The organism is Roseovarius sp. YIN77, assembly GCF_057219155.1.
This window is the reverse complement of sequence record NZ_JBXVVI010000009.1, coordinates 1-109,044: the sequence shown is the minus strand read 5'-3', so window position 1 is coordinate 109,044 and position 109,044 is coordinate 1. Positions and strand designations below refer to the sequence as shown.

Here is a 109,044-nt window from a genome sequence, read left to right as displayed (position 1 = left end):
GTTTTCTGACGCAATCAGCTCAATCTCATCACGCTGGCGACCCAGCTCATCAGTGATCGCAGCAAACAAATCAGGGTCACGAGACGACAAACTCTCAGTGAAAAATCCAGAATCAGACATGGGGGCGGGCTCCGTCAGAGGTTAAGTTTGGCGATTTCGTATCGGAAACCGACCCGGCAGGGAAGGTAATAATGCGACAAATTACAAAGTTAGACCGTCATGGGTGGCATGACCCGCCAACTTGTGCTTCGATTGGAAAGAAAGTTATCTTTGGAAACCGGTATCATCCCATGCCAAGCAGAATCGCATTTGTCGCCAGTAGTGACTCTCTTGCCGCAGAGGCGCTCGCTATTTTGGCCGGTAAGTTTGGACAACACGCTGAAAGCGACGCCGAAGTGATTGTCGCCCTGGGTGGTGATGGTTTCATGTTGCACACATTGCATTCCACGCAACACCTGAACACCCCGGTGTATGGGATGAACCGGGGAACGGTCGGATTTTTGATGAATGTGTATTCCGATGAGGACTTGTTGGATCGCTTAAACGCCGCAGAAGAGGCTGTCATCAATCCCCTGCGCATGCACGCCACCAGAAAAGATGGCAGCACACATGAAGCGTTGGCCATCAATGAGGTGTCCATTCTTCGTGCAGGCCCGCAAGCCGCAAAGTTGAAAATCTATGTCGATGGCAAGCTGCGGATGGATGAACTGGTATGTGACGGTGCCTTGTTGTCCACACCTGCAGGATCAACGGCCTATAATTACTCTGCCCACGGTCCAATTTTGCCCATCGGATCAGATGTGCTCGCCCTGACGGCGATGGCCGCGTTTCGCCCTCGACGTTGGCGCGGTGCGCTTTTGCCAAAGTCTGCGCATGTGACGTTTGAAGTTCAAAATCCGGACAAACGGCCGGTAATGGCCGATGCTGACAGTCGCTCTGTCAGAGATGTGGTGCGTGTCGACATCCACAGTGAACCAAATATCCAACATCGCATCCTTTTCGACCCGGGTCACGGGCTGGAAGAACGATTGATCCGCGAACAGTTCGTTTAAACAAAGCTTCAGCGATTTGCGCCGGGCACCCATAAAACGTCTGCAGCACCTTGATCATTGGCCACGCGGGCCGCAACAAAGAACCAATCGCTCAATCGATTAAGGTATTTGACTGCGGCGGGGTTGATAGTTTCTTCGCTGGCCAATTCAACGGCCAATCGTTCAGCACGACGTGATACGGTTCTGCAGATATGCAAATGGGCCGCCAAGGGGGAACCACCGGGCAAAACGAAACTGCGCAGAGGAGTAAGATTTGAATTCATTGCGTCGATCTCTGCCTCAAGCCGTTCAACCTGTGACGATGCAACCCGCAACGGCGGATACTCAGCCTCTGCATCTTTTTCCAGATCAGGGTTGCACAGATCGGCGCCAAGATCGAACAGGTCATTTTGAATGCGCGCAAGGGCCGCGTCCACGTCGCCATCGGCATGTAGACGGGCCATGCCTACCGTCGCGTTGGTTTCGTCCACGGTGCCATAGGCACTGACACGCGCGGACTGTTTGGCCACGCGGTTGCCATTGCCCAATGCCGTTTGACCCGAATCTCCGGTCCGCGTGTAAATCTTGTTCAGCACCACCATCAGCGAATTCCCCCTGTGACCAAAATAAAGAGCAGTATCAGCGCTACGGCAATCGCCTGCGCAATAATCCGGTAACGCATCAGCCGATTGGCGTGTTTGCGGTTAAACTCCCCTCCTTTGGCAAATCCCCCAATTCCGATCATCAAGATGACCAGTACGGCAAGGACGGCAAAGACAGCGATTAGCAGCAGCGGATTACTCAGCATTTTTGGGCCTCTCTATACGATTCAAGGATGTAAGCAATTCCGTCACGAAATGCGATGGTGAATTATGACCCACACATGGTTTGGTGCGCGACATTTGAAGCATTCACAATTTCTTGAAAATGATCAGTTTCGCAAAGCCAAGCTCCAAAACCTAACCTATGGTCAACCGAACACTCGCCAAATCACAAAGGAACGCCCATGGCACTTCGCATAAATGACACCGCCCCGGACTTCACCGCTGAAACGACCGAAGGGCAAATCAACTTTCATGACTGGATCGGTGATGGATGGGCTGTGATGTTTTCACATCCGAAAGATTTTACACCTGTCTGCACGACAGAGCTTGGCTATATGGCTGGAATTCAAGCCGAATTTACCAAACGCAACTGCAAGATTATCGGTGTCAGCGTTGATCCGGTTGAGGCGCACCACAAATGGAAAGGTGATATAGCGTCTGCCACGGGGAATGCGGTCGAATACCCGATGATTGGCGATCCTGAACTGAAAGTCTCCCAGCTTTATGAAATGTTGGGGGCTGGAGCCGGAAACAGCTTTGAAGGTCGCACCGCAATGGACAATCAGACTGTCCGCACCGTCTTTCTGATCGGTCCTGACAAAAAGATCAAAATGCAGTTGTCCTATCCCATGACCACAGGCCGGAACTTTGATGAGATTTTGCGGGTGATCGATTCCGTTCAACTGACCTTCAACCACAAGGTCGCCACCCCTGCCGGTTGGCAGCAAGGCGGTGACGTGATTGTCGTGCCTGCCGTATCTGATGACGATGCCCGCGCACAACACGGATCATTCGATGCCAAATTGCCGTATCTGCGTGTGGTAAAGCAGCCGTCGTAAACCAAAGGCCTGGCTCCGAATCCCTGTTCGGGCCGGGCATTACGCTTTGTACAATATCCTGTCCAACGCCCTTGTGGTCAGCAGGCGACGCAGCGCCCCCATGATATGGGTTGGGGTTGTTACATAATATCGGGGCTTGGGGCGCGGATGTTCCAAGGCATGGATGATTTTCTTGGTCACCGCTGATGCGGGCAGCTCAAACGGATCTTTTTCCGTCTTTTCGTCGTACAAACGCGGGATCAGCGATGTTTCGTACACATGGCGTTGGGCCGAGTTTTCCCAATCGATCCATTTTTCAAAATGCGGTTGCGCGTTTACGCGAATACGCGCGGTGATTGGCCCAGGTTCCAATGTGATCACCTTGATCGGGCTGTTTTTCAGTTCGATCCGAAGCGTATCCGTCAGCCCCTCCAGCGCAAATTTGGTTGAGTTATAGGCCCCGCGAAACCGTAGTGTCACCAACCCAAGAACCGAAGAGCAGTTGATGATCCGCCCATGCCCCTGTGCCCGCATCACCGGCAACACCTGTCGGGTCAGGTCATGATATCCAAAGACGTTGGTTTCATAAATTTCCCGCAGCGCGTCGCGAGGTAGATCTTCAATCGCGCCCGGGCAAGCATAAGCACCGTTGTTATAGAGCGCGTCCAATGTCCCACCCGTGCGGGACAAACATTCGGCAACGGCGGCCTTGATTGATGCTTCATCTGCATAGTCCAGTCGAAAACTTTCCAACCCTTCAGCACGCAGCCGTTCGCAATCACCTTCCTTCCGACACGTGGCAAACACCCGCCAACCGTGGGCCTGTAATCCATGTGCGGCGTCATACCCGATACCTGACGAACACCCGGTTATTAATATGGATCTCTGCGTCATCCGCCTGCCTGTTCTTTTTATGCCCCGGCAAAGCCCTACCCCAACCGAACAAGTCAGACAATCGTATCACACACACAGTAACGCGAGGTCATTATTCATCGTGCACTCACGGTGCGTCGGTAGAACCAAGCTGAATCAGTTCGACAGATTGTTGCGCGACACTGGTGGAAAAGATGACAGTTCCAACATTCTGAGAGGCAGGGGCGATTTCCGCTACATTTTCCTGTTCTGCTTCAACGAATACCGTTTCGATGTCGAACGCACTTTCCTGTGACATTGTGCTGATGCGATCCTCATCTGTTGCCAAAACCACCGCAACAAAGCCCGCAACCAATATTAGTACCAACTTGATCATGATCAAATCCTCTGTTCTTCGGGCATATGTAGACCCACGAATTTCCGATTAAACGGGGAATGATCAGGCATTGGTTCCCGCATTTCCCGTTTACCTGCGCGAACCGGGGCGGTACACATCATCTATGACTGATTTGACCGACGACCCCAATATCGACCCTGTTCCCGGCGAAATCGCGGAACCCTTGCGCCGCGCAATCGGTGAACGATACTTGACCTATGCGCTGTCTACGATCATGCACCGGGCCTTGCCTGATGCGCGCGACGGGTTGAAACCGGTCCATCGGCGCATTCTTTTTGCCATGCGAGAATTGAAACTCAGTTCAACCGGGGGCTTCCGCAAGTCAGCAAAAATCTCCGGCGATGTGATGGGCAACTACCACCCCCATGGCGACGCCGCCATCTATGACGCGATGGCACGACTGGCCCAGGATTTTGCCGTGCGCTATCCGCTGGTTGATGGCCAGGGGAACTTTGGCAATATCGACGGTGATAACCCCGCCGCCAGCCGCTACACAGAGGCCCGCATGACCCCAGCGGCAGAGGCGCTGCTGGATGGGCTTTCCGAGAACGCCGTCGATTTTCGCGAAAACTATGACGGCACCTTGACGGAGCCCGAAGTTCTACCTGCCTCTTTTCCAAACCTTTTGGCCAATGGGTCATCGGGCATTGCGGTGGGCATGGCCACCAATATCCCCCCCCATAATATTGCCGAACTTTGTGATGCCTGCCTGCATCTGATCAAAACCCCCGACGCACGCGATGAGACGCTAATGAACTACGTCCCCGGTCCGGATTTCCCGACCGGAGGGGTGATTGTCGAACCACACGATTCAATACTAGAGACCTACAAAACTGGCCGCGGCGCAATCCGGTTGCGGTCACGATGGGAGACAGAGGATTTGGGCCGTGGACAATGGCAGATTGTGGTCACCGAGATTCCCTATCAGGTACAGAAGTCTAAACTGATCGAAAAACTGGCTGAACTGATCCAGACCAAGAAAATTCCGATCCTTGCCGATGTGCGCGACGAATCTGCCGATGACATTCGCATCATTCTGGAACCCAAGTCCAAAAACGTGGACCCAGATGTTCTGATGAATACGCTGTTCCGCCAATCCGATCTGGAAACCCGGTTTTCAATGAACATGAACGTCCTGATCGACGGGCGCACCCCCAAAGTCTGTTCGCTAAAAGAAATTTTGCGCGCCTTTCTGGATCACCGGCGCGAGGTGTTGGTGCGGCGTTCCCAACACCGACTGGACAAGATCGACCATCGGTTGGAAGTGCTGGAAGGTTATATCGTTGCCTTTCTTAACTTGGACCGTGTTATCGAGATCATCCGATATGAAGACGAGCCCAAGGCCATGCTGATGGCTGAATTTGAACTCTCCGATGTTCAAGCCGAGGCAATCTTAAACATGCGTCTGCGCAGTTTGCGCAAGTTGGAAGAGCTAGAACTGAAGCGCGAACACGAGGCTTTGTTGTTGGAGCGCGAGGGCATCGTGGATCTTCTGGACAGTGAAACCCTGCAATGGGAACGTATCGCCGATCAGATCCGCGATACCAAAAAGAAATTCGGTAAGGATTACGAGGGCGGTGCCCGCCGCACCACCTTTACCGAAGCCATCGAATTTGAGGAAATTCCGGTCGAGGCGATGATCGAACGTGAACCTATCACCGTTGTATGCTCGCAAATGGGCTGGATCCGGGCCATGTCGGGCCATATCGATCTGGACCGGGAGCTCAAGTTCAAAGACGGTGACGGGCCGCGCTATATTTTTCACGCGGAAACCACAGATAAACTCTTGGTGTTCGGGTCCAATGGGCGGTTTTACACGCTTGCAGCGGCCAACCTACCCGGCGGCCGCGGCATGGGCGAACCGTTACGTCTGATGGTTGATCTGCCCAACGAGGCCGAAATCGTTGCGCTGTTCATTCATCACCCGGATCGCAAATTGCTCGTGTCTTCAACCGCAGGTGATGGGTTTGTCGTTCCAGAAGCAGACGTCGTCGCCCAGACACGCGCCGGAAAACAGGTTCTGAATGTCAAAGAAGATGTTCGTGCACTGGTCTGCAAGCCGGTCACGGGTTCACATGTGGCCTGTGTGGGTGAGAACCGCAAAGTTCTGATCTTTGCCCTGGATGAGCTTCCTGAAATGGGGCGCGGCAAGGGTGTTAGACTGCAAAAATACAAGGATGGCGGTCTATCAGACGCCACAACCTTTGTTCTGGAGGCTGGTCTCAGTTGGCTGGACCCCGCAGGCCGGACGCGCACCGAGACTGTTCTAGACGAATGGATCGGAAAACGCGCCAGTGCTGGGCGCATGGCCCCACGCGGTTTCCCGCGGGACAATCGATTTACCAGTTAGCCTGCGCGCAAGATCCCGCCAACTGATCAGAAAAATCGGCATTCATTTGCTCTAATCGTTGAATTGTGGCGCTGCCCTTTGCAAAGGCCACAATATTGCCCCTAAGCCATCATCTGCGCGCCCGGATCGTCCAACACCATTCAGAGTCTGGGACCACGTCCCTGAAGTATGAGCAGGCTTGGGGTGAACCATGGCGAAGAAAACATTTCGGTTTGACGGCATCCATAAACCACTGGTGCCACTCTTGTTGGCAGCAGCATTGATACTCCCGTCCAACGGGGCAGATGCCGCGCGCAAACTGCACAACCCGCATATGGTCGTGCGCGCCGCAACCAAGGCGCCGCAGGGCTTTCAAGGCATTTGCAACCGGTACCAATGGGCCTGCGCGGCAGAGCAGCAGTCATCAATGTCTGATACTGATGTCATGCGCCTTGCACGGCAGGTAAACTCCCAAGTCAACCGTCGCGTTCGCAGTATTTCGGATACCCGCCAATATCGACGCGAAGAGGTCTGGGCCCTGCCCACCCGTCGCGGTGGAGATTGCGAAGATTTCGCCCTGCTGAAGAAACGTGAACTGATCACCGCTGGCGTCGCTCCAAACAGATTGCTGATCGCCACGGCGCTGGATCGGCGTCGCAATGGTCATGCAGTTCTAATCCTACGCACGGCAGAAGGTGATATGGTTCTTGACAACCTGACCAACCGGATCCGGCATTGGGGAGATACAGGGTATACTTTCCTCAAACTGCAAAACCCCGATAGCCCGGATAGCTGGGACGCGATTTTGGCGGGCGGTTTGTTTGGGTAACTAATTCGACAAATACGAAATAAAAAAGCCGGGCAAACGCCCGGCTTTAGTAAATTCACAGAGACAAACTTCAATCTCCATCAGGGTCGGATTGTTCGCCTTCTTCGGATCGACCCGGACCGGAACCCGCTTCGCATTTCTTACCATTACAGCCTTTTGGGCCACCGCCGCCATTACCGCCGCCATTACCGCCGCCATTACCGCCGCCATTACCGCCGCCATTACCGCCGCCATTACCGCCGCCATTACCGCCGCCATTACCGCCGCCATTACCGCCGCCGTTGCCGCCGCCATTACCGCCGCCGTTGCCGCCGCCATCGCCGCCGCCATCGCCGCCGCCATCGCCGCCGCCATCGCCGCCGCCATTACCGCCGCCATCGCCGCCGCCATTACCACCGCCATTGCGTGATGTTGTTGCCGTCGGCACCTCTGTCAATGCCAACGCAACTTGTGGGCAGTTTTCAGTTGCATAAAGCAACAACTCTTCATACCCGACCTCACCGCGAATTTGGCTTGCCTGAGCGGGCGTCAAATCCTCGTAGTCACAAATGTTTTGCAGATCGTTCTCGGACACCGCATCCGCGGTCCAATCAAAAGACCCGCCAATTGCGACGCCATACATGCCGAATATCAAACCGATTGCCGAAGTCCCGCGTACCGCGTGACGAAAAATTTTTGATTTAAACATAGTGAAACTCCCAGCCACAATACAGACTTATCCGAAGGTAATTTTAGTCACAGATTACGAATAATGTCAATTTCGTGGCGGGATTAAGGGGAAAATGACAATATTTTTGTCATAAATGTGGCGAAGTTGGTGAGATTGTCGACGGATTGGAAATAGGGGCACGCAATTGACATGGATCGCAGTCGAATTTCGGCACACTGCAGAGTTTAAACTAACCACAAAGTATCAGCAGAGATTCGGCCCAAAAGGGGCAGCTATGCCCGGCGTTCGCCGATTTGACCCAAATCCAGAACTTTCAGGACTTTTGCCTCAATATCCTGTGCGTTCATCGCTGCGATATCATACATCTGGGATGGATTGGCCTGGTCAACGAAAATGTCGGGCAACACCATGGAGCGGAATTTCAGCCCATGATCGAGCAACCCTTCGTCCGACATGAACTGTGCGACATGACTGCCAAACCCGCCTACGGCACCCTCTTCGATGGTGATCACAGCTTCGTGATGGGCGGCAAGGTCTCGAACAAGCTCTTGATCGAGCGGTTTGGCAAATCTGGCATCTGCAATCGTCGGATTGATTCCTCGCGCTGACAGAGATTCGGCTGCCTTTTTCACTTCTTCCAAGCGCGTACCAAAGGACAGGATCGCAACTCGGGATCCTTCGCTGATGATCCGGCCTTTACCGATTTCCAAAAGCTCACCACGCGCGGGCAAATCAACCCCCACGCCTTCCCCTCGGGGATACCGGAAAGCAATGGGCCCATCGTTGTGCGCCGCGGCGGTCGCCACCATATGCATCAACTCGGCCTCGTCGGCCGCCGCCATCACGACAAATCCTGGCAGGTTGGCGAGAAAGGCGATGTCGTAGCTACCCGCATGAGTGGCGCCATCTGCCCCGACCAACCCGGCACGATCAATCGCAAAGCGCACGGGTAGACGCTGGATGGCCACATCGTGAACAACCTGATCATATCCCCGTTGCAGGAAAGTCGAATACATCGCGCAAAATGGTTTCATCCCGCCCGCGGCAAGGGCGGCGGAGAATGTCACACCGTGCTGTTCGGCGATTGCCACGTCGAAACAGCGACTTGGATATCGTTCGGAAAACAGATTAAGACCGGTCCCATCAGGCATCGCCGCCGTCACCGCACATATCTTGTCGTCCGCCTCAGCCTCTGCCAACAACGCCTTGGAAAACACCGATGTATAGCTGGGGGCGTTCGAAGGTGCCTTCTTTTGCTCGCCCGTTATCACGTCAAACTTCGCCGTAGCGTGCCCCTTGTCGCGCGCACGTTCTGCCGGGCCGTAGCCTTTTCCTTTTTTCGTTGTCACGTGGATCAGCATCGGGCCGGTGGCGCGTTCTTTGACAGTTCGAAGAAGGGGAAGAAGCTGATCCAGATCGTGACCGTCGACTGGCCCGACATAGGAAAACCCCATCTCCTCAAACAACGTTCCGCCAATCGCCATGCCTTTCAGCATTTCCTTGGCGCGACGCGCGCCCTCTTGAAAGGGTTCGGGCAATAGGCTGACCGCACCTTTGGCGGCTGTTTTCAGGTCCTGAAACGGCGCTTCGGAATAGAGCCTGGACAGGTAATTCGACATTGCCCCAACCGGTGGCGCGATCGACATTTCATTGTCGTTGAGAATGACAAAAAGCCTTTTTTTCAAATGGCCTGCATTGTTCATTGCCTCATAGGCCATGCCCGCAGAAATCGCCCCATCACCGATTACGGCAATGCAATCCCCAATACCATGATCCGTTGCACCACCCAGGTCACGGGCAACGGCAAATCCCAAGGCGGCGGAAATTGACGTCGAGCTATGCGCGGCACCAAAGGGATCATACGGGCTTTCAGAACGTTTGGTGAAGCCGGAAAGGCCACCCTTTTGCCGAAGCGTGCGAATGCGATCCCGGCGCCCGGTCAGAATTTTGTGCGGGTAACACTGATGGCTCACATCCCAAATGATCCGATCCTTGGGCGCGTCAAACACTGCGTGCAGCGCAACGGTAAGTTCCACCACCCCCAAGCCAGCACCCAAATGGCCACCGGTTTCAGATACGGCGCTGATTGTCTCTGCACGTAGTTCCCCCGCCAGTGCGTGCAGTTCTGCGTCCGACAAAGTTTTCATATCGGCAGGAACGTTCACGCGATCCAGAGTCGGCGTATGTGGTCGGTCACTCATTGCTGGCCTTCAAAGCTCAACTAGTTGTTGCGGGCAATAACGAAGCGGGCCGCGTCCCGCAAGATATCTGCTTCTGGCCCGAAATCGCCCAATGCAGAAATCGCCCCATCAACCAACTCTTGCGCGCGTAATTTTGCACCTTCCAAGCCCAGCAGAGAGACAAAGGTTGCTTTGCCTTTATCGGCGTCTTTGCCAACGGCCTTTCCTGCGGCGTCTTCGTCGCCCTCGACATCCAGAATGTCGTCGGTGATTTGAAAGGCAAGCCCCAGGGAACGTGCGTATTGTCGCATGACATACGGATCTTCGCCGGCCAAAATAGGGCCGGCTTCTGCCGACCAACGGATCAAGCACCCGGTTTTGTTGCGTTGCAGCTCTGTGATTTCCGTAAGGGTTAGCGGTGTTGGCGCTGATTCAGCTGCGATATCCTGCGCCTGCCCCAAAACCATGCCACGCGCGCCGGCAGCATGTGCAAGGGTCATGACCAATTCCAACCGCCGTTCAGAAAATCCAAGTTCAGCATATGTCAAAAGCTCAAAAGCCATTGTTTGCAACGCGTCACCCGCCAAAACTGCCGTCGCCTCGTCCCATTTGACATGGACGGTGGGTCGGCCACGGCGCATGTCGTCGTCATCCATGCACGGCAGGTCATCATGGATCAGGGAATAGCTATGCAAAGCCTCGGCAGCGGCGGCAGCATAAACAGAAACTTTGGGTTCAATTCCATAAAGGCGCGCACTTTCAATGACCAGGAAGCCTCTTAACCCCTTGCCGCCTTGAACGGCATAAAGCATCGCGGCCTGAAGTCCGGGGCCGTGCAGGTTTTTCAGTATCGCGTCTAAAACGACCTGAACATACGCAGCATCTTCTTTCAGCCTTTCCTGAAACATTACGCATCATCCAGTGTTTGCAGGCCTTCAGGGTTGCCGTCCGGCCCCACAACAATTGCTGCGACTTTTTCTTCGGCCTCTTTCAGCTTTGCCTCGCAATGCTTTTTAAGCTCCGCGCCACGCTCGTAAAGCGTAATCGATTGGTCCAGCGGAACATCGCCCCGTTCAAGCTGTGTGACAACACCTTCCAGTGCTTTCATGGCTTCTTCAAAGCTCATCTGGTTAACCGCTTTGTCACTCATGCACCTTGCTCCATCAAGACTTGGACATGCGCCGCCGCAGATGTTGCGAGCGCGTCCAGATCATAACCGCCTTCCAAAGTAGAGACCACCCGCCCTTGGCTGGTTTCCGCCGCAACTTCGCAAATACGGCGGGTAAGCCAGGCGAAGTCTTCCGCTTCCCACATCAAATTGGCCAATGGGTCCGCCCGATGCGCATCAAATCCGGCGGATATCAGGATCAGTTCGGGCTCAAATTCCTGAACACGTGGGAGAATCATCGTGTCATAGGCATGTCGCATCGCCGACGATCCCGTTCCGGCACCCAATGGCACATTCAAAATATTATTGTGGATACCTGTCTCGTTGGACGCTCCGGAACCAGGGTAAAGGGGCATCTGATGGGTCGAAGAAAACAGGCATCCGCCCTCTTCCCACATCAAATCCTGTGTTCCGTTCCCGTGGTGAACATCAAAATCAATAATCGCGACCCGGGACAAGCCACGCCGAGTCAGCGCGTGTTTCGCAGCGATTGCGACATTGCCAAACAGGCAAAATCCCATTGCCGTTGCAGTTTCCGCATGATGCCCCGGAGGGCGACAGGCAACAAAGGCATTCTGGGCCTGCCCATCCAAAACGGCATCAACAGCAGCAACATTTCCCCCCACGGCCAGACGCGCGGCCCTGACAGATCCTTTCGTCACAAATGTATCACCATCTAGATTTGACCAGCCTGACATCGGTTCCGCCACGGTGATCTTGTGTAAATAATGTTCTGGATGGCACAAGAGGATATCAGAATCCGCACATTCCCGCGCATCCTGCCGGTTCAAATCCGAAAAGGCATCCGCAGAAAGCGCCTGGCGAATATGGTTAAGACGAGCAACCTGTTCCGGGTGGCCAGGAGGGTTGATATGCTCATCACAATCTGTGTGGGAAATGAATAGTGTTGTCATCCCTACTGATTATTGAAGAACCCCATCCGAAACAAGGTGATACCTTCGTGCCATAATGATTGTGACTCCGCTGGAAAGAGTTTGAATATCTGTTCACCTCGGGCATAATGTAGACACAAAAAAACGGGATAATCCCGATAAAGCAGTTCTTGAGGCAATAGAATGAAACAAATTCTTCTGGCAGTTAGCCTTACCGTTATGACCACATCATTGGCACAGGCGGCCGTGATTGAAAAAGCCTGTAAACAGTCCGATCGTCAGGCGGCAAACAATCAGTTATGCGGCTGTATTCAGGATGTGGCTGATTTGACATTAAACCGGGGGGAACAGCGCGTCGCGGCCAGCTTTTTTACTGATCCGGACAAGGCGCAGGCGGTTCGCCAATCCGACCGCCGCTCAGACGAGCAGTTCTGGCAAAAATACGTGAATTTCGGCAGCACTGCAGAGGCTTATTGCACCTTCTGAAGTTGTGATAGCAAACCATCAGCTGCGACCTCTATCAGGTCAAGCGCACCATCGAAATCGCGTGTGTAATAGGGATCGGGAACTTCTGACATTCCCGATGCAGGTGCGTAATCTGTCATCAAGTGAACTGGCGTTTCAGATCCAATCGGGCGGAGCGCTTCTATATTGGCGACATTGTTTTCATCCATGCCGATGATCAGATCGAATTGCTCAAAATCACGGGCGGAAAACTGTCGCGCACGCAATTTTGACATATCATAACCGCGCTTTGTCGCGGCTGTTTGCATCGGACCATAGGGTGCGTTGCCGATATGCCAACCAGCAGTTCCGGCGCTATCGATCACGAAATCAACACCCGCCGCACCAGCCCGCGCACGCATCACGGCCTCGGCACTTGGGGAACGGCAAATATTGCCCAAACAAACGAACAAGATGCGATGTGACATCAGGGAGCCCCGTTCAATTTGGTGGTGCGTTCCATCGCATCCTCAAAGCGTGACTGCCAACGCCCCATCGTCCAATATCCCAAGGGCTGCACCCCAATCCAAATCGCCGCCGTCAGGATAGCGGAAAGTTTTGCTGTATCTGAAAAACCGCTCCACCTCGTCTGAAACTGCGCAACGATAAGGAAAAACGCCCACAGCATCACAACTTGCATTGTTGTTCGAATGATGGGACTTGCCATAGTCGCCGGCACTAGGCCCAATCGAAAACCATGTTTTGGATCATGTGCAAATTTCGCAAGTGTACCGACAGTTACCCCACGCCTTGTTTCAAAGAAGCGCAGGCGATTTTTTCGAAACCCTTTTCCGGGTCGCAGAACATCAGAAAGCACCCATAAAAATGCAGGCGGTGGGCCATCCAACATTGACGATATAACATCCGGGGGGAGGCGTTGTTTGAAATGGTCCTGGTACCAGACCAAGAAATCCAACGCATCCTCGTCATCCACCCCTAAATCATCGGGCAAACTAGAGTCCGACCGAATGCTTGCCGGACGAATCGCGCATCGATTGACCAGATAGGCGACTATATCCTGCTCACACTGTTTTGCACTCATGCGGTCAGCTTAGAAAAGCTCGCTTGTCATTGAAACCCCGTCCAACGTTCCAGCGGCAATATTTATCGGACGGAAACGATGCGTGCCGTCCGATAAACGTCGAGGTTTGACCAAGCTCTACTCCATGTGGGCCGAAGGAGTGGATAAAGAGATTTTGGTTTCTTCTTCATCCATATCTTCTGGAATTTCCTCAAACAGCGGCGTCGACATGTAGCGTTCACCCGTATCCGGCAACATCGCCAAAATCACCGCCCCTTCAGGCGCGGTCTCGGCAATCTGAATGGCGACGGCAAATGTTGATCCACCAGAGACGCCGGTAAAAATGCCCTCTTGCGCGGCGAGTTTTCGCGCCCATTCCATACCTTTTGGCGCCGGTACGGGGATCAAATCGTCGTGAAAACCGGCATCCAATCCTTCTTGTAGTACCAGCGGTATAAAGTCCGGCGTCCAGCCCTGGATTGGATGTGGTTCAAACGCCGGATGGCTTTCGCCGGGGCTGCCATCTTCATTTCGTTTCTGTGGCGTGCCGCTTGAGATCAACGCAGCATTTGCAGGTTCAGACATGATGATCTTTGTCTCAGGGCGCTCCTTGCGCAGCACACGGCCTACACCTGTCATCGTGCCGCCCGTGCCATAACCGGTGACAAAATAGTCCAAACGCTCGCCCTCAAAATCGTTCATGATTTCTCTTGCTGTGGTCACTTCATGAATGTCGGCATTTGCGTCAGTTTCAAACTGTCGGGCCAGGAACCAACCATGTTTTTCGGCCAGTTCAACCGCCTTGTTATACATCCCAAACCCTTTTTGGGCGCGCGGCGTTAGGATGACCTTTGCGCCCAGCATCCGCATCAGGCGACGACGTTCTATCGAGAAACTGTCGGCCATTGTGACGACCAAAGGATAGCCTTTAGCTGCACAAACCATAGCCAGGCCAATGCCGGTATTACCGCTTGTCGCTTCGACCACGGTTTGTCCCGGTTTCAATGTCCCGTCACGTTCTGCCGCTTCGATAATGTTGACCGCAAGGCGATCTTTCACCGATGCCGCTGGATTGAAAGCTTCTGCCTTGACGTACATGCGCACATGGTCTGGCGCGATGTTGTTTATGCGAATGACGGGTGTATCGCCAATCGTGTCGAGCACGGAATCGTACAACTTTCCACGACCGTAGGTTTTCCGAATTTCGGACATGGTGCCCCCCTTTACTATTTCATCTTATGATAGTGGGGGCGGAGAACCCGTCGGTCAAGCAATCGAGATGAAGTTTACGACGCTGCCTGTGCCTGTGTTGTTGATATCTGTTCAAAGGCATCAAATGTCACAAAGAATGTCGTGCCAACGCCAGGCGTGCTGGTGAAATCAATCGACGCGTTGTGACGATCCAGAATGCGTTTCGAAATTGTCATGCCCAAACCTGTCCCGCCAATTGACCGGGTGTCCCCTGAATCGACTTGCGAGAATGGTTCAAATATCAGTTTTCGATTACCTGGATCGATACCGATCCCTTCGTCGCTGACAGAGATGACGATCTTGTTGCTGAGATTTCGGACATCCACGGTGATATTTGAACCAGATTCGGAAAATTTGATTGCATTTGACAAGATGTTTCCCATCACCTGCAACATGCGCGAATGATCGGCTCGGATCGCCAGATTTTCGTTTCTGCCAGTGCGCTGGATAGTTATCCCCGCAGATTGTGCCTGATGTGAAATGGCTGAGATCGCATCAGTGATAAGCGCCCAAGCGTTTACACTGGCGAAACGAAATTTCAGATCACTGCGGTCCATTTTTTGCATGTCCAAAAGGTCATTGATTAACAGCAACAAACGATCCGAATTTTTTCCTGCAAGTTCAAACAAGGGCGTCATCGTGACGGGGATGTCACCGAATCCACCTGACTTGATCAAATCCAACGACCCTTTGACCGAGGTCAGCGGTGTCTTCAGTTCGTGGCTGACGGTCGACAAAAACTGGCTCTTCGCCTCAGAGGCCTGAATCGCACGGTCACGCTCGACCTTCAGCTTATCCAATTGAACCAAGGTTTTCTTGTAGAGCAAAATGAAAATTCGCGAGCAATCGATAATGAAATACAACACGAAGGCGACGGTCAAAAACTGCAGCCACAAGAAAGATCCCAATGGCGGTTTTTCGATCACCAGATCCCTTAGAGGGATAAACAAGAAGGCCAGCCCATAGATCACCAGCTTGATCAAAATCAACTGTGGCAGCTGGTGGTTGTTCACAGCCGCAAACAGGGCGGCGGCAAACAATAAAAACAGTGGCGTAAAGTGGAAAGACGGTCCTTCGTACCAAGATATGATCACAGCAAACAGACTGATCGCAAGCGCACTGAATATCTGGCATAATGTGATGCTGGCCACATAGTATTTTGTCGGGAAATTTTCGTCGCGCTCGTCAGAAAGAATTTGTTTGGTAAAATACAGATCGAACATCTCTGACAACAGACAGATCAGATAGCACACCATCGCAAGAAAGGCGTTGTAGTAGGTGACGGTCATTACCGCGACGAGCAGAAAGATTGCCTGCCGTTGCCAGAACAATGTCAGACTTCCCTGAACGAAATCTTTCAGGCGCTGACGCATCCGGTAAGTTTCACCGCCCAACGGCTGATCTAGCTCTCCGTCCGGACGGACAAACAAACTATCAATAGCCACAGCCGTCTGGCGCGCTTTCACCCGCAGTTGGGTGGCACCCTGCCCTGTTATTGGATCCACCTGATAGTCAAATTCGGATGGGTCCAGATTAGTATGGCTTTGCAGATTCATGCACAACGCTCCATTCACCCGGAATATGTCCGCAAATTGAGATCGGAAAAGGGCAGAACTGAGCAATTCTTAAGATCATTGCCGTGTTGGTATGTGACTCACCAGCAGAATTGATTTTCCATCAACATTTCATAGGCCGCAATGAAGTTGGATCGATCAAGCATCACCAGCATCTTTGGTGCCGAAAATTCAGCGTTGATTGTGCCTGTCGACCGGTTCGATGTCCCGATATTGCCTGACGGAGAAAACTCAATCCCTTCAATTGGATATTCCAGTCCTGATGCCGTGCCACCAACCCGTCCCAAAGGATAGAACGACACCAGATCGCCCGGTGCTGTTCGCAGTTCCATTCGAGGGGGGGCCAAGAAGGTCACCATATCCGTTCCGATCAAAAGGCATCGTTGATCAGGATATTTGGCAAGTGCGGTCAACGTGGCCAATTCATGATCCAAACGCCGACCAGAAAACCCAATCCCCAAAATCAAAGGCGAATGGATGCGCGACAGGCATTTTTCAAAATCGGTTGTTTCCTGTTCCGAAATCTTATGCAACCGATCTGCAGGAATTCCCGCTATTGCAGTGGACGTGATCGAATCGAAATCGCCAATAACCGCATTGGGCATATGCCCTGCCTCCAGAACGGACACAGCGCCCCCGTCTGCGGCAACAACTTGCGTTCCAAGGCGTGTTACAAGCGTGAAATCGCTTGATCCTAGCTCCGCACCTCCGACAAGGATTACCGGCTGCGAATCATGTATAATGTGGTTTTTCATGGGCAACACGCTTGTTTATTGTTTCATGGTCACAATCTTGCCCGGAAATGATACCGGAAATTTCCAAGTTCTGTGCCCATACCAGACATGATGAGTTGTAAACAATGCGCTTGAAAATCGAAAGAAAGTGAGCCGCGTCATGGTTGGGGCCAATAAAATTCTGACAGTTTCCTACGGAACTTTCTCCTGCACGCTGGAGGGATTTGATGATTCCTTCGCAACAATGAAAGAAATCGCAGAGTATTTCAGGGACCTGGCAGCGCAAGACAGATATTTCGGCGCCGAACCACCGACCCCGGACACCGATATGCTGACCCGGATTGCTGAACGAGAGTCCCACAAGCCTGTCAGGGCCACGGTTGAAGACGACAATGTGATATTGCGCGTCGAAGACGCAAGCGCTGCCATTGATCCACAACAGCCTATCGAGACAACCGAATATTCCGAACCAGAAGTTGCGGCGCCGGCTATCAACGAACCACCAGCTTTTGAGGCGGCACCCGAACCTGCCCCCCAAGCTGCGTTGGTTGAGGCGGAAACCGTGGCCGAAAAACTCAGCCGAATTCGCGCTGTTGTGGCAAGAAACGAAAATGAGATTGCGACCAATGACGCGGAGACCGCCGAGTTGGAGGGCTTCCCCGCAGCTACTGAAGTCCAACCTTTGACAGATCTCCAACCAGAAAACGACTTCGCAAATATATCCGAGTTCTTCGAAACATCGGCGGAAAGCCCTTTTGCAGAACCAGCGGCCCAGACGGTGACTGATGAGTTTGAAACGATCGAACTGGATACAAGCGAGCCTGACATTTCATTTGAATCTGACGACGATGTGTCGCCAGCCGCGCCGGGCTTTGATGAAACTACTGATAGCGACCGGGTCGATGACTATGCGCAACCTCCTCTAAGGTCGATAAAGTCTGAACTGTTCGTACCGTTGCAAGATGACCAGTCAGAGTTTTTCGACGAAACATATGAAGATGACTCTCTGGATATACCGTCAGCTCTGGGCACAGCTGTGCCAGAGCAAAACGACCCGCCCGAAACATCACGCGGCCGATATGTCCTGTCCAATAACGATACCGAAGACAGTGCCGCGATGGAGCGTCTGTTAAAAGAGGCCGACACGCAGTTTTCAAACCCGGAAACGAGCCGGCGCAGATCAGCCATCTCACATCTGCGCGCAGCGGTTGCCGCAACAGTTGCGGAACGTAAAACAGTACCAGAGGCAAGCGACCCAAAACCGATGGAAGAAGATGCGTATCGCGCTGATCTGGCAGAAGTCGTTCGCCCGCAGAAATCATCAGCAGAGGCTAGTCAACCTCATGCAGATGAACGCCCTGCAACGCCGCCTTTGATGCTGGTTTCATCCCAAAGGGTAGATCATTCCAAAAGGTACGATGAGGATGAATCGGTCGAGGCAAGCACCTTGCGCGATCAGATCCGTGCACATACGCAATCCGATCACGCCACCGCCTCTGTCAATGTAGAAAATGACGAATCTCATGACGAAGATGATGAGAATATCTTTGCTTCGGATGCATCGTTTGCGAATTTTGTCGCTGCCACTGGGGCAAGCGAACTGGTTGACCTGTTGGAAGCAGCCGCGGCTTATACCCGTTTTGTCGAAGGTGTTCCGCAGTTTAAGCGGCCTCGCATCATGGCCCTGGTCGCGGGATATACTGGCAAAGACACCCACAGCCGCGAGGAGGGCCTGCGCGCATTTGGTGTTTTGTTGCGTGAGGGCCGTTTTGAAAAAGTCAAACGCGGGTATTTTCAGATCGCGGACTCGACCCGCTTTCGCCCCCATACTCGCGCCGCTGGCGAATAAGTTGTGCCGACAGATTCAGCGGGTCAGACCAGATTACTGCTCTGACCCGTTTTCTTTTCTTGTCGCTTCAGAATCGGCCTGCCCCACCCCGCGAAAGATGTACTTGAACGGCAGCGCCCACAGAATGCCCAGCGCGATATAGACGCCCAGTTCGACCCAGATAGGCGGTCGGCCCAGCCAGTTCATGATCGTTACTGCCATCACAACATAGGCAGGCAATCCAATCAGCAGGATTGCCAATGACCAGCGTTTGCGGGCTTTGTAACCTAACGCCATCAGTCGGCGAACGGATCAGTGACCAGAATCGTATCGTCACGTTCCGGGCTGGTGGACAACAGCGCAACCGGACAGTCGATCAGTTCCTCCACCCGGCGTACATATTTGATCGCATTGGCGGGCAGATCGGCCCATCTGCGGGCGCCTTCTGTGGATTCAGACCAGCCTGGCACGGTTTCATAGATCGGCTTGCAGCGCGCCTGTTGATCTGACGCTGTCGGCAGATAGTCCAGCCGTTCGCCATCCAGATCATAGGCGACGCAGATTTTCAGTTCTTCAAACCCATCCAGAACATCCAGTTTGGTCAGGGAAATTCCGTTGACACCAGACGTCGCGCAAGTTTGACGCACCAACGCGGCATCAAACCAACCACAACGGCGCTTGCGCCCGGTTGTGGTCCCGAACTCGTGACCGCGTTCGCCCAATCGCTGGCCATCTTCGTCTTCCAGCTCTGTCGGGAACGGTCCCTCGCCCACACGCGTGGTGTAGGCCTTGACGATACCCAGCACGTAATCGATCGAGCCCGGGCCAATGCCCACACCTGTCGCTGCTTGCCCGGCAATCACATTAGAGGACGTCACAAACGGATAGGTGCCAAAATCAATATCCAGCAAAGCGCCTTGTGCGCCTTCAAACAGGATGCGTTTGCCCGCCTTTCGTTTTTCATTCAGCACCTTCCAGACCGGTGCGGCAAAAGGCAGAATTTGGCCCGCGATTTCCTTAAGCTGGGCAACCAAAGCATCCCGGTCAATCGGATCAATCCCCAAACCCTTGCGCAGCGGGTCGTGGTGTTGCAGGGCGCGGTCCACGCGCGCCTCCAACGTTGCCTCATCCGCCAAATCGGCAACCCGCACAGAACGCCGGCCAACCTTGTCTTCATAAGCTGGCCCAATGCCTCGACCGGTCGTACCGATCTTTATGCCCTTGCTGGCAGCCTCTTCGCGCGCACGATCCAATTCGCCATGGATTGGCAGGATCAGCGGCGTGTTTTCTGCGATCATCAAGGTTTCGGGCGTGATTTCCACCCCCTGATCCCGAATGGTGGCGATCTCTTTCATCAGATGCCAAGGGTCCAGCACCACACCGTTGCCGATCACACTCAGCTTTCCACCGCGCACAACCCCTGACGGCAAAGCGTGAAGTTTGTAGACCTTGCTGTCGATCACGAGGGTATGGCCTGCGTTGTGACCACCCTGGAACCGTGCAATTACATCTGCGCGTTCGCTGAGCCAGTCAACGATCTTCCCTTTTCCCTCGTCACCCCACTGGGCGCCGACGACAACAACATTGGCCATAACAATCCTCGGAATCTGGTGAAACCCGCACCCCTATAACGGTTGCATGCCAAGCTTGGAACCTAGAAAGTGCGCTATGTGTCAAGAATACCGTTTTGTAAGGGGAGTATTTGGTGATGGGGTATCTGATCCGTTGGCTATGTGCCTTTGTTCTGCTGGCACTGACGTTCAATCCGACGTCGTTCAACTATATCACGTGGGCCCGGACGGCATATGACAGCCAGTTGCCCTTTGTCATTCTGCTCGGGCTTTTGCTGTTTGTCGTATATATCATTTACCTGCGGGCGACGCTGCGTTCGATCGGGGTGTTTGGAATGGCTCTGATTCTTGCAATCACCGGGGCATTGATATGGGTTCTTGTCGATTGGGATATCCTGAGCCTGTCGAGCCAGGGCCTGATGACCTGGATCGTCCTGATTGCCCTATCTCTGGTACTGGGAATTGGCCTCAGTTGGAGCCACGTGCGTCGCGCCCTTTCGGGCCAATCTGACATGGATGATGTCGATGAATGACCCCCACAGCAAATTCGCCCGACAGAAGGGGTTGCGAGCCGGATACGGAGCGCGTAGATAACCGCATCGAACAGCTATAGTCGGACGCCCCATGGAAAACGTCATCCTTGTCATTCACCTGATCCTAGCGCTTGGCCTGATTGGCATTGTGCTGCTGCAACGCTCCGAAGGCGGCGGCTTGGGCATGGGTGGCGGCGGCGGTGGTGGCGCTATGTCTGGACGGGCAGCGGCGACAGCACTGGGCAAACTGACCTGGCTGTTGGCGATTGCCTTTATCGGTACATCGATTGCACTGACAATCGTTGCGGCCCAAAACTCTGCCGGATCTTCGGTCATTGATCGACTGGGCGTTCCCACATCTGGCGGAGATGCAGGCGGATTGTTGCCAGAAGGCGAAAGCCTTTTGCCACCTTCTGCAAGCGATGAACCGCTCGCTCCAGCGCGGGCCGACGAATAGAAATAACCACTACAAATTGCTTTTGGGGCACTATGCCCCGCAGCATCTTGCGGTCCTGTTGCGTGTTCGATGCGAATCCGTTATAGGTTAAATCCCGTGATGCTGTGGTTTTTTGCGAACCGTTTTGCATGACAGAAAACAGACAATCACGGGGGATGCCAAACGCATGGCACGGTACATATTCATTACAGGCGGTGTTGTTTCTTCCCTCGGTAAAGGGTTGGCATCAGCCGCGTTAGGGGCATTGCTGCAAGCCCGTGGATACTCTGTCAGACTGCGCAAGCTCGATCCTTACTTGAACGTCGATCCCGGCACCATGTCGCCCTTTGAACATGGCGAGGTGTTCGTCACCGATGATGGCGCCGAAACTGATCTGGATTTGGGTCACTACGAGCGTTTCACCGGCGTATCGGCGCGCAGTTCCGATTCTGTCAGCTCTGGCCGGATCTATTCCACCGTGTTGGAGAAGGAACGTCGCGGCGATTATCTGGGCAAGACAATTCAGGTCATTCCCCATGTAACCAATGAGATCAAAGAGTTCATCAATATCGGTGATGACGAGGTTGATTTCATGCTGTGCGAAATCGGCGGCACGGTTGGTGATATCGAGGGTCTGCCTTTTTTCGAAGCGATCCGCCAATTCAGCCAGGACAAGCCGCGCGGGCAATGTATTTTTATGCATCTGACACTGCTGCCATTCATCGCAGCCTCTGGTGAGTTGAAGACAAAACCAACCCAGCATTCGGTCAAGGAATTGCGCTCTATTGGCATCGCACCGGATGTTCTGGTGTGCCGTTCTGAGGGGACAATCCCCAATAAAGAAAGAGAAAAACTCGCGCTCTTCTGCAATGTGCGCCCCGAAAGCGTAATCGCCGCCCAGGATCTGAAGTCGATCTATGAGGCGCCTCTCGCATATCACCGTGAGGGTCTGGATCAGGCGGTTCTGGATGCGTTTGGCATTGCACCCGCACCAAGGCCGGATCTGGCCCGTTGGCAGGATGTGTCGGACCGGATTTTCAATGCCGAGGGTGAGGTCAAGGTGGCCATTGTCGGCAAATACACCCAGTTGGAAGACGCATACAAATCCATCGCCGAGGCGCTGACTCATGGCGGCATGGCCAACCGGACACGGGTGAAGGTCGAATGGGTGGATGCAGAGCTTTTTGATCGCGAAGACGCGGCGCCCCATCTGGAAGGGTTCCACGCGATCCTGGTTCCTGGTGGCTTTGGCGAGCGCGGAACCGAGGGTAAGATCAAGGCCGCACAGTTCGCCCGTGAACGCAAAGTGCCCTATCTGGGCATCTGTCTGGGGATGCAGATGGCGGTGATCGAGGCGGCCCGAAATGTCGCCGATCTGACCGATGCAGGATCAGAAGAATTTGACCACGAAGCCGGGGAAAAACGTTTCACCCCAGTGGTTTACCACCTGAAGGAATGGGTGCAGGGCAACCACAAAGTGCGTCGAAAAGTGGGGGACGACAAGGGCGGAACGATGCGCCTGGGGGCCTATAACGCCACCCTGACTGAAGGGTCGAAAGTGGCCGATGTTTACGCCTCTACCTCGATCGAGGAACGTCACCGCCACCGCTATGAGGTGGATCTGAAATATCGTGAAAAGCTTGAAAATTGCGGCCTGAAGTTTTCGGGCATGTCCCCGGATGGACGCCTGCCAGAGATTGTTGAATGGGAAGATCACCCCTGGTTCATTGGCGTTCAATTCCACCCGGAACTGAAGTCAAAACCATTTGAGCCGCACCCGTTGTTCGCAGATTTCATCCGCGCTGCGGTGGACACATCCCGACTTGTCTAACCACTTAAATCGACCAAAAACCGGGGTCTGCAACACGACTGCATAACGTCGGTATTGCGACGGTGTGATTTAAAGGCAAACGTCTGCTCTGTGGCAATCGACGTAGTGCGGATTGGCGGCGGACCAAAACACGGCAAGCATTGCGCTTAGAAACTTTGAAGCGACTGCGCATGTTATTGATACAGGCCATCCGATTTTGGCGCTGTTATCTTTAGACTATCATGTTGTGATCGATTGAGCGTTTTCGTGAAGAATGGGGAGTTCTCCCTATACGGAGGACGATCGCCTTCGGGTTAGAGAAGTGGTGTCTGGTGGTCAGCTGGCTGCCAGTGACACACAGACACGAAGGGTTACAAAAACATGTCCAGAATTTCTTATGTCGTGCAGTTTACCATCAATAATGGCGAAGCTGACAAATTCAAATCCATGGCGAGCGGCTTTGCCTCAACTGTCCAAGCAAATGAACCCGGTACTCTGGGATATCAATGGTGGATGGGCGAAGACGGCACGCATTGTCTTCTTGAGGAGACGTTTGAAAGCTCCGAAGCACTTCTGACCCACTTGGGAAATGTCGGCCCGAGCCTGCCGGAGTTATTGGAGATTGCGCCAATCACGCGGCTGGAAGTTCGCGGCGAAGCATCGCCAGCAGCGCGCGAGGCTCTCGCTGGGCTTGGAGCCTCACATTTTGCACATATGGTTGGTTTCGACAGGTAGTCGGCGCCTGTCCAGCGCTCGAATAAAAATGCGTGCAAGGCTGACACGAAGCCTGCACGCGTTTGTCGGCATGACACCGGACCAGTAGTTTCAAAGCGAGAAAATTGACCCACCAAGGTCCAAAGAAATAAACGACTGAATGACTTGTTGCCCAATGTAGGTTTTGCCAGACGGAAGGCAGAACGGCGTTTTTGGGCACAAGCTGGTAGTCTAATTTTTTCAGTCAACCATGATAGTCAACCCGACGAGGCGAACGACCGTTGAGCCGGACAAAGCGGCCGTTCAATACGGCTCTTGTATACATCCTCCGAAGGCCTGACTTTTCAATAGGCTTCGTATCGGCACTAAATAAGCGTCCGTCCTCAACAAGCAAAGAAGTACATAATCTGCGCGTTCAGTATCTAGGTAACTAAAATTTTCACCCAACATTTCTTGAACGGAATGCAATGGTTCCAAGCTCGTGCAATTAGCTTCTTCACTACAAATTGAAGTAACCACGTTTCTTTGAATTTCTGAAAGTAAGTGAGAATACAGTACGGCCCTTTCCTCATCCCAAGACGCTGCCATCTTTATGGCAATCTTTCTCCCGGCAAGTTCTGACCAAGTGTACGCCCTTATTGCATCACTCCAAACAGTCGCGCGTTGTGTTTCAACTAAGGCTTCCAACGCAGAGCCCCGTCGAACAAGGTCGGATATTTCTGAAAGAAAACTCGATAGCTTGAGATGCTTATGAGTAATTAAAAACTCGGCTAGTTGGTGGCATTCCGAACCGCTAGCGTTGTAATCGCCGTCTAGAAAGGAACGGTAACCACTGCAAACGTCCACTTGATCGAACAAACCATCGCGGTTGTTGACCTCAGCCGGTGCTGAAACTGGAAATGTAGCTACGGCGAAACCACCGCAAAAAACAGCTAATCTACTATAAAATTTCAGAGTATTAATCATGGTTATCTCAACTTAACTTTCGTTGTCTCAAGATCATAGGTCTTTCTAAGCAACAAGGAGACTACTGCCTGATCTGGATGTACGATTGGTGCATTGAAGAATTTCATCTCTTGGCCGTCGAATGCCCGCTCTGGCATCAAAGCCGACATCATCCCAGGCAGCGTATGATTCTGTAGCACTTTCTCTGACGCTCGCCGATCTCTGCCATTGGCAGATTGGTACCTCTGTCCTATATCCCCCTTATGTTTGGTCAATTTCTCAGCCGCCTGACGGCCCCGCAACCTGATCCTTTCACTGATGGCGATGCACGCTTGGCGCTGGCGGCGTTATTGGTGCGGATTGCCCGCACGGATGGCGATTATCATGCTGATGAAATTGCCCGGATCGATCAGGTTCTGCGTGCCCGGTATGATCTGTCCCCTTTTGAGGTGGTCGAACTGCGCAAGGACGCAGAAGGGTTGGAGGCTGAGGCGCCTGATACAGTCCGTTTCACCCGGGCGATCAAGGATGCGGTGCCTCATTTGGATCGCGTTGGCGTGATCGAGGCCTTGTGGTTGGTGGTTTTGGCCGATGGCGTGCGCGACCACGAGGAGGACGCACAACTGCGGCTATTGGCCAATCTGCTGGGCGTCAATGATCGCGACAGTGCGTTGGCCCGTCAACGTGTTCAGGCAAAACTGGGATGATCGCCCAGCTGGGCATGTATGACCGGCCCTCCACCCGGGCGGCAAATGATAAGTTCTGGTCTTTGATCCGCGATGCGCTTGGCTATGGACCCTCACATCTGGATCGCAACATGCCCGTGACCCGGGGGTGGTTGCATCCCGATCTACTGTTGTCACAAACCTGCGGCTATCCATTTCGGGCGCATCTGGCGGGCAAGGTTACACTGATCGGCACCCCGGATTATGGGCTGGAGGATTGCCCGCCGGGGCATTACCGATCCGTCTTTGTCGCGCGGGCGGACGATCCACGAGACCAGTTGGCTGAATTCGATACTGCGCGATTTACCTATAACGAGGCACTGTCCCAATCGGGTTGGGCGGCCCCGCGTCACCATGCGGATCAGATTGGCATACGGTTTGGAACATTGCTGCAGTCGGGTGCGCATGAATTGTCGGCTCGGGCGGTTTGGGAAGGGCGTGCCGATTTTGCATCTTTGGACGCATTGACCTGGGAATTGATCAAGGCTGACAGTCCTTGGGCCGCAGGGCTGAAGGTGATCGGATATACCGCGCCGACGCCGGTTTTGCCCTATATCAGCGCACTTGGTTTCGACCGGCAGGAATTGTTTGACGCCATCGATACGGCCATTACCCAGTTGCCAGAGGACAGCCGCGACCGGCTCCATCTGCGCGGGATCGTATCCATCCCGAAAGAGGACTACCTTTCGGTGCCGACACCTGCCTCACCTGACGAAATGTAAAGCCGGGCTGGTCATATTGAACAGATTACCCCACGTCACGCAGAATTCATCGTTGCAATTGACCATAATATCGGGACTATTGCCTGACCACTCACAATGAAAATGCGGCTCGTGTGACCCAACAGACCACTCCTGTCATAGAAATTCGTGACCTCCACAAGGCCTATGGGCCATTGGAAGTCTTAAAAGGTATCAGTCTTACCGCACACAAGGGCGATGTCATTTCGCTAATCGGATCGTCCGGATCCGGCAAATCAACCTTGCTGCGCTGTTGCAACCTGCTGGAAGACAGCCAACAAGGCGACATTTTGTTCGAGGGCGAACCCGTCAAGTGGAAGGGCGCTGGTCTGGCCCGTCAGCCGGCCGACAGGGAACAGTTGCGGCGCATTCGTACCAATCTGTCGATGGTCTTTCAGCAATTCAATCTTTGGTCTCACATGACCATTTTGCAGAACGTGATGGAGGCCCCGGTCACTGTTTTGGGGCGTGACCGCGAAGAGGTCGAAACCAAGGCCCGCGAATATCTGGCCAAAGTGGGTATTGGCGATAAATGTGATGTCTATCCGGCGCAATTGTCAGGAGGCCAGCAACAGCGCGCCGCAATTGCACGCGGGCTGTGTATGGAACCGCGGGCGCTTTTGTTTGACGAACCCACATCAGCATTGGACCCGGAACTGGAACAAGAAGTTGTTCGGGTGATCAAATCGCTGGCCGAGGAAGGCCGGACTATGCTGATCGTGACACATGACATGAAAATGGCGGCGGATGTGTCCGACCATGTCATTTTCTTGCACCAAGGCCTCATCGAAGAAGAAGGCCATCCAAAAGAATTGTTCGGCAATCCCAAAACCGAACGACTGCGCGGTTTCTTAAGTGCAACCGCCGCTTAAACCACTCAATGGGAGAGAGTAAAAATGAAAAAAATTATCTACACAGCTGCTGTGCTGGCCCTGACGGCTGGCATGGCCACTGCGGAAACTGTACGTCTGGGGACCGAAGCGGCCTATCCTCCGTGGAACTTCATCAATGACTCTGGTGAAGTAGACGGGTTCGACATCGCCGTCGGAAATGAAGTCTGCGCGCGCGCCGAGCTGGATTGTGAATGGGTAACCAATGAATGGGATTCAATCATTCCGAACCTTGTCTCTGGCAACTATGACGCAATCATTGCCGGTATGTCGATCACCGATGAGCGCGATGAAGTAATTGATTTTACGCAAAACTATTCGCAACCCGATCCATCTGCCTATTTGGCAACCGCCGATGGCGTTGACCTGATGGGTGGCGTGATCGCTGCGCAAACCGGCACCATTCAGGCAGGATATGTGGCTGAATCCGGCGCGACGCTGGTCGAATTTGCATCGCCCGACGAAACTATTGCCGCTGTGCGCAATGGCGAAGCTGATGCAGTTCTGGCCGACAAGTCTTTCCTTGAGCCGATTGCTAACGAAGATGGCGGCCTGATGATCGTCGGGGATGACGTGATGCTGGGCGGCGGCGTTGGCATGGGCTTACGTGAAAGCGATGCAGAACTGCGCGGTAAGTTCGACGCAGCCATTCAGTCAATGAAAGAGGATGGCACCCTGAACGCTTTGATCGAAAAATGGGGCGTCGGCGCGACGTTCTGATCTGGCATCACATAGCGGGGTCCTTGTGACCCCGCAAATTTTGCGAAGTCCATGTTTCCATATTGCACCGATCCTGACACACTTTCTGGCCTGACCTGGCTGTCATGCTACCTGACCACAGGCAAGCATGTTGCGATCTATTATTCGGTCATTGTGGTTCTGGTTTTGCTGGCGATAACCGCACCTGCAGCCCTGATGTTCGGGTTTGGCGGGGCTATGGCTGCCCGCTCGCATATCCCGCCACTGCGCTGGCTGGGCAAGGGATATACGTCGATCGTGCGCGGCGTGCCCGATATCGCATTTTTCCTGTTTTTCGTCATCGCCCTTGACCAGGCCTTTGAATGGACGCGCCACAAGGTCAAATGCCCGGATTGGCCGGAACCCATTCGTCAGGGCAGCGATTTCGTGGTCTGTGAGGCCGCCAAGTTGCCATTGGGAACATCGCCGCAATGGGTGCATGAAACCTATGGGTTTTTTCTGGCAGTCCTGACATTTTCCATCGTTTTTGGCGCCTTTGCCGCCAACGTCCTATATGGCGCAATGCGCGCCGTACCGCATGCGCAGATCGAAACGGCAGAGGCCTACGGTCTGTCCCAACGCCAGGCTTTTTGGCGGATCACTGTGCCGCAAATGTGGGTCTTTGCCCTGCCCGGCCTGTCAAACCTGTGGATGGTTCTGATCAAGGCGACGCCCTTGCTGTTCCTGCTGGGCGTTGAGGATATCGTTTACTGGGCGCGCGAATTAGGGGGGGCAAAAACCGCGAAATTCACTGATTACCCGCATCCCGATTGGCGCATGTGGTATTTTCTGGCGCTGCTGATTTTCTACCTCGCCTTTACCAAAGTCTCGGAAGTTGCTCTTGGCCGGATCATGAAGCGTCTGACCAAAGGACAGGCCACTGCTGCCGGCGAAGCCCAGAGAAAGGCCGCCGCATGAGTTGCTGGGAAACTGTCATAGATTACGGGTTCCGGTCGATCGGCATCGGTGAACGCCTACTGCCACGATCGGATTTCACCCTGTGTCAGCAATTCACGCTGATCGGATCTGGGATGATCTGGAATATCTATTTCGGCGTGCTGGCCTTGTTGACCGGATTTTTCATGGCAACAACAGTCGCAGTGGCGAAAAGTGCCGCGAACCCGCTGATCCGAAAACCGGCGGAATGGTTCATCTTTGTCTTTCGCGGCTCGCCGCTGTTTATCCAATTCTTCTTTGCCTATTTCCTGTTTCTCAGCCTGAAATCCGTCAGCCCGTTCTTTGACGTGTTCACCAGCGCCTGGCTGGGCGCGTTGATCGTGTTGTTTTTAAACACTGCGGCCTATAGCGGAGAGATCTTTTATGGCGCGCTCTTGTCGATCCCCAAGGGCGATACAGAGGCGGCCGATGCCTATGGTCTAACCGGTTGGCCCCGGTTCAAACGGATCGTCTGGCCCACGATGATGCGGCTGGCCTGGCCTGCCTATACGAACGAGGCGATCTTTCTATTTCACGCCACCACTCTGGTTTATTTCTCTGGCTTTCCGGCCTGGCAGCAAAAGGGTGACGCGCTCTATTACGCCAACTATTTCGCTGACAAGACCTTCAACCCCTTTGTGCCCTATCCGATCCTTGCGGGTTATTTCATCTTGCTGACTTTGGTGGTGATCGGATTTTTTGGAATGGTGAACAAGCGGCTCAACCGTCACTTGCCACAGGACAAACGGCGCAAGCTGCGGATCCGCCCGCAGGTAATCCGCTAAGCTTTTCGGAAAGACTTCCTACAGTTTGGACAGTTTCGACTGAAGCTCGGCAAGTTGCTGACGAATGGCTTTCAGCTCTTCGCTGGTTTCGTCCTTGTCGTTGGCCTCTGGTGTTTGCGGTGCAGCATCGCCCGCCGTCCCCCAGGCATTTGTCATCGCGTTGATGAACGCTTCTTGCTGCGCGCGCATCGCCTCGAACCCCGGCATATTGGCCATTGGATTAATGGTGCCGATGTTTTCCATCATCTTGCTTTGGCCTTCGCGCAGCATTTCAAACGAGCTGGCCAGAAACTCTGGCACCACGCTTTGCGCCTGGGTTGAATAGCTGCGCACCAGATCCGTCAGGACGTTGATCGGCAGGACATTTTCACCACGGCTTTCGTGTTCGGCGATGATTTGCAACAGATATTGACGGGTCAGATCATCGCCGGTTTTCAGATCGACAATCTGCACCTCGCGCCCTTCCCGGATAAACCCGGCGATATCTTCCAACGTCACATAATCGGAGCTTTCGGTATTGTATAACCGACGGCTGGCATAGCGTTTGATCAGGAGCTGTTTATCATTACTGGACACGGCAAGATTCCTTCTGCAGTGCAGAGAGATTAGGTCAGCCCCACATAATTGCAAGAAAAAGAAAAGGCGGGCCCAAACGGACCCGCCTAATTCACAGCGCTTAAGGGAGGAGGCGCGCTGTTATTCGTCAGTCACTTACTTAGAAGCAGCTTTGGCAGCTTTGGTGACTTCGTCGGTGGCTTTCTTGACAGCAGTTGTTGCGTCTTCGCCCAGTTCTTTGCCAGCAGCCAGGATCAGTTCAACGGTTTCCATCTGAACTTTTTTGGCAACTTCAGCAAAGGCAGCCATGTTTTCGGCAGCTTGCTCTGCAGAAGCAGATGCGAAGTCGGTGATCGATTTGCTGTAATCGGTCGGCTCTGCTTTGACAGTGGAAACATCGCCCAGACGCGCAATGGTGTCTTTGGTCCATTTCGAAGAAATCTCAGCGGATTGTTCAGCTGCGCTCAGGGCAACTTTGGACATTTTTTCGCCCAGGACAGCCTGAGATTTGAAAGCGTCTTGAAAAGCTTTGGTGTCTACCGGGAATGCGCCCAGCATATCTTGCATGACTTTGGTGAAGTCTTGTTGTGCTTTTGCCATTTTAATCACTCCTAGTCCGTGGGGAGGGAAAGAAGGGAGAGGAGAGGCCCACGGGAATTCATCTTGTGAGAACTATATACATGCTGCACTGCAGCATTTCAAGGTTTTTTCTGCAGTGCAGCATAATTTTAAAATGATTTAATTTCAATCGCTTCTGAGATTCTTTACATAAATCCCGGGTGCCGGACACAACGGTGGGTGGTTGGAATCACCCGGAAGGCGAGCCGGAACCTGTTCACCGGATTTCGCAGAAAGCCATTTTTCCCAGCGTGGCCACCACGAACCATCATTGAATTTAGCGCTGGCCAGCCATTCCTCGGCGCTCTTCAGCGGCCCGGTATTGGTGTAGTGCCCATATTTCTTTTTCGACGGTGGGTTGATGATCCCGGCGATGTGGCCTGATTCAGACATGATAAAGGTCTTTGACCGCGACCCGAATTGTCTGATCCCTTCAAAGCTTGCGCGCCACGGGGCGATGTGATCGGTTTCGCAGCCTATCGCACAAACCGGAACATCAATATCGCCGAGTTGCAACAGCTCATCAAACAGTTCAATCCCACCATCGGCAAACCGGTTTTTCTGGCACAGTTTGCGCAGATAATCCTTGGCCATGCAGCCAGGCAAATTGGTGCTGTCCCCGTTCCAGTAGAGCAGGTCAAAGGCCGGCGGGGCCTCCCCCATCATGTAGCTTTTGATCGCGGGTCCGTAGATCAGGTCGTTTGAACGTAGATAGGAAAAGGTGCGCGACATGAAATAGGATTTCAGGATGCCGTCCTGATCGATCTGCCGTTCAATGCCGTCGACGAAATCATCCTGCAAAAAGACGGCAAATTCGCCCTGATCGCTGAAATCCGTGAGGGTGGTGAAGAATGTCGCTGATTTCACCGACGTATCGCCGCGTTTTTTCATCAGCGCCAAGGTCATCGACAGGGTGGTGCCAGCGATGCAATAGCCGATCGCATTGACTTCTGGCTCACCAGTGATGGATTTGACCTCGTTGATCGTCGTCAAATAGCCCTCTTCGATGTAATCTTCGAGGCTGACATCGGCATAGCTTTCATCCGGGTTCACCCAGCTGACAACAAAGACAGTGTAACCCTGTTCAACAATCCAATTGATCAGGGAATTTGCCGGTTTCAAATCCAGAATGTAGAATTTGTTGATCCAGGGCGGGAAGATGACAAGCGGGGTCTTGTGGACGGTTTCGGTCTTGGGGGTGTATTGGATCAGCTCCAACAACCGGTTGCGATAGACAACTTCGCCCGGTGTGGTGGCAATGTTCTTGCCGAGTTCAAAGGCGTCCTTTTCCGCCAGGGTCACCAACAGATCACCATCATTGGCCTCTAAATCCCGAACGAGATTTTCCAACCCTTTGACCAGCGATTCCCCTTCGGTTTCTACCGCGCGTTCCAACGCATCCGGGTTGGTGGCCAGAAAATTCGTTGGGGCCAGCATGTCAATGATCTGATCGGTGAAATAAGTCAGGCGTTGGCGATCCTTGTCATCCAGATCCTCGACCGCGCTGACGGCATTGCGCATCGCATCGGCATTGGTTTGGTATTGCTGGCGGACAAAGCTGAAATAGGGATGGGTACGCCACAGCGGATTGGCAAAGCGCCGGTCCTTGAACGCAATTTCCGGGGCTGGCGATTCGACCTGGCCTGCAACCATTGCCTGCTGCATATCCACGAAATGCTGCAAGGTCTGGGCCCAATAGCCCACCTGGGTTTCATAAATCTTGGCCGGATCGGTCACCATTTGCGACCAAAGCGCCGCGCCGGTTTTCATATAAAGATCCTGACCCGGACCTTCCAAAGCGGGATTAACGTCGGCTTTTTTCGACAATGCAGCCATGAGGCGCTGTGTCAGCTCCTCTGCCCTGGCCAGGTTTTGCTGCATTGCTTCCAGCTGGGCCGGCGTTTGATCCTTTTCAAAAATGTCGTGATCACTTGCCATTATGAAATTTCCTGACTAGCTTACGCTGCAACTGCAGCATAAGCATATATCATTACGCCAGTGTGACAAAGCGGCGAATTGATGCGGGCGCGACAAAGGAAGCTGAAATGCGATACATGGCCACCTACGACCTGATGGAAACCATGCGCAATACCAACCAATGGTTAGGGGCCACGGCGCTGGCAGCGGCCTCTTACCCCTGGACCGGGCTGATGCCGCATCCGTTTTTCAAAACGATGGCAGCCTGGGGCGAGGTGACCGAGCGCACATTCGCCCGCATGGTGGCCAAGCCAGATTGGAACATCCAAACCGTCGTCAGCGATGATGGGCGCGACCACATCGTAAACATCGACCATGAAATATCTCGCCCCTTTGGCGATTTGATCAGGTTTTCCGTGCAAGGGCGCCCGGAAAAGAAACGCCGCGTGCTGCTGGTTGCCCCGATGTCCGGCCACTATGCCACGCTATTGCGGTCAACCGTGGCAAGCCTGTTGCCCGATTGCGAGGTCTGGATCACCGATTGGCACAATGCCCGCGATATCCCGGTTTCCGCAGGCAAGTTCGATATCGAGGATTATACGCTGTATCTGGTGGATTTCCTGCGCCATCTGGGGCCGGATACACATGTGATCGCAGTGTGCCAGCCGGTGCCGCTGGCCCTGGCGGCAACCGCCTATCTGGCGCAAGAAGAGCCCGATGCCCAACCGCGCAGCCTGACATTGATCGGTGGTCCGGTCGACCCGGACGCCGCGCCAACCGACGTGACGGATTTTGGTCGGCGGGTGACGATGGGCCAGCTTGAAGAAACTGCCATTCAGCGTGTTGGATTCAAATATGCAGGTGCTGGACGGATGGTCTATCCCGGCCTTCTGCAGCTCGCTTCCTTTATTTCAATGAATGCGGAACGCCATGCCACATCCTTTGGCGAACAAATCCTGCGGGTGGCCAAAGAAGAGGCAGGCGATCACGACAAGCACAACAGGTTTTACGATGAGTATCTGGCGGTGATGGATATGACCGCAGAGTTTTACCTGTCGACGGTTGAGCGGATTTTCAAAAAGCGAGAGATCGCCCGCAATGAGTTTATCGTGGCCGGCAAAAAGGTCGACATTGCCGCGATCACTGATGTGGCGGTTAAAACCGTCGAAGGCACCAAGGACGACATCAGCGCGCCGGGACAGTGTATTGCCGCATTAGAACTTCTGACCGGGTTGCCTGAGGACAAAAAAGCCAGCCATGTGGAGCCTGACGCAGGTCACTACGGGATTTTTGCAGGCAAGAGCTGGCGCAACAACATCCGACCATTGGTATTGGAGTTTATCGACGCCAACACCAAACGCCCGCGGCGACGCGCCAAGGCAAAGTTGAAAGCGGTTTAACCCAGCAGAACGCCTGCGGCGCACGGTTTTGATCTCGCCTCCGGCGGGAGTATTTCAACCAAAAAGAAACGAGGATGGCGTGTTTCAGGCGCCATTCCATTGAAATTCGCCGGCAGATCCCAGCGGTGAGAATGGGTTGAAGGCGATCTCCCACAGATGGCCGTCAGGATCGGCAAAATAGCCGTGATAGCCGCCCCAGAATACGTCTTGGGCCGATTTGACGATCCGCCCGCCTGCCTGTTCGGCCCGGGTCAGAAGCGGTGCGACCTCTTCCTTGGTACGCAGGTTATGGGCCAGTGTGATGCCGGAAAATCCGGTGATTGACGTCTCTTCTATTCCCAGTTCCTGCGCCAGCATCGACTTGGGATAAAGCCCAAGCGTCTGGCCGATCAAATCAAAGGCGACAACGCCAGCCGGGCTATCGACCGGTTGCCAGCCCAACGCCGTGTAAAATGCGGCAGACCGTTCAATGTCAGAAACGCCAAGGGTGATTAGGCTTACACGTTGTTCCATTTTCTAGCTTTCCAGAGTGTCGAGAATTGCGGTTTCGATCAGCGCTAAGCAGTCGGGTGATGAAAACCGGTGATCTGCCCCTTTCACCAGCGTCAGGCGGATATCATCCCCATTGGCGTGTTCCATCAGCCGAAGTGCCACGGATTGATCCACATCGGCATCCGCCGTGCCTTGCAGGAACCGAGTTGGAAAGGTCAGCAGCAGCGGATCGCGCAGGACCAACTGATCGCGGCCATCTTCGATCAGTTTGCGGGTGATCACATAGGGTTCATCATAGTCGGAAGGCAGCAGAACGCGGCCGTTTTCCTCCAGCTCTTTGCGTTGAGCGGCGTCAAATCTGGCCCACATGCTGTCCTCGGTAAAATCGGGGGCGGCAGCGATGCCGACCAGCCCGGCAATGCGATCGGGAATGGCGCGGGCGGTCAAAAGGGAAATCCAGCCGCCCATGGACGAACCAACCAGCACCAACAGCCCACGTGTCACCGCAGAAATGACGGCAATCGCATCATTGGCCCAGTCACCGATTGATCCATCCTCGAACGCCTCGGACGATTCGCCGTGACCGGAATAGTCAAAGCGCAGAAAGGCCTGCCCGCGAGCGCGGGCCCAGGCCTCCAGATGGACGGCTTTGGTGCCTTCCATATCGGATTTGAACCCACCCAGAAACACCACGCAAGGTGATTTGCCATGGGTGTAGTGATAGGCCAATTTGCGACCCTGATCGGTGGTGATGAAATCTGCCATTTGTGCCTCTGTGCTCTTTTCGGCCCAAGACTAATCGGTTGGGCCGGGGGCGGCAATCGCCCCGTTGACTTTGCGCACCAAAGCCGCCACATAACGCCCATCACATAACCCGCAACCGGGCGTTCCGTGGGCGCCAAACTGACGAGGAGGCCGAAATGGCACAAATCTCCCTGACTTTTCCTGATGGCAATGCGCGTGAATTCGCGGCTGGCGTAACGCCCGCCGACGTTGCCGCCGGAATTTCCAATTCGCTGGCCAAAAAAGCCATTTCCGCCACCGTGAACGGGGCGCATTGGGATATGCAATGGCCGATCCATGAGGATGCAGAAATTGCCATCCACACGATGAAGGATGAGGCGCAGGCACTGGAACTGATCCGGCACGATCTGGCACATATCATGGCACGTGCGGTGCAGGAGATCTGGCCGGATGTAAAAGTCACGATCGGCCCGGTGATTGAAAACGGCTGGTATTACGACTTTGACCGGGCGGAACCGTTTACGCCCGAAGATCTGGGTAAGATCGAGGCGAAGATGAAAGACATCATCAACGCCCGCGAACCTGTCACGACTGAAGTGTGGGAACGTGCCCGCGCCGTGCAGTATTACACCGACAATGGTGAACCCTATAAGGTAGAGCTGATTGACGCGATCCCGGGGGATGAGCCGCTGCGCATGTATTGGCATGGGGGCTGGCAGGATCTGTGCCGTGGTCCGCATTTGCAGCACACCGGCCAAATGCCCGCGGATGCGTTCAAACTGATGAGCGTGGCCGGTGCCTATTGGCGTGGTGACAGCAATCGCGCGATGTTGCAGCGGATTTACGGCGTGGCCTTTCAAAACCGCGACGGTCTGAAGAAATACCTGCATTTCCTGGAAGAGGCCGAAAAGCGCGACCATCGCCGACTGGGCCGCGAGATGAAGCTTTTCCACATGCAGGAAGAAGCACCCGGTCAGGTGTTCTGGCACCCGAACGGCTGGACGATCTATACAGAGCTGCAGGATTACGTGCGCCGCCAGCAACGCGCCGGGGGCTATGTCGAGGTCAACACCCCCCAGGTCGTGGACCGCAAGCTGTGGGAGGCCTCTGGACATTGGGAAAAGTACCAGGAGAACATGTTCATCGTTGAAGTAGACGAGGAACACGCCCGCGAAAAAGCGGTGAATGCGCTGAAACCCATGAACTGCCCCTGCCATGTGCAGGTTTATAATCAGGGCTTGAAATCCTATCGCGATCTGCCCTTGCGGATGGCAGAGTTTGGGTCATGCAACCGGTATGAGCCATCGGGCGCACTGCACGGCATCATGCGGGTGCGTGGGTTTACCCAAGATGACGGGCATATTTTCTGTACCGAGGATCAAATTGAATCCGAAACTGCGGAATTCATCCGGTTTCTGTCTGCGGTCTACGCTGATCTGGGCTTTGAAAGCTTCAAGGTCAAATTCTCTGACCGGCCAGACACACGCGCCGGATCGGATGAGGTATGGGACAAGGCAGAGGCTGCATTGTTGTCTGCTACCCGAGCCGCCGGAATTGAACCAGACATGAACCCAGGCGAAGGCGCGTTTTATGGGCCGAAACTGGAATTTGTGCTGACCGACGCCATCGGCCGTGATTGGCAATGTGGCACCCATCAGGTGGATTTTGTGCTGCCTGAACGGTTGGATGCAAACTATATCGGGGCTGATGGCGACAAGCACCGCCCCGTGATGCTGCATCGGGCGACGCTGGGATCGTTCGAACGCTTCATCGGCATTCTGATCGAGGAACACGCTGGCCGCCTGCCCTTCTGGCTGGCGCCGCGTCAAGTGGTCGTGGCAGCAATCATATCGGATGCCGATGACTATGTGCACGAGGTTGTGACCGAATTGCGCAAGGCTGGTGTCCGAGCTGAGGCCGATGTTCGCAACGAGAAGATCAACTACAAGGTTCGCGAGCATTCCCATGCCAAGGTCCCCGTCATTTTGGCGGTTGGAATGAAGGAAGTTGAGGACAAAACCGTAACGCTACGCCGCCTGGGTGAGAAACAGACCAGGGTTGAAGAGCTTCACAGCGTTGTGAGCGCGCTTGCGACAGAGGCTACCGCACCCGATCTTTTGTAAGGGTTTCGCCTGGATCATGAGAAAATCATACCTTGCGCGACAAAAAGTTTCGCGAGGTATGTGTTATTTTTCAATGAGTTAGGGAAATTCTATCTTCACGGTACATAACCTAGCGTCACACACGTGTGATTGACGCCGTTGTGAGTGGTTTGTTTGGAACCGGGCGGGCTAGGTTTTGGGTGTCACTGCGAACGTGATACCAAATCAAAACAAAGGAAATTCCCATGTCCAACCAAGTAAAAACTCTCGCCGTTGCAAGTGCTGTTGCCGCTGCTTTGACCGCACATTCGACAATTCCCGCCGCTGCCAGCGGCAATGAACAAGTAAAATGCTACGGGATCGCCCTGGCAGGTGAAAATGATTGCGCTGCCGGTCCGGGCACGACATGTGCTGGCACCTCGACCGTGGATTATCAGGGCAATGCATGGAAGCTGGTCGGTCAAAACGCTTGTGATTCTGCAAACCTCCCAGCTATGGCGGACGGCACAGCACGCAAAGGATCGCAGCAAGCGCTGGATCGCGACATTCCTGCGTCGTAATATTTCTGACAAACATGTGCATTCCCGCCGATGGTGGGAATGCACTATTGATTATCCCCAACAGATTCTTAGGCTCGTTATCATTATGCTTGATGCTGCACGACATCCGTTTGACAAGCTGCCCAACCGCCCTGGCGTTGGGTACAAGCCGCAGCATTACACAGATATCCTTGAAAATGCCGAACCGGTGAAATGGCTGGAAATCCACGCCGAAAATTATATGGGCGATGGCGGCCGCCCGATTTCTCAATTGCGTGCGCTGGCCGAACGGTTTGCCTTTTCCGTCCATGGCGTAGGCCTGTCCATTGGCGGCGAAGGGCCGCTGGACAAGGACCATCTGAAACGACTGGCTCATCTGGTTGGCTGGCTGAACCCGGCACGATTTTCCGAACATCTGGCCTGGTCTACTCATGACACGCATTTTTTCAACGACCTGCTGCCCCTGCCCTACACGCAAGAAACCCTGACCCGTGTCGCTGACCACATCAAAGAGGTGCAGGACGCGGTCGGGCGACAGATGCTGTTGGAAAACCCGTCCAGTTACCTTGCCTTTTCTGAGACCACGATGCCCGAGGTTGAGTTTCTCTCTGAACTGACTGAACGTGCTGACTGCGGGCTGCTACTGGACGTAAACAATGTCTTTGTTTCTGCGACCAATCAAAAAACCGATGCCCGTTCCTATATCGACGCTTTCCCGATGGACAAGGTCGGCGAAATACATCTGGGCGGCCATGATGAGGATGCCGATGATATGGGGGAACCCCTGTTGATTGACAGCCACGGCGCAGAGGTCGTCGATCCAGTCTGGGCTTTGTATGACTACACCATCACCAAAACCGGTCCCCTGCCGACCTTGATCGAATGGGATACCGATGTGCCGGACTGGCCGGTTCTGGCCGAAGAAGCGCGCCGCGCAGCACGTATCCTAGACAGGGTAGCTGGCTGATGCGTGTGGACCAGACCGCCTTTACCAATGCGATGCTGAACCCCGATCACGATGTGCCCGAGGGGCTGGTTGATCCAGAGGGGCGCGGTGCGGGCAAGCGGTTCAACGTCTATCGCAACAATGTCGCGGTCAGCCTGACAGAGGCGCTGATCACTGCCTTCCCATCGCTTCACCGTATATTAGGCGACGATAATTTTCGGTTGCTCAGCGGAGTGTATCTTAGGCAGCATCCGCCGTCTTCGCCGCTGATCATGTTTTATGGCGAAGACATGCCAGAGTTTCTGGCCGGTTTTAAACCGGTCAAACAGATTGAATATCTGCCCGATCTGGCCCGGATTGATCTGGCCCGGCGACGCTCCTATCACGCGGCGGATGCCGCCGCTATCAGCCCGGAAAAGCTGCAAGACTTGTCACCGGATATGTTGATGCGGGCCCATTTCTCTATTGCCCCGTCTGCCCATGTCCTGTCCTCGCCCTGGCCGATCTTTTCCCTGTGGCGCGCAGCGATGGAAGGGGGCGACCAGCCGGATGCGACGCCCGAGGATGTGTTGATCGCCCGCCCCGATCTGGACCCGGTGGTGATCTTGCTGCCCACGGGCGGGGCACGTTTTATCGGCGCGCTGCAAAACGGCGAAAGCTTTGGTCAGGCAGCGGACAGCGCTGCAGAGGCCTCAGAAAACTTTGATCTTACCACGACCTTGTCGGCGATGCTGTCGGGCGGGGTGATAACAGGCTTGACCCAAGGGGATGACGGATGAGACTGATTTTATCGATACATGACGGCCTATTCGAAATGCTGGACCGGCTGTTCGGGGCCTGGCTTTTGCCGACCCTGGCCCGATTTGCGTTTGCCGCGACGCTGCTGGTTTATTACTGGAACAGCGCGCTGACCAAGACGGCAGACGGGACCGTGTCGACGATATTATCGCCCTCGCTGGGTGCTTATGTTCAGATCTTCCCGCGGCAGATGGAGGCTGTGGGCTATGACGTGTCGCAGTTCGGCACGTTCCACTATGCGATCATCGTCTTTGCGACGATCTCTGAACTTGTCTTGCCAGCCTTGTTGGTTTTGGGGCTGTGCACGCGCCTTGCCGCCCTGGGCATGATCGGGTTCATCATTGTGCAAACACTGACCGACCTGTTCGGGCACGGCGCGATTGCCCATGCAGAAACGTTGGGCGCGTGGTTTGACGGCATGCCCGATGGTCTGATTCTGGATCAACGCCTGTTGTGGATCATCCTGCTATTGCTTCTGGTCTTGAAAGGGGCTGGCCCACTGTCAATCGACAGGATTTTCAAATCATCCTAACCTATTGAAACCTAATGTGGATCAGGTTTGGTGGCGGTCAAGGCCAAGAGGCCGCCAAGCCCGCACATGGCAATGGGGAACATGGTAAAGACACCAAAACCAAAGGCGTAGAGCATACCTGCGGCGGAGACCAGCATCAGGATGCCACCGGTTTTGGCGTTGGAGCGGGACATCGCACCGCCGGCGATGGCCAGCAGGGGCGCGATCAGGCTAACGGTGCGGATCAGACCGACATTTTCGACCTGGTGAAGTGGGCCGGAATTGTCGCCCAGCCAGTCGATGAACTCTGTATACCCATAGCTGAAAAATCCGGTGATCATGCCGATGATCCCGCCGATCAGGCCCAGCATCAGTGCTGCGTTTCTCATATCTTTACTCCTGCTCTTTCTCGTTACGTTACAATGGCTTGCAACCACGATGCCGCGGTTGCCTTGTCCCAGCCCAGCGTCAATCGATCATCGCTTTCGACAACGGGGCGTTTCATCAATGCGGGGTGTTCTGCGATCAATTCCAATGGGTTACGGGCGCGATCATCCTCTGATAATCCGCGCCATGTGGTGGAGCGGGTGTTGAGCAATTGATCGCCGAAGGCCTGATGTAACCGGGCCAGATCATCGGTGCTGATCCCGTCTGCGCGCACGTCAACCAACACCACATCACGCCCTGATTCCACCAATGATTTCAGCGCCTTGCGACATGTGTCACAATTTTTCAGCCCGTAGATACGCATGTCACCCTCTTGTTACCTCGGCCCAATATAGGGGGGCAGAGCGGCTGGGGTAAGGGATATTGCTTGCCAATAATCGAAAAAACCATCAGGATTTATACCGTGACAACAGTTTTTCTTGACGTCCGCCTCTCTCTTTTGGGGCAGCCGGAAGACCTGAAGACCTGGCTGCACCACCCCGTGTAATTCCGCGCGGGTTTCTAAAATGGGAGACTACGGATGGCAACTGGCACCGTAAAATGGTTCAATACTACAAAGGGTTACGGCTTTATCGCGCCTGATGGCGGCGGCAAGGACGTGTTCGTGCATATCTCTGCTGTAGAGCGTTCCGGCCTGACCGGTTTGGCAGATAACCAGAAAGTGGAATTTGAACTGCAAGCAGGACGCGATGGACGCGAATCCGCTGTGGATCTGAAAACGCTGTAAGCGTTTCCCGACCAATCAAAACACCCCCGGCGCACCCGCGTTTCGGGGGTGTTTTCATGTCTGGCACCCGGTTTGGGCGGCACAAAGGTTAACGCCCTTATTTTACGGGGTTTGAGCATGCTGTGGCACGTCGGTATTTTGTCGGTATTGCGACGGTGCGAATTTTAGCGCGGGCCGGATGAACGGGGCGCGCGGACGGGTGCGGGTTTGTTCATCGGATCGGGGCAGGATGTTCAGATGATGCGAGAGAAGGCCGATGATTTGGGTGGTGAAAAGAGGTGCCGGAAATCGGTGGGCAGAATGCCCACCCTACAACAACATGTAGGGTGGGGTTTCACCCCACCATAAACCCGATGAACGGTCGGCGTGATGTGGAGCTACACAGGGCCGCGACTGACCCGGGGTGGTGCGAACGCGCCGCCCATGGGGCGGGTCGGCGCGGCCCGGCGATGCCGGGCGGGGTTTTTCGAATAATTTTGCTGCTTCGCGGCTATTTACTGGTTCTCTCGGACAACATCACATCCATTAGCGGCCTATTTTTGGGCTTAAAACCCTCGATTATCGCGCCGTTCATTGTGACCGGTTGAGCAAAAGTTAGCCGAATATCTCCTAATGGATAGCTGTTTTCGGGTACATCGAATGACGAACAGTCAACATGCCAAACAAACAAATCATCTGTCTTTAACAGCGACCCTCTTTCCCCTTCAAATTTAAATATGTTGAGTTCATCAGGCACATTTGCAGCTGGAATGATGGAATTTAGAGAAGCACCTATTTGTATGCTTTCTTCCCCAAAGGAAACAAACGTTTCTAGCTCTATTTTCTTAATGTTGGCATATGAACTTTCGAGAAGACTTACTTCAGATAGCTTCAATTCTACGGTCATAGGAAACACCCCCACTTCATGAAACTTATCTTTTAGCTCAAAACCCAAATCCGTTAGCCACTGTGAAATTCGACCTGTTCGAGCAAGGCTTAAAAAAACTTGATCCAATCGTTTTCTCCCCAACTTAACATTAGTTGTGAAAACAAAAGTTGGGTTGTGGAAAGTAGCATATCTGAAGCTAAGCTTGACCTTCTTTGTCCAGCTCTCAATCTCAAGGTCATCAATTTCATTAACAGTTCGAAGAATTATCCCTTGAGCTTTAGCTTTCCTGATAGCCGGTTCTGTAAAACCACTAGACGAGACCCCAATCATGCGATCTGGTTTCAAACTTTGCTTGCGGCCAATAAGTTCTTCAATCCACATAACATCCTGAGATTTCGCGCGATCGCGGCACTCAACATATGTTTTTGATTCACCATTGGTGATCACGACATCTATCTGACGCTTACTACCGGTACCATCTGGATCTAGAACCCGGACATCCACATTAACTTCGCTATGTGGATCTAGAACCCGATAAATTCTTCCCACTAGCTGCTCAAATTTCTTAAACTCTAAGGTCATTTGTAGTATCGTTTTTTGTCGTTTTCTCTCACCCCCTCAACCACTCCACCGCCTCGGCCTTCGGCCCGTCTTCGCGCAACACAATCCGCTCTCTGATCCGCCAGTCCGCTTCCTCAAATTCCGGAAACCAGGTGTCGGCGTCTTCGACGGCCATGTCGACTTCGGTGATCAATAACCGGTCGGCATGGGGCAGAAGGGCGCGGTAGATGCCGGCGCCTCCGATCCCGTAGAGCCTCGCATGGCCATGGGCGCGAGCCAGATCAATTGCGGCCTCGATGGATGGCACCACATGTTCGGCGCCCTCGGGGCGGCCCGATGACACGACGATGTTCAGGCGGTTTTTCAGGGGCCGCGCGAAATCCGGCAGGCTGTCCCATGTGCGCCGGCCCATGATGACGGCGCTGCCCATGGTTTCACGCTGAAAGAACTTTAAATCTTCTGGCAGGTGCCACGGGATGTCACCATCCCGGCCAATCGCGCCGTTACGATCGCGGGCCACGACGAGCGAAATCATCAGACAGCCACCGGTGCGCGGATGATCGGGTGCGGGTCGTAATTCAAGATGTCGAAATCCTCAAACTTAAAATCAAACAGGTCGGTGACGGTGCGGTTGATGCGCAGCTGTGGCAGGGGCCGTGTGTCGCGCGACAGCTGTTCACGCACCTGATCCATGTGGTTGGAATAGATATGCGCGTCGCCGATGGTGTGGACGAAATCGCCGGGTTCATACCCGGTGACATGGGCGAGCATGACCAAGAGCAGCGAATAAGACGCGATGTTGAAGGGCACGCCCAAGAACATATCAGCGGAGCGTTGGTAGAGCTGCAGATGTATCCGCCCGTTCAGGATTTTGACCTGCCACATGGTGTGGCAGGGCGGCAGCGCCATTTGCGGGACATCGGCGGGATTCCAGGCCGACACGATCAGGCGGCGGCTGTCGGGGGTTTTGCGGATCGCCTCGATCAGTTCGGCGATCTGGTCGACCTCTCGTTTACGATAGAGCGGTTCGCCATCAGCCTTGCCGCTGGGGGTGAGTTTGGGGAAATGTCGCCATTGGTGGCCATAGACCGGGCCAAGATCGCCATTTTCATCCGCCCATTCATCCCAGATCGAGACGCCGTTATCCTTGAGATACTTGATATTGGTGTCACCGGCGAGAAACCAGAGCAGCTCGTGAATGATGGATTTCAGGTGCAGTTTCTTGGTCGTGACCAGTGGGAAGCCATCCGCAAGGGGGTACCGCATCTGCATCCCGAAATGGGAGATTGTGCCGGTGCCGGTGCGATCAGACGTCTCCTCCCCCTGATCCAGGATTTGCTGCAGGGCATCGAGATATTGGCGCATCGGGCTCCTCCTATCAGCCGAGTCGAACCTTACTATATCTTGGGAAAAGCGACATAGAAACCACGATATCAGGTGGATTGGCGGGATTTCACCGGGCTGCTATGGATGGGGCATGGCGGATCGCGGAACACGGTATATCGAACGACAACTGGGCGATTGGGCGCGGGCGCGGTTGCATCCCGGCGTCACAGAATTTGTGATGTTCGTGCTGAAACAGGGCTGGGCGTGTCTGTTCGGCGGGCTGATGCTGGGGGCGATCATTTTGTCCAAGGCGCTGTGGCAGGACCATTGGGCGCTCAGCCGGTATGACGGGTTGCTGATGTTCGCGATTGCGGTGCAGGTGACGTTTCTGTGGGCCGGGCTGGAAAGCTGGCGCGAGGCGAAGGTGATCTTGCTGTTTCATCTGACCGGGACGGTGATGGAGATCTTCAAGCTTAAGATGGGCAGCTGGGGCTACCCGGAACTGGGGCTGTTCAAGCTGATGGGCGTGCCGCTGTTCTCTGGCTTTATGTATGCCTCTGTCGGGTCCTACATGGCGCGGGTGATCCGGATTTTTGACATGCGGTTTGCGCCTTTTCCGCCCTATTGGGTTTCGGTTGCTTTGGGGGTGGCGATTTATGTGAATTTCTTTGCCCACCATTTCCTGCCCGATATCCGGCTGGCGCTGTTTGCGGGCACCATCATCTTGTACTGGCGCACACGCATCTGGTTTTTCGTAGGCGACGCGCCGCGCTGGATGCCCCTGCCTGTCGCAGCGCTGTTATCCAGTTTTTTCCTGTGGCTTGCGGAAAATATCGGCACGCTGACGGGCACGTGGGTCTATGCCGGAACGTCTGAATTTGCCATGACCAGCCTGTCTAAAATGGGGTCCTGGTATCTGCTGCTTTATGTCAGCTTCGCCACCGTCACGCTGGTCTATCGCGATCATTTGAGCGCGCGCCCCTTGCGCCCGGCCACGCGGCAGGCTCTGGTAGGGCCAAGCCCGTCCAACTGAGGATACATAACATGACGACACGCTATCTGCACACAATGGTCCGGGTCGCAGACTTGGAAAAATCCATGGCCTTTTACGCGCTGTTGGGCCTAAAAGAGACCCGCCGCTGGGACAATGAGGGCGGTCGGTTCTCGTTGGTTTTCATGGCGCCAGAGGGGCAAGAGGACTGCCCGCTGGAACTGACCCACAACTGGGACGGGGATGAGGGCCTGCCATCGGACAGCCGTCATTTCGGGCATCTGGCCTATCAGGTCGATGATATCTACGCGATGTGCCAGACGCTGATGGACAATGGCGTCACCATCAACCGCCCACCGCGCGACGGACATATGGCTTTTGTCCGCTCACCTGATAATATCTCTATTGAATTGCTGCAAAAGGGCGCGAATTTACCGCCGCAAGAGCCATGGGCAAGTATGGAAAATTCGGGGCACTGGTAAGCCTGATCGCCGGGGTCTGTGCGGCCCCGGCCCTTGCAACCTGTCAACTGGCGTTATCCCTGGCGCTGGACGTGTCATCGTCGGTCGATGAACGGGAATATGTGTTGCAACGCGATGGGCTGGCGGCGGCGCTTTTATCCGACGATGTTCAGGCCATGTTGTTTTCCGGCGCGGGCAATGTCGCCATATCTGTCTATGAGTGGAGCGGTTTTAACGATCAATCCCTGATCCTGGACTGGACCATGCTGACCGAACCAGATGCCTTGCAACGCGCGGCAGAGATCATTCATGCCGCCCAGCGCAGCCGCGATGATATGCCGACCTCTATGGGCCCGGCGATCGGCTATGCGTCTGGCCTGTTTCACCGCGCCCCGGACTGTGACCGCCATGTTCTGGATATCTCTGGCGATGGGAAGCATAATCACCGGTTTGCCCCACATCATGCCTATCGGGCCTTCCCGTTGGATCATGTCACGGTGAATGGATTGGTGATCGTTCAGGATCACCCTGATCTGGTGGCCTATTACATTACCGATGTCATCAAAGGGCCCGGTGCCTTTGTCGAGGTCACGCCGAATTTTGACGATTACGAAGCGGCAATGCAGCGCAAATTGCTGCGTGAAATTGGAGCGATGGTGATCGGCGCGTCGGACATCCGATGACAGTGACATGAGACGCCTTATCATCAGGCTGTTTGGCGCCATGTTGATCGCCTGCCCCCTGCCCGCCACAGCGGCTTGCCAATTGGCGTTGGCGCTGGCGTTGGATGTGTCATCGTCAGTCGATGAGCGTGAATATGTGTTGCAACGCGATGGGTTGGCGGCGGCGCTGCTGTCACCCGAAGTGCAGTCGCTGTTGTTTTCCGGGTCGGGTGATGTTGCCATTTCGGCCTATGAATGGAGTGGTTTACAGCATCAGAACCTGGTCCTGGACTGGACGGTTCTAACCGGTCCCGCCGCCTTGCAATCGGCGGCAGAGACGATCCATGCGGCCCAACGCCAGCGCAGCGACCTGCCCACCGCCATTGGGGCCGCCATAAAATACGCAGCCCACCTGTTTGAAAGAGCCCCGGCTTGTGCGCGCCAAACACTGGATATCTCTGGCGACGGATTTCACAACCATGGCTATGACCCAAAATCAGCCTATGCAGAGCTTGATCTGGACCATGTCACCGTGAACGGGTTGGTGATTGTGGGCCACCATCCTGATCTGCTTGCCCATTACCTGACAGAGGTGATCCGTGGGCCCGGTGCCTTTGTCGAAGTGACGGCAAATTTCGCCTCTTACCAACGGGCGATGGAACGTAAGCTGATCCGCGAAATTGGGACGATGGTGGTGGGCCTTTCCGGGTCGGAGCCAAGGCCATGACAGCGACCCTGCGATGTCTAATCGCACTGATCCTGGCCAGCGTTACTGCCCTGCCTGCCCATTCGGCCTGTCGACAGGCACTTGCGCTGGGGCTGGATGTATCCGGTTCGGTTGACCGGTACGAATATCAGCTGCAACTGGGCGGGCTGGCAAATGCGTTGGAACATCCCGATGTCGTCGACGCATTGTTGGCAACCCCTGACCGGCCGGTCTATTTGCTGGTCTATGAATGGAGCGGGCCGCATTATCAGGTTGTGCTGCTGCCCTGGACCAAGATCGAAGACGGGCAAGTCATCGCCCAGATCGCAGGGCAATTGCGCGCCATGCGGATCAGGGTCGAAGTGAACAGCTGGGTTGAAAATCCGAACAACGCGATCGGGACCGCGATGAGATTTGGTGCTGCGCAACTGTCAACGCAGGATTGCGATCTGCGCGCCCTGGATCTAAGCGGGGACGGCAAATCCAACGCGGGGCCCCGCCCACGCGATGTAAAGCCGGATTTGCTGCCCAGCGGCATAACAATCAACACCTTGGCCATTGCGCCCGATGTCCCGGCGGCAGACAGCCTGAACGCAGACGGGGAGTATTGGCTGACCGAATATTTCAAGGCAGAAGTCATCATGGGCCCTGGCGCCTTTTCCGAAACCGCCTTTGGCTTCAGGGATTTTGAACGGGCGATGATCCGCAAGCTATTGCGAGAGATCAAGGCGATGTCCCTGTCGGCGCTGAACCCGGGTCAGTAAATATACCGGATCTGATCCGTCCAATATCGTTCGACCCGTTTCAGGGCAGCACCAATATCGTCGATGCCACCGCGCCCCAAAACACCCTTTGACTGCAGCCCCTCGGCGTGGCGGGCAAAAAGTTTCGCCACGATGTCGCGGATTTCGCGCCCCTTCGGCGTCAGGCGCACGCGGACAGAACGGCGGTCAACCTCGCATTTCTTGTGATGCATGTAACCCATATCCACGAGCTTTTTCAGGTTATAGCTGACATTGGAGCCCTGATAATAGCCGCGTGATTTCAGCTCCCCGGCGGTGACCTCGTGATCGCCAATATTGAACAAAAGAAGGGCCTGGACCGCGTTGATATCCAGAATGCCGACCCGTTCAAATTCATCCTTGATCACATCCAAGAGCAGCCGGTGCAGCCGTTCGACCAGAGCCAGCACTTCCAGATATCCGGCCACAAAGCCCTTGTTTTGCGACAGTCCGAGCTGTGTTTGATAGCTCATGTCATCCTCCGCCCATTGGGTATGGGGTGAGGATGCGTATAGAAGTGCGAATTTTCAGTTAAATTTCACGTGCTTCCTGCACTTTTGCAATATGCAGGATCAGGTCGGAATAGGCAGTGGGGGCCGTCGCCTGACCGGACACCCATTGATAGAGGTCTTGATCGTTTTCGTCCAACAATGCCTCGTAAAGATCCAGCATTTGCGGCGTCAGATCGGCCATGGCGCGGCGGGAAAAGCCGCCAAGGATGATGTCCATTTCCTTTATCCCGCGCCGCATGGATCGCATTTGCAGACGTTTTAGGCGAATATCGGCGGGCTCAGTCATCTTGTTCTGCCTGAAAAATCTGACGCAGCCGGGTTTCCAGCCGGGTCAGGCGTTCTGCATTTTGGGTCATCTGGCGCTGCAAGACAGCGATCTCTGACAAGACCTCGCCGATGCGCGGATCGGTTTGCCCTAAATCATCCGGGGCGGCCACGCCATCCCCCTCACCATTCAGAAGCCACATGACCGAGACATTCAAAATACCCGACAAACGGATCAGCCGGTTTGAACGCGGCTCTGCGACATTGTCCTCCCAGGCCTCAATCACATCGATTGAGGCGCCCAAACGTTCTGCGATTTGAGCACGAGACATGCCTGCCGCCTCTCGTGCGCCGGCGAGCCGGTCGCCAAAGGTTGCGGTTTCGTCGCTGTACCAATCAGCCATTGAATCAGACATGTTACTTCCTCTTTCAGGCAATTCACTTGAACGCCGCTTGTGCGCAGCCTAAGACATGGCAAAACCCACTTCAAACCGGTGCACGTCATGTCTGTTCTTTCTGCGACACTTTCCCGCGTCAAACCCTCCCCCACCATCGCAATCAGCACCAAGGCCAAGGAACTGGCGGCCCAAGGGCGCGATATCATCGCATTGAGCGCGGGTGAGCCGGATTTCGACACGCCGGAAAATATCCGTAATGCCGCCAAGGCCGCCATTGACGCCGGTCACACCCGCTATACCGCGCCCGATGGCATTCCAGAGCTGAAACAGGCGATTTGCGCCAAGTTCAAGCGCGAAAACGGGTTGGATTACACACCCGCCCAGATCAGCGTCGGCACGGGCGGCAAACAGATCCTCTATAACGCGCTGATGGCCACACTGAACCCTGGCGATGAGGTCGTGATCCCAGCCCCCTATTGGGTCAGCTACCCGGATATGGTTCTTTTGGCGGGCGGCACGCCGGTGATTGCCGAAGCGTCGGTTCAGACCAATTTCAAGCTGACCGCCGATCAGTTGGAGACCGCGATCACGCCAAAGACCAAATGGCTGATTTTCAACTCTCCCTCGAACCCAACTGGTGCGGGCTATAGCTGGGACGAGCTGAAAGAGCTGACCGATGTGCTGATGCGCCATCCCCATGTCTGGGTGATGTCGGATGACATGTATGAACATCTGGCCTTTGATGATTTCAAGTTTTGCACCCCAGCCGAGGTCGAACCGCGCCTCTATGACCGGACGTTGACCACCAATGGCGTTTCAAAGGCCTATTGCATGACCGGCTGGCGGATCGGCTATGCGGGTGGGCCCGAAGAACTGATCGCAGGGATGCGCAAAATCCAGTCACAATCCACATCGAACCCATGTTCGGTCAGCCAATGGGCAGCGGTGGAGGCCCTGAACGGGCCACAGGATTTTCTGGCCGCCCATAACGATGTATTCGTGCGTCGCCGCAATATGGTGGTCGACATGCTGAACGCCGCGCCCGGGATCAGCTGTGCAACACCAGAGGGGGCGTTTTACGTCTATCCTTCGGTCGCGGGCTGCATCGGCAAGACCAGCGCAGGCGGCACGGTGATTGACAATGACGAGGCTTTTGCAACGGCGCTGTTGGAAGAAACCGGCGTTGCGGTGGTCTTTGGCGCGGCCTTCGGGCTTTCGCCCAACTTCCGGGTCAGCTACGCTACGTCTGATGAGGCATTGCTGGATGCCTGTACACGCATTCAGGCCTTTTGCAACGGGCTGAGTTGAGACGTATCGACGGGGGAACGATGGCTGCTGAACTGCCAGGTTATTACTTTCGGATCAAGGAAAACGGCGCGTCAGTCTTTCGGCTGGACACGGAAAACCGCCATCGTCGGATCGAAATGGATCACATTGCCAATGTGAACATTCGCAACGGCGAAATCCGGGCCAATGGCAAAAAGGCCCTGACCGACGAAGACATGGCCGCGATCCAGAAATGGACGGATGCGCGCACCGCACTGTTGGACCAGCGCGAGGTGGATGACATTTTTCGCACCATTGATCAGCTGAACCTGACGGCGCAATGGATTCAATCCCGCGCCAGCGATGATCAGTTGGATAGGTTCAACGATGCGCTTTTGCTAGCCATGCATGACCTGCGCACGGTCATTGTGCGCAAGCAGGCCGACCGGGTGGCAAAGGACGAAACTGACGAATAGGCCTGGCTCTGCTTCCTTTCACCCCTAAAACCTCGGGGGTAGCGGGCCCGCCTGCGAGGGGGCAAGCGCCCCCTAGGCCAAAACCCCGCGCTGTTTCACGCGCTGCCAGAAGCGCAAATTCAGCAACACCGCGGCGCAGGTCAATCCGATGACAAATCCCAGCCAGACACCCGGCGCACCAAGGCCCATAGGCTGACTAAGCACGTAGCTGCAGGTGATGCCAACGCCCCAATAGCTGATTGCGGCGATTATCATTGGAATGCGCGTGTCCTGTACCCCACGCAGCAACCCCAGACCGATCGCCTGTGCCCCATCGGCCAGTTGAAACAGGGCCGCAAAGATCAAAAGCGTGACGCCGACGGCCAGGATATCGTTTCGGGCAGGTTCATTCGGATCAAGAAACAGCGCGATCAGAAACTCCGGCACAGATAGAAACAAAACGACGGCTGCGCAGGAAAAAACCAGTGAAATCGCCGTAACGGTGCGCGCGCCATCGACAAGATACGGTAAATCCTTTCTGCCGATCGCCCGGCTGGCCCGGACGGTCGCGACCCCGCCAAGCCCCACATGAACCATGAAGGTCATCGCACCCAACTGCATGGCGATGCCATGTGCCGCCAATTCGGTCTTCCCGATCCATCCCACCATAATGACAGAGGCTGAAAACAACCCGGATTCGGCCAGCATTGTCAGACTGATCGGCCAGCCCAGGATAAAGACTTTGCGCAATGCCTCTGGATCGGCGCGCCAGAAGCGCTGCAAAAGCGCATGTTCGGGCAGACGCCTTATCGCATAAATCAGCAGGGCCAAGGCGCCCAGAAAACTGGACAGAACAGAAGCCCAGGCGGCCCCCGCAACCCCAAGTTCCGGCATTCCCCAATTCCCGAAAATCAGCGCGTAGTTCAAAAGGACGTTCAATACCGCCGTGCCAATTGTCACCCATAGCAATGCCACCGTCAGCTCCAGCGCTGACAGGTAGCTTTTCAGCACCATCGTAAGCAGCGCGGGGATCATACTTATCACGACGATCGACAAATAGGTTTGCGCCAGATCGGAAATGTCGGCCTCTTGTCCAAGCAGGCGTAATATCGGACCGGACCATACAAACATCGGAATGACGGCCAACCCGAACACGATCGACAGCCAAATCCCCATCCGCGTGACACGGCGCACTTGACGGTCTTCGCCTGAACTTGATGCTTCGGCAACCATTGGCATTACGGCCAAGGCAAAGCCGGAGCCCAAAATGAAGAACACAAAGAAAAAGTTACTGCCCAAAACCAGCGAGGCCAGTTCGGTGACCCCGTACCAGCCCATCATCAACGTGTCCGTCACCCCGATCATCATCTGGGCCAGATGACTGCCAATCAGGGGCAGACCCAGGGTCAGGATCGCCTTAACGTGGTCTCGATATGAGAGGTTGCGTTGCATGGCTCAGCCCTAGGGCGGGCCGAGGATTGTTGCAAGCCGAAAACCCCCGCGCCCTAACGCAGGCGCCGCTGTTCGGGATGCAGAGACGCGCCCAGAATGTGATCAGAGTTATGCACCACGTGGCTGGCCTGACCTACGATCAGGGGATCCGGGGGCGTGGCAACAGATTGGTCCTTGTCCGGGTAATCCAGTGTCGACAGGAAATGTCGCATGCAATTCAGCCGGGCACGTTTCTTGTCGTTCGATTTCACGATCGTCCACGGTGCGTCGGCGGTATCAGTATAGAAAAACATTGCCTCTTTGGCTTCGGTATAGTCATCCCATTTGTCCAGGCTGGCCTCGTCAATCGGGCTGAGCTTCCAGCGTTTCAGCGGATCGGCTTTGCGCGAGTCAAACCGGCGTTTCTGTTCGTCTTGGGTGACCGAAAACCAGTATTTGTATAGCTGAATGCCGGATCGGGTCAGCATGCGTTCAAATTCCGGGGTCTGGCGCATAAATTCCAGATATTCGTTGGGTGTGCAAAATCCCATCACCCGTTCAACCCCGGCCCGGTTGTACCAGGAGCGGTCATAGAACACCATTTCGCCCGACGTTGGCAGGTTTTCGACATAGCGCTGGAAATACCATTGGCCAAACTCTTTCTGCGTCGGTTTGTTCAAGGCCACAACGCGGGCTTCGCGCGGGTTTAAGTGTTCCATAAACCGTTTGATCGTGCCGCCCTTGCCCGCCGCATCGCGACCTTCAAACAGCAGCACGAATTTCTGCCCGGTTTCTGCCACCCATTTCTGAACTTTCAAAAGCTCCGCCTGAAGGGCGGCTTTCTCGGCCTCATAAGCGCGTCGTCCCAGCCGGGTTGTATAGGGAAATTTGCCCTTCTCAAACGTCTCGCGCACCTTATCGGGCGTGACGGTGATAAAGCCGGCCTCTGCTGCCGGGGCCTGTGAATGCGATAGGGTATTTTTGGAATTTTGATGTGTCATAAAGCTCTCCGATCTGAACACATCAAGCCCTGCACAGATCGGCGGCCTTTGCCTTGAGATGGGTCAAAACCGCACCACACAGCGGCGCAGTGTTGTCGGAAAAGCCCATTGCCCGCCACTGCCAACTTGTTCATAAGAAAGCTCTGTGTTGGAGAAACCGATGGCACGAACAGACCTGATCAACCTGGATGACAGCACCCCGATTGCGCAGGGCACGTACCGGGATGTCTATCTGGTGCCGGGGCAAGACGATGTCTTGGTCAAGGTATTGCGCCCCGGATCAACCATCCGCGAAGGGCGCCCGATCCGCAATTTCCTGAAACGGCGCAGCCCCCGGTTTCAATACGGGTTTATGTACCGCGAAACCCATTGCTACATGGATCTGAAGCTTCGCCAATCCAAACTGGGCGGGCCGCTACCGATCACCGAGCTTTACGGGCTGACGCAAACCAGCAAAGGGCTGGGCATGGTGGCTGAACGGGTCCGGGGTGCCGATGGCAATCACGCCCAATCTCTGCGCAGACTGAAAGACAGCAGCGGGTTTGATGATGACCATCTGGTGATGCTGAACCATTTCATCGCCGAAGCGTTTCGGTGGGATCTGCGTGCCAATGACACGAACCCCGACAATCTGTTGCTGGACGAATTTTCACCAAAACACCGGTTCATTCTGGTCGATGGTTTTGGGGATGCCAATGCCATCCCGATAAACCATTGGTTTACATCCCAAAATCGCAAAAAACTCCACCGTCGCTTTGAAAAAATGGCCACTTTTTTGGAGCTGGACTGGGATGCAGAAGCCCTGCGTATCCGGCGTTGATCCCTATCGCAGATCCACGATGGATTTGCCGACGCGAAACGGCGCCGCGAAGGCCACCAAAGCGATCGCAATGATCTGTAGGGCCAGAACCAGGGCGTTGGCCTGCAAGACTTCCCATTCTTCCCGCAGGGCCATGATCTGGCTGGTCAGATCGTCATAGGCGCTTGCGATCACCTCGTATTCCGCGGCAATCGCCACATGGCGCCCGGTGTCACGCAGGCGCTGGCTTGCGGCGGTGGTCTGTGCATCCCGGGGGTCGAAATAAAACAGCCGGGTCGGATCAAATCCACCAGCCTCTGCGACCATGCCGTCAAAGCTGGCCATCTCTGTTTTGTCTTCCGCGCCGAAGCTGGGCAGGATGCGCAGCGATGATAGCGGCGTGTTGCGGCGTGCCACGCTTAGAAAAAGCGGCAGGCGCTGGCTGCCGGAAGTAGACGCCGCCAGAAACTCAACCTTGTCACACAGAACCAAAACCGGCTCGCGGACATAGCCGAACTGGGTTTCCAACTCGCAATAGCTCAGACGAAACCGGGCGGTGTCGCGGTCAAACTCTTGGGCAGAGGCAAAGGCCACGTCGATCTGACGATCGAGGCGAGAGCTGTCTTCGGTATATATGCCCGCGATCACGGCGGTGACAGCGCCAAGTCCCCCCAACAGCACCCAGACCAGATCGGCGATTTTCCAGGCATGGGCGGAGGCCTGTTTCAGAAACATCGCCACAGCCCCGGTGCACCCCAGCAGAAAGGCGAACAGGATCAGGGCAATCTGATTGTCAATAACCATGGACATGGGGCGAGAGTAGCGATCCCAGACCAAAAGGCCAATAAACACCGCTGCCGGTTTTGTGTGGTTTATTTCAAAGCGAAGGTTACAGGGACATGGCCAGAACGCGGCTGATTTCATTCAGGCTGCGGCCGGATTGATCCATCCAGATATTAAACGCCTCCTGCACCTTGCGCATCGCGGTTTTGGATGTTGCGGGCCTGTCGATCACGCCTTCGGCAATCAGGCGCGCCGTGACATCACGCGACAGGATAAAAGCATCGCGCCCAGCAAACCGCATCGCATATTGCCCGGTCATGCCACCGATGCGAGATCCCTCTTTTTTCAACAACTCCAATAGGTTGATATAATCTGTTGTGGGCCAACCGCCCAGCACCGTCCCGGCCCCGCCCTGATCCCTGAGACCCATCAAAAAGGTCGCATTATCGCGGATGGTTGCGATTTTCATACCGTTACGGACGATGCTGGTATCCTTCATCAACACATCGAACCAGTCGTCATCCATCATCGCGCAGCGCCCGACGTCAAAGCCGTGGAAGGCAGCCTCAAACCCGGGCCATTTGTTTTCGATGACTTTCCAGTTGAAACCAGCCTGAAATACGCCCTTGGTCAGGATCGACAGCCAGCGATCCTCTGGCATTTTTTTCAGCTCTGCCAAGGGTTTGGGCAGGGTGAAGGTCGCCTCTACCGCTGCGTGACCACCGTGACGGGCGGCAGAGATATCAAAGAGTTCGTCGAATGTGCGCATGTCGGGCTCCGGGATGATCGATCATCGTTGCATGTTTCGACTTGCATAACATGAACCGAAGTCTTTTCCTGTCAGTATCATCTGGGATATCACCGTAGGGATCATAACATCCCCACAAACCGGTCGGGCAAGTCGAAAGAAATTGCGTGACGGCGGAGCTTTTTAAACTCAGTACTTCCGTCATCATGTCTCAGAAACCGTTGACTGTTTGCATCGAACAGATAGGCAAAAGCGTCGTCATTGGGCGTTAGTGGGATTTGAATCATTTCGCGTAGGTTTTTGTGCTCCTTTGGCTTTCCTCTTTGCCACGTAACGGCCAACCCCATGGGCGCAGTATCTTCGGATCGGGAGTGGTTGATCTGTTCAGACAACTCATCAGCTAGTACTTCGTATCGTTCTGGTAGAGCGTATTTCAGATGGACAAGGATCAGGTCGGAGCTGAGGGTGAACCCCCTCTGTTTCACCCCGTGTCCGCCGACCATGATGTCAACCTCTGTCCCGATGATACAAGGTTTTGAATAGCGCGAGTCGCTGTGGACGCGCCGAAACTGGTTAAAAACGGGCTTCTGACAGTCCAACGCGACACCTCGTTCAAACTGTTCCGGCGTCGGGATCAGGTGCATGCCCATGGGGGCAATCACATCATTTTCGGCTGCCAAAATATGGCTGACAAGGCAATCACCCTTGTTGGGATCGAGCAACACAATTTCATCGCAATCGAGGCATATCACTTTGTTATAATACGATAAAAGTCCCGTCGTCAGATGCGACATGAAGCGCCATCGATCAATATCAAACATGCGATCCATAACACGCGGCAGGGTGATAACATTGCAGCTCTTGGCTATTTCATCATGCATCGGGTCGCCGCCATGGCTGATGATATAGAGGTTCTCTCGACCCAGTTTCGCGCCGTAATAGCCCACCCAAATGCGCAGGAATTCGTAGGATTTATAGACCATCGTCACGGCCGCAACCTGCCCGGCCTTGCTGTTTTCTGACATAACTGCCCCTGCTATTTGCGTCAGAGTTTGGACCCTGCCCGGCGGTTTGGCAATTGCGTGACACGAATTTCTTAACCCCAAAATCCACGTCGGTATTGCGTCGGTATTTTATCAGTATTGCGGCGGTGGGTCGGGCGCGGCGCTAATCCCGTTAACTTTTGCCAATCTGATACGGATCAAAGTGCGCGCAGACAATCCCACCTATCCTGACTGCACACACAGACAGGAGGAGCAGATGAAATCCCTGATCGGAGTAGCCACGCTGGCGGCATTGGCGGCCAGCACTGCGGCGGCGCAAGAACCTGCCTTTGGCCGGGAGTATTATATGGAGTTCTGCGCCACCTGCCACGGGGTCGATGCCCGAGGCGGCGGGCCGATGGTGGGGGCGTTGATGATGGTGCCTGCGGACCTGACGGCGCTGGCGGCAAAAAACGACGGCGTCTTTCCCGCCGAACGGGTGGCCCGGCGCATTGACGGGCGCGATCCGCTGGTCAGCCATGGCAGCCCGATGCCGGTTTATGGGGAGTTCTTTCAACGCGGGGAGGCGATCATCCAGACCGCCAACGGCCAGCTAATGCTGACCAGCCGCCCCATCGCCGATCTGATCACCTATCTGATGACCGTGCAGGAGGGGGCACAATGATGCGCCCTGCCCTGATCCTGCCAATCATCCTGATGGCCTGCACGCCAGTGGTGGAGATGCCGACACAGGCCGATGGTGCGACGCTCTATGCCGACAACTGCGCCGCCTGTCATGGGGCGGATGGCACGGGGGGTGGTGACATGGCCGATCTGTTCGATCCGGCCCCGGCGGACCTGACAACCATTGCCGCGCGAAATGGCGGGGTGTTTGCCCGGGCGCAGGTAATGTCCACCATCGACGGCTATCACCGCACCGGCGCGGATGAGGTGATGCCGGATTACGGCAGCTTTCTGAAAGGCCCGATGGTGCCGATTGATACCGGCGACGGGATCATGACCCCGACCCCCGCGCCATTGGTGGCGTTGATGTTGTATCTGGAGGGGATACAGGTGGAGTGAATTGGGGGAAAGGTGCCGGGCTGAAGCCCGGCCTACATAACCCCGTAGGCCGGGGTTTACCCCGGCACCATTTTCCATCACACCGGATTGCCGGGGTGAACCCCGGCCTACGGGGGAGTCATTGAATTGGTGGGGTTTCACCCCATCAATGGATCACGCATCTTGGTTGGTTATGGGGTGGAGAGGGCAGCGCCGACCCGGGGTGGCGCATTTCGCGCCGCCCATGGGGCGGGTCGGCGCGGCCCGGCGGTGCCGCCGGGCGGAACAGAAACCACTTATTCTTCTACATGGTTTTTCACGCAAAAGTATTGACCTCAATACACTTCACCACCGATGATAGTAACATCGTTGCTGACAAGGCTACAAATGAAGAACATTTTAATTCACTTCGAAGTTGATGACGAATACATCACACTAGAAACATTCGTGCAGTCTGCACTTAGCGCTAAGCGAACCGTTAATGCCATTAACTCACTATATTTCAGTGATGGTATTCAATTTGAACTTGTAATTTTTCCCCCTGAAAGCGGAACCCTTAAACAGTATGTAGGCGTGATCGTAACAGGAGTAACCAGTACTTCATTAGCAATTCTAGCACTTGTGCAGTTCATGGATTCACAATCAGTTCAAGAAATATCCAGAGAATTGTTCGGCTCAACCCCCACTGAGGCGATCATTGAAAGGATAAAGTCCCTAAAAGAACTTTCAAAATCCGAACAGGTGAGCGAAACCCAACTTGTGTCCGAAGGAAAAGCCATCATCGAAGACATCGTGACAGGTACAGCGCGATCAACATTAGAAAAACCCCGAGATGTCATAGACAAACTTGACGCTCCTGAACAATTCAAATTCGAACTCCAGTTAGCTCAATCTGAAATGTATCGCGCCGCACTTGATGACCAAAACATCCGCGCAATAGGTTTCAACCAAAGTGAAGAATTTCCAATTCCTCGAAATGAGTTCGCTCGACGTGCGGTGAAGCCACGCAAACCTAAAGAACAACCAGAGCAAATAGAATGGAAGGTCGAAACTGAGAGTATTCGAATTACCTCCCCTAACTTTGTTAAAGATGATCAGAAATATAGACAGTGGAAAGGAAAGCGTCCTGACGATTCATTTTTGCTGTTTGAAATGTCTGATGAAGAGTTCTGGGAGAAGCTACTTGCAGGTGAAGTTGAGTTTTCAGAACACACAGATATCGTTGTCCAACTCGCAACCAAATATGTCAATGAACAACCCAAAAAACACTTGGTTGTAAGAGTATTGACCGTGGACGGTTTGCGATATGCCGATGAGCTAAGCGAGAATGCATTATTCGCAATACTAGGCACAATCATACCTAATGAAGGAGAAATTCAAGGCGGTGATTTATTTGACCCGCTAAATTAGTCCCCTCAAACATCCAACTCCTCCACGAACCTCGCGTTCTCTTGGATATACTGGAAGCGCAGCTCCGGCTTCTTACCCATCAGGCGTTCGACCAGGTCGCGGGTTTCTCCGGGTTCGTCCTCATCAATACTCACCCGGATCAATTTGCGGGTGGCGGGGTTCATGGTGGTGTCTTTCAGGTCTTTGGCGTCCATCTCGCCCAGCCCTTTGAACCGGCTGACGTCGATTTTGCCTTTGCCACCCAGGCCCTTTTCCATCGCTGCGTCTTTTTCCGCGTCATCCAGACAATAGATGCGTTTGGGCCCCTGGGTCAGGCGATAGAGCGGCGGGCAGGCAAGGTAGAGGTGCCCTGCATCAATCATCGGGCGCATCTGGGTGAAGAAGAAGGTCATCAACAGCGCCGCGATATGGGCACCGTCCACATCCGCGTCGGTCATGATGATGACCTTGTCATAGCGCAGATCGTCGATGTTGAAGCGGGTGCCAAGGCCCACGCCCAGCGCCTGGGTCAGATCGCTGATCTCTGTATTCGTGGTGATCTTGTTGCTTGCTGCCCCCAGCACGTTCAGGATTTTACCGCGTAGGGGGAGGAGCGCCTGTGTCTTGCGATCGCGCGCCATTTTGGCGGAACCACCGGCCGAGTCGCCCTCGACAATGAACAGCTCTGTCCCATCGCGGGTGTTGGAGGAACAATCCACCAGCTTACCGGGCAAGCGCAGTTTCTTGGTCGCGGATTTGCGTTGCGTTTCCTTTTCCTGACGGCGGCGCAGGCGTTCCTCGGCGCGCAGGACGAGGAAATCAAGGATGGCACCGGCGGATTTGGTATCTGCCGCCAGCCAGTTGTCGAAATGGTCGCGGACGGAGTTTTCGACCAGTTTCGCAGCCTCCATCGTGGCCAGTCTGTCCTTGGTCTGGCCCACGAATTCCGGTTCGCGGATGAAGCAGCTGACCAGGGCCGAGCCGCCGGTCATCAGGTCATCGCGGTTGATCTGGGCGGATTTTTTGTTGCCTGCGAGTTCACCGTAGGCGCGGATGCCTTTCAGGATCGCGGCCCAAAATCCCGCCTCATGCGTGCCGCCCTCTGGCGTGGGAACGGTGTTACAGTAGGATTGGATGAAACCGTCGCGCGCCGGGGTCCAGTTGATCGCCCATTCGACCTTGCCGGGGTGGCCGAACTTTTCCTGAAAATCAACAAGGCCCGCAAAGGGCTGATCGGCATAGGTCGACGCGCCGCCCATGCGTTCTTTCAGATAGTCCGACAGGCCGCCGGGGAAGTGAAAAGTGGCCTCTGTCGGTGTTTCCCCGTCATCAATGGCGGATTTCCAGCGAATCTCTACCCCTGAGAATAGATACGCCTTGGACCGGACCATGGTCATCATGCGTTTGGGTTTAAACTTGTGATGGCCGAAAATCTGTTCGTCGGCGTGGAAGGTCACCGTGGTGCCGCGCCGGTTGGGGGCTGCGCCGATTTTCTGTATCCCGCCCAAGGGCACCCCACGGGAAAAGCGCTGTTCATAAAGCTCTTTATTCCGCGCCACCTGCACGACCATAGAATCCGACAGCGCGTTGACCACAGAGGCCCCCACCCCGTGCAAACCGCCCGATGTCTGATAGGCCTTGCCGGAAAATTTGCCCCCGGCGTGAAGGGTGCACAAGATCACCTCCAGCGCGGATTTTTCAGGGAATTTCGGGTGTGGGTCGACGGGGATGCCACGGCCATTGTCGCGGATGGTGACGGCGTAATCGTCGTGCAGTTCCACCTCGATCCGGGTGGCGTGGCCGGCGACGGCCTCGTCCATCGAATTGTCCAGCACCTCTGCCACAAGATGATGGAGCGCGCGTTCGTCCGTGCCGCCGATATACATGCCGGGGCGTTTGCGTACGGGTTCCAGCCCCTCCAGCACTTCGATGGAAGAAGCATTATAGTCAGTGGGCTCTACCCCTGTAAGAAGATCGTCCGCCATTGGCTGCTCTTTTGTTATTGTTGATCGCCATTATGGCAGGTGTAGGGGCATGGGGGAAGAGGTGATCAAGATGATGTGGGCAGATGGGGGTCCTCTGCCGCCTCATAAAACCGAGAAGTATCGCCGCGCGATTCGCGAGATGCCGCTAAGTAATTCAACGCCTTAAAATAGCCCCTGTCGGAAATAAATCACGTTGTGTCGGTTTCGATCCTCGTTGACTGCGTGGTCGATTTATTGTTTTGTCACCGGGTGGCGATACGCATTCTGTATCCGCGCGCCGACTAATTCGAAAGTCCCGACAAACGGGATATTCCAACTTGGGAGACCACTCATGAATTCAAACAACAAGCAGCGACTGATCGTGCCTGCAAGCTTTACCCGTCGCGGATTCTTGAAATCCACTGCTGCGACAGGTGTGGCCGCGGCCGGTCTGTCCACCGGGCTGATGTCCGGCGCGGCACATGCCGCACCTAATAAGGGCGGCCATTTCCGTTTTGGTATGGGCGGCGGACAGACCACTGACACGCTGGATCCGGGCCATTGGGAAAATTCTTTCACCTCGGCACTTGGATTCGGCATCCACGGCTTTTTGACGCAATTGGACAGCAACAGTGCTGTTGAAGGCAACCTGGCAGAAAGCTGGGAAGCATCGGCCGACGCATCGGTTTGGCATTTCAAACTGCGCTCTGGCGTTACCTTCCACGATGGCAAAGCCCTGACAACAGATGATGTTGTCGCTTCGATCAATCACCACCGTGGTGAGGATTCGACCTCTGCCGCCGGTCCGTTGGTGGCACCGATTACCGATATTACAGCGAGCGGTGATATTGTTTCATTCACACTGGAAGGCGGCAATGCTGACTTCCCAGCATCTTTGGCGGACTATCACCTGCCAATTTGTGCGGCCTCTGGTGACGGCATCGATTGGCAATCGGGCAATGGGTGTGGGCCATACAAGCTGAGCGAATTCAACCCCGGCGTTAACGCACGCTTTGAGCGGTTTGAAAACGATTGGACAGATGCACGCGGCCACTTTGATTCAATCGAAATCATTGCTTTGATTGACCCGAATGCGCGTACTGCAGCATTGGTTTCTGGCGACGTCGATGCCATTGACCGGGTTGATCTGAAAACCGTTGCTCTGCTGAAAAACGCACCCGGTGTCGAAGTGACCACCGTGGACGGCACGTTGCATTACACCTTTGCTATGTCGGTCAACAAGGATCCGTTCCAGGATCAAAACATCCGACTGGCGCTGAAATATGCAATCAACCGCGAAGAAATGGTTGATAAAATTCTGTTCGGCTATGGGTCCGTTGGTAACGACCACCCGATCGGTCGTGGTCAGCAGTTCTTTAACAAAGACCTAGAGCAGCGCACTTATGATCCAGACAAGGCCAAGTTCCACCTGAAAGAGGCTGGCCTGGATTCGCTGTCTGTTGCGGTTTCATCCTCTGACGCAGCCTATGCTGGTGCGGTTGATGCGGCGGTTCTGTATCAGAACTCTGCCAAGGATGCGGGCATCGATCTGGAAGTCGTGCGGGAACCGAAAGATGGCTACTGGTCTGACGTCTGGATGGTGAAACCGTTCAGCGCCGTGTACTGGTCTGGCCGTACGCTGGAAGATCAGATGTTCGCCACTGCCTATCAATCTGGCGTGGCCTGGAACGATACATTCTGGGGCAGCGATCGCTTTGACGAGCTTTTGATCAAGGCGCGTTCGGAGCTGGATACCGATAAGCGCCGCGCGATGTATTACGAAATGCAGGCGATCCTGAACGTCGATGGCGGCACCGTCATCCCAATGTTTGCATCCTACGTGAATGCCAACCGAGACACTGTCGGGTTTGGTGATCAGGCGTCGAACTGGGATATCGATGGTCTGCGCTTTATGGAGCGCTGGTGGTTCAAGTAAGATCACCAGATGAGAATAGAAATCGGCGGGTCATTGACCCGCCGTTTTTTGTTTTGATGCCGTCGGCGAGAGTAAATTCGCCAAATAGAATGAGGGACCATTTAGAGGTTCGGGAAGTAATCCTCGCAGGTGCCTTCGCGGTAGACATCGGCGGTGCAGCAATGCAGACCACCGCCAAAGGCATAGGCATCGCGCAGCTCGACCGGGACGACCTCCATCCCTAGCTTGTCCATCTGTTCCATCTGATAAACTTCGGATGCCTCAACACAGACGGTTTTGGGATCCAGCACCAGCACGTTCATGGAAAGCCAGGTCGAAGAATAGCACAAGGGCGGCGGCGCGTTATGGGCCGGTTGCGCGGCGTCGACGATTTCCCAGTCATTGTCGTTAAACATCTTGCGCTGATCTTCTGGCAGGCGGCGCTGTGGGTTGTTCAGGATCAGGCCAGGGCGCAAAGGCGTGAAGGTCGCATCAATGTGGATCGGGTACGGGTCACCGGGGAAGTTCACCGTGTGCACCCGGTGATCGGGGAAGTGACGGCGCAGCCATTCGATGCCTTTTTCATTGGTGGTGAACCCGTGTTGGGCCACCAGATCGCGACCGAAGCGCAAAACGTCGGCGGCATCGAACAGGGGCTCTTCCTCTGTCGTGACAAAGAACTTTTCAGCCGCCCATTGCAGGCGTTTTTCAACGCCGATTTTGTCGGACAGATAATCGGGGTGATAGTCAGCATCCGTCAGGCGCGGTTTGGGGGCGCTTTCGTGGCGGAAATTCGGATCCTCGTTGAAATACTGCTGCATCAAAGGTCGGTAGTTCAAATATTCGAACCAACGGCAGCGATAGGACATCGTTGCCTCTAGCATCTCGGACCCCACGGTCAAAAGCACATCGCGCGGGGGCATACAGCCAAATTGGCTGTCGGTGTGAAAGTCTGGCGTCGTTGCCGGCAGGGAATGATCGATGGGCGTTGGGCGGTCGACGCGAATGCCGCGCTTTTCCAGCATGGAGGCAAAATTATCCAACAGTTCATTGGCGCGGTCGATGGTTTCCTGCGGGCGGCGGCCCCATTGGCCGCGCATGTCGCTATCTTCGGGGACTTTGGCATCCAGCGCTGGTTCTTCGGGCGGGATGTGGCAATCATCGGCCCGGCCCACGATCACGTGGTGCAGCGGGTCCCATTCATTCCAGCTGTTGACGACGGTCTTGGCTGAGGTGTCAGAGGCGGGGGGTGTGGTCTCGATATTCATGCAGCGCTGGTAGCGTCATTGCCGATGCGTTTCAAGCTGCGGATGCGACATCTGTTGTCGGTATTTTGAGGCCCTAGTGCGAAGGGGCGCTGCCCCCTTACCCAGGGCTCCGCCCGTTCACGGCTGAATTGATCCGCTGGATCAATTCCGGGACGCCGCTCACCCCGAGGTATTTTTGGCGAAAGGAAGACCCCGGCCAGCACGGGCTGCAGCCGGGGATTAAATCAATGGTCGTTGATATCGTGTTCAATGATGCGTTGCTGTCCGGTGCGCAGGCGGAACATGCGGCGCAGGATCAGCCAGGCAACCAGGGAAACGGCCGCAAAGATCACCAGAAGCCAGGGCAAAGACAAGCTCGCCCCGACGGCCAGCAAAATGCCGACCACGGCCGCGCCGATGGCAAAGCCCAAGAGGATAAAGCCCGGGATCACCATTTCCAGAATGCCCAGAACCAGCGCCGCGGCCAGCCAGACCCACCAAAGCGCCCACATCACGATCTTCCTTTCAAAAGGCTGAACGCATTGACAAAGGCATCCAGTGCATTGGCGGGAAGCAGCACGGTCTGATTGCCCTCGCCCTTTCCGACGGCGGTCAGGGCTTCGACCTGTTTCAGGGCCACCTGATACTGCGCGGCCTCCAGCCCGTTTTCCTGAATCGCCTTGGCCACGACTTGGGTTGCGTACGCTTCGGCATCGGCGGAAATGCGGCGGGCCTTGGCGGTTTGTTCGGCCGCGTAAAGTTCGGCATCGGCGGCAAGTTCGACGGCGCGGCGGGTGCCTTCGGCCTCTGTCACTTGGGCGCGGCGGGCGCGTTCGGCGTTCAGCTGTTGGAGCATCGCATCGCGGGTGGCCTGATCAAGGTTCACGTCCAAAATCTCTGCCCGTGTGACCTCGATCCCCCAATCATCGACGGCATCCTCGACCAACGCCTTGATCTGGGTAATCAGTTGATTGCGGTTGGACTGGACCTCGTCCAGTTCCATCTTACCGATCTCTGCCCGGACGATCCCGGCCACAGTGGTTGCGATGGCGGCGTCGACATCACGGATGCGGTAAACCGTCTTTTCCGGCTCCAGAATTCGGTAAAAGACAGAGGTTTCGACCTGCACCAGCACGTTGTCTGATGTGATCGCATCCTGACTGGCCGTGGGCAACTGGCGTTCCAGGATTGAGATTTTATGCGCCACACGATCCAGAAACGGCACGATAAAGTTGATGCCGGGCCCCAGAACAGCACGCAGGCGGCCAAACCGTTCAACCACATGTTTTTCAGACTGCGACACGATGCGCACGCCCTTGAAGATCGAGACAATGATAAAGCCCGCAAACAAGAGCAGCACAATGTTGCCACCCAAAATCTGACTAATCAGGTTGGTAATGTCCATATTCAAATCCTTATACGACTTGCCGTATTACCTATGATATGCCCGGCTTGCGTTCAATTGGGTAAAAAAGGTCATTTTGCGACATGACTGCGACAAGGGGACCTCTTTAGCCCAGCGCCCAATTGCAGTGAGATGCGCCCGAGACGCGAAAAACCTATATCGAGGATTGTGATGAAACAATTTGCCATATCTGCCTGTGTGATTGCCCTATCGATTGGCCCTGCAATTGCCGAAGGCGATGCAGAGGCCGGGGAAAAAGCCTTTAACCGCTGCAAAGCCTGCCATTCCATCACCAATGGCGACGAGGTCGTCCTGCGCGGGGGCCGCACCGGTCCTGATTTGTTTGGCGTGATTGGCAGGCCTGCGGCGAGTGTCGAAGAATTCAACTATTCCAACGACTTAATCTCTGCTGCTGAGGCAGGATTGATCTGGGATCAGGAAAATCTGGTGACATTTGCCACCGATCCGCGGGCATTTCTGCGCGAGTATCTGGGCGATGGTGGCGCGAAATCAAAGATGACCTTTCGCCTGAACCGGGGGGGCGAGGATATTGCGGCCTATCTGGCCAGTTTCTCTGTTGCCCCGGCAGAGACAACCGATGCAACGGACGATGCAGCCACAACAACCGAATAAACTGCAAGAAAATCACGCTCTGCGGCACTGTGGACATTGCCCGCGAGGTTTAACCGTTCTAATAAGACGCTGGAACGCCGGGCAGGAATCTGTTTCTCGCCCCATTAAATTTTGAAATCTGGGAGGCAAGGCATGGCTGACGCAGCCGTTCATGGCCACGAACATCACGACGAGCGGAGCTTTTTCACCCGCTGGTTCATGTCGACGAACCACAAGGATATCGGCATCCTCTACCTGATCACGTCCGCATTTGTCGGTCTGATCGCGGTCCTGTTCACCGTTTACATGCGGCTGGAGCTGCATGAACCGGGCGTTCAGTACATGTGCCTGGAAGGCGCACGATTCTTCGCCTCTGACGCGGTTTGTACCCCCAACGGGCACCTCTGGAACGTGATGATCACCTATCACGGCGTCCTGATGATGTTCTTCGTGGTTATTCCGGCGCTGTTTGGCGGTTTTGGCAACTATTTCATGCCGCTGCAGATCGGTGCACCGGACATGGCCTTCCCGCGGATGAACAACCTGTCCTACTGGATGTATGTCACCGGTGTCGCGCTGGGTGTCGCCTCTCTGCTCTCCCCCGGCGGCAATGACCAGCTGGGTTCTGGCGTTGGCTGGGTTTTGTACCCGCCGCTGTCCACGACCGAGGGTGGTTATTCCATGGATCTGGCGATCTTTGCGGTTCACGTCTCTGGTGCCTCGTCCATTCTGGGTGCGATCAACATGATCACCACCTTCCTGAACATGCGTGCCCCCGGCATGACGCTGTTCAAGGTGCCGCTGTTTAGCTGGTCGATCTTTGTCACCGCATGGCTGATCTTGTTGGCCCTGCCGGTGCTGGCGGGTGCGATCACCATGCTGTTGACCGACCGGAACTTTGGCACGACCTTCTTTGATCCTGCTGGTGGTGGGGATCCGATCCTGTATCAGCACATCCTGTGGTTCTTTGGCCACCCGGAAGTGTATATCATCATCCTGCCCGGCTTTGGCATTATCAGCCACGTCATTGGCACCTTTTCCCGCAAGCCGATCTTTGGCTATCTGCCGATGGTCTGGGCGCTGATCGCCATTGGTGTTCTGGGCTTTGTCGTCTGGGCGCACCATATGTACACCGTGGGCATGAGCCTGACCCAGCAGTCCTATTTCATGCTGGCAACGATGGTCATTGCGGTGCCAACCGGGGTTAAGATCTTTAGCTGGATCGCGACCATGTGGGGCGGATCGATCGAATTCAAAGCGCCGATGCTGTGGGCCTTTGGTTTCCTCTTCCTCTTCACCGTCGGCGGTGTGACCGGGATCGTTCTGTCACAGGCCGGCATCGACCGCGCCTATCACGACACTTACTACGTCGTGGCGCACTTCCACTATGTGATGAGCCTTGGTGCGATCTTTGCGATCTTTGCAGGTATCTATTTCTACTTCTCCAAGATGACCGGCAAACAGTACCCGGAATGGGCTGCCAAGCTGCATTTCTGGATGATGTTCATCGGTGCCAACCTGACCTTCTTCCCCCAGCACTTCCTGGGTCGTCAGGGCATGCCGCGCCGTTACATCGACTATCCCGAAGCCTTTGCAAAATGGAATGAATGGTCATCCTGGGGGGCTTACCTGTCCTTCGCATCCTTCGTGTTCTTCTTCGGCATCATGGCCTATGCCCTGATCTGGGGCAAACGCGACGCCCGCGAAAACCCATGGAACGAATATGCCGACACGCTGGAATGGACACTGCCATCCCCGCCACCAGAGCACACATTCGAAATCCTGCCCAAGCAGGAAGAATGGGACAAAGGGCATAGCCATTAAATGCCCTACGAATGGCAAGACGAATTATCAGAGGCCTCGGAAAATTCCGGGGCCTCTGCACATTCAGGCCCGGTTTATCATCTGAGCCTCTGGCCCTACCGATCCCTGCCCAAGCGCGGGTTCGTGATCTTTATCGGTGTGACGGCCACGCTTTTGTTGGTGCCACTGCTGGCGGTGCTGGGATCGCCGGTTCTGTGGGTGATGCTGCCCTTTATGGCCGGGGCGATTGCCGTGATCTGGTGGGCGCTTCAGCGCAGTTACCGCGACGGCGAGGTGTTGGAGGAGCTGACCCTGACCCGGGAGCGGATCACCCTGACCCATCAGCGCCATGGCCAAGAGGCGCGGGAATGGCAGGCCAATCCCTATTGGGTGCGCGTCACACTGCATCCCGGCGACAGGCCCGTGCCCCATTACCTGACCCTGAAAGGCAATGACCGGGAGGTCGAGTTGGGCGCGTTTCTGTCCGAAGAGGAACGGATCACACTGGCAGCTGAGCTGCAGGAGCGACTGGCGCGGGTGAATTCCGCGTAGTTCGCAGATCACTTCTGTCGCCGCTTCTGGCTGTCCAAACGCAAAACGCCTACGGGCGCTGGTGCCCGTCATTGGTTCATTTGCGACATGAGGGCGAATTCAGGACAGAGTTCGCCCGCATCGCCCGTAACATGTGCTTTGGGCATTGCGCCCGCGCTATGTTCAGCAGTCAGGCAATTTCATGGTTTGGGTCTCTTCACGTCGACATCGTACAGGGGAGGCGCCGCTGGGATCTGCCATGATTTCAGGAAATGTGATGGCGATCATTTCCGTCGTGTTCTGGGCGGCAGGTTTCCCGGCGGCGGAGATCCTTTTGGACACCTGGCATCCGATCGCGCTCACAACCTTGCGCCTGCTTGTTGTCATGGCGGTTCTGCTGGCGCTGTGGGTCGTGATCGATGGCGCCAATGCGCTGAGACGGGCCAGATGGGGGCGTGGTCTGTGGATCGAGATGCTTGGATTTGGCACGGGCGCCAACCTGTTGATATTCGCGCAGTGGTATACGGACCCCGTAACTGTGGCGTTGATCGCCACGGCTACCCCGATTTCTGCCACGATAATCGAGCTGCTCTGCCGTCAGAGGCGTCTTCGCCTGCGTTTTGTCTTTGGTTTGATCGTATCGGTTCTGGGAGGCCTGATCGCCGTCGGCGAGAAATACACTGTTGATCTTGGGTGGGGCGTTCTGATGGCGATATCATCAGGGGTTTGCTTTGTCTGGGCGTCCAACGCCGCAGTTCGGGATTTTCCCGATCTTTCCCCGATCGGGCGAAGCACAATTACATTTGCCGGTGCAACGTTGTTGACAGTTCCGGTCTTTCTATTCGGCTGGTCACAGGACCTGATCGCAGCGCCGAAAATAGAAACCGCCCACCAGATCGGTCTGTTGCTGGTCTACGCCGTGGGCGCAATGGCTGTGTCGCAAATCCTGTTCATTGCATCGGTCGCGCGGATCGGCATCGCCCTGTCCAGCATTCACATGAATGCCGCGCCGTTTTACGTGATGCTGATCTTGATGATGTTGGGCGGCGTTTGGGATTGGCGCGCCGCGTTCGGGGCCGTGATTGTTGGCGTCGGCGTAATGCTGTCACAGCCCCGACAGCGCGAATCTGAACACCAAGGCAGCTGACAGCGATCAGCCTTGGTCCTTGGCCGGCGGGAGACGTTGACAGAATGTTTCACGCGGACCTAAACTTGATCTGCCCTGACCAAGGCATGACGGTTCATTGAGCCGCCCTTTGCAGAACGACAAGGGAAGTGTCATGAGGTTCACAACAAGCGACGGAGTTGATCTGTATTATCAACTGGATGGCGACGGACCACCCCTGTTGATGCTGAGCGGAATCTGGAGCGACACAACCACCTGGAACGCGCAGGTGCGCAGGTTTGCAGACCATTTCACCTGCATCCGTCTGGATCACCGCGGCATCGGCCAATCTGACAAATGGGCGGGTGAGCATTCCTATGACCTGCATGCCCGGGATGTGAAGGAGCTGCTGGATCATCTGGATTTGCGGCGCGTTGTGATCGTGGGCGTGTGTCATGGCGGCATGGCGGCGGTGACGCTGGCCATCAACCATCCGGGCTATGCCGGGGCGCTGTGCCTGAACGCCACGCAGCTGTTGGGCTCTGTACGCCTTTCGCAGATGTATATCGGTTGGAAACGGATATTGGACACATCTGATTTTGAAACGCTCTATACGGTGATCATGCCCACGATCATGTCAGACGCTTGGTTGTCCGAAAATCGAGACCGGCTTCCGGCATTGCTGAAATCCATCGAAAGTCGGATGGATTACCCTGCGGCCCAGAAGATGGTCGATGCGCTGATCGCCTATTCTGCCACTGGTTTTAACGCCCAGCAAATCGCATCAATCAACATCCCCGCCCTTCTGATGGCAAGCGGCGAGGACAGGTTCATCCTGCCTAGCGTTATTCAGTCCGAAAGCCGGCATTGGCCCAATGCAACCTATCATCTGTTTGAGAGCTCTGGCCATTTTCCACAACGGGAGATGCCTGAAGTCTACAACAGGGTTGTACTGGATTTTCTGCAGAGCCTGACGGAATAGAAATTCACCTTTCCCCATGGCTGCGGTCATATCCGTTTACCGACGGGCTTTGCCAGCCGTTCAGGGCGCCCTTTGCGGGCTCAAACACCTCGATCAGCAGCGGATAGCACGGGGTTGTGTCGCTGGAATGTTCCGCCCCGCAATCGCCGCCCGGGCAGGCGCTGAGCGCGCCCATGATGTCAATCTCGGCAAAGAACTCCAGATAGTCGCCGGGGCGGACGGGGCTCGCCTTCATAAAATATTGGCCGGTGTCGCGGGTGAAGCCGGTGCACATAAAGACATTCAGCACGTCGTGGACATGCGGTTCGGCCTCTGCCCGGCTGATCCCCTGATCATCGGCCAACGCCCGGGTCAGGTTTGAGTGGCAGCAATGGTGGTACTGCCCGCCCGACAGCAGGTTATTGGTGTAAGGATCACAGCGCGTGCCGATCACATCATGGACCGAGCCGCCGAATTCATCGATCCCGTACCAGCCCAGCGTATCGTCCACAATCGTGGCCATTGGGCGCAGATACGGAAAGGATGACCAAAGCCGTTCGCCTGTGGTCACATGGGTGCCATGGAGCGCCCGGGTCTTACCAGAATAAAAGCGCTCGTTGATGTTATTTGCGTTCCACAGGTTCAAGTCGCCCACTTGCGGTCCCTCGACAGAGGTGATGCGGAAAAACGTGCCCGCAGGCGCGCGGAAGGTCGCGGCCTGCCGTGGCTCTGCCACGGCCTCTGCAATCTTGTGTGCCCCGGCCCGGGCCGACCGGTAGAGCGCCAGATCCGGCTGTGGTGCGGTTTCGGGCGGGTAGCAGATGACCGGCTGAATGGCGCGGCGATCGGCGGCATCGGGGGGCGGATTGACGGTCATACGACTCTCCTGTCTGGGCAGTTGCATCGAAGATTAGACAAATCGGGTGCGAATGCCAGTTTCACCCTAGCCGTCATTTTGCGCAAGATGGGTGAGACATCGCCTTGCGGTATTTTGACTGTCCCCGTTTCGTGGTAAATTTCAACATGACCGACGACGGGGGGGCCATGACACGACATCGAACATCAGGGTTTCGCCTACAGTCTGGCGCCGTGTTGCCCGAGCTTGACGTTGAATATGAATGCTATGGCAAACTCAATGCTGAAAAGTCCAATGCAATCCTCGTTCAGCATGGGACGACAAGCACACATCACGCTGCCGAGCGAACGACCCCTGATTTGCGGGAAGGCTGGTGGGACGGTATTATTGGCCCTGGTAAGCTGCTCGACACCGACACATATTGCGTGATTTCGTCGAACATACTGGGATCGTCTTATGGAACGACTGGTCCTGCTTCGATCAATCCGAATACGGGCCGTGCCTGGGGGGTCGACTTTCCCCAGATAACGCTAGAGGACATGGTCCGCGCACAGAAATCGCTGACAGATGCGATGGGGATCGATCAGCTTTTCGCGGTTTCGGGTGGATCGGTTGGCGGTTTGCTGGCCTTTCAATGGGCGGTCACCTTCCCGGATGCAATGCGGGGAATTGTTGCGGCTGATTGCGGCCCGGTGAACGGGTTTGGGACCAGCGCGGCCCTGCCGAATCTGGTAGCAGAACTTCAAGCCGATCCTAACTGGAATGATGGCCACTATGCTAAGTCCGGTGGTCTGACAGAAGTGATGACCCGAATTCGGGTCCGTACATTATTGTCCTACCAGTTCATGGAAAAATTCGAAGGCCAAATGCCAAAAGAGGAAATCGAAAAACTGCTGCAAGACACGTCCAAAGAGTGGGCCGAGGAGTTCGATCCGATGAGCCTTGTCGTGCTCAATTCAGCGATCGGGCAATTTGATGTCGCCGACCGGTTGAATCGCATTCGGGCAAAGTTTTTCTATGTGCTTTGCGATACGGATGAGTTCTATCCCGCGTCGATAGGAAAGGGCGTTGCCGATCAAATGCGGGCGGCTGGGGCGCAGGTGACATTTCATCAGGTGAACAGCCATATGGGGCACTATTCCACATCCGTCGAACCGGGAAAATGGGTCCCAGAGGCGCGCGCCTTTCTGGCCGGTTTGTAACCGGGTCCCCTGTCCGCGCCGCCCGGCAATAATCCAGATCAGGTTGCCGCGCGGTTTCGGGCAGGTAGCAGATAACCGGCTGAATGGCGCGGCGATCTTCGGCATCAGCGGGTGGGTTGATGGATATCGGGGGCTCCACGATTTGGGTGTTGCCGCATACGATCACCCGCCGGGGTCGGGTTTGTAAAGCCAAGATTGTTAGGCAGTCCTGGCGGGCAGGATGAGCCTGCCCGCTGAACATAGCTGTGACGATCAGGCCGCCTTGCGCCGTGGGTTGCCCTTGCCCCGTGACGGACGGCGGCGATTGCGCGATGACTTTGTCGCGCCTTTGGGATCTGGCAGCGCTTCCCACGGGCGGCCAAACGCCACTTGGATCGATTGACCCAACATTTTCTCGATCGCCTTCAATTCGCCCATTTCGGCCGGGGCGCAAAAGCTGACCGCAGCGCCAGCAGCGCCTGCCCGGGCGGTCCGCCCGATACGGTGAACATAGTTTTCCGGCACGTTCGGCAGTTCGAAATTATAGACATGGCGCACTTGCGGGATATCGATACCCCGCGCCGCCACATCGGTTGCGACCAAAATCCGGGCCTCCCCCGCACGAAACGCCGCCAAGGCGCGATCGCGCTGGCCCTGGCTTTTGTTACCGTGAATGGATTCGGCGCCGAACCCATCTGCCACCAGCCGTTTTTTCAAACGCTCCGCCCCATGTTTGGTGCGGGAAAAAACAATGGCCAGTTCATCACGGTGCTTATCCAGCGCCTCGATCAGGGCATCTGCCTTGGTGGTCTGGGCAATGAAATGCACAGATTGACTGATTTTATCCGCTGTCTGGCCCAGAGGCGCGACTTGCACGCGGGCAGGATTGGTCAGGTAGGTGTTGGCCAGTTCGTTCATCTGCTTGGGCATGGTGGCAGAGAAGAGCATCGTCTGACGATCAGACCGCAACAACGGGGCGATTTTGCGCAGTGCATGGACAAAGCCCATGTCGAGCATCTGATCAGCCTCGTCCAGAACCAGATATTGGGTTTGCGACAGATCAACGGCGCGGCGGTCCAGCAGATCAATCAACCGTCCGGGTGTGGCCACCAGAATGCTGGTGCCTTTGGCAAGGCGTTGCATCTGCACATTGATGGATTTGCCGCCCACCACGATATTGATTTTAACCGGGCTGTTTCCGGCAAAGCTGCGCAGCGCCTCGACAATCTGATTGGCGAGTTCGCGTGTTGGAACAAGGATCAGCGCGTCGACAGATTTTGGCGCGGGCTTATGGCCGATCTTGCGCACCTGTTGCAGGAGCGGCAGACCAAAGGCCGCGGTTTTCCCGGTGCCCGTCTGGGCCAGACCCAAAAGGTCACGTCCCTCCAGCAACAGCGGGATCGCCTGTGTCTGAATTGGGGTAGGTTTGCACAGGCCAATCTCGGCCAGATGCGCGGCAATCTTGGCATTCACGCCAAGTTTTTCAAATTCGTTCAAGTTTCTTTTCCTTTCGTCGGCCCCAGGGGCAGCGACTGTATTTGGAGTCACAAAATGCCATTGCCCCGAGACTCGGAGAACAGCGTCAACACGTCAGAGTGCGATCTGATCCAACCTCGGGGCCGAATTGCCCCGCAAGCGATCAAACCGACGGACCCCTCGCGTGATGATGGGAACCAATGGTGGGCCGTGATGGCCCAGTCTATCCGAGTCGTGGTGCAAGCACCTGCCCCGCTCACGCGGCGGGGGACAACGGATGCGCGCTAATGCGGTGAAATGAACGAGATGTCAAGGAAAGAGTATGCAGCCCCGGCATTGACTTGCCCACTTCATGGAACATAAACCTCTCTAACTGATAATGTTATAGCAAGCCGGGACGACGAAAATGAACCAGATTATCCTGTGCATGAAATGGGGCAGCCTTTATCCGGCAAGCTATGTGAATATACTATTCAATGCCGTAAAGGCGAACATGAATTCACCGTTTACTTTTGTCTGCTTGACGGACAATCCAGAGGGCTTGCACGAAGATATTGTCCATCACCCAATTCCCGACGTAGGCATTCCCGCAGGTCGATACAATCCAGGCGCATGGGCAAAAATCGGTGTCTTCAAGCCAGATCTATACGGGATGAAAGGGCGAATACTATTCATTGATCTCGACACCATGATCCTCGGGGCATTGGATTCACTTTTTGACAGCAAGGCTGACTTCATCGCCATTGGTCCCGGCTCCTGGGGTGTGACACGCAAAGCGAAGCCCGCGTTCTATCGGCCGGGCAAAAAAATACTCCGAAAAATTAAAGGAAAAAAAGAAAAAATCAAAATCTCAGACCGATTACATGTGGGGCCCAATACAATGGGGACTGGGATTTTTGCCTTTAATGCTGGCGCACTTTCTGATGTCTATGAACGCTTTGTCACCGATCCTGACAGCGCGATGACCACCTATGTCAACGAGCAACATTATATCGAGCATCAGCTCGACACATGGGATGAATGGCCGGATAAGACATTGATAAGTTTCAAGTATTCGCTCAGACGCCCGTTGTTTCTTGATATCTTTCTTGCACCCAAACGCCCACCGGAAAACGTCCGCGTCCTTGCCTTTCACGGCGACCCTAGACCTATCGCATTGGCAAAGAACCGGTTTTCGTCAAAACGCGAACTGCCTCATATCTGGATCGGGCCGGTCAGATGGGTTGCCGATTACTGGAAGCGATACGATCACTAGCCTTTGCTTATAGCCCTGCTGAAATTACACCGCGCGTTCCACGAGCATATGCCAATCACAAATCTAACCTCGGGGCCGAATTGCCTCGCGAGAGTTCAAACCGACGGCCCCCTCGGGCAATGATGGGAACCAATGATGGGCCGTAATCGGGTGTTGAGCCCCTCGGTAATCGTTCTGGCGGGTGTTTGGCCGCGTCTTTTGCAATTGTCCGCGCGTTCATGCGGCCCGATTGGCACGAACCAATTCCCCGTTTTTGCGATAGAGAAACGCCAACAGCCTGTCGTGATATCCGGCAGGCGGGGCATGGATTACGCTGTCGCGCGCCGCGATGTGCTGGCACCATTTGTTCACATTTTCCAGCCCGTCAAAAACCCCGAAATCCCCCAAAGTATCGAACGTGTCAAAGTAGCGAAAGATTGTGCCCCAGACCCCGTCGATCATGTGAAACCGATCGCCGGCGAAAAAAGGCCCTGAAATCTCTGGCTCTATCCATTCCAGTTTTTGCCGGAGGGCGCGGCGTTTTTCTTCGAACGCCTCGGGATCGGGCGCGGAATAAAATCCGCCAATGGCGTTCAAGGTCTCTGATCCAAATTCAATCCAAGACCTGTGGCGCGCGCGGTCAAGGGGATCGGCGGGATGCAGTGACCCCGGGGTGATTTCATCCAGATATTCGGCGATCACCTGGCTTTCAAAAATCACCCTGTCATCTGTTTGCAGAACCGGAACCCGGCCCATAGGTGATATTTTCACAAACCAATCGGGTTTGTTGGCCAGATCGATATAGGTGCGGCGGTGCGGGATATTCTTTTCGGTCAGAACAATCACCGCGCGTTGAACATAAGGACATAGGTGATGGCTGATAAGGTGAAAGTCGGGCATATTATCCTCCATATTTGAATGCAATTGCATATATATAGGTATTGCCGATTGCAAGTCAATGCAAATGCATGTAAATGATCCCTATGGACACCAACGCCGCAACCCTTGCCTGGATTCAAATGTTCCGCGCCTATCGCCGGGCACGAGAGCAGGCAGATTCAACGTTAAAAACCAATGGTCTGCCGCCGTTGGAGCAATATGATATCCTGCTGGAGTTAGAGCGCGCCGGACAGACGGGCCTGCGCCCGATGGTGCTGGAAAAGCGTTTGTTACTGCCGCAATATGGCATCTCTCGACTGGTGGACCGGATGCGCAAAGCGCAATTGATCGAAAACATCCCCTGCCCCGAGGATCGGCGCGGCTATAACCTGCGGATCACGGGAACGGGGCAAGAACTGCGGCGTCAGATGTGGCAGGTTTATGGGCCGGTGATCAGCGCCGCGACAAGCGATCTGACAAAAGAAGAAGGCCAGCTTTTGGCTGACCTTCTGCAAAAAGTCGCGATGACCTAGCGGGCGGTTACACCGCGCGTTCGACCAGCATATGCTTAATTTCTGCAATGGCCTTGGCGGGGTTCAACCCTTTGGGGCAGGTATTGGTACAGTTCATGATCGTGTGGCAACGATAAAGCTTGAACGGATCTTCCAGATCGTCCAGCCGTTCGCCTGTCGCCTCATCCCGGCTATCAATGATCCAGCGATAGGCATGCAAGAGCGCCGCAGGCCCCAGATATTTGTCGCCGTTCCACCAATAGGACGGGCAAGAGGTCGAGCAAGACGCGCACATAACGCATTCATATAGACCGTCGAGTTTCTTGCGATCCTCGATCGACTGCTTCCATTCCTTGGCCGGGCGGTTGGTCTTGGTCTCCAGCCACGGCATGATCGAGGCATGCTGGGCATAGAAATGCGTGAGGTCCGGGATCAGATCCTTGACCACCGGCATATGCGGCAGCGGGTAGATCTTGATATCACCCTTGATCTCATCGGTGCCATAGATACAGGCCAGCGTGTTGATCCCATCGATATTCATCGCACAAGAGCCACAAATCCCCTCGCGGCACGAGCGGCGGAAGGTCAGCGTCGGATCAATCTCATTCTTGATCTTGATCAGCACGTCCAGAACCATCGGCCCGCAGGTGTCCATGTCGACGAAATAGGTGTCGAGGCTCGGATTTTCACCGTCTTCCTCGTTCCAGCGATAAATCTGGACCTTGCGGATATTGGTGGCACCCTCTGGCTTGGGCCAGGTTTTCCCCACGGTGATGCGGGAGTTTTTCGGGAGGCTGAATTGTACCATTTTTACATCCTCTGTCCTTCAAGCGCGGCTCTTTGGAGCAACTCCATCGAGCTTAACACGCGTTTTTCCAACTGAATACCACGCTGTCTATTGGTTTTAACAACCACGCAGAAGTTTCTTTCACAACTCGCAATTTCGGCCATGTCCCTAGCAGAATAACGCATCATCGAGATCCATTGAAAATTTCTTGGTCAACTCTTGGGCGAGACCGAACCTGTATTCATCCGTCAGTACTTCAAGCACAGACCAAGATAATCGATTAGTGAGTGCATCGAAAAATGAAACTTCCGACCCTTCGGCCAACTCGAAGTAAAAGTCCGACTGGCCGAGCATATCGAACAAAACCTTTTTCTTAAAATCACCCAATGTTCCCTGTTGGGACGATTGAGAACGGCCAAGACCTAATACCGGAACGCCTAGCGACATACAATTGATTGCACAATGATAAGTATCCGTCACGACGAAACGCGAACTCGCCAGTTGGCTACGCATAGATTGGAAATCACTTTCTGGGTCCGATTTACTCATCTGGAACCAATTATCCACTTTTCTTCCACTTAGACCGGTTGTACGCACGATCCCGTCACACAACGCTTCGGGGTTATCGAACCCGGAACGCCCAAAGAAATAGGAGAATTCGTCTTTCTTTTTCACAGCAACCGGTGGCAGCAGGAACGCACAATCCATTCCCTGCGTAATTTTGGACATATTCGGAAAGCTGAACTGATGAGACAAGTTTTTCACGGAAAATGGATCGCGAGGCAGTATAGCTTCAAAGTACTCTTCCATTCGGCGCAATGCGGGCCCAAATCGTGAAACATTGCGGCTGAAATCGTGCTGAAAATTGTTACCTGCAGACACTACGCGCCCTATCGGGGGAGCCTGACGGAAAGTGAATAAGTCTGTCCATCGGCGATATCCAGCATCGCGATCTACTGAAAGGCCCAGTTTGACATCACGTTTCGCGAAATCCCGTGCACCGTAAATCGGGTTATTTAGGAAATCTCCCCAATATACGACATGGGAATAGTCTTGGAGTGTTTCAGCATGTGTCAATTCCTTCACCTCGCGACCCGCTGCAATATGCCGACGCTTTGGGAAGGGTTGAGCCGTATACAGATCGAACGTGCATGGTTTGGCAGAAAAGTACGCGACAGCTGCAGAATCAACACTATACATGCCAGCATTACCAGGGTTGGCCGCGCAAATAACTGCTACACTTGGCTCTGAATTCTGCGACGCAGACACTCTCACACACCAACCCTACTCTGGGCTAGCAAGCGGAAGACACTATAAAAAATCGCCGCAATCTGCCGTTTCGTACGTATGGTAATTCCCTTGCTCCTCACTGTTCCCTCACAAATCCAACAACGCCGGCAGGCCACTGGTGGCCAGGCATTCAAGTGTGGGGGGGCGGGATACGATATTGGCGACGATTTCGACCGACGATGCGGTCGGGCCGGTGACGGCCTCTGACGCCAGCGAGATCAGTTCGTTGGCCTCTGCATTGTCTATGATGCAATTGACGGAAGGCTCCACGGGCACGCCGGGGAATTTGTCCTGCACGATCGGGGTCACCGTGCGCTTGGCCGCGCTGCGGGTCAGATCGTTTTGTTGTTCCGCCGTGCAGGCGGTGAGCGTGATGAGGGCGACAAGCCCCAATCCGGCCTTGGCCAGAGATGTGATCTTTGTCATGTCGCCCTCTCTTTCATATCAATCGGCCTTTAACGAGGACCGGATCGTGCTGCCGGTTTCCAGAAACGCGATGGCGCGTTCTTGCTGTGCCAGGGTCAGGGTCGGCCACAGCTCGGCGTCGCCCTCCAGAAGTGGGTACTCAGCAGGCAGGGGAAGATTGCCTGTCGGCCCTTTAGCCACAGTAGTTTGAGCTTCTCCGACAGGATTAGTAGGTGTCGCCAGAATCAACTTTTTGGCCGCACAATTATTAATAGAACCAGCCAACGAGGGTGAAACCGTATCACTGGGCACCATATTGACGACAGTGCCGCCACCGCTTTGCCACGAAACTGACAACTGTACCACGCCATCATACCCGGCTTCTTTCGCGCAGCTGAATATCGCTTGACGCTGCATATCAACATCAACGCCGCCTCCCGATGCCCCGCACGCTGCCAAAGTTGATATCGCACATACTGCGGTCACGGCTTTACCAAATCCCATTCGTTTCATTTTCAATACAATCCTTATTTCTGCTCAAGCTCCCCCAAGGGATGACAGATATTAAGGGTTGTATGTTGTCAACAGCCACCATCAGAACGTGCGGGCCTTTGGGGCTATTTTTTTCAGGCTGATGCCGCCTTGCGCCTCTGTCGTCAGTGGATCGGTGACGACGGGGCGGTAGGACAGATCGACCTTGTTGCCTTCGACCCGGCTGATGGTGTGGACGCGCCAGTTGTCGTCGTCGCGGGTGGTGAAATCCTCATGGGCGTGGGCGCCGCGGCTTTCGTGGCGTGCCTCGGCCCCGTGGATGGTGGCCAACGCGTTGGGCATCAGGTTGGTCAGTTCCAGCGTTTCCATCAGGTCGGAGTTCCAGACCAGCGTCTTGTCGGTGACGCGCAAGTCATCGAGCTTGGCGGCGATGGCGGTCATTTTCTCGACCCCCTCGGCCATGGTTTTCGAGGTGCGGAAGACGGCGGCATCTGATTGCATGGTTTTTTGCATCTCCAGCCGCAGATCGGCGGTTGGGGTGCCACCGGAAGCATGGCGCAGCCCGTCGAAGCGGTCAAAGGCCTTATCGACTGAGGCTTGATCACCCTTGGCCACAGATGCCTCTGCATCCACAACCTTGCCTGCCTTGATCGCGGCGGCGCGGCCAAAGACCACGAGGTCGATCAGCGAGTTTGATCCCAGACGGTTGGCGCCATGGACAGAAGCGCATCCGGCCTCCCCCACGGCCATCAGGCCGGGGACGATGGCGTTTGGATCGTCGGCGGTGGGGTTCAGAACCTCGCCCCAGTAATTCGTCGGCACGCCGCCCATGTTGTAATGCACGGTCGGGATCACCGGGATCGGTTCCTTGGTGACATCGACACCGGCGAAAATCTTCGCGCTTTCCGAAATACCCGGCAGGCGTTCGGCCAGCGCCTCTGCCGGCAGGTGGCTGAGGTTCAGGTGGATATGGTCGCCCTCTGCCCCCACGCCGCGGCCCTCGCGGATTTCCATGGTCATGGAGCGCGAGACGTAATCGCGTGGCGCGAGGTCTTTGTACTGCGGCGCATAGCGTTCCATGAAGCGCTCGCCCTCTGAATTGGTCAGATAGCCGCCCTCACCCCGGGCGCCTTCGGTGATCAGGCAGCCGGAACCGTAGATGCCGGTGGGGTGGAACTGCACAAATTCCATATCCTGCAGCGCAAGGCCAGCCCGCGCCACCATGCCGCCGCCATCACCGGTGCAGGTATGCGCCGAAGTGGCAGAGAAATAGGCGCGGCCATAGCCGCCGGTGGCCAGCACGACCATCTTGGCGTTGAAAACGTGGAAGGTGCCGTCGTCGAGCTTCCAGCACACCACACCCTGACAGACGCCATCATCAGACATGATCAGATCAAGGGCGAAATATTCGATATAAAACTCGGCCTTGTTCTTGACCGACTGGCCGTAGAGCGTGTGCAGGATGGCGTGGCCGGTGCGGTCGGCAGCGGCGCAGGTGCGTTGCACGGCGGGGCCTTCGCCAAATTCGGTGGTGTGGCCGCCAAAGGGGCGCTGATAGATCTTGCCTTCCTCTGTCCGCGAAAACGGTACGCCGTAATGTTCGAGCTCATAAACGGCTTTGGGCGCCTCGCGCGCCAGATATTCCATGGCGTCAGTGTCGCCCAGCCAGTCCGAGCCTTTGACCGTGTCATACATATGCCACTGCCAGCTGTCGGGGCCCATATTGCCCAAGCTTGCCGCAATGCCGCCCTGTGCGGCCACGGTGTGCGAACGGGTGGGAAAGACCTTGGTCACGCAGGCGGTACGCAGCCCCTGTTCGGCCATGCCCAGCGTGGCACGCAACCCGGCGCCGCCTGCCCCCACAACCACAACGTCATAGTCGTGGGTTTCATATTCATATGCAGCCATTTGTAAAGCTCCTTACAGCGCCAGGCGAACAAGGGCGAAAAGCCCGGTGGCAATCGCGGCGTAGCTGATGCAGGTGGTGCCGATGATCAACAGTTTGCGGGTCATGCCATGGGCATAATCCTCGATCATGATCTGCGCGCCGTTTTTGAAATGGATAAAGCCAACAACCAGTGTCAGCCCCATGACAATCGCGGGGTATGGCCGCGCGTAATAGGCGGTGACCTCTTCGTAGCTGGATCCCAGAATGCCGCCGAACGTGCAGATAAAAAGCGGCACCAGGATCAACAGCGCCACGGCGCTGACAGTCATGCCCCAGTGATGCAGAGTGCCGGTTTTTGCCGATCCCAGCCCAGTGGCGCGTTTGCGGTCGGTTAAATAAGCCATCTATGCGCCCCCTTACAGAATGATCACGGTCAGGATGGTCAGAACGACCGATCCGATAACAACGGCGTAGGCGAGTTTTTCGGCAGAGGCCAATTCCAACCCGCGACCTGTATCCCAATAAAGATGACGGAGCCCGGCCAGCAGGTGATACCAGATCGCCCAGAGCGATCCGAACATCACCAGATCCCCGAACCACGAGGTCAGAACCGCGTTGGCTAGATCGAAATACGCTTCGCTGGTTGCGGCGGCCAACAGCCACCATACCACCAACAGCGCCCCGACAATCAGCGCATTTCCGGTGATCCGCGTCAGGATCGACGTCACAGAAGTGTATTGAGGCCGGTAAATCGACAAATGCGGGGAAAGCGGCCGGTGCCCCCGGTTCACGTCAGCCATGGCAAAGACCTTTCAGCTTTGTCTGCGTTGACCATATCAATACTTAAAAAATGCGGCGTGTCACGGGTTTGGGGCGACATTTTTACCCTAATTTCCAAAGAAAATGCTGTGTTTGCGCAAACGTGATCACAATCATCTACCGTGTGATCACAAATTTTCGTCTTCGGTTTGCCTCTCGACCGCTGACAATTGCTTTGCCACTTCCAACTGCAACTTCAGCCGCATCCGGTCTGCGTATTCCTGATAACCATTGGCCAGCACCACAAAGCCGCCCGGCCCGGCAACCACATTTTCTCGGAAATAGGGGCGCAGGCCCTTTTCTTCGCCCTCGATCACTAGCGCATTGATGGTGATGCCCTGATCCGCAACCCAGTCGCGCACATCGATGGGTTCTGTGCCCTCGTTTGAAATACCATCACCCGACACATCCATGACGCGCCGGGTGCAATCGGTAACGTCGGTAAATTGTTGTGCGGTGAAAACGAGCGCCTCTCCTATCGCGGTGGAGTAGTTGCGCCATTCCCGTGGGGCATTTTCAACCTCGACAGCCAGCGCCTCGACATCGGCGAAGTTTTCGATCCGGCGCCACGGGATGCTGACCACCTGCCGCGAGGTGCCCGTCCATTGCACGACCATGACGGTGGCTTGTTCCAGAACCAACGCCTCTGACACGATGCCATCGCGCAGCCCTTCGGCCAGACCCTGCATCTGGATGCGGTATTCGCCGGTATCAACAGAGCCTGAGATGTCGACAGCCAAGGCCAAAGCCAGCCCGCAAGCGTGGGACATGGTCGGACTGAAGATGCCCGCTGCTGCGTATAAGACCTTGCGGTATGATTTGGTCATTATCGCAGGCTAGCGCATAGCCCAATTCATCCGCAATGCCGTTTCCACTCCACCGGCGAGATCGGTAAGCCGCGCATTCACCAGACCGCGGGTTGGCGACGCTCGGCCGCTATCGGGCAGTTTATGCCAGCCAAACCCGCATATATTCGCGAAGAGGTGCTGTGTTTCCACATCGCCAGCCCATACGGGCGGTCTGGCGATCGCGCGGCGGGCTATCGCCCTTGATTCCGCGCGCATGTCGGCAAGTTTGGCTTAAACCGGCATCAGGGCCCAGTAATCCAGATCCAGCAGCACATCGGGCAAGTATTTGCCATCCTCGCCTTTCAGCGCGAACGGATCGCCGCCTTTGGTGGCGACCAGTCGCAGGCGGATGGCACCGACGCCGGGGGCATCGGTTTCAGATTTGTCCAACACCTCGGACCAAGCGCGGATGGTCATGCCGGACAGGCAGGGGTTGGCATGGGCCCCGGCGTTGAGGCCGACGATCATCTGGGCATTGGCGAGCCCGTTGAAGGATAGCGTTCGGGCCATGGAAATGACATGGCCGCCATAGATCAGACGGGTGCCATCGGGCCGGGCGGTGTTGTCGAAATGAACTTTGGCCGTGTTTTGCCACAGGCGGGTGGCCATCATGTGTTCGGCCTCTTCAATCGTGACGCCATCAACGTGATCGATGGTCTCGCCCACCTGATAGTCGCCCCAGCGGTGCGGCTCCCCCGCCAGCGTGTAATCGTAATTGGTGAAATCCAGCCCGGCCGGGATCACCAGCTGATCGGCGGGAACAGATTTGGCAAGCTCCGGGATTACGGTGGCGGGCGCGGGCGCGTCAAAATCGCGTTTGCGCACCATCACCCAGCGCACATAAGACATTACCGCCTCGTCCCGTTGGTTATAGCCGGTGGTGCGCACCCAAACGACACCGGATTTACCGTTGGAATTTTGTTTTAAACCAATGACTTCGGACACTGATCGCAGGGTGTCGCCGGGGTAAACCGGCAACAGCCAGCGCCCCTCGGCATAGCCAAGATTGGCCAGCGCGTTCAGCGAAATATCGGGCACGGTCTTGCCAAAAACCACGTGGAAGGCGGCAATGTCGTCCAGTGGCGCGGTGGGCAGGCCCGACGCGCGGGCAAATTCATCAGAGGAATAGAGCGCATGGCGCGCGGGATAAAGCGCGTGATAAAGGGCGCGTTCCCCTGCCCCCACGGTGCGCGGCACCGCGTGGTGGATCATCTGGCCAATGGTGTAGTCTTCAAAAAACCAGCCCGGGTTTGTTTTCGCCATCATGAGTAGTCCTGCTTATCCGTAAGTGCCCAAGAAGGGGCTGTGCCCGCTCCAGGCGTGTATGCCTGCGATCACGGCAAAGATCACCACAGTGATCACCGCGTTTTTGATATCGGCGCTGCGGCCACGGGGTTCTGTGGGTGTCCAGTCAGGTTCCGCCCGGTTGATCAAGGCGCGTTGCGCCAGCGCCCACAGGCCCAACCCGCCGAAAAGAACCACCGAAGCCTGATCGCCATTGACCAGCAAATGCGCCACCGCCCAGATCACCATGCCCCACAACATCGGGTGGCGGATCTTGTCGGAAAGCGTGCCCTTGGAACTGCCAATCCCGAAAAAGAAGACCGCGACCAACATCATCAGATTGTTCAGATGTCCGATCCCCGGCACGGGCGTATAGACGGCTATGAAATCTGCGCCTTTATATCCCAGATACATCAGCGCCACACCGACCAGAATGCCAAGGGCGACCAGGCCTTTGCCAGCATTGCCCAAACGCGCGCGCGGCCCGGGGGCCATGCGTTTGAACATATGCGCCCCGATCCACAGGGCAAGGCCGAGAATAATCAATGTCATTGGGGTCATTCCTCTGGTCAGTTGGCGCGCGCCAGTGCCTGTGCTTGTGCGATCGCCTTGGCATGGGCCAAAACCCGGCGCGATGTTTCCACATGCAGATTTTCGACGATGGTGCCATCGACAACCGCGATACCTTGGCCCTCTTCCTCTGCCTTCTTGAAGGCCTCGATATAGCGGTGCGCCATGTCGACCTCTTCTGGTGTCGGGGCAAAGACCTCATTCGCGATCTCGACCTGGCCCGGATGGATCAGGGTTTTGCCGTCGAAACCCATATCGCGGCCCTGTTCGCATTCACGTTTCATCCCGTCGAGATCCCGAAACAGGTTATAAACCCCGTCCAGCGCCACAATATCTGCGGCGCGTGCGGCCAACAGACTGTTGCCCAGCGCGGTCATCAGGGGTTGGCGGCTGGGCCGGTGCTGAACCCGCATTTCGCTGGCCAGATCATTGGTGCCCATGACGATGCCTTCGAGTTTCGGATGGCGAGTGATGTTGAGCACATTCAAAACGCCCATGACCGATTCAATCATCGCCCAGATCGGCAATTCGTGGGTGATGCCTGACAGCACGTCAATTTCCGCCGGGCTGTCGACCTTGGGCAGCAAGACGGCATCGGGCTGCATCTCGACCACCGCCTGTGCGTCATCGCGCCCCCAGGGTGTGTCCAGCCGGTTGATCCGCACGATCTTGGTCCGTCGTCCATAGCCGCCCTGGGCCAGCGCGGCGGACAGCGTTTTGCGGGCTACATCCTTTTCATGAATGGAAACCGCGTCTTCCAGGTCAAAGATAATCGCGTCTGCGGGCAGGGATTTTGCTTTCTCCAACGCCCGGGAATTTGATGCAGGCAGATACAGAACCGATCGGAACGGACGATAGGTTTTGCTCATGATTCTCCCTCCTGCAACTTTATTGCGCGGATCATGGCGTCTGCGCAGCAAATGGCAAGTGTAATTTGCCGCAGCGCAGAAAGCGCAGAAATCACACCGCGCGCGGGCTTAAGCCAAAATTGTAACCGACAGAAAATTCTGGGGCAAACCAGTCGCAGTTGGAGACCACGATGAACACGCAACTTCTGACCCTGTCCTTCGGCATTGGCGGATTGCTATTGGCCACACATCACGCCTTTGCCACGCCCGCACCCAACTGTGCGCCACATGAGACGGTGGTCGAGATGTTGCAAACACGGTACGGCGAAGCTCGGCAAGCCGTAGCGCTAGACAGCCGCAATCAGGTGATCGAAATCTTTGCCGACCCGACCACGGGCAGCTGGACCATCACCACCACCCGGCCCGACGGGATCACCTGCCTGATCGCCGCGGGGGAGGCTTATATGGCGATCGCCCCCGCCCCGATCGCTGACCCCGACGCCTGATCAGATCAGCGCATCCCAGATCAGTTTGGTCCCGGTCACGACCAGAAACAGATAGGTCAGGCCGAAAAACAGCCGTTCCGGCACCATGTGGTGGAATTTTACCCCCATCCAGATGCCCAGAACCGCCACCGGTGCCAGATAGAGATTGGCCAGAAAGCTTTGGGCCGAAAAAATCCCCAGCACCGCATAGGGGATGAACTTCATCGCGTTAACCGCCCAGAAGATCAGAACGGTTGAGGCCTGATAGGTGCCTTTGTCCAGACCCCGCGACAACAGATAGACCGCCGCCGGTGGCCCGCCCGCGTGGCTGACAAAGCTGGTGAACCCGACAGCCACACCGGCCAGCCGCCCGGCCCAGCGCGGCAATACCCGCGCCACCGGGGTGATTGATCCACGCGCGAATTGATAAGCGACAAAGCCCAACGCAATGATCCCGATCAGCAGGCGGAACAGGTCAGCATCGGTATAGCGATAGATCACCGAGGCCAGCAAAACACCGGGGATCGCCCACAGAATGACGGTCCACGATGCCTCTGTATCCCACTTCTTCCAATAGGGTCTGAGCGCCGTCACATCCATTAGCATGAGCAGCGGCAGCATCAGCCCGATCGCATCACCGGGTTCCAGAATCAGGGCCAGAAACGGGGTCGAGGCAAAGGCCGCACCCGATCCAAACCCACCCTTGGATATGCCTGCAAAGATCACTGCAGGGATCGCAAACAGAAAAAATGTCGTATCCAGAACCACGCAGCTGCCCCGTAAAACAATGCCTTATCCGCCTGCATAGAGGCCCACAGAGTGCAGTCAAGCGCCCAATATCGGGATTGCCGCAGCGCAGCGGGCTTGCGAAATATGTCGGGAATGGCTACCCAACAGGCGTCTTTACTCTCTGATCAAGGATCAAACTTATGGCCAGACCCAAAATCGCGCTTATCGGTTCAGGGCAGATTGGCGGCACGCTCGCCCATCTTGCTGCAATGAAGGAACTGGGCGATGTCGTGCTTTTCGACATCGCGGATGGTGTTCCCCAAGGCAAGGCGCTGGACCTTGCGGAATCCGGCCCGGTAGAGGGCTATGACGCCGCCCTGTCTGGCACCACCGACTATGCCGATATTGCTGGGGCCGACGTTTGCATCGTCACTGCCGGTGTGCCGCGCAAGCCGGGGATGAGCCGCGATGACCTGTTGGGCATCAACCTGAAAGTCATGAAATCCGTGGGCGAAGGCATCGCCCAACACGCGCCCAACGCCTTTGTCATCTGCATCACCAATCCGCTGGATGCGATGGTCTGGGCGCTGCGCGAATATTCCGGCCTGCCCCACGCGAAAGTCTGCGGCATGGCCGGTGTGCTGGATAGCGCCCGGTTCCGCCACTTCCTGAGCCTGGAATTTGATGTCTCGATGAAAGATGTCACCGCCTTTGTTCTGGGCGGCCATGGCGACACGATGGTTCCGCTGACCCGCTATTCCACCGTTGGCGGCATCCCGCTGCCTGATCTGGTCCAAATGGGCTGGACCACACAGGAAAAGCTGGACGCCATCGTGCAGCGCACCCGTGATGGCGGGGCCGAGATTGTGAAACTGCTGGGCACCGGATCGGCCTATTACGCGCCGGCAACCTCTGCCATTCAAATGGCCGAGTCGTATCTGAAGGATCAAAAACGCGTCCTGCCCTGTGCAGCACATGTGGACGGGGCCTATGGGCTCGACGGGTTCTATGTGGGCGTGCCCACAGTGATCGGCGCGGGCGGCATTGAGAGGATCATCGAAATCTCGCTGGATGGCGAAGAACAGACCATGTTCGACAAATCCGTCGACGCTGTCAAAGGCCTGGTTGCGGCTTGTAAAGAGATTGACGGAAAACTCGGCAACTAACACGACCGCTAACGGTCCGGCCTATATGGCCGGGCCATAATCAGGTATATCCGATGGCTGTTTCACCCACATCCGGCATCAAAATTTTGGGAGAGCGAAGCACCGGGACCAATTTCCTTCGTGCGTTTCTTAGTCAAAATTTTGATGTGGTGCTTCATCGGAGCAGTCCAGGCATTGATAAAGCGCAAAAATCTGTGTTGCCTGGAGTTAGCTTTGGCAGATGGGTAAGCCGCCGCGCTGCAAAAGAAGCTTTGCAGGATGACAATCACGACTTAAGTCTCAAAACATGCGGAGGTTGGAAGCATGCCGCAGCAACTGAACAATTCATTTCTGAGTTTGCTCGACCGTCTGAAAGTCTGATTGTTTGTCTGGTTCGCCACCCTGTAACTTGGTCGCGCTCCATGCACCTTAATCCATTCCATGGATTTGCTCATGTTCCACGCAACTACTCAACATTCATAAAAGCGCCGTGGATATGCACAGGGCGCGATAGCCTTATCCCCAGATATCGCCAAGATGCACTTACAATGTATCGTGACAAAGTCGAAACCTACAAGGTGCTCTGTGACAGACATGCCAATACGGTAGTTCTTAGATATGAAGATGTATTAAGAGACCCTTATGGCTCTGCGCAAAAACTGAACTTGACACAGCTACAGAAACTACCTGAACTCATTCTACCTAAAAAGAGCGCCCGCTCTTTCGGGAAAGCACAACTTGATCTGGATGGATACCAAGAAAAAGCCCGCTCCTCCGGATATGGAAACCTGCCTGATGGAGACCTGTTGCATTTTAAGCAAGTGCTGCAGGGTAGTTATCTAAACGAACTTTACCCATTCGACGAAACCAGACCTGCGAATCTCTAAAGCAATATGGATTATGGCAGAAACATTTGTGATCACAGCCATAACTCGTGTGATCACAAAATCAAATAAATCCACCAAATTCCCTCACAATCACGAAAAAACCCTTTTCCCACGCGCCTGCATTGGTCTTTACTGATCCAGAATTGCAGCAAGATGGGACAGTTTCATGAACATTCATGAATATCAGGCGAAGGCTTTGCTTCGCAGCTATGGCGCCCCGGTATCTGATGGGCGCGCAGTTTTGCGGGCCGAGGATGCCAAAACGGCCGCCGGTGAAATGGACGGCCCCCTTTGGGTAGTCAAGGCGCAGATCCACGCAGGTGGCCGCGGCAAGGGCAAATTCAAGGAGGCCGATGCAGGCGAGGCTGGCGGCGTTCGTCTGGCCAAATCGGTGGAAGAGGCCGAGCAAGAGGCCAAGCGCATGCTGGGCCGCACGCTGGTCACCAATCAAACCGGCCCGGCTGGCAAGCAAGTCAACCGCATCTATATTGAGGACGGATCGGGCATCGAGACAGAGATGTATCTGGCCCTTCTGGTCGATCGGCAATCCAGCCGCGTCAGCTTTGTCGCCTCGACAGAGGGCGGCATGGACATTGAAGAGGTCGCAGAACAGACCCCGGAAAAAATCCTGTCCTTCAGCGTTGATCCGGCGACCGGGTATCAGCCCTATCACGGGCGTCGCATCGCCTTTGCCCTGAACCTGAAAGGTCCGCAGGTCAAACAATGCGTGGCGTTGATGGGCACGCTCTATAAGCTTTTCCTGGAAAAAGACATGGAGATGCTGGAAATCAACCCGCTGATCGTCACCGACAAGGGCGATCTGAAATGTCTGGACGCCAAGATGGGCTTTGACGGCAACGCCGTCTATCGCCACGCCGATATCGCCGCCCTGCGTGACGAGACGGAAGAGGACCCAAAAGAACTCGCCGCCTCGAAATACGACCTGAACTATATCGCGCTGGATGGCGAGATTGGCTGCATGGTCAATGGCGCGGGTCTGGCCATGGCGACGATGGATATCATCAAGCTCTACGGCTCTGAACCGGCCAACTTCCTTGACGTCGGCGGTGGCGCGACCAAAGAGAAAGTGACAGAGGCGTTCAAAATCATCACCTCTGACCCCAATGTCAAAGGCATCCTGGTCAACATTTTCGGCGGCATCATGCGCTGTGATGTGATTGCAGAGGGCGTTGTGGCCGCGGTCACAGAGGTCGGCCTGCAAGTCCCCCTCGTCGTGCGGCTCGAAGGCACCAATGTCGAGAAAGGCAAAGAGATCATCAACAGCTCTGGCCTGAACGTCATTGCGGCGGATGACCTGAAGGATGGTGCCGAGAAGATCGTGAAGGCGGTTAAGGGGTGAAGAGCTTCCTTTTATCCATCGCTTTGATAGCATTCGCCTCATCGGCGAATGCTCTATCACTGGACAGACGTGCGGCAGAAATTTTTGAGAACGGATGTCTGTCAGATGTCGTACTGTCTTTAAGCAATGGATCAAGTGTTGGAGAAGGCGCGGGAGCGGTCCATCAGATTGGATCCGTGTTTCTTCGCTACGACAACCGGGGAATGAGCGAAAACCTACATGGAACGCCGCGATACACAATCAGTGAAGATGGAAAGACCGGTCGATTGACATGTTATGTTACGTCAAAAGACCTGCAAGCGCGTCGGATGCAGCGACATTTTGATCGCCTCAGCAGGGTAGCAGCAGACGGGGTGACTATGCCACCCATCCAGCCTGCTGTCTTTGACGACGCACCAGAGAAACCCATCAAGGGTAGCCGCCGACTATTTGTTTCCGCTGGACGCGAATTACTTTTGGAAATCTTCGAGTACGAGAGTGATAGCGGTCCGGTTGGAGCATTCTTCATATCTCTTGAACACCGGATTGGTAATTAAACGAATTGCCTCTTTATGAGGCCTGAACACAGGAGAACGCCCAAATGGCAGTCCTCATAGACGAAAATACCAAGGTTATCTGTCAGGGCTTTACCGGCTCTCAGGGGACCTTTCACTCTGAACAGGCCATTGCCTATGGCACGAAAATGGTGGGCGGTGTGACGCCCGGCAAGGGGGGCATGACCCATCTTGACCTGCCGGTTTTCAACTCTGTCCACGAGGCCAAGCATGTGACCCAGGCCAACGCCACCGTCATCTACGTGCCGCCGCCCTTTGCCGCGGACAGTATCCTCGAGGCCATTGATGCCGAGATGGAAGTGATCATCGCAATTACTGAGGGCATCCCGGTTCTGGACATGATGCGGGTAAAACGCGCGCTGGAAGGATCGAAAAGCCGCCTTGTCGGCCCGAACTGCCCCGGTGTCATCACGCCCGACGCCTGCAAGATCGGCATCATGCCCGGCCATATCCATAAACGCGGGTCCTGCGGGGTGCTGTCACGCTCTGGCACGCTGACCTATGAGGCCGTGAAGCAAACCACCGATCTGGGTCTGGGCCAGTCCACCGCTGTCGGCATCGGCGGCGACCCGATCAAGGGGACCGAGCATATCGACGTGCTGGAATGGTTCCTGGCCGATGATGAAACGCAATCGATCATCATGATTGGCGAGATTGGTGGATCGGCCGAAGAAGAAGCCGCAGAGTTTCTGGCGTCCGAGAAGAAAAAAGGCCGCTGGAAACCCACCGCAGGCTTTATCGCCGGGCGCACCGCGCCGCCCGGCCGCCGCATGGGCCACGCCGGCGCGATTGTGGCCGGCGGCAAAGGCGGCGCCGAGGACAAGATCGAGGCCATGCGCGCCGCGGGTATCATCGTCGCCGACAGCCCTGCCCAGTTAGGCGAAGCCGTGATGGAGGCGATTGGGTGATCCCAGCCGCGACATATGTAGGCCGGGGTTCAGCCCGGCTTGCAACACGGCAAACGTGCCGGGGTGAACCCCGGCCTACCTGCCTTCCCGAACAAAGTTCCTCCCCCCTTTTTCAAGTGCCGAATTATTGCTCTTCCCTCCGGTCCCAATCCTCATGAGGTAATCCCATGACCGAACAATCCCCCAATACCCAATTCCACGCCTCCTCCTTCATGCAAGGCCACAACGCGGAATATCTGGAACAGCTTTATGCGCGCTATGCCAATGATCCGAATGCGGTGGATGAGGCCTGGCAGGCGTTTTTCCGGCAGATGGGCGATGATGAGCTGTCCGTGAAGCGAGAGGCCGAGGGTCCATCCTGGGCGCGCGCCGATTGGCCCCCTACCCCCAATGACGATCTGACCGCCGCGCTAGATGGTCAATGGGCACCAGAAGAAACCAAGGCCGCTGGCGACAAGATCAAGGCCAAGGCTGCCGAAAAGGGTGTTGCGGTATCCGACGATGCGATCAAACGCGCGGTGCTGGATTCTGTGCGCGCCCTGATGATCATCCGCGCCTATCGCATCCGGGGCCATCTGGCCGCTGATCTGGATCCGCTGGGCATGCGGGATCAGAAGGCCCGGCCAGAGCTTGATCCGGCCTCTTACGGGTTTGATGCTGCTGACATGGACCGGCCGATTTTCCTGGACAATGTTCTGGGCATGCAGGTCGCCACGATGCGCCAGATCATCGACATTGTGCGCCGCACATATTGCGGCACCTTTGCCCTGCAATACATGCATATCTCCGACCCGGAAGAGGCCAACTGGCTGAAAGAACGGATTGAGGGTTTTGGCAAAGAGGTTGCCTTTAGCCGCGAAGGGCGCAAGGCGATCCTGAACAAGATGGTCGAGGCCGAAGGGTTTGAGAAATTCCTGCATGTCAAATACATGGGCACCAAGCGGTTTGGTCTGGATGGCGGCGAAAGCCTGATCCCGGCGATGGAACAGATCATCAAGCGCGGCGGCGCGCTGGGGGTCAAGGACATCATCATCGGCATGCCCCACCGCGGGCGATTGTCGGTGCTGGCCAATGTGATGCAGAAACCTTACCGCGCGATTTTCAACGAGTTTCAGGGCGGCAGTTTCAAGCCCGAGGATGTCGATGGATCGGGCGACGTGAAATACCACCTTGGCGCCTCATCCGATCGCGAATTTGACGGCAATAACGTTCATATCTCGCTCACCGCAAACCCCAGCCACCTAGAGGCCGTGAACCCCGTGGTTCTGGGCAAGGCGCGGGCCAAGCAGGATCACGTGCACGGCGAAAGTCGCATTGCCGTACTGCCGATCTTGTTGCACGGTGATGCGGCCTTTGCCGGTCAGGGTGTAGTGGCCGAATGTTTCGCACTGTCAGGTCTGATCGGGCACAAGACCGGCGGCACCATGCATATTGTCGTGAACAACCAGATCGGGTTCACCACGGCACCGCATTTCAGCCGGTCCTCCCCCTACCCAACCGACATCGCCCTGATGGTTGAGGCGCCGATTTTCCACGTCAATGGGGATGACCCAGAGGCCGTGGTGCACGCCGCCAAGGTCGCGACTGAGTTCCGCCAGAAGTTCAAGAAAGACGTGGTTCTGGACATTATTTGTTATCGCCGCTTTGGCCATAACGAGGGTGACGAACCGATGTTCACCAACCCGTTGATGTATAAAAAGATCAAGGGCCATAAAACCACGCTCAGCCTATACACCCAACGGCTGGTCAAGGACGGCCTGATCCCCGAGGGCGAGATCGAGGATATGAAAGCCGCGTTTCAGGCCCATCTGAACGAGGAGTTTGAGGTCGGCAAACACTATAAACCCAACAAGGCCGACTGGCTGGATGGGCGTTGGTCGCATCTGGATATCAAGGATGAGGATTACCAGCGCGGCAAAACCGGCATCACCAAAAAGATGTTCAAGGAAATCGCCGAGGCCCTGACCCGGGTGCCTGAAAACTATCCTTTGCACAAAACCGTAGCGCGGATGCTGGGCACAAAGGCGGGCGCCCTGAAAGCGGGCGAAGGCATCGACTGGGCGACGGGCGAGGCGTTGGCCTTTGGCTCACTTCTGTTAGATGGCTTCCCCGTCCGTCTGTCTGGCCAGGATGCCACCCGTGGCACATTTAGCCATCGCCATTCAGGTCTGGTCAATCAGGACACCGAGGAGCGTTACTACCCCCTAAACAACATTCGTCCGGGCCAGCGTCATTACGAAGTCATCGATTCCGCCCTGTCGGAATACGCGGTTTTGGGCTTTGAATACGGCTATTCGCTGGCCGAACCCAATGCGCTGACATTATGGGAGGCCCAGTTTGGCGATTTCGCCAATGGCGCGCAGATCATGTTCGACCAGTTCATCAGTTCAGGAGAGGCAAAATGGCTGCGCATGTCTGGCCTGACGGTTCTGTTGCCCCACGGGTTCGAAGGACAAGGGCCAGAACACTCATCAGCCCGCCTGGAACGGTTCCTGCAAATGTGCGGCGGCGACAATTGGATCGTTGCAAACTGCACAACGCCGGCCAATTATTTCCACATCCTGCGCCGTCAAATGCACCGCACCTTCCGCAAGCCGCTGATCCTGATGACGCCGAAATCGCTCTTGCGACACAAGCTGGCGATCTCTGATATCGACGATTTCACCGGCCAGTCTTCCTTCCACCGCATCCTGTGGGATGATGCCCAAAAGGGCCATTCCGACACCAAGCTGGTGGCCGACAGCAAGATCAAGCGCGTGGTGATGTGTTCGGGCAAGGTCTATTTCGACCTTCTGGAAGAACGCGACAAGCGTGGCATCGACGATGTCTATCTGATGCGGGTGGAACAGTTCTATCCGCTGCCCGCAATGAGCCTGGTCACCGAACTGGGCCGGTTCAAAAACGCCGATGTCGTCTGGTGCCAGGAAGAACCCAAGAACCAGGGCGCCTGGTTCTTTATGGAACCCAATATCGAATGGGTGCTGTCGCGCCTGAAAAACAAGGCCAAGCGCCCATCCTATGCCGGTCGTGCGGCTTCGGCCTCTCCGGCCACCGGGCTCGCGAGTCAGCACAAAGTACAACAAGAAGCGCTCGTAAATGACGCGCTGACCATCAAGGGGAATTAATCAATGTCTGTCGAAGTTCGTGTACCCACCCTGGGCGAAAGCGTCACCGAAGCGACCGTCGCCACATGGTTCAAGAAACCCGGCGATGCCGTCGCCGTCGACGAAATGCTGTGCGAGTTGGAAACCGACAAGGTCACGGTGGAGGTCCCATCCCCCGCCGCCGGCACATTGGGGGAAATCGTTGCAAAAGAGGGCGAAACCGTCGGTGTTGATGCGCTGTTGGCGACATTGACCGAGGGCGCAGGCGCTGCACCGGCCGCCCCGGCCGCCAAGGCCGCAGCCCCCGCAACCCCAGCAGGCGGTGGCAGTTCGGTTGACGTCATGGTCCCGGCCCTGGGCGAGAGTGTCAGCGAGGCGACTGTCGCCTCTTGGTTCAAGAAGGTGGGTGACACAGTCGCGCAGGACGAAATGCTGTGCGAGCTGGAAACCGATAAGGTTTCGGTCGAGGTTCCGGCCCCGGCCGCGGGCACCATCACCGAAATTCTGGCCGCAGAAGGTGCCACAGTTGCGGCGGGCGGCAAGCTTGCCGTGATGTCGGCAGGCGCAGGTGCCGCCGCCCCTACCCCGGCAACCCAGGCCCCTGCTGCACCCGCCAGTTCGGGTGATGTGCAAAACGCCCCGTCGGCGGAAAAGATCATGGCCGAAAAAGGTGTCGATCCCGCCACGGTGCAGGGCACCGGCAAGGATGGCCGGATTATGAAAGAGGACGCACTGGCGGCCTCTGCCGCCCCAGCAGCAGCCGCACCCGCACCGGTTGCGGCACCCGCGGCCCCGGCGCCCACCGCCACACCACGCGCACCGGTCACAGCCGATGATGCCAGCCGCGAGGAACGGGTGAAAATGACGAGGCTCAGGCAGACCATCGCCCGGCGCCTGAAAGACAGCCAGAACACCGCCGCCATGCTGACCACCTATAACGAAGTCGACATGGGCGAGGTGATGGCGCTCCGCAACGAATACAAAGACCTGTTTTTGAAAAAACACGGCGTCAAGCTGGGCTTTATGTCCTTCTTCACCAAGGCCTGCTGCCACGCCCTGCGCGAGGTGCCAGAGGTCAACGCCGAAATCGACGGCACTGACATCGTTTATAAAAACTTCGTCCACATGGGCATCGCCGCAGGCACGCCCACGGGGCTGGTGGTGCCGGTGATCCGCGATGCCGACGCGATGTCTTTCGCCGCGATAGAAAAGGCGATTGCTGAAAAAGGTGCCCGCGCCCGTGACGGCAAACTGTCGATGGAAGAAATGCAGTGCGGCACCTTTACCATCTCTAACGGTGGGGTGTACGGATCACTGATGTCCTCGCCGATCCTGAACCCACCGCAATCCGGTATTCTGGGCATGCACAAAATCCAGGACCGCCCGATGGCGATCAACGGGCAAGTGGTGATCCGCCCGATGATGTATCTGGCGCTGAGCTATGACCACCGGATTGTGGACGGTAAAGGCGCGGTGACCTTCCTTGTACGCGTCAAAGAGGCGCTGGAAGATCCCAGAAGGTTGTTGATGGATTTGTAAGCGTTAGATGTTCCTCCGCTTCAAGCACCGCCAGACTCAGGAATTTATCATGTTCAACATGAACAAGGTGGTCTGGGTCGAAAAAGGCAACGCCAAACCGGGCGAACTGCCTTGGTGCCTGCTGGTGCATGAACCCGTGGTCGTCGATCAAAATGGCGAGGAAACCCTGACTGTAACAGAGATCAGCACCGATTTTGATGAAATGTCGATGCTCTTGTCAGGGCGCTGGGAACGTGATCCTCTGTAACAGAACAGGGAACACGCTAACGCCAGTTAGAAGGAGGCAACAATGTCCAGTGAACTTTCCATTCTCGCACTTTTTGGCATCATCGTCCTTTTGCTCGGCCTCGTGCAGGTTTTTGCCGCTGTTGCCCAACACGGGCTGATGGCATTGGCCGGGCCGCGTGACGACCTGCCGAAAATCACCGGCGTGCCGGGGCGGCTTTTGCGCTGCAACAACAACTCGTTCGTGGCGCTGGCGACCTTTGCGCCCGCCGTGCTGATCCTTAGCGTCATGGACGGGTTCACCGCCGCCACCCTGCTGGCCTGTCAGGGGTTTTTGATCATGCGTGTGGTCTATATCCCGCTTTATGCCATGGGTGTCCCGCTGCTGCGCACCTTGGTCTTCGCCGTGGCGACATTTGCCAATCTTTACCTTTACGCGCTGGCGCTCTAACGTCCTTATGCCAGAAATACCTCGGGGGAGCGCCGCCTGCGGCGCGGGGGCAGCGCCCCTTCCCCCCACCGACGCAATACCGCCGCAATACCGACGTGGCACAGACAGTGATTTTTTGACAGGAGACACCCATGGCCCAGTATGATGTAATTGTAATTGGTGGGGGACCGGGCGGTTATGTCTGCGCCATTCGCTGCGCCCAGCTGGGCCTGAAAACCGCCTGCGTCGAGGGCCGCGAAACCCTGGGCGGCACCTGCCTGAACGTGGGTTGCATCCCGTCCAAGGCACTGCTCCATGCCAGCCATTCGTTGCACGAGGCCGAACATAACTTTTCCAAGATGGGCCTGAACGTGGGCACCCCCAAGGTCGATTGGAAAGCGATGATCGGCTACAAGGAAGATGTCATCGGCCAAAACACCAAGGGCATCGAATTTCTGTTTAAAAAGAACAAGATCGACTGGCTGAAAGGCTGGGGATCGATCCCAGAGGCGGGCAAGGTCAAGGTGGGTGACGAGGTCCATGAGGCCAAGAACATCGTGATTGCATCCGGCTCTGAAGCGTCAAATGTTCCGGGTGCCGACTGTACGATTGATGAGAAGATCGTCGTCACATCCACCGGCGCGCTGGAACTGCGGAAAATCCCGAAATCCATGGTGGTGATCGGCGCAGGCGTGATTGGTCTGGAAATGGGGTCGGTTTACGCCCGTCTGGGGACAGAAGTGACCGTGGTCGAATATCTGGAACAGGTCACTCCCGGCATGGATGGCGAGATTGCCAAAACCTTCCAAAGAACACTGAAAAAACAGGGGCTTAAATTCATCATGGGTGCCGCCGTCAAATCGGTGGAAACCCTGAAGACCAAGGCCAAGGTCACCTATGACACCAAGAAAAAGGGCACCCAGACCATCGACGCCGATGTGGTTCTGGTCGCCACCGGGCGCAAACCTTTCACTGATGGTTTGGGGCTGGAGGCCTTGGGTGTAGAGATGCACCCCCGCGGCCAGATCAAGACGGATGCGCACTGGTCAACGAATGTTAAAGGCGTTTATGCCATCGGTGATGCCATCGACGGCCCGATGCTGGCCCATAAGGCAGAGGATGAGGGCATGGCCGTCGCCGATGTGATTGCCGGAAATCATGGCCATGTGAATTACGACGTCATCCCCGGCGTCGTCTACACCACGCCCGAAGTCGCCGCCGTCGGTAAGACCGAAGAACAGCTGAAAGAGGCTGGTATTGCCTACAAGGCTGGCAAGTTTTCCTTCATGGGTAATGGCCGGGCCAAGGCTGTGTTTCAGGGCGACGGGTTTGTCAAACTGCTGGTTGATGCGGAAACCGATCGCATTCTGGGCTGCCACATCATGGGCCCCGCGGCCGGGGACATGATCCACGAAATTTGCGTGGCCATGGAATTTGGCGCCTCTGCCCAAGACATCGCGCTCACCTGCCACGCCCACCCGACCTATTCAGAGGCCGTACGCGAGGCAGCCTTGGCTTGCGGGGATGGGGCAATACACGCATAAATTGCTTTAACTCGACACAATTCTGCCACGCCCGGTCGCTACGCAAAGCCACCGGGCGTTATTATTTTTGCCACAAATGCAATCAAAGGCAGACCATATGCGAGTTTTATTATTCTTACTGACAGCAGCCATTTTTCTAACAGCCGGGGTGCATGATGTGCAGGCCAAGCGCGGAATTGGCGGCGGTGCTATTAAAGAAGAACTGGTTTTCGTCGCAGAGACACAGATTCCAAACCAAAATGGAAACGGAATGCTGTCCTTGTGCCATTTGATCAAAACAACCAGCGCATTGTTCATACCGATTTACCACGGTTCCGAAGGATATGGGCTTGCTGAAAATCGTTGTAACACAGAGCAATACTACCCTTTTGACCGCGACAAATTTCTGGCAGCGCAAAGTCTGGGCCTGATAGCTGACGACGTCGCTTCTGAACCACAACTTAGTAAGGCCCAGGCTCTCACCGGAAAATTTTGGTTGGCAGCGGCGATAAGTGTCGTTGGCCTGATCATATTCGGCGCGATCCGATCACGCCGCAGACGCCTGAATCGTTACGCCGAAATGGGCAACGCTTCACCGCTTGCACTGAAAGTTCTTGATGCAATGTGCCACGCCGCCATCTCTGATGGACGGGCTGATCGCAACGAAGTCGCGGCAATCTCTATCGCCAGTGAAAAACTGACCGGACAAGCATTCACACCAGACAAAATCATGCGCCTTATCGGACAGGCAGAGACAAAACTGACAGACAGTGCCTACAGAAAGTTCGGCAATGGATTGAGCGCCAGAGACAAACGCATCGTCATGCGCGGTGTCCTGATGGTCGTCGCGGCAGACGGACAGTTTGCAGGAAAGGAGCAAGCCTTTGTCGGGAAATTGGCAAAGGGGCTGAAAATCTCTGGAAATGAGATCAAGTCGATGCTCGCAGAGCTGGCGCAGTCCCCTACCCCGCCAGCAGGCGCAGCCCCTGCGTGACATCGCCGCGTATAGCCAGCTTCAGGCCCGGCTCGTCGCCGGCCTGAAGTGAACTGATGATCAGGCGGTGATGGCGTGGCAATTCGGTGCTCAGCATCCGGCCGTAAAGGTCACGCATGGTCGGCCCCAGTTGCAGCCACACAGTTTCCACCATCGCCAGCATCGCCGGCGACTGTGCCCGCAGATAGAGCGTGCGGTGAAATTCCAGATTGCTGCGGATGTAGCCGACGCCATCCTTCTTGACGATCGTCTCGGCGATCTGGCTGTTGATCCGGCTAAGGCGATCGATTAGCGCCGAATGGACGCGAGGCAAGGATCGCGCTGCCAGTTCCGGTTCGATCAGGGCTCGGATCGAGGCCAGCTCCTCCAACCGTTCACTGCTGAGGGCCGGGGTGGTCAGGCGCCCGGATTTGCTGAGCGTCAGCGCCCCCTCGGCCACCAGCCTGCGCGTGGCTTCACGCACCGGGGTCATTGACATGCCATAAGTTTCGGCCAGCCCGCGCAGGGTCAGCGCCATGCCCGGGGCGAGTTCGCCATGCATGATCTGCCCACGCAGACTGCGATAAATCTGGTCATGCGCGGCGGTGATCTGTTCTGTTGGTCGGGGTGTTCCCAGCATGGTGAAATGTGATCACAAAACCAAAGGGCGCGTCAATCGAATTTGAACCGATGAAGGCTTGCGCCGTTGGTACGCAACCACTGCCGAGACGTCTGATACCCCGGGTGGATCTGCGCAACCAGCGCCCAGAAATCAGGCGAATGATCCATATGGACCAGATGTGCCACCTCATGCGCGGCCACATAGGTTAGAACCTCTGGCGGGGCCATGATCAGACGCCACGAATACATCAGGTTGCCTTGAGAGGTGCATGACCCCCAGCGTGACCGGGTATCGCGCAGGGTGAGACGCTGATAGGGTTTACCGACTTGCGCGGCATAGTGATCAGAGGCCCAGCGCAGTTTTTCCGCCGCGATCTGTTTGAGATAACTGCGCAGCCGAAGGGCCACGCGATCTTCTGTACCGGGCACCGCAATATGATCCTCTGCCACTGAAAAGCGCCTGTCCTGGGCCTGTATAATACGACGCTGTGCACCCTCATATAAAATGTTTGAGCCCAACCCAATAGATTCAGAACCAGGCGCCGTTGATAAATGCGAACGGATCCAGTCGGCCTTCTCCTCGGCAAAGGCAATGGCATCGCGTTCTGATACGAATGACGGCAGGCTCAATGTCACCCGCCCATCCAGTTGTGAAACCCTCAAAGACAATCGCCGGGCCCGTGCGGATCGGCGAAGCGTCACCGGGATCGGAGGCGAACCTGCCAGTATTGTCGTCATTATCTTTACCCCGATCGCGCGAACGAATGCGCATTCCCTGCTCTGGGTCGCAAAAGCCTTTGACACTTTTGATCCAATATGGCAGTTGGCTGCGACTCCGTACAATGATGTCGATGATTGAAGGAAAAATCCATGCCCAAGGAAGAATGGGGTGTAAAGCGCATTTGCCCCAAAACCGGCAAGAGATTCTATGATCTGAATAAAAACCCGATCGTCAGCCCCTATACGGGCGACGTGATCGAGTTGGACACCGGAAACAAATCCCGGATGATGGTCGCTGACAAGCCCGACGGCAAGACAGAGGAAGATCTGGTGGAAACCGAGGTCGAAGTCGATCTGGAAGTTGATGACGCCGACATTGATCTGGATGATGATCTGCTGGATGACGAAGACGACGATAACGTCTCGCTGGATGACATCGCCGATGTCGCTGGTGACGACGAAGAAAACTAACAAAACCGGCAGTGGCGGGGATTTTTCTCTTGCAGAGCCCCCCGCCAAAGCCTAGATAGCGGCCACGCGAAAGAACGACCGTTCTTCGCCGCAAACGGGGCCTTAGCTCAGCTGGGAGAGCGCTTGCATGGCATGCAAGAGGTCAGGGGTTCGATCCCCCTAGGCTCCACCAAATCCCCGGATCATTTACGGTATATTTTTGAATGGGTTACGCGGTATTCGTTTACCATTCCGATACGTTGTCACCTTTTTGCATGCAGTCCCGGGTCACCTCTGTGTCACTCGTTTTGGTGACAAAACACGCTGAAAACTGCAAAGTGGGCCTTAATAAATACTACGGCGAAAGCCGGGAACGAGCCAGTCATTGCAATTTCTCGCTGCGCGCGCTCGCAGCACCATTTTCGCGACTACGGCGTAAAAATTTTGTTGCCCAGAAACAGGAACTGCAGTCGTTCGTAAGCCTAGGATTTGACGAATTGGTCGATGCTCAAAATCATTTTCACGAAATCCTTTTCATATCCAAAAAGCATGTGATTTGGACTGTTCAATTGAACAAATGAACTTCCCGGAATTTTAGACGCGAGAAGCTTGCCTTCGGACAAGGGAGCCACGGCGTCTCTATCGCTGTGCAAAACCAGAGTCGGTGCAGTGATGATTGGCAAAAGCTTGGTCACGTTCATGTCGTCGAACGTGGCGCGGAACTTTGCGATGTTTTCTGCGGGCCCACAAAGCTTTTGAAATTCATTGAACCACTGCATCTCTTCCTTTGATGCCTCTGGCATGAAAAGAGTTGTCAGGGTTTGTCGGATTGCCGGATTCTCGTTGGCCCAGCAATGGCGAATGAGGTTGACCAGGGCGTCACTTTCTTCGCGATCAGCGTAATTGCCGCGGTGTTTGCGACCTCTGGCATACCCCCCGTTCAAAACCAGATGCGATACCCGGTCGGGCCTGCGATGCGCATAGGCGATGGCGACAGATGCGCCCTGAGACATGCCAAGGATCGCAACCTTTTCATGGCCATACGTATCGACGATCACCTCCATATCATCGACCATCCGTTCGAACGTGATGTCGACATCGGACCATTGCGAAAGACCATTTCCACGTTGATCATATCGGATCACTTGAAATCTCTCTGACAGATGCCTGAGGTAGTCGCCATAGGCCGGGCTTTCCCAGTCCATGTTCAGATGTGACATCCAGCTACCGGCAATCAACAAGGGATAACCTTCGCCCGAAGCGGCGTGTGCAATCGACGTCTCATCCTTTGACGTGCAGAACTTCACAACAGGCATTTGCTCGAAAGGGTTGACCGGCTTGGCCTGTTGTTCATCATCCGAGTTTCTTGCCATCCGCTTCTGCGGTTGAATAGAAACCGACCCAATCAAGCGAAAACCTCTTCGGCCAATGGTTTCAATGTAATTCGGATCGGACGCGTCATCTCCAAGTGCCTTGCGAACTTCAAAAATATTCTCTCGAACCAGATCGGCGCTCACATGCAAGCCCGGCCACACCTCATTCAAGATATCATCTCGTGATAGGACGGCTCCCGCGCCATTGATCAGGCAAGCCAGAACATTAGAAGCTTTGGGGGACAACGAAGAGAGATCATCACCTGATGACAAGCTGCCGTCGTCCAGGTTCAATACCCATTTCTTCATGTCATTTTCCAACGCTCCAACAATTCCAACGATACAACAACGATAGCACAACGGCATTAACTCATTTAATGCGTAAATTGGCCTTGGAACAGAGCGAGAAAAATCATCGTGCAGGAAATTCTGAATGCCCTCGATACCCATCTTGCCAACAGAGTGGCAGGCAACGCCGGCGCCTGGCGGTTAAATTGAGACGAAGACGGGGTTCAATTGTTTCCTTACCGCAAAGGCGGGGGAAACCAGGAGGATACTGATATGACCAACGAAATCGATTCAGCAAATGGCGTGCCCTATCTTGGGGGGTGCATGTGTGGCGCTGTCCGATTTGAGATCCACGCCGAGCCGCACAGCGTCTTGCACTGCCATTGCGACGACTGCCGTCACCACACCGGAGCGCCTGTGTCGACCTACGCGGGTTTTAGCAGCGATCAGGTCCAGTACGTAAGTGGAGAGCGCAAGCTGTTCGAGTCGTCTTCTGGAGTACGCAGAGCCTTTTGTGGAGATTGTGGATCAACATTGACCTGGGAAGGCGACTGGCCAAGGCTTGGCATCCTGGTCGAGGTCCATATCGGTGCTTTTGATGACCCAGAACGTCTCATTCCGTCTAAACACATGATGTATCCCGCACGAATTCCATGGTTCGAAGTGGCCGACCATCTGCCGCGCTATGCGAGCGACCCAGACCCTTCGCTTGAACCTTTAGCGATTGGGCCGGTAACACGCGGTTTGCCTGGCAAGGATTAGGTTCTGCGGTACTGCTCTTGAATTTTCTTTCACCTTGGCTTGTTCGAGACAGGGTGTCAGTGATGACCACTCCAGCGAAAACCGCCGTACCTCTATGGTAGCGGCGCTGCGAATGCGAAGCGTTTCTGCGCGAGCAATAGCCGCGCTGGCAAAAGGCAGCAATGTCCCGCACTTCGGACCTATACGCGCTATGCGGCGAACGTCCGAATTACCCACCCCACCTTCAACTTGCCAGTTCCTCAAACCTCTGAAGGAACCGTGTCTTCGCCTCCTCGGGAGGCCAGCATTCGATGCGTTCAGGCGCCTTACTGCTCCGTCTCCTGCTGATTATTGTCGCTATTCGTTGCCGCCTTTTGATCATTTAAATCCAAAAGAAAGGTGATCGACAATGTTGAGGGGCGAGCTTGGCTGTGAGCCAACCTGTCGATGAGGCCCTGCCAATCCTGGCCCTCGTGGGATTGCTCATCGTCCCCAATCGACCAACTAATCCGTTTGGGTAATCGCACCATCACCGCAGCCATTACTTTGGTATCTTGCATCTGCTCGCCTCCACTCATTTTGGAAACGATAAAATCTGGAAACCAGCGCCACAAAATCCGCCGCAACATTCTGTTCATCAATGTGGCTTTTGAATCCCAATCAGTTCTAAGGCCGAATGACGAGGCAGCTCTGCTGCAGAAGGTTCAAATCCTCGCTCCATCCGGCTCAAATTGGAGGCGGAAGCCGCGACCCTACTGCGCGGCCTGCAAGACGACCAACTCCGCATCGCAATCCGGCAGATCAAGGCGCTCAAGGACGGGTGAGAGTCTTTAACTGCAGACGTTCGCTGCTCGGCGCACTAAGGTCTGCAAAGCGGGACGGAGCGAGCTTTCGCTGCGGCTGTACCAATGGCGGCTATTATCAGATTACGTGCGCTTCTGCCTTCATCCAATCTGCAAATGCCCGCACCTTGCGCCCCATCGCTGATGCCGCCGTGACGATATGGATACCTTGCGAACGTTGCACGCTGCGCTCCGTCAGGCAAACCAGACGACCGGCCTTTTCGTCCGCACTGGTCATACGCGGATCGGCAAGGATGACTGCCTGACCTGAAAGAGCGCTATCAAACATGAATGCTCGGCTTTCATACTGATGAGGGGCCAGGTCCTGCACCAATTCGCTCCCGGCTGCCTCTGCCCAAGCACTCCAATCATCCGGCCAGTTCTTCGCAGAGGCCAACGGAAGACTCAGGATGTCATCGGGTGTAAGCGGCAAGATGCGTCCTTCGACTATTTGTGGTGCGCAAACCGGCCGAAGCTTGTCGCGGAAAACAAGCTCGGCCATCGTGCCTTCCCACGTCCCATCTCCATACCGCACCGCGGCGTCAAACCCATCTTTCACCAAATCGACATAGTCGAACGACAAAATCGGCTGCACGTCGATCTCTGGATATTTCGCGATGAACTTCTCTAGCCGAGGCAATAGCCATCGGTTTCCAAAGAAGGGGGCGACCGAGATTTTCAGCGTCCCTGACAGGCTGTTGCTCAGGGCTGGGGCAACGGCAGCCTCGATCCGATCCAGAGCCTCTCCGACGACCTCAGCCAATAGCCGTCCCTGTTCGGTCAATGTGATCTGCCGTACGCCGCGATGAAACAAAGTCACCTCGAGAAAGTTTTCGAGTGCGCGGATTTGGTGACCCACTGCGGCGGGCGTAACGCACAATTCATCGGCACCATCCTTGATGCTCTGATGCCGCGCAGCAGCCTCAAACGCGCGAAGCTGATTGAGAGATGGTAAACGTCTGGTCATGTCGTGATTACGCCGTAGATTATCTAACTTGTGCCGCAAAGTATGATCGTTTGTGCGAAATAGCCAGCGCCACTTAGTCTGCGTGTAACGATCCATATATTGAAAGAGGACAGTCCAATGGCGATCCCGACCCTGCCACATCAAACAACCGATCTGTTTCTGACAGATGGCGGCACCGAAACTTGGCTGATGTATAAGCGTGACCTTGAGCTAGAAGAGTTCGCGGCTTTCCATCTGCTGCACGATCCAAAAGCTAAAGCTTCCTTACAAGAGTATTACCTTACCTTTGCCGAGGTCGCTGTTCGGTATGGCGCAAGCTTCATCTTCGACAGCCTGACCTACCGCGCCAGCCGCGACTGGGGGCGCCTGCTCGGCTATGATGACGCCCGCTTGGCCGAGATGAACCACGCCTGCTTCGAGCTCTACCGAGAGGCGGCCCGAGCCGCCGGTCTGCCTGTGTCAAAGACGGTGATCAGCGGGTGTATCGGCCCCAAAGGCGACGCCTATCAACTCGATCAGGCGCTGACCGCCGAAAGCGCCGAGGCCTACCACAGTGATCAAATCGCAACCTTCAAGGCCGGAGGCGCCCACATTGTAACTGCCCTGACACTCAACACGACAGTCGAAGCAATCGGGATCGCTCGCGCAGCGAAATCGGCGGGCCTGCCGTCGGCTATTTCGTTCACCTTGGAAAAAAACCGCTGTCTGAAAAGTGGTGAAAGCTTACAGGATGCGATTGAGACCGTGGATGCGCTGACCGGCGGTGCCCCTGCCTACTACATGATCAACTGTGCGCACCCCGTCGATTTCGGCCCGGCGCTGTCGCGTGGCCTTTGGTCCGATCGTATTCGCGGATTGCGCGCGAACGCATCAACCTTGGATCACGGCACGCTCTGCCGGCTTGGGCACCTTGAGGAAGGCAATCCGGACGAACTCGCCGCGCAATACGCAGATATCCGCAGAAACTTTCCGAACATGAACGTGTTTGGCGGATGCTGCGGAACGGACTTCGTTCATGTCGACAAGATCGCGACCGCGCTTCGCGCACCAGTTTGAGCAAATCTCTCAGCGGACATTCGTGTACAATGCAGCATTCAGCAAATTGGGCTCATTCCAGCCCTTCGCCGCCGTGGGTACTAAGGTCCGCTTTCGGTACTTTCGGGAACCGCCTTACCCCTCAGATCTTACAATCCAGAACCCATTCTGGAACGCGCCATCGGTTGCCACCATCTCGGCAATATAGCTCTGCTAGACTTTGGCCACCTGCCCCACCGCCTCCCAATCCAACAATGTCGCCTCGCCCGTTCTTCGACAAATGAGCCAAACCGTCTTCGCCATTGTGATGCGCCCAAGATTGTTAAAAATTCTCAGGAAAACACGCGCAGAATGAGCGCACAATTATCTGCGGATGTACGCAGCTCCCGGCGCCACGGGGTGCCCAAAGGAGTGGGTATGGGCGCGCGGTGGTGTGGACTGCCCGAACACCGCAACAGTGCCATCCCGACCCCGTCCCGTGACCTCGGGATACCCTATACGCTATAGGCCGCATCCAGTACCGCCAGCGCCTCGGCACCGCCACGAACAGCTTGGGTGTAGTGGCCCAGTGTCACGGCCGGGTTAGCGTGGCCAGCGAGCTTGGCCACCAGCCCCACTTCGACACCTTGGGCCTGCAGCGTGCTGACAAAGCTATGGCGCGCTGAATGGTGGGTGACATAGCGCACCCCTGCCCGCTTGAAGGCAGGTCGCCAATATCGCTTGAGGAAGTTGGAATAGAGAATTGGGCCACCGCCGCCCTTGCGCGGCAAGGGCCATTGCCGAGGTACACCGGGACCCGGGAAGACGCGGTAGAGCGTGCTATCAAGGCGCGGGCAAATAAGCCGCCATTCGAGAAGCATAGTGCGCAACGTGGTCGAGATCGGGATCTCGCGCTCACCAGCCTCGGTCTTGGTTTGGTCGGCTGTACTGCCATCGCGTTCCTGCACCCGGCGAATGGTGATGGTGTTGCGATCCAGATCGATGTCGTCCCACAACAGACCCAATTGCTCGGAGACCCGGACACCGGTGAGAAACGGAAAAGCCACGAAGATGCCCCGCTCCTTGTCGGTGCGCGCATGGGCCAAGAGCTTGGCCACCTCGTCTGGCGTGAGGATATCCTTCTTCGGCTTGACCTTTCGCTTGGCGAGGTTGGTGGGCATCGAGCAAACACGAACGCCAAAGTCTTCTTCGGCCAGTGCAAGGATGCCCTTGAGCATCGACATGACGCGGTTGGCCGTATGGGCACCGACTTCCTCTCGGACCTTACTATGCCAGCGGCGCAGTTGCGCAGTGGTGAGCGAGCTTACCTTGAAGTCCCCCAGCATCAGCAACAACTTGGTATCGCGATGCGGTTTCTCGCCAGTCAGGGCATAGTGGACCCGTTCTTGCGGCGTGCCCTGCAGCAAGGGCCCGACGATGATCTTGAGCAAGGGGCGGTAGCCTGCGATGGTTTGGCGCTTCACAGTCCCCTGCTTGACCTCGATCCAATGTTCCACGACCTCGGCAACCGTGGGATTGGTATTGGGGTTAAAATAGCGTTCGCCAGCAAACTGGGCCCTCAAGGCGTCACAGTATTCTTCTGCCAATACCTTGGTCGCAAAGGACAGGCGACGTTTTCGCCCGGTGTCCGGGCAGCGAAAGTTCACAACCCACTTCTTGTCGATGATCCGCTTACCAGCGGCGTTGCGGCGGCGGCGGTTCCATATGCCTATGGTCGGATTAAACTCGCGCATGGTGGGCCTCCTTCAATGAAAAAACTCGAAGAAAAACACAGGCGAAACGACCAAACAATTTTCCGAATACACTGGGAAATTGCGACGCGGTGACACAGGAATGACCAAGGAATATTTGGGCGAGTGATTGCACCGGTCCGAACACATTCCCAGACCCGCGCGAACGGGATTGAGCGGCGCCCCAGCATAAGCCAGGGCATCCGTCTCGTTCATGGTCGACCAACATGAGGTCAGGGGTCGAAGCATTTTCAGCAACCACAAGCCAGAGCGTGATGGGTGTGACATGTGTGATGGGTATCTCGGCGCTTCTCAGAACGAGGCAACCTGGGGCTTTGCGGACCGATCGCGGCGATAAGAGAGTGCCTCGGAACCCATCACGCCCATTGTCTTAGCCCCCTAAAACTGTGCCACTACTTGAGTGTTACAGAAGGAACGAGGGATGGCTCGAAAACGGTATTCGGATGAGGATGCGCTGAAGATATTGCGCGAGATTGATGTGCACCTGCACG

General features: G+C 55.5%; 118 protein-coding genes and 1 tRNA gene. 59 read left to right on the top strand and 60 right to left on the bottom strand.

The window, feature by feature from the left end; genetic code table 11:
- Window positions 1-290: 290 nt before the first annotated feature.
- Window positions 291-1,052, top strand: a complete 762-nt coding sequence (locus AC2D8P_RS10095; RefSeq protein ID WP_484702451.1) for an NAD kinase — start codon at window positions 291-293, stop codon at window positions 1,050-1,052.
- A gap of 8 nt (window positions 1,053-1,060) precedes the next feature.
- Here AC2D8P_RS10095 and AC2D8P_RS10090 read toward each other — a convergent pair whose 3' ends face one another.
- The gene (locus tag AC2D8P_RS10090) at window positions 1,061-1,633 is read right to left on the bottom strand and encodes a cob(I)yrinic acid a,c-diamide adenosyltransferase (protein WP_484702449.1); all 573 of its coding nucleotides are present in this window, start codon (window positions 1,631-1,633) and stop codon (window positions 1,061-1,063) included.
- Window positions 1,633-1,839: a twin transmembrane helix small protein gene (locus tag AC2D8P_RS10085; protein WP_484702447.1), complete on the bottom strand. Its 207-nt coding sequence runs from the start codon at window positions 1,837-1,839 to the stop codon at window positions 1,633-1,635. Before AC2D8P_RS10085 ends, AC2D8P_RS10090 begins: the two co-directional genes overlap by 1 nt.
- A gap of 198 nt (window positions 1,840-2,037) precedes the next feature.
- On the opposite strand from AC2D8P_RS10085, the gene AC2D8P_RS10080 reads away from it, so the two are divergent.
- Window positions 2,038-2,694, top strand: coding sequence for a peroxiredoxin (locus tag AC2D8P_RS10080; RefSeq protein ID WP_484702446.1), 657 nt, complete (start codon window positions 2,038-2,040; stop codon window positions 2,692-2,694).
- A 39-nt stretch (window positions 2,695-2,733) separates the two neighbouring features.
- Here the strand turns inward: AC2D8P_RS10080 and AC2D8P_RS10075 are convergent, their stop codons facing one another.
- The gene (locus AC2D8P_RS10075) at window positions 2,734-3,567 is read right to left on the bottom strand and encodes an SDR family NAD(P)-dependent oxidoreductase (RefSeq protein ID WP_484702445.1); all 834 of its coding nucleotides are present in this window, start codon (window positions 3,565-3,567) and stop codon (window positions 2,734-2,736) included.
- 106 nt (window positions 3,568-3,673) lie between these two features.
- The gene (locus AC2D8P_RS10070; RefSeq protein ID WP_484702442.1) at window positions 3,674-3,922 is read right to left on the bottom strand and encodes a hypothetical protein; all 249 of its coding nucleotides are present in this window, start codon (window positions 3,920-3,922) and stop codon (window positions 3,674-3,676) included.
- A gap of 124 nt (window positions 3,923-4,046) precedes the next feature.
- Between AC2D8P_RS10070 and parC the strand changes: the two genes are divergently transcribed.
- Both parC and AC2D8P_RS10060 read left to right on the top strand, forming a co-directional pair.
- On the top strand, window positions 4,047-6,293 hold the full coding sequence (parC, locus tag AC2D8P_RS10065) for a DNA topoisomerase IV subunit A (protein ID WP_484702441.1): 2,247 nt from the start codon (window positions 4,047-4,049) through the stop codon (window positions 6,291-6,293).
- A gap of 190 nt (window positions 6,294-6,483) precedes the next feature.
- Window positions 6,484-7,101, top strand: coding sequence for a transglutaminase-like cysteine peptidase (locus tag AC2D8P_RS10060; protein ID WP_484702439.1), 618 nt, complete (start codon window positions 6,484-6,486; stop codon window positions 7,099-7,101).
- Window positions 7,102-7,171: 70 nt separating this feature from the next.
- Here AC2D8P_RS10060 and AC2D8P_RS10055 read toward each other — a convergent pair whose 3' ends face one another.
- The 5 genes from AC2D8P_RS10055 to AC2D8P_RS10035 all read right to left on the bottom strand — a co-directional run bounded on the left by AC2D8P_RS10055 (window position 7,172) and on the right by AC2D8P_RS10035 (window position 12,033).
- A complete protein-coding gene (locus tag AC2D8P_RS10055; RefSeq protein ID WP_484702436.1) occupies window positions 7,172-7,789 on the bottom strand; it encodes a hypothetical protein in 618 nt (205 codons plus the stop codon).
- Between the two features lie 254 nt (window positions 7,790-8,043).
- Entirely contained in the window at window positions 8,044-9,972 is a 1,929-nt protein-coding gene (dxs, locus tag AC2D8P_RS10050) for a 1-deoxy-D-xylulose-5-phosphate synthase (protein ID WP_484702434.1), read from the bottom strand.
- Window positions 9,973-9,992: 20 nt separating this feature from the next.
- Window positions 9,993-10,859, bottom strand: coding sequence for a polyprenyl synthetase family protein (locus AC2D8P_RS10045; RefSeq protein ID WP_484702432.1), 867 nt, complete (start codon window positions 10,857-10,859; stop codon window positions 9,993-9,995).
- On the bottom strand, window positions 10,859-11,101 hold the full coding sequence (locus AC2D8P_RS10040) for an exodeoxyribonuclease VII small subunit (protein ID WP_484702430.1): 243 nt from the start codon (window positions 11,099-11,101) through the stop codon (window positions 10,859-10,861). The genes AC2D8P_RS10045 and AC2D8P_RS10040 overlap by 1 nt, the downstream gene beginning before the upstream one ends.
- On the bottom strand, window positions 11,098-12,033 hold the full coding sequence (locus tag AC2D8P_RS10035; protein WP_484702429.1) for a histone deacetylase family protein: 936 nt from the start codon (window positions 12,031-12,033) through the stop codon (window positions 11,098-11,100). Before AC2D8P_RS10035 ends, AC2D8P_RS10040 begins: the two co-directional genes overlap by 4 nt.
- A 162-nt stretch (window positions 12,034-12,195) precedes the next feature.
- Between AC2D8P_RS10035 and AC2D8P_RS10030 the strand changes: the two genes are divergently transcribed.
- The gene (locus AC2D8P_RS10030) at window positions 12,196-12,498 is read left to right on the top strand and encodes a hypothetical protein (RefSeq protein ID WP_484702427.1); all 303 of its coding nucleotides are present in this window, start codon (window positions 12,196-12,198) and stop codon (window positions 12,496-12,498) included.
- Here the strand turns inward: AC2D8P_RS10030 and AC2D8P_RS10025 are convergent.
- The 5 genes from AC2D8P_RS10025 to AC2D8P_RS10005 all read right to left on the bottom strand — a co-directional run bounded on the left by AC2D8P_RS10025 (window position 12,483) and on the right by AC2D8P_RS10005 (window position 17,117).
- Window positions 12,483-12,944, bottom strand: coding sequence for a low molecular weight protein-tyrosine-phosphatase (locus AC2D8P_RS10025; protein ID WP_484702425.1), 462 nt, complete (start codon window positions 12,942-12,944; stop codon window positions 12,483-12,485). The two genes, AC2D8P_RS10030 and AC2D8P_RS10025, sit on opposite strands and share 16 nt — an antisense overlap.
- The gene (locus tag AC2D8P_RS10020; RefSeq protein WP_484702424.1) at window positions 12,944-13,558 is read right to left on the bottom strand and encodes an acyl carrier protein; all 615 of its coding nucleotides are present in this window, start codon (window positions 13,556-13,558) and stop codon (window positions 12,944-12,946) included. The genes AC2D8P_RS10025 and AC2D8P_RS10020 overlap by 1 nt, the downstream gene beginning before the upstream one ends.
- A 117-nt stretch (window positions 13,559-13,675) precedes the next feature.
- Window positions 13,676-14,749 carry a cysteine synthase A gene (gene cysK, locus AC2D8P_RS10015; RefSeq protein ID WP_484702422.1) on the bottom strand — a complete coding sequence of 358 codons (1,074 nt, stop codon included), beginning with the start codon at window positions 14,747-14,749 and terminating at the stop codon, window positions 13,676-13,678.
- A gap of 74 nt (window positions 14,750-14,823) precedes the next feature.
- On the bottom strand, window positions 14,824-16,344 hold the full coding sequence (locus AC2D8P_RS10010) for a sensor histidine kinase (RefSeq protein WP_484702420.1): 1,521 nt from the start codon (window positions 16,342-16,344) through the stop codon (window positions 14,824-14,826).
- 98 nt (window positions 16,345-16,442) lie between these two features.
- Window positions 16,443-17,117 carry a thiamine diphosphokinase gene (locus AC2D8P_RS10005; protein WP_484702417.1) on the bottom strand — a complete coding sequence of 225 codons (675 nt, stop codon included), beginning with the start codon at window positions 17,115-17,117 and terminating at the stop codon, window positions 16,443-16,445.
- Between the two features lie 139 nt (window positions 17,118-17,256).
- Between AC2D8P_RS10005 and AC2D8P_RS10000 the strand changes: the two genes are divergently transcribed.
- The gene (locus AC2D8P_RS10000; RefSeq protein ID WP_484702415.1) at window positions 17,257-18,945 is read left to right on the top strand and encodes a hypothetical protein; all 1,689 of its coding nucleotides are present in this window, start codon (window positions 17,257-17,259) and stop codon (window positions 18,943-18,945) included.
- Window positions 18,946-18,978: 33 nt separating this feature from the next.
- On the opposite strand, the gene AC2D8P_RS09995 is transcribed toward AC2D8P_RS10000, so the two are convergent.
- Together AC2D8P_RS09995 and AC2D8P_RS09990 are read right to left on the bottom strand one after the other, a co-directional pair.
- Entirely contained in the window at window positions 18,979-19,221 is a 243-nt protein-coding gene (locus AC2D8P_RS09995; RefSeq protein ID WP_484702411.1) for a DUF2842 domain-containing protein, read from the bottom strand.
- Window positions 19,221-20,516, bottom strand: coding sequence for an adenylosuccinate synthase (locus AC2D8P_RS09990; RefSeq protein WP_484702408.1), 1,296 nt, complete (start codon window positions 20,514-20,516; stop codon window positions 19,221-19,223). The genes AC2D8P_RS09995 and AC2D8P_RS09990 overlap by 1 nt, the downstream gene beginning before the upstream one ends.
- 116 nt (window positions 20,517-20,632) lie before the next feature.
- Here AC2D8P_RS09990 and AC2D8P_RS09985 point away from each other — a divergent pair, with 116 nt between their 5' ends.
- From AC2D8P_RS09985 to AC2D8P_RS09970, 4 genes are all read left to right on the top strand, one after another.
- Window positions 20,633-21,028 carry a DUF6524 family protein gene (locus AC2D8P_RS09985; protein WP_484702405.1) on the top strand — a complete coding sequence of 132 codons (396 nt, stop codon included), beginning with the start codon at window positions 20,633-20,635 and terminating at the stop codon, window positions 21,026-21,028.
- 91 nt (window positions 21,029-21,119) lie between these two features.
- Window positions 21,120-21,485 carry a preprotein translocase subunit SecG gene (gene secG / locus AC2D8P_RS09980; protein WP_484702403.1) on the top strand — a complete coding sequence of 122 codons (366 nt, stop codon included), beginning with the start codon at window positions 21,120-21,122 and terminating at the stop codon, window positions 21,483-21,485.
- 166 nt (window positions 21,486-21,651) lie between these two features.
- Window positions 21,652-23,295 (top strand): CTP synthase, encoded by a 1,644-nt coding sequence (gene pyrG / locus AC2D8P_RS09975; RefSeq protein WP_484702401.1) that lies wholly within the window; start codon window positions 21,652-21,654, stop codon window positions 23,293-23,295.
- Between the two features lie 360 nt (window positions 23,296-23,655).
- Window positions 23,656-24,009: a putative quinol monooxygenase gene (locus AC2D8P_RS09970; protein ID WP_484702399.1), complete on the top strand. Its 354-nt coding sequence runs from the start codon at window positions 23,656-23,658 to the stop codon at window positions 24,007-24,009.
- Window positions 24,010-24,291: 282 nt separating this feature from the next.
- Here the strand turns inward: AC2D8P_RS09970 and AC2D8P_RS09965 are convergent, their stop codons facing one another.
- Window positions 24,292-24,954 carry a hypothetical protein gene (locus AC2D8P_RS09965; protein ID WP_484702397.1) on the bottom strand — a complete coding sequence of 221 codons (663 nt, stop codon included), beginning with the start codon at window positions 24,952-24,954 and terminating at the stop codon, window positions 24,292-24,294.
- A 242-nt stretch (window positions 24,955-25,196) separates the two neighbouring features.
- Here AC2D8P_RS09965 and AC2D8P_RS09960 point away from each other — a divergent pair, with 242 nt between their 5' ends.
- The 6 genes from AC2D8P_RS09960 (at window position 25,197) to AC2D8P_RS09935 (ending at window position 29,747) form a co-directional block, all read left to right on the top strand.
- The gene (locus tag AC2D8P_RS09960; protein WP_484702395.1) at window positions 25,197-25,640 is read left to right on the top strand and encodes a tellurite resistance TerB family protein; all 444 of its coding nucleotides are present in this window, start codon (window positions 25,197-25,199) and stop codon (window positions 25,638-25,640) included.
- Entirely contained in the window at window positions 25,637-26,380 is a 744-nt protein-coding gene (locus AC2D8P_RS09955) for a phosphate/phosphite/phosphonate ABC transporter substrate-binding protein (protein ID WP_484702393.1), read from the top strand. Before AC2D8P_RS09960 ends, AC2D8P_RS09955 begins: the two co-directional genes overlap by 4 nt.
- Before the next feature lie 113 nt (window positions 26,381-26,493).
- The gene (locus AC2D8P_RS09950) at window positions 26,494-27,270 is read left to right on the top strand and encodes an ABC transporter ATP-binding protein (RefSeq protein ID WP_484702390.1); all 777 of its coding nucleotides are present in this window, start codon (window positions 26,494-26,496) and stop codon (window positions 27,268-27,270) included.
- Window positions 27,271-27,294: 24 nt separating this feature from the next.
- Window positions 27,295-28,008: a transporter substrate-binding domain-containing protein gene (locus AC2D8P_RS09945; RefSeq protein ID WP_484702388.1), complete on the top strand. Its 714-nt coding sequence runs from the start codon at window positions 27,295-27,297 to the stop codon at window positions 28,006-28,008.
- A gap of 51 nt (window positions 28,009-28,059) precedes the next feature.
- The gene (locus tag AC2D8P_RS09940) at window positions 28,060-28,944 is read left to right on the top strand and encodes an ABC transporter permease (protein WP_484702386.1); all 885 of its coding nucleotides are present in this window, start codon (window positions 28,060-28,062) and stop codon (window positions 28,942-28,944) included.
- Window positions 28,941-29,747, top strand: a complete 807-nt coding sequence (locus tag AC2D8P_RS09935; protein ID WP_484702384.1) for an ABC transporter permease — start codon at window positions 28,941-28,943, stop codon at window positions 29,745-29,747. Before AC2D8P_RS09940 ends, AC2D8P_RS09935 begins: the two co-directional genes overlap by 4 nt.
- Before the next feature lie 18 nt (window positions 29,748-29,765).
- On the opposite strand, the gene phaR is transcribed toward AC2D8P_RS09935, so the two are convergent.
- The 3 genes from phaR to phaC all read right to left on the bottom strand — a co-directional run bounded on the left by phaR (window position 29,766) and on the right by phaC (window position 32,858).
- Window positions 29,766-30,323 (bottom strand): polyhydroxyalkanoate synthesis repressor PhaR, encoded by a 558-nt coding sequence (gene phaR, locus AC2D8P_RS09930; protein WP_484702382.1) that lies wholly within the window; start codon window positions 30,321-30,323, stop codon window positions 29,766-29,768.
- 135 nt (window positions 30,324-30,458) lie between these two features.
- Complete coding sequence (locus tag AC2D8P_RS09925; protein WP_484702380.1) at window positions 30,459-30,902, bottom strand: phasin, PhaP; 444 nt, start codon at window positions 30,900-30,902, stop codon at window positions 30,459-30,461.
- A gap of 144 nt (window positions 30,903-31,046) precedes the next feature.
- Window positions 31,047-32,858 carry a class I poly(R)-hydroxyalkanoic acid synthase gene (gene phaC / locus AC2D8P_RS09920; RefSeq protein ID WP_484702378.1) on the bottom strand — a complete coding sequence of 604 codons (1,812 nt, stop codon included), beginning with the start codon at window positions 32,856-32,858 and terminating at the stop codon, window positions 31,047-31,049.
- A 107-nt stretch (window positions 32,859-32,965) separates the two neighbouring features.
- Between phaC and phaZ the strand changes: the two genes are divergently transcribed.
- Window positions 32,966-34,237 carry a polyhydroxyalkanoate depolymerase gene (gene phaZ / locus AC2D8P_RS09915; protein WP_484702376.1) on the top strand — a complete coding sequence of 424 codons (1,272 nt, stop codon included), beginning with the start codon at window positions 32,966-32,968 and terminating at the stop codon, window positions 34,235-34,237.
- Window positions 34,238-34,321: 84 nt separating this feature from the next.
- Here the strand turns inward: phaZ and AC2D8P_RS09910 are convergent, their stop codons facing one another.
- Together AC2D8P_RS09910 and AC2D8P_RS09905 are read right to left on the bottom strand one after the other, a co-directional pair.
- Entirely contained in the window at window positions 34,322-34,750 is a 429-nt protein-coding gene (locus AC2D8P_RS09910) for a VOC family protein (protein WP_484702374.1), read from the bottom strand.
- A gap of 3 nt (window positions 34,751-34,753) precedes the next feature.
- Window positions 34,754-35,494, bottom strand: coding sequence for an alpha/beta hydrolase (locus tag AC2D8P_RS09905; RefSeq protein ID WP_484702372.1), 741 nt, complete (start codon window positions 35,492-35,494; stop codon window positions 34,754-34,756).
- Between the two features lie 155 nt (window positions 35,495-35,649).
- Between AC2D8P_RS09905 and thrS the strand changes: the two genes are divergently transcribed.
- The 5 genes from thrS to AC2D8P_RS09880 all read left to right on the top strand — a co-directional run bounded on the left by thrS (window position 35,650) and on the right by AC2D8P_RS09880 (window position 40,390).
- Window positions 35,650-37,596, top strand: a complete 1,947-nt coding sequence (gene thrS / locus AC2D8P_RS09900; protein WP_484702370.1) for a threonine--tRNA ligase — start codon at window positions 35,650-35,652, stop codon at window positions 37,594-37,596.
- Window positions 37,597-37,820: 224 nt separating this feature from the next.
- The gene (locus AC2D8P_RS09895) at window positions 37,821-38,135 is read left to right on the top strand and encodes a BufA1 family periplasmic bufferin-type metallophore (protein WP_484702368.1); all 315 of its coding nucleotides are present in this window, start codon (window positions 37,821-37,823) and stop codon (window positions 38,133-38,135) included.
- An 85-nt stretch (window positions 38,136-38,220) separates the two neighbouring features.
- The gene (gene bufB / locus AC2D8P_RS09890) at window positions 38,221-39,081 is read left to right on the top strand and encodes an MNIO family bufferin maturase (RefSeq protein ID WP_484702366.1); all 861 of its coding nucleotides are present in this window, start codon (window positions 38,221-38,223) and stop codon (window positions 39,079-39,081) included.
- Window positions 39,081-39,839 carry an HvfC/BufC N-terminal domain-containing protein gene (locus AC2D8P_RS09885; protein ID WP_484702364.1) on the top strand — a complete coding sequence of 253 codons (759 nt, stop codon included), beginning with the start codon at window positions 39,081-39,083 and terminating at the stop codon, window positions 39,837-39,839. The genes bufB and AC2D8P_RS09885 overlap by 1 nt, the downstream gene beginning before the upstream one ends.
- Complete coding sequence (locus AC2D8P_RS09880) at window positions 39,836-40,390, top strand: DoxX family protein (RefSeq protein WP_484702361.1); 555 nt, start codon at window positions 39,836-39,838, stop codon at window positions 40,388-40,390. The genes AC2D8P_RS09885 and AC2D8P_RS09880 overlap by 4 nt, the downstream gene beginning before the upstream one ends.
- 11 nt (window positions 40,391-40,401) lie before the next feature.
- On the opposite strand, the gene AC2D8P_RS09875 is transcribed toward AC2D8P_RS09880, so the two are convergent.
- Window positions 40,402-40,758 (bottom strand): DUF4064 domain-containing protein, encoded by a 357-nt coding sequence (locus AC2D8P_RS09875; RefSeq protein ID WP_484702359.1) that lies wholly within the window; start codon window positions 40,756-40,758, stop codon window positions 40,402-40,404.
- A gap of 23 nt (window positions 40,759-40,781) precedes the next feature.
- Window positions 40,782-41,120, bottom strand: coding sequence for an arsenate reductase family protein (locus AC2D8P_RS09870; protein ID WP_484702358.1), 339 nt, complete (start codon window positions 41,118-41,120; stop codon window positions 40,782-40,784).
- Window positions 41,121-41,336: 216 nt separating this feature from the next.
- On the opposite strand from AC2D8P_RS09870, the gene AC2D8P_RS09865 reads away from it, so the two are divergent.
- Complete coding sequence (locus AC2D8P_RS09865) at window positions 41,337-41,543, top strand: cold-shock protein (RefSeq protein WP_484702356.1); 207 nt, start codon at window positions 41,337-41,339, stop codon at window positions 41,541-41,543.
- Window positions 41,544-42,033: 490 nt separating this feature from the next.
- Here AC2D8P_RS09865 and AC2D8P_RS09860 read toward each other — a convergent pair whose 3' ends face one another.
- From AC2D8P_RS09860 to AC2D8P_RS09850, 3 genes are read right to left on the bottom strand one after another with little or no spacing between them, the layout of a single operon-like run.
- The gene (locus AC2D8P_RS09860) at window positions 42,034-42,993 is read right to left on the bottom strand and encodes a restriction endonuclease (RefSeq protein WP_484702354.1); all 960 of its coding nucleotides are present in this window, start codon (window positions 42,991-42,993) and stop codon (window positions 42,034-42,036) included.
- Between the two features lie 28 nt (window positions 42,994-43,021).
- Window positions 43,022-43,507, bottom strand: a complete 486-nt coding sequence (locus tag AC2D8P_RS09855) for a dihydrofolate reductase (RefSeq protein WP_484702352.1) — start codon at window positions 43,505-43,507, stop codon at window positions 43,022-43,024.
- On the bottom strand, window positions 43,507-44,337 hold the full coding sequence (locus AC2D8P_RS09850) for a thymidylate synthase (RefSeq protein ID WP_484702350.1): 831 nt from the start codon (window positions 44,335-44,337) through the stop codon (window positions 43,507-43,509). Before AC2D8P_RS09850 ends, AC2D8P_RS09855 begins: the two co-directional genes overlap by 1 nt.
- Window positions 44,338-44,449: 112 nt before the next feature.
- On the opposite strand from AC2D8P_RS09850, the gene AC2D8P_RS09845 reads away from it, so the two are divergent.
- Genes AC2D8P_RS09845 through AC2D8P_RS09825 form a run of 5 tightly spaced genes read left to right on the top strand, consistent with a single transcriptional unit; the run spans window position 44,450 to window position 47,882 of the window.
- Window positions 44,450-45,331 carry a DUF817 domain-containing protein gene (locus AC2D8P_RS09845; protein WP_484702348.1) on the top strand — a complete coding sequence of 294 codons (882 nt, stop codon included), beginning with the start codon at window positions 44,450-44,452 and terminating at the stop codon, window positions 45,329-45,331.
- A gap of 11 nt (window positions 45,332-45,342) precedes the next feature.
- Window positions 45,343-45,771, top strand: coding sequence for a VOC family protein (locus AC2D8P_RS09840; RefSeq protein ID WP_484702346.1), 429 nt, complete (start codon window positions 45,343-45,345; stop codon window positions 45,769-45,771).
- Window positions 45,738-46,433, top strand: coding sequence for a DUF1194 domain-containing protein (locus AC2D8P_RS09835; protein ID WP_484702344.1), 696 nt, complete (start codon window positions 45,738-45,740; stop codon window positions 46,431-46,433). Before AC2D8P_RS09840 ends, AC2D8P_RS09835 begins: the two co-directional genes overlap by 34 nt.
- 7 nt (window positions 46,434-46,440) lie before the next feature.
- Window positions 46,441-47,139 carry a DUF1194 domain-containing protein gene (locus tag AC2D8P_RS09830; RefSeq protein ID WP_484702342.1) on the top strand — a complete coding sequence of 233 codons (699 nt, stop codon included), beginning with the start codon at window positions 46,441-46,443 and terminating at the stop codon, window positions 47,137-47,139.
- Window positions 47,136-47,882, top strand: coding sequence for a DUF1194 domain-containing protein (locus AC2D8P_RS09825; RefSeq protein WP_484702340.1), 747 nt, complete (start codon window positions 47,136-47,138; stop codon window positions 47,880-47,882). The genes AC2D8P_RS09830 and AC2D8P_RS09825 overlap by 4 nt, the downstream gene beginning before the upstream one ends.
- Here the strand turns inward: AC2D8P_RS09825 and AC2D8P_RS09820 are convergent.
- The 3 genes from AC2D8P_RS09820 to AC2D8P_RS09810 are packed head-to-tail and all read right to left on the bottom strand — an operon-like array spanning window position 47,876 to window position 49,092.
- The gene (locus tag AC2D8P_RS09820) at window positions 47,876-48,373 is read right to left on the bottom strand and encodes a MarR family winged helix-turn-helix transcriptional regulator (RefSeq protein WP_484702338.1); all 498 of its coding nucleotides are present in this window, start codon (window positions 48,371-48,373) and stop codon (window positions 47,876-47,878) included. The genes AC2D8P_RS09825 and AC2D8P_RS09820 overlap by 7 nt on opposite strands.
- A gap of 58 nt (window positions 48,374-48,431) precedes the next feature.
- On the bottom strand, window positions 48,432-48,698 hold the full coding sequence (locus tag AC2D8P_RS09815; protein WP_484702337.1) for an FAD assembly factor SdhE: 267 nt from the start codon (window positions 48,696-48,698) through the stop codon (window positions 48,432-48,434).
- On the bottom strand, window positions 48,691-49,092 hold the full coding sequence (locus tag AC2D8P_RS09810; protein WP_484702336.1) for a helix-turn-helix domain-containing protein: 402 nt from the start codon (window positions 49,090-49,092) through the stop codon (window positions 48,691-48,693). The genes AC2D8P_RS09815 and AC2D8P_RS09810 overlap by 8 nt, the downstream gene beginning before the upstream one ends.
- Before the next feature lie 87 nt (window positions 49,093-49,179).
- On the opposite strand from AC2D8P_RS09810, the gene AC2D8P_RS09805 reads away from it, so the two are divergent.
- Window positions 49,180-50,382 (top strand): pyridoxal phosphate-dependent aminotransferase, encoded by a 1,203-nt coding sequence (locus tag AC2D8P_RS09805; RefSeq protein WP_484702335.1) that lies wholly within the window; start codon window positions 49,180-49,182, stop codon window positions 50,380-50,382.
- Between the two features lie 20 nt (window positions 50,383-50,402).
- Window positions 50,403-50,816: a hypothetical protein gene (locus tag AC2D8P_RS09800; protein ID WP_484702334.1), complete on the top strand. Its 414-nt coding sequence runs from the start codon at window positions 50,403-50,405 to the stop codon at window positions 50,814-50,816.
- A 72-nt stretch (window positions 50,817-50,888) separates the two neighbouring features.
- Here AC2D8P_RS09800 and AC2D8P_RS09795 read toward each other — a convergent pair whose 3' ends face one another.
- Both AC2D8P_RS09795 and ppk2 read right to left on the bottom strand, forming a co-directional pair.
- Window positions 50,889-52,247, bottom strand: a complete 1,359-nt coding sequence (locus AC2D8P_RS09795; protein WP_484702332.1) for an MATE family efflux transporter — start codon at window positions 52,245-52,247, stop codon at window positions 50,889-50,891.
- Window positions 52,248-52,300: 53 nt separating this feature from the next.
- On the bottom strand, window positions 52,301-53,227 hold the full coding sequence (gene ppk2, locus AC2D8P_RS09790; protein WP_484702331.1) for a polyphosphate kinase 2: 927 nt from the start codon (window positions 53,225-53,227) through the stop codon (window positions 52,301-52,303).
- A gap of 160 nt (window positions 53,228-53,387) precedes the next feature.
- Here ppk2 and AC2D8P_RS09785 point away from each other — a divergent pair, with 160 nt between their 5' ends.
- Window positions 53,388-54,047 carry a YrbL family protein gene (locus AC2D8P_RS09785; protein ID WP_484702329.1) on the top strand — a complete coding sequence of 220 codons (660 nt, stop codon included), beginning with the start codon at window positions 53,388-53,390 and terminating at the stop codon, window positions 54,045-54,047.
- Between the two features lie 3 nt (window positions 54,048-54,050).
- On the opposite strand, the gene AC2D8P_RS09780 is transcribed toward AC2D8P_RS09785, so the two are convergent.
- The 3 genes from AC2D8P_RS09780 to AC2D8P_RS09770 form a co-directional block, all read right to left on the bottom strand.
- Window positions 54,051-54,836 carry a hypothetical protein gene (locus tag AC2D8P_RS09780; RefSeq protein WP_484702327.1) on the bottom strand — a complete coding sequence of 262 codons (786 nt, stop codon included), beginning with the start codon at window positions 54,834-54,836 and terminating at the stop codon, window positions 54,051-54,053.
- A gap of 79 nt (window positions 54,837-54,915) precedes the next feature.
- On the bottom strand, window positions 54,916-55,578 hold the full coding sequence (locus tag AC2D8P_RS09775) for a DNA-3-methyladenine glycosylase I (RefSeq protein WP_484702325.1): 663 nt from the start codon (window positions 55,576-55,578) through the stop codon (window positions 54,916-54,918).
- Window positions 55,579-55,679: 101 nt separating this feature from the next.
- The gene (locus AC2D8P_RS09770; protein WP_484702323.1) at window positions 55,680-56,582 is read right to left on the bottom strand and encodes a hypothetical protein; all 903 of its coding nucleotides are present in this window, start codon (window positions 56,580-56,582) and stop codon (window positions 55,680-55,682) included.
- A 235-nt stretch (window positions 56,583-56,817) separates the two neighbouring features.
- Here AC2D8P_RS09770 and AC2D8P_RS09765 point away from each other — a divergent pair, with 235 nt between their 5' ends.
- The 3 genes from AC2D8P_RS09765 to AC2D8P_RS09755 all read left to right on the top strand — a co-directional run bounded on the left by AC2D8P_RS09765 (window position 56,818) and on the right by AC2D8P_RS09755 (window position 59,012).
- Window positions 56,818-57,225, top strand: coding sequence for a c-type cytochrome (locus AC2D8P_RS09765; RefSeq protein WP_484702321.1), 408 nt, complete (start codon window positions 56,818-56,820; stop codon window positions 57,223-57,225).
- Window positions 57,222-57,623: a c-type cytochrome gene (locus AC2D8P_RS09760; RefSeq protein ID WP_484702319.1), complete on the top strand. Its 402-nt coding sequence runs from the start codon at window positions 57,222-57,224 to the stop codon at window positions 57,621-57,623. The genes AC2D8P_RS09765 and AC2D8P_RS09760 overlap by 4 nt, the downstream gene beginning before the upstream one ends.
- Before the next feature lie 366 nt (window positions 57,624-57,989).
- Window positions 57,990-59,012: a hypothetical protein gene (locus AC2D8P_RS09755; RefSeq protein WP_484702318.1), complete on the top strand. Its 1,023-nt coding sequence runs from the start codon at window positions 57,990-57,992 to the stop codon at window positions 59,010-59,012.
- 5 nt (window positions 59,013-59,017) lie between these two features.
- On the opposite strand, the gene parE is transcribed toward AC2D8P_RS09755, so the two are convergent.
- The gene (gene parE, locus AC2D8P_RS09750) at window positions 59,018-60,976 is read right to left on the bottom strand and encodes a DNA topoisomerase IV subunit B (protein ID WP_484702316.1); all 1,959 of its coding nucleotides are present in this window, start codon (window positions 60,974-60,976) and stop codon (window positions 59,018-59,020) included.
- A gap of 331 nt (window positions 60,977-61,307) precedes the next feature.
- Here parE and AC2D8P_RS09745 point away from each other — a divergent pair, with 331 nt between their 5' ends.
- On the top strand, window positions 61,308-62,891 hold the full coding sequence (locus tag AC2D8P_RS09745; protein ID WP_484702315.1) for an ABC transporter substrate-binding protein: 1,584 nt from the start codon (window positions 61,308-61,310) through the stop codon (window positions 62,889-62,891).
- A 101-nt stretch (window positions 62,892-62,992) separates the two neighbouring features.
- On the opposite strand, the gene AC2D8P_RS09740 is transcribed toward AC2D8P_RS09745, so the two are convergent.
- From AC2D8P_RS09740 to AC2D8P_RS09730, 3 genes are all read right to left on the bottom strand, one after another.
- On the bottom strand, window positions 62,993-64,138 hold the full coding sequence (locus AC2D8P_RS09740) for a serine/threonine protein kinase (RefSeq protein WP_484702314.1): 1,146 nt from the start codon (window positions 64,136-64,138) through the stop codon (window positions 62,993-62,995).
- A gap of 224 nt (window positions 64,139-64,362) precedes the next feature.
- Entirely contained in the window at window positions 64,363-64,629 is a 267-nt protein-coding gene (locus AC2D8P_RS09735) for an NfeD family protein (protein ID WP_484702312.1), read from the bottom strand.
- Complete coding sequence (locus AC2D8P_RS09730; RefSeq protein WP_484702311.1) at window positions 64,629-65,522, bottom strand: SPFH domain-containing protein; 894 nt, start codon at window positions 65,520-65,522, stop codon at window positions 64,629-64,631. Before AC2D8P_RS09730 ends, AC2D8P_RS09735 begins: the two co-directional genes overlap by 1 nt.
- Window positions 65,523-65,693: 171 nt before the next feature.
- On the opposite strand from AC2D8P_RS09730, the gene AC2D8P_RS09725 reads away from it, so the two are divergent.
- From AC2D8P_RS09725 to AC2D8P_RS09705, 5 genes are all read left to right on the top strand, one after another.
- Window positions 65,694-66,155, top strand: a complete 462-nt coding sequence (locus AC2D8P_RS09725; RefSeq protein WP_484702310.1) for a c-type cytochrome — start codon at window positions 65,694-65,696, stop codon at window positions 66,153-66,155.
- Window positions 66,156-66,287: 132 nt separating this feature from the next.
- Complete coding sequence (locus tag AC2D8P_RS09720) at window positions 66,288-67,958, top strand: cytochrome c oxidase subunit I (protein WP_484702308.1); 1,671 nt, start codon at window positions 66,288-66,290, stop codon at window positions 67,956-67,958.
- Window positions 67,959-68,489, top strand: coding sequence for a DUF2244 domain-containing protein (locus AC2D8P_RS09715; RefSeq protein WP_484702306.1), 531 nt, complete (start codon window positions 67,959-67,961; stop codon window positions 68,487-68,489).
- 256 nt (window positions 68,490-68,745) lie between these two features.
- Complete coding sequence (locus AC2D8P_RS09710) at window positions 68,746-69,615, top strand: DMT family transporter (RefSeq protein WP_484702305.1); 870 nt, start codon at window positions 68,746-68,748, stop codon at window positions 69,613-69,615.
- Window positions 69,616-69,748: 133 nt separating this feature from the next.
- Window positions 69,749-70,555, top strand: coding sequence for an alpha/beta fold hydrolase (locus tag AC2D8P_RS09705; protein ID WP_484702303.1), 807 nt, complete (start codon window positions 69,749-69,751; stop codon window positions 70,553-70,555).
- Window positions 70,556-70,559: 4 nt separating this feature from the next.
- Here the strand turns inward: AC2D8P_RS09705 and AC2D8P_RS09700 are convergent, their stop codons facing one another.
- Entirely contained in the window at window positions 70,560-71,411 is an 852-nt protein-coding gene (locus AC2D8P_RS09700) for an urea carboxylase-associated family protein (protein ID WP_484702302.1), read from the bottom strand.
- Window positions 71,412-71,578: 167 nt separating this feature from the next.
- Between AC2D8P_RS09700 and AC2D8P_RS09695 the strand changes: the two genes are divergently transcribed.
- Complete coding sequence (locus AC2D8P_RS09695) at window positions 71,579-72,592, top strand: alpha/beta fold hydrolase (RefSeq protein ID WP_484702300.1); 1,014 nt, start codon at window positions 71,579-71,581, stop codon at window positions 72,590-72,592.
- A gap of 252 nt (window positions 72,593-72,844) precedes the next feature.
- Here the strand turns inward: AC2D8P_RS09695 and AC2D8P_RS09690 are convergent, their stop codons facing one another.
- Entirely contained in the window at window positions 72,845-74,068 is a 1,224-nt protein-coding gene (locus AC2D8P_RS09690; protein ID WP_484702299.1) for a DEAD/DEAH box helicase, read from the bottom strand.
- 385 nt (window positions 74,069-74,453) lie between these two features.
- Here AC2D8P_RS09690 and AC2D8P_RS09685 point away from each other — a divergent pair, with 385 nt between their 5' ends.
- Complete coding sequence (locus AC2D8P_RS09685; RefSeq protein ID WP_484702298.1) at window positions 74,454-75,302, top strand: hypothetical protein; 849 nt, start codon at window positions 74,454-74,456, stop codon at window positions 75,300-75,302.
- A 216-nt stretch (window positions 75,303-75,518) separates the two neighbouring features.
- Here the strand turns inward: AC2D8P_RS09685 and AC2D8P_RS09680 are convergent, their stop codons facing one another.
- A complete protein-coding gene (locus AC2D8P_RS09680; RefSeq protein ID WP_484702297.1) occupies window positions 75,519-76,181 on the bottom strand; it encodes a glutathione S-transferase family protein in 663 nt (220 codons plus the stop codon).
- Window positions 76,182-76,264: 83 nt separating this feature from the next.
- Here AC2D8P_RS09680 and AC2D8P_RS09675 point away from each other — a divergent pair, with 83 nt between their 5' ends.
- Window positions 76,265-76,693 (top strand): MarR family winged helix-turn-helix transcriptional regulator, encoded by a 429-nt coding sequence (locus AC2D8P_RS09675; protein WP_484702296.1) that lies wholly within the window; start codon window positions 76,265-76,267, stop codon window positions 76,691-76,693.
- Between the two features lie 7 nt (window positions 76,694-76,700).
- Here the strand turns inward: AC2D8P_RS09675 and AC2D8P_RS09670 are convergent, their stop codons facing one another.
- The 11 genes from AC2D8P_RS09670 to AC2D8P_RS09620 form a co-directional block, all read right to left on the bottom strand.
- Window positions 76,701-77,480, bottom strand: coding sequence for a succinate dehydrogenase iron-sulfur subunit (locus AC2D8P_RS09670; RefSeq protein WP_484702295.1), 780 nt, complete (start codon window positions 77,478-77,480; stop codon window positions 76,701-76,703).
- A 147-nt stretch (window positions 77,481-77,627) separates the two neighbouring features.
- Window positions 77,628-78,536, bottom strand: a complete 909-nt coding sequence (locus AC2D8P_RS09665; protein ID WP_484702294.1) for a polysaccharide pyruvyl transferase family protein — start codon at window positions 78,534-78,536, stop codon at window positions 77,628-77,630.
- Window positions 78,537-78,836: 300 nt separating this feature from the next.
- Window positions 78,837-79,175 (bottom strand): hypothetical protein, encoded by a 339-nt coding sequence (locus AC2D8P_RS09660; protein WP_484702292.1) that lies wholly within the window; start codon window positions 79,173-79,175, stop codon window positions 78,837-78,839.
- An 18-nt stretch (window positions 79,176-79,193) separates the two neighbouring features.
- Window positions 79,194-79,667 carry a hypothetical protein gene (locus AC2D8P_RS09655; protein ID WP_484702290.1) on the bottom strand — a complete coding sequence of 158 codons (474 nt, stop codon included), beginning with the start codon at window positions 79,665-79,667 and terminating at the stop codon, window positions 79,194-79,196.
- Window positions 79,668-79,748: 81 nt separating this feature from the next.
- Complete coding sequence (sdhA, locus tag AC2D8P_RS09650) at window positions 79,749-81,554, bottom strand: succinate dehydrogenase flavoprotein subunit (protein WP_484702289.1); 1,806 nt, start codon at window positions 81,552-81,554, stop codon at window positions 79,749-79,751.
- Window positions 81,555-81,566: 12 nt separating this feature from the next.
- Window positions 81,567-81,938 (bottom strand): succinate dehydrogenase, hydrophobic membrane anchor protein, encoded by a 372-nt coding sequence (sdhD, locus tag AC2D8P_RS09645; RefSeq protein ID WP_484702288.1) that lies wholly within the window; start codon window positions 81,936-81,938, stop codon window positions 81,567-81,569.
- Between the two features lie 12 nt (window positions 81,939-81,950).
- Window positions 81,951-82,334, bottom strand: coding sequence for a succinate dehydrogenase, cytochrome b556 subunit (gene sdhC / locus AC2D8P_RS09640; RefSeq protein WP_484702287.1), 384 nt, complete (start codon window positions 82,332-82,334; stop codon window positions 81,951-81,953).
- Window positions 82,335-82,481: 147 nt separating this feature from the next.
- Window positions 82,482-83,180, bottom strand: coding sequence for a DUF1194 domain-containing protein (locus AC2D8P_RS09635; RefSeq protein ID WP_484702285.1), 699 nt, complete (start codon window positions 83,178-83,180; stop codon window positions 82,482-82,484).
- 252 nt (window positions 83,181-83,432) lie between these two features.
- Window positions 83,433-84,464, bottom strand: coding sequence for a MaoC family dehydratase (locus tag AC2D8P_RS09630; RefSeq protein ID WP_484702453.1), 1,032 nt, complete (start codon window positions 84,462-84,464; stop codon window positions 83,433-83,435).
- Window positions 84,465-84,479: 15 nt separating this feature from the next.
- Window positions 84,480-85,037, bottom strand: coding sequence for an NnrU family protein (locus AC2D8P_RS09625; RefSeq protein WP_484702283.1), 558 nt, complete (start codon window positions 85,035-85,037; stop codon window positions 84,480-84,482).
- Between the two features lie 17 nt (window positions 85,038-85,054).
- Complete coding sequence (locus AC2D8P_RS09620; RefSeq protein ID WP_484702281.1) at window positions 85,055-85,924, bottom strand: HpcH/HpaI aldolase/citrate lyase family protein; 870 nt, start codon at window positions 85,922-85,924, stop codon at window positions 85,055-85,057.
- 170 nt (window positions 85,925-86,094) lie between these two features.
- Here AC2D8P_RS09620 and AC2D8P_RS09615 point away from each other — a divergent pair, with 170 nt between their 5' ends.
- Entirely contained in the window at window positions 86,095-86,409 is a 315-nt protein-coding gene (locus tag AC2D8P_RS09615; protein ID WP_484702279.1) for a hypothetical protein, read from the top strand.
- Here the strand turns inward: AC2D8P_RS09615 and AC2D8P_RS09610 are convergent, their stop codons facing one another.
- The gene (locus AC2D8P_RS09610; protein ID WP_484702278.1) at window positions 86,410-87,156 is read right to left on the bottom strand and encodes a sulfite exporter TauE/SafE family protein; all 747 of its coding nucleotides are present in this window, start codon (window positions 87,154-87,156) and stop codon (window positions 86,410-86,412) included.
- A gap of 161 nt (window positions 87,157-87,317) precedes the next feature.
- On the opposite strand from AC2D8P_RS09610, the gene mdh reads away from it, so the two are divergent.
- The 11 genes from mdh (at window position 87,318) to AC2D8P_RS09555 (ending at window position 99,786) form a co-directional block, all read left to right on the top strand.
- Window positions 87,318-88,283, top strand: a complete 966-nt coding sequence (gene mdh / locus AC2D8P_RS09605; RefSeq protein ID WP_484702276.1) for a malate dehydrogenase — start codon at window positions 87,318-87,320, stop codon at window positions 88,281-88,283.
- A 53-nt stretch (window positions 88,284-88,336) separates the two neighbouring features.
- Entirely contained in the window at window positions 88,337-89,149 is an 813-nt protein-coding gene (locus AC2D8P_RS09600; RefSeq protein ID WP_484702275.1) for a hypothetical protein, read from the top strand.
- 166 nt (window positions 89,150-89,315) lie between these two features.
- Window positions 89,316-90,509, top strand: coding sequence for an ADP-forming succinate--CoA ligase subunit beta (gene sucC / locus AC2D8P_RS09595; RefSeq protein WP_484702274.1), 1,194 nt, complete (start codon window positions 89,316-89,318; stop codon window positions 90,507-90,509).
- Complete coding sequence (locus tag AC2D8P_RS09590; protein WP_484702272.1) at window positions 90,506-91,045, top strand: hypothetical protein; 540 nt, start codon at window positions 90,506-90,508, stop codon at window positions 91,043-91,045. The genes sucC and AC2D8P_RS09590 overlap by 4 nt, the downstream gene beginning before the upstream one ends.
- Window positions 91,046-91,089: 44 nt before the next feature.
- Window positions 91,090-91,971 (top strand): succinate--CoA ligase subunit alpha, encoded by an 882-nt coding sequence (gene sucD, locus AC2D8P_RS09585; protein WP_484702271.1) that lies wholly within the window; start codon window positions 91,090-91,092, stop codon window positions 91,969-91,971.
- 167 nt (window positions 91,972-92,138) lie between these two features.
- Window positions 92,139-95,096, top strand: coding sequence for a 2-oxoglutarate dehydrogenase E1 component (locus AC2D8P_RS09580; protein WP_484702270.1), 2,958 nt, complete (start codon window positions 92,139-92,141; stop codon window positions 95,094-95,096).
- A 3-nt stretch (window positions 95,097-95,099) separates the two neighbouring features.
- A complete protein-coding gene (odhB, locus tag AC2D8P_RS09575) occupies window positions 95,100-96,614 on the top strand; it encodes a 2-oxoglutarate dehydrogenase complex dihydrolipoyllysine-residue succinyltransferase (RefSeq protein ID WP_484702268.1) in 1,515 nt (504 codons plus the stop codon).
- 49 nt (window positions 96,615-96,663) lie between these two features.
- Window positions 96,664-96,861: a hypothetical protein gene (locus AC2D8P_RS09570; RefSeq protein WP_484702267.1), complete on the top strand. Its 198-nt coding sequence runs from the start codon at window positions 96,664-96,666 to the stop codon at window positions 96,859-96,861.
- A gap of 42 nt (window positions 96,862-96,903) precedes the next feature.
- Window positions 96,904-97,290 carry an MAPEG family protein gene (locus tag AC2D8P_RS09565; protein ID WP_484702265.1) on the top strand — a complete coding sequence of 129 codons (387 nt, stop codon included), beginning with the start codon at window positions 96,904-96,906 and terminating at the stop codon, window positions 97,288-97,290.
- A gap of 131 nt (window positions 97,291-97,421) precedes the next feature.
- Entirely contained in the window at window positions 97,422-98,813 is a 1,392-nt protein-coding gene (gene lpdA, locus AC2D8P_RS09560) for a dihydrolipoyl dehydrogenase (protein ID WP_484702264.1), read from the top strand.
- Window positions 98,814-98,910: 97 nt separating this feature from the next.
- Complete coding sequence (locus AC2D8P_RS09555) at window positions 98,911-99,786, top strand: tellurite resistance TerB family protein (RefSeq protein WP_484702263.1); 876 nt, start codon at window positions 98,911-98,913, stop codon at window positions 99,784-99,786.
- On the opposite strand, the gene AC2D8P_RS09550 is transcribed toward AC2D8P_RS09555, so the two are convergent.
- Together AC2D8P_RS09550 and AC2D8P_RS09545 are read right to left on the bottom strand one after the other, a co-directional pair.
- Window positions 99,755-100,405, bottom strand: coding sequence for a GntR family transcriptional regulator (locus AC2D8P_RS09550; protein WP_484702262.1), 651 nt, complete (start codon window positions 100,403-100,405; stop codon window positions 99,755-99,757). The genes AC2D8P_RS09555 and AC2D8P_RS09550 overlap by 32 nt on opposite strands.
- 32 nt (window positions 100,406-100,437) lie before the next feature.
- Window positions 100,438-101,124, bottom strand: a complete 687-nt coding sequence (locus AC2D8P_RS09545; RefSeq protein ID WP_484702260.1) for a M48 family metallopeptidase — start codon at window positions 101,122-101,124, stop codon at window positions 100,438-100,440.
- A gap of 132 nt (window positions 101,125-101,256) precedes the next feature.
- On the opposite strand from AC2D8P_RS09545, the gene AC2D8P_RS09540 reads away from it, so the two are divergent.
- Window positions 101,257-101,577 carry a TIGR02300 family protein gene (locus AC2D8P_RS09540; protein WP_484702259.1) on the top strand — a complete coding sequence of 107 codons (321 nt, stop codon included), beginning with the start codon at window positions 101,257-101,259 and terminating at the stop codon, window positions 101,575-101,577.
- Window positions 101,578-101,673: 96 nt separating this feature from the next.
- Window positions 101,674-101,749: transfer RNA gene (locus AC2D8P_RS09535), tRNA-Ala, on the top strand.
- Between the two features lie 289 nt (window positions 101,750-102,038).
- Here AC2D8P_RS09535 and AC2D8P_RS09530 read toward each other — a convergent pair.
- Window positions 102,039-103,238: an alpha/beta hydrolase gene (locus AC2D8P_RS09530; RefSeq protein WP_484702258.1), complete on the bottom strand. Its 1,200-nt coding sequence runs from the start codon at window positions 103,236-103,238 to the stop codon at window positions 102,039-102,041.
- Between the two features lie 252 nt (window positions 103,239-103,490).
- Between AC2D8P_RS09530 and AC2D8P_RS09525 the strand changes: the two genes are divergently transcribed.
- Window positions 103,491-103,979 (top strand): GFA family protein, encoded by a 489-nt coding sequence (locus AC2D8P_RS09525; protein ID WP_484702257.1) that lies wholly within the window; start codon window positions 103,491-103,493, stop codon window positions 103,977-103,979.
- A 305-nt stretch (window positions 103,980-104,284) separates the two neighbouring features.
- On the opposite strand, the gene AC2D8P_RS09520 is transcribed toward AC2D8P_RS09525, so the two are convergent.
- A complete protein-coding gene (locus AC2D8P_RS09520) occupies window positions 104,285-104,596 on the bottom strand; it encodes a hypothetical protein (protein WP_484702256.1) in 312 nt (103 codons plus the stop codon).
- Window positions 104,597-104,879: 283 nt separating this feature from the next.
- Window positions 104,880-105,767 (bottom strand): LysR substrate-binding domain-containing protein, encoded by an 888-nt coding sequence (locus AC2D8P_RS09515; protein ID WP_484702255.1) that lies wholly within the window; start codon window positions 105,765-105,767, stop codon window positions 104,880-104,882.
- Window positions 105,768-105,884: 117 nt separating this feature from the next.
- Here AC2D8P_RS09515 and AC2D8P_RS09510 point away from each other — a divergent pair, with 117 nt between their 5' ends.
- On the top strand, window positions 105,885-106,823 hold the full coding sequence (locus AC2D8P_RS09510) for a homocysteine S-methyltransferase family protein (protein WP_484702254.1): 939 nt from the start codon (window positions 105,885-105,887) through the stop codon (window positions 106,821-106,823).
- Window positions 106,824-107,296: 473 nt separating this feature from the next.
- On the opposite strand, the gene AC2D8P_RS09505 is transcribed toward AC2D8P_RS09510, so the two are convergent.
- Window positions 107,297-108,448 carry a tyrosine-type recombinase/integrase gene (locus AC2D8P_RS09505; protein ID WP_484702253.1) on the bottom strand — a complete coding sequence of 384 codons (1,152 nt, stop codon included), beginning with the start codon at window positions 108,446-108,448 and terminating at the stop codon, window positions 107,297-107,299.
- Window positions 108,449-109,044 lie beyond the last annotated feature (596 nt).

Bases quoted from the DNA above. Each gene is read 5' to 3' on its own strand.
- AC2D8P_RS10095 (WP_484702451.1), top strand. From the start codon at position 291: ATGCCAAGCAGAATCGCATTTGTCGCCAGTAGTGACTCTCTTGCCGCA.
- AC2D8P_RS10090 (WP_484702449.1), bottom strand. From the start codon at position 1,633: ATGGTGGTGCTGAACAAGATTTACACGCGGACCGGAGATTCGGGTCAA.
- AC2D8P_RS10085 (WP_484702447.1), bottom strand. From the start codon at position 1,839: ATGCTGAGTAATCCGCTGCTGCTAATCGCTGTCTTTGCCGTCCTTGCC.
- AC2D8P_RS10080 (WP_484702446.1), top strand. From the start codon at position 2,038: ATGGCACTTCGCATAAATGACACCGCCCCGGACTTCACCGCTGAAACG.
- AC2D8P_RS10075 (WP_484702445.1), bottom strand. From the start codon at position 3,567: ATGACGCAGAGATCCATATTAATAACCGGGTGTTCGTCAGGTATCGGG.
- AC2D8P_RS10070 (WP_484702442.1), bottom strand. From the start codon at position 3,922: ATGATCAAGTTGGTACTAATATTGGTTGCGGGCTTTGTTGCGGTGGTT.
- parC (WP_484702441.1), top strand. From the start codon at position 4,047: ATGACTGATTTGACCGACGACCCCAATATCGACCCTGTTCCCGGCGAA.
- AC2D8P_RS10060 (WP_484702439.1), top strand. From the start codon at position 6,484: ATGGCGAAGAAAACATTTCGGTTTGACGGCATCCATAAACCACTGGTG.
- AC2D8P_RS10055 (WP_484702436.1), bottom strand. From the start codon at position 7,789: ATGTTTAAATCAAAAATTTTTCGTCACGCGGTACGCGGGACTTCGGCA.
- dxs (WP_484702434.1), bottom strand. From the start codon at position 9,972: ATGAGTGACCGACCACATACGCCGACTCTGGATCGCGTGAACGTTCCT.
- AC2D8P_RS10045 (WP_484702432.1), bottom strand. From the start codon at position 10,859: ATGTTTCAGGAAAGGCTGAAAGAAGATGCTGCGTATGTTCAGGTCGTT.
- AC2D8P_RS10040 (WP_484702430.1), bottom strand. From the start codon at position 11,101: ATGAGTGACAAAGCGGTTAACCAGATGAGCTTTGAAGAAGCCATGAAA.
- AC2D8P_RS10035 (WP_484702429.1), bottom strand. From the start codon at position 12,033: ATGACAACACTATTCATTTCCCACACAGATTGTGATGAGCATATCAAC.
- AC2D8P_RS10030 (WP_484702427.1), top strand. From the start codon at position 12,196: ATGAAACAAATTCTTCTGGCAGTTAGCCTTACCGTTATGACCACATCA.
- AC2D8P_RS10025 (WP_484702425.1), bottom strand. From the start codon at position 12,944: ATGTCACATCGCATCTTGTTCGTTTGTTTGGGCAATATTTGCCGTTCC.
- AC2D8P_RS10020 (WP_484702424.1), bottom strand. From the start codon at position 13,558: ATGAGTGCAAAACAGTGTGAGCAGGATATAGTCGCCTATCTGGTCAAT.
- cysK (WP_484702422.1), bottom strand. From the start codon at position 14,749: ATGTCCGAAATTCGGAAAACCTACGGTCGTGGAAAGTTGTACGATTCC.
- AC2D8P_RS10010 (WP_484702420.1), bottom strand. From the start codon at position 16,344: ATGAATCTGCAAAGCCATACTAATCTGGACCCATCCGAATTTGACTAT.
- AC2D8P_RS10005 (WP_484702417.1), bottom strand. From the start codon at position 17,117: ATGAAAAACCACATTATACATGATTCGCAGCCGGTAATCCTTGTCGGA.
- AC2D8P_RS10000 (WP_484702415.1), top strand. From the start codon at position 17,257: ATGGTTGGGGCCAATAAAATTCTGACAGTTTCCTACGGAACTTTCTCC.
- AC2D8P_RS09995 (WP_484702411.1), bottom strand. From the start codon at position 19,221: ATGGCGTTAGGTTACAAAGCCCGCAAACGCTGGTCATTGGCAATCCTG.
- AC2D8P_RS09990 (WP_484702408.1), bottom strand. From the start codon at position 20,516: ATGGCCAATGTTGTTGTCGTCGGCGCCCAGTGGGGTGACGAGGGAAAA.
- AC2D8P_RS09985 (WP_484702405.1), top strand. From the start codon at position 20,633: ATGGGGTATCTGATCCGTTGGCTATGTGCCTTTGTTCTGCTGGCACTG.
- secG (WP_484702403.1), top strand. From the start codon at position 21,120: ATGGAAAACGTCATCCTTGTCATTCACCTGATCCTAGCGCTTGGCCTG.
- pyrG (WP_484702401.1), top strand. From the start codon at position 21,652: ATGGCACGGTACATATTCATTACAGGCGGTGTTGTTTCTTCCCTCGGT.
- AC2D8P_RS09970 (WP_484702399.1), top strand. From the start codon at position 23,656: ATGTCCAGAATTTCTTATGTCGTGCAGTTTACCATCAATAATGGCGAA.
- AC2D8P_RS09965 (WP_484702397.1), bottom strand. From the start codon at position 24,954: ATGATTAATACTCTGAAATTTTATAGTAGATTAGCTGTTTTTTGCGGT.
- AC2D8P_RS09960 (WP_484702395.1), top strand. From the start codon at position 25,197: ATGTTTGGTCAATTTCTCAGCCGCCTGACGGCCCCGCAACCTGATCCT.
- AC2D8P_RS09955 (WP_484702393.1), top strand. From the start codon at position 25,637: ATGATCGCCCAGCTGGGCATGTATGACCGGCCCTCCACCCGGGCGGCA.
- AC2D8P_RS09945 (WP_484702388.1), top strand. From the start codon at position 27,295: ATGAAAAAAATTATCTACACAGCTGCTGTGCTGGCCCTGACGGCTGGC.
- AC2D8P_RS09940 (WP_484702386.1), top strand. From the start codon at position 28,060: ATGTTTCCATATTGCACCGATCCTGACACACTTTCTGGCCTGACCTGG.
- AC2D8P_RS09935 (WP_484702384.1), top strand. From the start codon at position 28,941: ATGAGTTGCTGGGAAACTGTCATAGATTACGGGTTCCGGTCGATCGGC.
- AC2D8P_RS09925 (WP_484702380.1), bottom strand. From the start codon at position 30,902: ATGGCAAAAGCACAACAAGACTTCACCAAAGTCATGCAAGATATGCTG.
- phaC (WP_484702378.1), bottom strand. From the start codon at position 32,858: ATGGCAAGTGATCACGACATTTTTGAAAAGGATCAAACGCCGGCCCAG.
- phaZ (WP_484702376.1), top strand. From the start codon at position 32,966: ATGCGATACATGGCCACCTACGACCTGATGGAAACCATGCGCAATACC.
- AC2D8P_RS09910 (WP_484702374.1), bottom strand. From the start codon at position 34,750: ATGGAACAACGTGTAAGCCTAATCACCCTTGGCGTTTCTGACATTGAA.
- AC2D8P_RS09905 (WP_484702372.1), bottom strand. From the start codon at position 35,494: ATGGCAGATTTCATCACCACCGATCAGGGTCGCAAATTGGCCTATCAC.
- thrS (WP_484702370.1), top strand. From the start codon at position 35,650: ATGGCACAAATCTCCCTGACTTTTCCTGATGGCAATGCGCGTGAATTC.
- AC2D8P_RS09895 (WP_484702368.1), top strand. From the start codon at position 37,821: ATGTCCAACCAAGTAAAAACTCTCGCCGTTGCAAGTGCTGTTGCCGCT.
- bufB (WP_484702366.1), top strand. From the start codon at position 38,221: ATGCTTGATGCTGCACGACATCCGTTTGACAAGCTGCCCAACCGCCCT.
- AC2D8P_RS09885 (WP_484702364.1), top strand. From the start codon at position 39,081: ATGCGTGTGGACCAGACCGCCTTTACCAATGCGATGCTGAACCCCGAT.
- AC2D8P_RS09880 (WP_484702361.1), top strand. From the start codon at position 39,836: ATGAGACTGATTTTATCGATACATGACGGCCTATTCGAAATGCTGGAC.
- AC2D8P_RS09875 (WP_484702359.1), bottom strand. From the start codon at position 40,758: ATGAGAAACGCAGCACTGATGCTGGGCCTGATCGGCGGGATCATCGGC.
- AC2D8P_RS09870 (WP_484702358.1), bottom strand. From the start codon at position 41,120: ATGCGTATCTACGGGCTGAAAAATTGTGACACATGTCGCAAGGCGCTG.
- AC2D8P_RS09865 (WP_484702356.1), top strand. From the start codon at position 41,337: ATGGCAACTGGCACCGTAAAATGGTTCAATACTACAAAGGGTTACGGC.
- AC2D8P_RS09860 (WP_484702354.1), bottom strand. From the start codon at position 42,993: ATGACCTTAGAGTTTAAGAAATTTGAGCAGCTAGTGGGAAGAATTTAT.
- AC2D8P_RS09855 (WP_484702352.1), bottom strand. From the start codon at position 43,507: ATGATTTCGCTCGTCGTGGCCCGCGATCGTAACGGCGCGATTGGCCGG.
- AC2D8P_RS09850 (WP_484702350.1), bottom strand. From the start codon at position 44,337: ATGCGCCAATATCTCGATGCCCTGCAGCAAATCCTGGATCAGGGGGAG.
- AC2D8P_RS09845 (WP_484702348.1), top strand. From the start codon at position 44,450: ATGGCGGATCGCGGAACACGGTATATCGAACGACAACTGGGCGATTGG.
- AC2D8P_RS09840 (WP_484702346.1), top strand. From the start codon at position 45,343: ATGACGACACGCTATCTGCACACAATGGTCCGGGTCGCAGACTTGGAA.
- AC2D8P_RS09835 (WP_484702344.1), top strand. From the start codon at position 45,738: ATGGGCAAGTATGGAAAATTCGGGGCACTGGTAAGCCTGATCGCCGGG.
- AC2D8P_RS09830 (WP_484702342.1), top strand. From the start codon at position 46,441: ATGAGACGCCTTATCATCAGGCTGTTTGGCGCCATGTTGATCGCCTGC.
- AC2D8P_RS09825 (WP_484702340.1), top strand. From the start codon at position 47,136: ATGACAGCGACCCTGCGATGTCTAATCGCACTGATCCTGGCCAGCGTT.
- AC2D8P_RS09820 (WP_484702338.1), bottom strand. From the start codon at position 48,373: ATGAGCTATCAAACACAGCTCGGACTGTCGCAAAACAAGGGCTTTGTG.
- AC2D8P_RS09815 (WP_484702337.1), bottom strand. From the start codon at position 48,698: ATGACTGAGCCCGCCGATATTCGCCTAAAACGTCTGCAAATGCGATCC.
- AC2D8P_RS09810 (WP_484702336.1), bottom strand. From the start codon at position 49,092: ATGTCTGATTCAATGGCTGATTGGTACAGCGACGAAACCGCAACCTTT.
- AC2D8P_RS09805 (WP_484702335.1), top strand. From the start codon at position 49,180: ATGTCTGTTCTTTCTGCGACACTTTCCCGCGTCAAACCCTCCCCCACC.
- AC2D8P_RS09800 (WP_484702334.1), top strand. From the start codon at position 50,403: ATGGCTGCTGAACTGCCAGGTTATTACTTTCGGATCAAGGAAAACGGC.
- AC2D8P_RS09795 (WP_484702332.1), bottom strand. From the start codon at position 52,247: ATGCAACGCAACCTCTCATATCGAGACCACGTTAAGGCGATCCTGACC.
- ppk2 (WP_484702331.1), bottom strand. From the start codon at position 53,227: ATGACACATCAAAATTCCAAAAATACCCTATCGCATTCACAGGCCCCG.
- AC2D8P_RS09785 (WP_484702329.1), top strand. From the start codon at position 53,388: ATGGCACGAACAGACCTGATCAACCTGGATGACAGCACCCCGATTGCG.
- AC2D8P_RS09780 (WP_484702327.1), bottom strand. From the start codon at position 54,836: ATGTCCATGGTTATTGACAATCAGATTGCCCTGATCCTGTTCGCCTTT.
- AC2D8P_RS09775 (WP_484702325.1), bottom strand. From the start codon at position 55,578: ATGCGCACATTCGACGAACTCTTTGATATCTCTGCCGCCCGTCACGGT.
- AC2D8P_RS09770 (WP_484702323.1), bottom strand. From the start codon at position 56,582: ATGTCAGAAAACAGCAAGGCCGGGCAGGTTGCGGCCGTGACGATGGTC.
- AC2D8P_RS09765 (WP_484702321.1), top strand. From the start codon at position 56,818: ATGAAATCCCTGATCGGAGTAGCCACGCTGGCGGCATTGGCGGCCAGC.
- AC2D8P_RS09760 (WP_484702319.1), top strand. From the start codon at position 57,222: ATGATGCGCCCTGCCCTGATCCTGCCAATCATCCTGATGGCCTGCACG.
- AC2D8P_RS09755 (WP_484702318.1), top strand. From the start codon at position 57,990: ATGAAGAACATTTTAATTCACTTCGAAGTTGATGACGAATACATCACA.
- parE (WP_484702316.1), bottom strand. From the start codon at position 60,976: ATGGCGGACGATCTTCTTACAGGGGTAGAGCCCACTGACTATAATGCT.
- AC2D8P_RS09745 (WP_484702315.1), top strand. From the start codon at position 61,308: ATGAATTCAAACAACAAGCAGCGACTGATCGTGCCTGCAAGCTTTACC.
- AC2D8P_RS09740 (WP_484702314.1), bottom strand. From the start codon at position 64,138: ATGAATATCGAGACCACACCCCCCGCCTCTGACACCTCAGCCAAGACC.
- AC2D8P_RS09735 (WP_484702312.1), bottom strand. From the start codon at position 64,629: ATGTGGGCGCTTTGGTGGGTCTGGCTGGCCGCGGCGCTGGTTCTGGGC.
- AC2D8P_RS09730 (WP_484702311.1), bottom strand. From the start codon at position 65,522: ATGGACATTACCAACCTGATTAGTCAGATTTTGGGTGGCAACATTGTG.
- AC2D8P_RS09725 (WP_484702310.1), top strand. From the start codon at position 65,694: ATGAAACAATTTGCCATATCTGCCTGTGTGATTGCCCTATCGATTGGC.
- AC2D8P_RS09720 (WP_484702308.1), top strand. From the start codon at position 66,288: ATGGCTGACGCAGCCGTTCATGGCCACGAACATCACGACGAGCGGAGC.
- AC2D8P_RS09715 (WP_484702306.1), top strand. From the start codon at position 67,959: ATGCCCTACGAATGGCAAGACGAATTATCAGAGGCCTCGGAAAATTCC.
- AC2D8P_RS09710 (WP_484702305.1), top strand. From the start codon at position 68,746: ATGGCGATCATTTCCGTCGTGTTCTGGGCGGCAGGTTTCCCGGCGGCG.
- AC2D8P_RS09705 (WP_484702303.1), top strand. From the start codon at position 69,749: ATGAGGTTCACAACAAGCGACGGAGTTGATCTGTATTATCAACTGGAT.
- AC2D8P_RS09700 (WP_484702302.1), bottom strand. From the start codon at position 71,411: ATGACCGTCAATCCGCCCCCCGATGCCGCCGATCGCCGCGCCATTCAG.
- AC2D8P_RS09695 (WP_484702300.1), top strand. From the start codon at position 71,579: ATGACACGACATCGAACATCAGGGTTTCGCCTACAGTCTGGCGCCGTG.
- AC2D8P_RS09685 (WP_484702298.1), top strand. From the start codon at position 74,454: ATGAACCAGATTATCCTGTGCATGAAATGGGGCAGCCTTTATCCGGCA.
- AC2D8P_RS09680 (WP_484702297.1), bottom strand. From the start codon at position 76,181: ATGCCCGACTTTCACCTTATCAGCCATCACCTATGTCCTTATGTTCAA.
- AC2D8P_RS09675 (WP_484702296.1), top strand. From the start codon at position 76,265: ATGGACACCAACGCCGCAACCCTTGCCTGGATTCAAATGTTCCGCGCC.
- AC2D8P_RS09670 (WP_484702295.1), bottom strand. From the start codon at position 77,480: ATGGTACAATTCAGCCTCCCGAAAAACTCCCGCATCACCGTGGGGAAA.
- AC2D8P_RS09660 (WP_484702292.1), bottom strand. From the start codon at position 79,175: ATGACAAAGATCACATCTCTGGCCAAGGCCGGATTGGGGCTTGTCGCC.
- AC2D8P_RS09655 (WP_484702290.1), bottom strand. From the start codon at position 79,667: ATGAAACGAATGGGATTTGGTAAAGCCGTGACCGCAGTATGTGCGATA.
- sdhA (WP_484702289.1), bottom strand. From the start codon at position 81,554: ATGGCTGCATATGAATATGAAACCCACGACTATGACGTTGTGGTTGTG.
- sdhD (WP_484702288.1), bottom strand. From the start codon at position 81,938: ATGGCTTATTTAACCGACCGCAAACGCGCCACTGGGCTGGGATCGGCA.
- sdhC (WP_484702287.1), bottom strand. From the start codon at position 82,334: ATGGCTGACGTGAACCGGGGGCACCGGCCGCTTTCCCCGCATTTGTCG.
- AC2D8P_RS09635 (WP_484702285.1), bottom strand. From the start codon at position 83,180: ATGACCAAATCATACCGCAAGGTCTTATACGCAGCAGCGGGCATCTTC.
- AC2D8P_RS09630 (WP_484702453.1), bottom strand. From the start codon at position 84,464: ATGGCGAAAACAAACCCGGGCTGGTTTTTTGAAGACTACACCATTGGC.
- AC2D8P_RS09625 (WP_484702283.1), bottom strand. From the start codon at position 85,037: ATGACATTGATTATTCTCGGCCTTGCCCTGTGGATCGGGGCGCATATG.
- AC2D8P_RS09620 (WP_484702281.1), bottom strand. From the start codon at position 85,924: ATGAGCAAAACCTATCGTCCGTTCCGATCGGTTCTGTATCTGCCTGCA.
- AC2D8P_RS09615 (WP_484702279.1), top strand. From the start codon at position 86,095: ATGAACACGCAACTTCTGACCCTGTCCTTCGGCATTGGCGGATTGCTA.
- mdh (WP_484702276.1), top strand. From the start codon at position 87,318: ATGGCCAGACCCAAAATCGCGCTTATCGGTTCAGGGCAGATTGGCGGC.
- AC2D8P_RS09600 (WP_484702275.1), top strand. From the start codon at position 88,337: ATGGCTGTTTCACCCACATCCGGCATCAAAATTTTGGGAGAGCGAAGC.
- sucC (WP_484702274.1), top strand. From the start codon at position 89,316: ATGAACATTCATGAATATCAGGCGAAGGCTTTGCTTCGCAGCTATGGC.
- sucD (WP_484702271.1), top strand. From the start codon at position 91,090: ATGGCAGTCCTCATAGACGAAAATACCAAGGTTATCTGTCAGGGCTTT.
- AC2D8P_RS09580 (WP_484702270.1), top strand. From the start codon at position 92,139: ATGACCGAACAATCCCCCAATACCCAATTCCACGCCTCCTCCTTCATG.
- odhB (WP_484702268.1), top strand. From the start codon at position 95,100: ATGTCTGTCGAAGTTCGTGTACCCACCCTGGGCGAAAGCGTCACCGAA.
- AC2D8P_RS09570 (WP_484702267.1), top strand. From the start codon at position 96,664: ATGTTCAACATGAACAAGGTGGTCTGGGTCGAAAAAGGCAACGCCAAA.
- AC2D8P_RS09565 (WP_484702265.1), top strand. From the start codon at position 96,904: ATGTCCAGTGAACTTTCCATTCTCGCACTTTTTGGCATCATCGTCCTT.
- lpdA (WP_484702264.1), top strand. From the start codon at position 97,422: ATGGCCCAGTATGATGTAATTGTAATTGGTGGGGGACCGGGCGGTTAT.
- AC2D8P_RS09555 (WP_484702263.1), top strand. From the start codon at position 98,911: ATGCGAGTTTTATTATTCTTACTGACAGCAGCCATTTTTCTAACAGCC.
- AC2D8P_RS09550 (WP_484702262.1), bottom strand. From the start codon at position 100,405: ATGCTGGGAACACCCCGACCAACAGAACAGATCACCGCCGCGCATGAC.
- AC2D8P_RS09545 (WP_484702260.1), bottom strand. From the start codon at position 101,124: ATGACGACAATACTGGCAGGTTCGCCTCCGATCCCGGTGACGCTTCGC.
- AC2D8P_RS09540 (WP_484702259.1), top strand. From the start codon at position 101,257: ATGCCCAAGGAAGAATGGGGTGTAAAGCGCATTTGCCCCAAAACCGGC.
- AC2D8P_RS09530 (WP_484702258.1), bottom strand. From the start codon at position 103,238: ATGAAGAAATGGGTATTGAACCTGGACGACGGCAGCTTGTCATCAGGT.
- AC2D8P_RS09525 (WP_484702257.1), top strand. From the start codon at position 103,491: ATGACCAACGAAATCGATTCAGCAAATGGCGTGCCCTATCTTGGGGGG.
- AC2D8P_RS09520 (WP_484702256.1), bottom strand. From the start codon at position 104,596: ATGAACAGAATGTTGCGGCGGATTTTGTGGCGCTGGTTTCCAGATTTT.
- AC2D8P_RS09515 (WP_484702255.1), bottom strand. From the start codon at position 105,767: ATGACCAGACGTTTACCATCTCTCAATCAGCTTCGCGCGTTTGAGGCT.
- AC2D8P_RS09510 (WP_484702254.1), top strand. From the start codon at position 105,885: ATGGCGATCCCGACCCTGCCACATCAAACAACCGATCTGTTTCTGACA.